The 112,445-nt window shown below is 72.0% G+C and carries 99 protein-coding genes, 3 tRNA genes, 1 other RNA gene and 9 pseudogenes (2 of these 112 cut by a window edge); 34 read left to right on the top strand and 78 right to left on the bottom strand.

The genetic code is table 11. From position 1 onward, the window contains the following. The 5 genes from Q3Y56_RS19405 to Q3Y56_RS19385 form a co-directional block, all read right to left on the bottom strand. Positions 1-1,165: the 5' portion of a hypothetical protein gene (locus tag Q3Y56_RS19405; RefSeq protein ID WP_304463154.1), read on the bottom strand. The gene continues 1,055 nt to the left of window position 1, outside the view; 1,165 of the gene's 2,220 nt are visible here — the first part of the coding sequence; it begins with the start codon at positions 1,163-1,165; the stop codon falls past the left edge of the window. Between the two features lie 304 nt (positions 1,166-1,469). Next, positions 1,470-2,102: a PadR family transcriptional regulator gene (locus Q3Y56_RS19400; RefSeq protein ID WP_304463153.1), complete on the bottom strand. Its 633-nt coding sequence runs from the start codon at positions 2,100-2,102 to the stop codon at positions 1,470-1,472. A 148-nt stretch (positions 2,103-2,250) separates the two neighbouring features. Then, complete coding sequence (locus Q3Y56_RS19395; RefSeq protein ID WP_304463152.1) at positions 2,251-2,802, bottom strand: DinB family protein; 552 nt, start codon at positions 2,800-2,802, stop codon at positions 2,251-2,253. A 148-nt stretch (positions 2,803-2,950) separates the two neighbouring features. Next, the gene (locus Q3Y56_RS19390) at positions 2,951-4,408 is read right to left on the bottom strand and encodes an aldehyde dehydrogenase family protein (protein WP_304463151.1); all 1,458 of its coding nucleotides are present in this window, start codon (positions 4,406-4,408) and stop codon (positions 2,951-2,953) included. 116 nt (positions 4,409-4,524) lie between these two features. Next, complete coding sequence (locus tag Q3Y56_RS19385) at positions 4,525-5,388, bottom strand: helix-turn-helix transcriptional regulator (RefSeq protein WP_304463150.1); 864 nt, start codon at positions 5,386-5,388, stop codon at positions 4,525-4,527. Between the two features lie 304 nt (positions 5,389-5,692). On the opposite strand from Q3Y56_RS19385, the gene Q3Y56_RS19380 reads away from it, so the two are divergent. Further along, positions 5,693-6,202 (top strand): ATP-binding protein, encoded by a 510-nt coding sequence (locus tag Q3Y56_RS19380; protein WP_304463149.1) that lies wholly within the window; start codon positions 5,693-5,695, stop codon positions 6,200-6,202. Positions 6,203-6,300: 98 nt separating this feature from the next. On the opposite strand, the gene Q3Y56_RS19375 is transcribed toward Q3Y56_RS19380, so the two are convergent. The 5 genes from Q3Y56_RS19375 to rpmG all read right to left on the bottom strand — a co-directional run bounded on the left by Q3Y56_RS19375 (position 6,301) and on the right by rpmG (position 8,663). Further along, on the bottom strand, positions 6,301-6,519 hold the full coding sequence (locus Q3Y56_RS19375; protein ID WP_304465686.1) for a DUF397 domain-containing protein: 219 nt from the start codon (positions 6,517-6,519) through the stop codon (positions 6,301-6,303). 128 nt (positions 6,520-6,647) lie between these two features. Then, positions 6,648-6,884: a 30S ribosomal protein S18 gene (rpsR, locus tag Q3Y56_RS19370; RefSeq protein ID WP_304463148.1), complete on the bottom strand. Its 237-nt coding sequence runs from the start codon at positions 6,882-6,884 to the stop codon at positions 6,648-6,650. A gap of 123 nt (positions 6,885-7,007) precedes the next feature. Next, positions 7,008-8,183 carry a GTP-binding protein gene (locus tag Q3Y56_RS19365; RefSeq protein ID WP_304463147.1) on the bottom strand — a complete coding sequence of 392 codons (1,176 nt, stop codon included), beginning with the start codon at positions 8,181-8,183 and terminating at the stop codon, positions 7,008-7,010. Then, positions 8,180-8,464, bottom strand: coding sequence for a type B 50S ribosomal protein L31 (locus tag Q3Y56_RS19360; RefSeq protein WP_304463146.1), 285 nt, complete (start codon positions 8,462-8,464; stop codon positions 8,180-8,182). Before Q3Y56_RS19360 ends, Q3Y56_RS19365 begins: the two co-directional genes overlap by 4 nt. Positions 8,465-8,498: 34 nt before the next feature. Further along, a complete protein-coding gene (gene rpmG / locus Q3Y56_RS19355) occupies positions 8,499-8,663 on the bottom strand; it encodes a 50S ribosomal protein L33 (RefSeq protein WP_116213165.1) in 165 nt (54 codons plus the stop codon). 56 nt (positions 8,664-8,719) lie between these two features. Between rpmG and rpmB the strand changes: the two genes are divergently transcribed. Then, positions 8,720-8,956 carry a 50S ribosomal protein L28 gene (gene rpmB, locus Q3Y56_RS19350; RefSeq protein ID WP_304463145.1) on the top strand — a complete coding sequence of 79 codons (237 nt, stop codon included), beginning with the start codon at positions 8,720-8,722 and terminating at the stop codon, positions 8,954-8,956. After that, complete coding sequence (gene rpsN, locus Q3Y56_RS19345) at positions 8,956-9,261, top strand: 30S ribosomal protein S14 (protein ID WP_304463144.1); 306 nt, start codon at positions 8,956-8,958, stop codon at positions 9,259-9,261. The genes rpmB and rpsN overlap by 1 nt, the downstream gene beginning before the upstream one ends. Before the next feature lie 252 nt (positions 9,262-9,513). On the opposite strand, the gene Q3Y56_RS19340 is transcribed toward rpsN, so the two are convergent. Together Q3Y56_RS19340 and rpmF are read right to left on the bottom strand one after the other, a co-directional pair. Continuing rightward, entirely contained in the window at positions 9,514-10,716 is a 1,203-nt protein-coding gene (locus Q3Y56_RS19340; RefSeq protein ID WP_304463143.1) for a GTP-binding protein, read from the bottom strand. Positions 10,717-10,723: 7 nt separating this feature from the next. Beyond that, the gene (gene rpmF, locus Q3Y56_RS19335) at positions 10,724-10,894 is read right to left on the bottom strand and encodes a 50S ribosomal protein L32 (RefSeq protein WP_304463142.1); all 171 of its coding nucleotides are present in this window, start codon (positions 10,892-10,894) and stop codon (positions 10,724-10,726) included. A 468-nt stretch (positions 10,895-11,362) separates the two neighbouring features. Here rpmF and Q3Y56_RS19330 point away from each other — a divergent pair, with 468 nt between their 5' ends. Together Q3Y56_RS19330 and Q3Y56_RS19325 are read left to right on the top strand one after the other, a co-directional pair. After that, positions 11,363-12,391, top strand: a complete 1,029-nt coding sequence (locus Q3Y56_RS19330; protein WP_304463141.1) for a rod shape-determining protein — start codon at positions 11,363-11,365, stop codon at positions 12,389-12,391. 85 nt (positions 12,392-12,476) lie between these two features. After that, entirely contained in the window at positions 12,477-12,932 is a 456-nt protein-coding gene (locus Q3Y56_RS19325) for a tellurite resistance TerB family protein (RefSeq protein WP_304463140.1), read from the top strand. Between the two features lie 10 nt (positions 12,933-12,942). Here Q3Y56_RS19325 and Q3Y56_RS19320 read toward each other — a convergent pair whose 3' ends face one another. Together Q3Y56_RS19320 and Q3Y56_RS19315 are read right to left on the bottom strand one after the other, a co-directional pair. Further along, positions 12,943-13,575 (bottom strand): alpha-ketoglutarate-dependent dioxygenase AlkB, encoded by a 633-nt coding sequence (locus Q3Y56_RS19320; RefSeq protein ID WP_304465685.1) that lies wholly within the window; start codon positions 13,573-13,575, stop codon positions 12,943-12,945. Between the two features lie 144 nt (positions 13,576-13,719). Next, the gene (locus Q3Y56_RS19315) at positions 13,720-14,238 is read right to left on the bottom strand and encodes a methylated-DNA--[protein]-cysteine S-methyltransferase (RefSeq protein ID WP_304463139.1); all 519 of its coding nucleotides are present in this window, start codon (positions 14,236-14,238) and stop codon (positions 13,720-13,722) included. 309 nt (positions 14,239-14,547) lie between these two features. On the opposite strand from Q3Y56_RS19315, the gene Q3Y56_RS19310 reads away from it, so the two are divergent. Beyond that, positions 14,548-14,931, top strand: a complete 384-nt coding sequence (locus Q3Y56_RS19310) for a cupin domain-containing protein (protein ID WP_304463138.1) — start codon at positions 14,548-14,550, stop codon at positions 14,929-14,931. Positions 14,932-14,999: 68 nt separating this feature from the next. Here the strand turns inward: Q3Y56_RS19310 and Q3Y56_RS19305 are convergent. The 11 genes and pseudogenes from Q3Y56_RS19305 to bldG all read right to left on the bottom strand — a co-directional run bounded on the left by Q3Y56_RS19305 (position 15,000) and on the right by bldG (position 33,190). Next, a tRNA-Thr gene (locus Q3Y56_RS19305) sits at positions 15,000-15,073 on the bottom strand. A gap of 114 nt (positions 15,074-15,187) precedes the next feature. Next, positions 15,188-16,728 (bottom strand): annotated as a pseudogene (locus tag Q3Y56_RS19300) (alpha/beta hydrolase). Positions 16,729-16,960: 232 nt separating this feature from the next. Then, positions 16,961-18,294 (bottom strand): annotated as a pseudogene (locus Q3Y56_RS19295) (DNA polymerase III subunit delta'). Between the two features lie 590 nt (positions 18,295-18,884). After that, positions 18,885-22,946: a dTMP kinase gene (gene tmk, locus Q3Y56_RS19290; RefSeq protein WP_304463137.1), complete on the bottom strand. Its 4,062-nt coding sequence runs from the start codon at positions 22,944-22,946 to the stop codon at positions 18,885-18,887. A 434-nt stretch (positions 22,947-23,380) separates the two neighbouring features. Beyond that, positions 23,381-26,236, bottom strand: a complete 2,856-nt coding sequence (gene topA, locus Q3Y56_RS19285; RefSeq protein ID WP_304463136.1) for a type I DNA topoisomerase — start codon at positions 26,234-26,236, stop codon at positions 23,381-23,383. Between the two features lie 219 nt (positions 26,237-26,455). Then, on the bottom strand, positions 26,456-26,653 hold the full coding sequence (locus Q3Y56_RS19280; RefSeq protein ID WP_304463135.1) for a hypothetical protein: 198 nt from the start codon (positions 26,651-26,653) through the stop codon (positions 26,456-26,458). 157 nt (positions 26,654-26,810) lie between these two features. Next, complete coding sequence (locus tag Q3Y56_RS19275) at positions 26,811-28,451, bottom strand: methyltransferase (RefSeq protein WP_304463134.1); 1,641 nt, start codon at positions 28,449-28,451, stop codon at positions 26,811-26,813. A gap of 129 nt (positions 28,452-28,580) precedes the next feature. Beyond that, positions 28,581-29,150, bottom strand: coding sequence for a small secreted protein (locus Q3Y56_RS19270; RefSeq protein ID WP_304463133.1), 570 nt, complete (start codon positions 29,148-29,150; stop codon positions 28,581-28,583). Between the two features lie 203 nt (positions 29,151-29,353). After that, a pseudogene (locus Q3Y56_RS19265) lies at positions 29,354-31,749 on the bottom strand (sodium-translocating pyrophosphatase). A gap of 558 nt (positions 31,750-32,307) precedes the next feature. After that, positions 32,308-32,760 carry an ATP-binding protein gene (locus tag Q3Y56_RS19260; RefSeq protein WP_304463132.1) on the bottom strand — a complete coding sequence of 151 codons (453 nt, stop codon included), beginning with the start codon at positions 32,758-32,760 and terminating at the stop codon, positions 32,308-32,310. Between the two features lie 88 nt (positions 32,761-32,848). Continuing rightward, on the bottom strand, positions 32,849-33,190 hold the full coding sequence (bldG, locus tag Q3Y56_RS19255; protein ID WP_055472740.1) for an anti-sigma factor antagonist BldG: 342 nt from the start codon (positions 33,188-33,190) through the stop codon (positions 32,849-32,851). A 54-nt stretch (positions 33,191-33,244) separates the two neighbouring features. Here bldG and Q3Y56_RS19250 point away from each other — a divergent pair, with 54 nt between their 5' ends. Then, positions 33,245-35,698, top strand: coding sequence for a DEAD/DEAH box helicase (locus tag Q3Y56_RS19250; protein WP_304463131.1), 2,454 nt, complete (start codon positions 33,245-33,247; stop codon positions 35,696-35,698). A gap of 102 nt (positions 35,699-35,800) precedes the next feature. Here Q3Y56_RS19250 and Q3Y56_RS19245 read toward each other — a convergent pair. The 7 genes and pseudogenes from Q3Y56_RS19245 to ssd all read right to left on the bottom strand — a co-directional run. Further along, positions 35,801-36,115: pseudogene (locus Q3Y56_RS19245) on the bottom strand (Rv3654c family TadE-like protein); the annotation flags it as partial. After that, positions 36,112-36,498: a TadE family type IV pilus minor pilin gene (locus tag Q3Y56_RS19240; protein ID WP_304463130.1), complete on the bottom strand. Its 387-nt coding sequence runs from the start codon at positions 36,496-36,498 to the stop codon at positions 36,112-36,114. The gene Q3Y56_RS19240 and the pseudogene Q3Y56_RS19245, both read right to left, overlap by 4 nt. Further along, complete coding sequence (locus Q3Y56_RS19235) at positions 36,485-36,694, bottom strand: DUF4244 domain-containing protein (RefSeq protein WP_304463129.1); 210 nt, start codon at positions 36,692-36,694, stop codon at positions 36,485-36,487. Before Q3Y56_RS19235 ends, Q3Y56_RS19240 begins: the two co-directional genes overlap by 14 nt. A gap of 176 nt (positions 36,695-36,870) precedes the next feature. Then, positions 36,871-37,674 carry a type II secretion system F family protein gene (locus tag Q3Y56_RS19230; protein ID WP_304463128.1) on the bottom strand — a complete coding sequence of 268 codons (804 nt, stop codon included), beginning with the start codon at positions 37,672-37,674 and terminating at the stop codon, positions 36,871-36,873. Then, positions 37,671-38,594: a type II secretion system F family protein gene (locus Q3Y56_RS19225; protein ID WP_304463127.1), complete on the bottom strand. Its 924-nt coding sequence runs from the start codon at positions 38,592-38,594 to the stop codon at positions 37,671-37,673. The genes Q3Y56_RS19230 and Q3Y56_RS19225 overlap by 4 nt, the downstream gene beginning before the upstream one ends. Then, positions 38,591-39,775, bottom strand: a complete 1,185-nt coding sequence (locus tag Q3Y56_RS19220; RefSeq protein WP_304463126.1) for a TadA family conjugal transfer-associated ATPase — start codon at positions 39,773-39,775, stop codon at positions 38,591-38,593. Before Q3Y56_RS19220 ends, Q3Y56_RS19225 begins: the two co-directional genes overlap by 4 nt. Continuing rightward, the gene (gene ssd / locus Q3Y56_RS19215; RefSeq protein WP_304463125.1) at positions 39,772-40,881 is read right to left on the bottom strand and encodes a septum site-determining protein Ssd; all 1,110 of its coding nucleotides are present in this window, start codon (positions 40,879-40,881) and stop codon (positions 39,772-39,774) included. Before ssd ends, Q3Y56_RS19220 begins: the two co-directional genes overlap by 4 nt. Positions 40,882-41,332: 451 nt before the next feature. On the opposite strand from ssd, the gene Q3Y56_RS19210 reads away from it, so the two are divergent. After that, positions 41,333-42,169: an HAD family phosphatase gene (locus Q3Y56_RS19210; RefSeq protein WP_304463124.1), complete on the top strand. Its 837-nt coding sequence runs from the start codon at positions 41,333-41,335 to the stop codon at positions 42,167-42,169. Positions 42,170-42,465: 296 nt separating this feature from the next. On the opposite strand, the gene Q3Y56_RS19205 is transcribed toward Q3Y56_RS19210, so the two are convergent. After that, a complete protein-coding gene (locus tag Q3Y56_RS19205) occupies positions 42,466-43,290 on the bottom strand; it encodes an oxidoreductase (protein WP_304463123.1) in 825 nt (274 codons plus the stop codon). Positions 43,291-43,392: 102 nt separating this feature from the next. Between Q3Y56_RS19205 and Q3Y56_RS19200 the strand changes: the two genes are divergently transcribed. From Q3Y56_RS19200 to Q3Y56_RS19170, 7 genes are all read left to right on the top strand, one after another. After that, positions 43,393-44,382 (top strand): ATP-binding protein, encoded by a 990-nt coding sequence (locus Q3Y56_RS19200; protein WP_304463122.1) that lies wholly within the window; start codon positions 43,393-43,395, stop codon positions 44,380-44,382. 313 nt (positions 44,383-44,695) lie between these two features. Beyond that, the gene (locus Q3Y56_RS19195) at positions 44,696-46,945 is read left to right on the top strand and encodes a bifunctional SulP family inorganic anion transporter/carbonic anhydrase (RefSeq protein WP_304463121.1); all 2,250 of its coding nucleotides are present in this window, start codon (positions 44,696-44,698) and stop codon (positions 46,943-46,945) included. Positions 46,946-47,115: 170 nt separating this feature from the next. Further along, entirely contained in the window at positions 47,116-49,098 is a 1,983-nt protein-coding gene (gene acs, locus Q3Y56_RS19190) for an acetate--CoA ligase (RefSeq protein ID WP_304463120.1), read from the top strand. Positions 49,099-49,304: 206 nt separating this feature from the next. After that, positions 49,305-50,696, top strand: a complete 1,392-nt coding sequence (gene nhaA, locus Q3Y56_RS19185; protein WP_304463119.1) for a Na+/H+ antiporter NhaA — start codon at positions 49,305-49,307, stop codon at positions 50,694-50,696. 42 nt (positions 50,697-50,738) lie between these two features. Then, the gene (locus tag Q3Y56_RS19180; protein ID WP_304465684.1) at positions 50,739-51,200 is read left to right on the top strand and encodes a phage holin family protein; all 462 of its coding nucleotides are present in this window, start codon (positions 50,739-50,741) and stop codon (positions 51,198-51,200) included. Then, positions 51,197-52,123, top strand: a complete 927-nt coding sequence (locus Q3Y56_RS19175; protein WP_304463118.1) for an alpha/beta fold hydrolase — start codon at positions 51,197-51,199, stop codon at positions 52,121-52,123. The genes Q3Y56_RS19180 and Q3Y56_RS19175 overlap by 4 nt, the downstream gene beginning before the upstream one ends. Positions 52,124-52,263: 140 nt before the next feature. Then, positions 52,264-52,524, top strand: a complete 261-nt coding sequence (locus Q3Y56_RS19170) for a hypothetical protein (protein ID WP_304463117.1) — start codon at positions 52,264-52,266, stop codon at positions 52,522-52,524. A 108-nt stretch (positions 52,525-52,632) separates the two neighbouring features. Here Q3Y56_RS19170 and Q3Y56_RS19165 read toward each other — a convergent pair whose 3' ends face one another. Genes Q3Y56_RS19165 through nth form a run of 3 tightly spaced genes read right to left on the bottom strand, consistent with a single transcriptional unit; the run spans position 52,633 to position 55,454 of the window. Continuing rightward, entirely contained in the window at positions 52,633-53,835 is a 1,203-nt protein-coding gene (locus Q3Y56_RS19165; RefSeq protein ID WP_304463116.1) for a MarP family serine protease, read from the bottom strand. Positions 53,836-53,889: 54 nt separating this feature from the next. Beyond that, entirely contained in the window at positions 53,890-54,573 is a 684-nt protein-coding gene (locus tag Q3Y56_RS19160) for a CoA pyrophosphatase (RefSeq protein ID WP_304463115.1), read from the bottom strand. Next, positions 54,570-55,454: an endonuclease III gene (gene nth / locus Q3Y56_RS19155; protein ID WP_304465683.1), complete on the bottom strand. Its 885-nt coding sequence runs from the start codon at positions 55,452-55,454 to the stop codon at positions 54,570-54,572. Before nth ends, Q3Y56_RS19160 begins: the two co-directional genes overlap by 4 nt. 262 nt (positions 55,455-55,716) lie before the next feature. Between nth and Q3Y56_RS19150 the strand changes: the two genes are divergently transcribed. After that, on the top strand, positions 55,717-56,391 hold the full coding sequence (locus Q3Y56_RS19150) for a Crp/Fnr family transcriptional regulator (RefSeq protein ID WP_003981529.1): 675 nt from the start codon (positions 55,717-55,719) through the stop codon (positions 56,389-56,391). 223 nt (positions 56,392-56,614) lie between these two features. On the opposite strand, the gene Q3Y56_RS19145 is transcribed toward Q3Y56_RS19150, so the two are convergent. From Q3Y56_RS19145 to Q3Y56_RS19130, 4 genes are all read right to left on the bottom strand, one after another. Next, on the bottom strand, positions 56,615-57,445 hold the full coding sequence (locus Q3Y56_RS19145; RefSeq protein ID WP_304463114.1) for an MBL fold metallo-hydrolase: 831 nt from the start codon (positions 57,443-57,445) through the stop codon (positions 56,615-56,617). Then, the gene (locus tag Q3Y56_RS19140; RefSeq protein ID WP_304463113.1) at positions 57,442-58,332 is read right to left on the bottom strand and encodes an NUDIX hydrolase; all 891 of its coding nucleotides are present in this window, start codon (positions 58,330-58,332) and stop codon (positions 57,442-57,444) included. Before Q3Y56_RS19140 ends, Q3Y56_RS19145 begins: the two co-directional genes overlap by 4 nt. A 113-nt stretch (positions 58,333-58,445) precedes the next feature. Further along, positions 58,446-58,910, bottom strand: coding sequence for a RidA family protein (locus tag Q3Y56_RS19135; protein ID WP_304463112.1), 465 nt, complete (start codon positions 58,908-58,910; stop codon positions 58,446-58,448). Next, positions 58,907-59,065, bottom strand: a complete 159-nt coding sequence (locus Q3Y56_RS19130) for a DUF4177 domain-containing protein (protein ID WP_019992579.1) — start codon at positions 59,063-59,065, stop codon at positions 58,907-58,909. The genes Q3Y56_RS19135 and Q3Y56_RS19130 overlap by 4 nt, the downstream gene beginning before the upstream one ends. Positions 59,066-59,137: 72 nt before the next feature. Here Q3Y56_RS19130 and Q3Y56_RS19125 point away from each other — a divergent pair, with 72 nt between their 5' ends. Further along, a complete protein-coding gene (locus tag Q3Y56_RS19125) occupies positions 59,138-60,115 on the top strand; it encodes an ArsA-related P-loop ATPase (RefSeq protein ID WP_304463111.1) in 978 nt (325 codons plus the stop codon). A 127-nt stretch (positions 60,116-60,242) separates the two neighbouring features. After that, positions 60,243-61,586: an ArsA family ATPase gene (locus tag Q3Y56_RS19120; protein ID WP_304463110.1), complete on the top strand. Its 1,344-nt coding sequence runs from the start codon at positions 60,243-60,245 to the stop codon at positions 61,584-61,586. Positions 61,587-61,643: 57 nt separating this feature from the next. Here the strand turns inward: Q3Y56_RS19120 and Q3Y56_RS19115 are convergent, their stop codons facing one another. After that, complete coding sequence (locus Q3Y56_RS19115) at positions 61,644-61,982, bottom strand: WhiB family transcriptional regulator (protein WP_304463109.1); 339 nt, start codon at positions 61,980-61,982, stop codon at positions 61,644-61,646. Positions 61,983-62,367: 385 nt separating this feature from the next. On the opposite strand from Q3Y56_RS19115, the gene Q3Y56_RS19110 reads away from it, so the two are divergent. Beyond that, the gene (locus Q3Y56_RS19110) at positions 62,368-64,611 is read left to right on the top strand and encodes a transglycosylase domain-containing protein (RefSeq protein WP_304463108.1); all 2,244 of its coding nucleotides are present in this window, start codon (positions 62,368-62,370) and stop codon (positions 64,609-64,611) included. 452 nt (positions 64,612-65,063) lie between these two features. Here Q3Y56_RS19110 and Q3Y56_RS19105 read toward each other — a convergent pair whose 3' ends face one another. Continuing rightward, positions 65,064-65,528 (bottom strand): GatB/YqeY domain-containing protein, encoded by a 465-nt coding sequence (locus Q3Y56_RS19105; RefSeq protein WP_304463107.1) that lies wholly within the window; start codon positions 65,526-65,528, stop codon positions 65,064-65,066. Positions 65,529-65,605: 77 nt separating this feature from the next. Between Q3Y56_RS19105 and Q3Y56_RS19100 the strand changes: the two are divergent. Further along, positions 65,606-66,531, top strand: a pseudogene (locus Q3Y56_RS19100) (metallophosphoesterase). A gap of 126 nt (positions 66,532-66,657) precedes the next feature. Beyond that, a tRNA-Pro gene (locus Q3Y56_RS19095) sits at positions 66,658-66,731 on the top strand. Between the two features lie 297 nt (positions 66,732-67,028). On the opposite strand, the gene Q3Y56_RS19090 is transcribed toward Q3Y56_RS19095, so the two are convergent. Further along, positions 67,029-68,540, bottom strand: a complete 1,512-nt coding sequence (locus Q3Y56_RS19090; RefSeq protein WP_304463106.1) for a serine hydrolase — start codon at positions 68,538-68,540, stop codon at positions 67,029-67,031. Between the two features lie 249 nt (positions 68,541-68,789). On the opposite strand from Q3Y56_RS19090, the gene Q3Y56_RS19085 reads away from it, so the two are divergent. Continuing rightward, positions 68,790-69,422: a TetR/AcrR family transcriptional regulator gene (locus Q3Y56_RS19085; RefSeq protein WP_304463105.1), complete on the top strand. Its 633-nt coding sequence runs from the start codon at positions 68,790-68,792 to the stop codon at positions 69,420-69,422. Between the two features lie 15 nt (positions 69,423-69,437). Here the strand turns inward: Q3Y56_RS19085 and Q3Y56_RS19080 are convergent, their stop codons facing one another. Continuing rightward, complete coding sequence (locus Q3Y56_RS19080) at positions 69,438-70,172, bottom strand: SDR family oxidoreductase (protein ID WP_304463104.1); 735 nt, start codon at positions 70,170-70,172, stop codon at positions 69,438-69,440. Between the two features lie 228 nt (positions 70,173-70,400). Here Q3Y56_RS19080 and Q3Y56_RS19075 point away from each other — a divergent pair, with 228 nt between their 5' ends. Together Q3Y56_RS19075 and Q3Y56_RS19070 are read left to right on the top strand one after the other, a co-directional pair. Then, positions 70,401-70,904, top strand: a complete 504-nt coding sequence (locus Q3Y56_RS19075) for a carboxymuconolactone decarboxylase family protein (RefSeq protein ID WP_304463103.1) — start codon at positions 70,401-70,403, stop codon at positions 70,902-70,904. 165 nt (positions 70,905-71,069) lie between these two features. Then, positions 71,070-72,347, top strand: a complete 1,278-nt coding sequence (locus Q3Y56_RS19070; protein ID WP_304463102.1) for a cytochrome P450 — start codon at positions 71,070-71,072, stop codon at positions 72,345-72,347. Positions 72,348-72,417: 70 nt separating this feature from the next. On the opposite strand, the gene Q3Y56_RS19065 is transcribed toward Q3Y56_RS19070, so the two are convergent. Further along, positions 72,418-72,792 (bottom strand): nuclear transport factor 2 family protein, encoded by a 375-nt coding sequence (locus Q3Y56_RS19065; protein ID WP_304463101.1) that lies wholly within the window; start codon positions 72,790-72,792, stop codon positions 72,418-72,420. Positions 72,793-72,878: 86 nt separating this feature from the next. After that, positions 72,879-73,709 (bottom strand): bifunctional 2-polyprenyl-6-hydroxyphenol methylase/3-demethylubiquinol 3-O-methyltransferase UbiG, encoded by an 831-nt coding sequence (locus Q3Y56_RS19060; RefSeq protein ID WP_304463100.1) that lies wholly within the window; start codon positions 73,707-73,709, stop codon positions 72,879-72,881. A gap of 91 nt (positions 73,710-73,800) precedes the next feature. Between Q3Y56_RS19060 and Q3Y56_RS19055 the strand changes: the two genes are divergently transcribed. Continuing rightward, on the top strand, positions 73,801-75,630 hold the full coding sequence (locus Q3Y56_RS19055) for a prolyl oligopeptidase family serine peptidase (protein WP_304465682.1): 1,830 nt from the start codon (positions 73,801-73,803) through the stop codon (positions 75,628-75,630). On the opposite strand, the gene Q3Y56_RS19050 is transcribed toward Q3Y56_RS19055, so the two are convergent. From Q3Y56_RS19050 to ffs, 11 genes and pseudogenes are all read right to left on the bottom strand, one after another. After that, the gene (locus Q3Y56_RS19050; RefSeq protein ID WP_304463099.1) at positions 75,560-76,402 is read right to left on the bottom strand and encodes an SURF1 family protein; all 843 of its coding nucleotides are present in this window, start codon (positions 76,400-76,402) and stop codon (positions 75,560-75,562) included. The genes Q3Y56_RS19055 and Q3Y56_RS19050 overlap by 71 nt on opposite strands. A gap of 95 nt (positions 76,403-76,497) precedes the next feature. After that, entirely contained in the window at positions 76,498-77,718 is a 1,221-nt protein-coding gene (locus tag Q3Y56_RS19045) for a DUF4232 domain-containing protein (RefSeq protein ID WP_304463098.1), read from the bottom strand. Continuing rightward, entirely contained in the window at positions 77,715-78,290 is a 576-nt protein-coding gene (locus Q3Y56_RS19040) for a SigE family RNA polymerase sigma factor (protein ID WP_304463097.1), read from the bottom strand. Before Q3Y56_RS19040 ends, Q3Y56_RS19045 begins: the two co-directional genes overlap by 4 nt. A 429-nt stretch (positions 78,291-78,719) precedes the next feature. After that, positions 78,720-79,793 (bottom strand): aspartate-semialdehyde dehydrogenase, encoded by a 1,074-nt coding sequence (locus Q3Y56_RS19035; protein WP_304463096.1) that lies wholly within the window; start codon positions 79,791-79,793, stop codon positions 78,720-78,722. Further along, positions 79,790-81,061, bottom strand: a complete 1,272-nt coding sequence (locus tag Q3Y56_RS19030) for an aspartate kinase (RefSeq protein WP_304463095.1) — start codon at positions 81,059-81,061, stop codon at positions 79,790-79,792. The genes Q3Y56_RS19035 and Q3Y56_RS19030 overlap by 4 nt, the downstream gene beginning before the upstream one ends. 284 nt (positions 81,062-81,345) lie before the next feature. Continuing rightward, the gene (locus Q3Y56_RS19025) at positions 81,346-82,014 is read right to left on the bottom strand and encodes a DUF5063 domain-containing protein (protein WP_304463094.1); all 669 of its coding nucleotides are present in this window, start codon (positions 82,012-82,014) and stop codon (positions 81,346-81,348) included. Then, the gene (gene recR, locus Q3Y56_RS19020) at positions 82,007-82,606 is read right to left on the bottom strand and encodes a recombination mediator RecR (RefSeq protein ID WP_304463093.1); all 600 of its coding nucleotides are present in this window, start codon (positions 82,604-82,606) and stop codon (positions 82,007-82,009) included. Before recR ends, Q3Y56_RS19025 begins: the two co-directional genes overlap by 8 nt. A 49-nt stretch (positions 82,607-82,655) precedes the next feature. Further along, entirely contained in the window at positions 82,656-82,991 is a 336-nt protein-coding gene (locus tag Q3Y56_RS19015; protein WP_304463092.1) for a YbaB/EbfC family nucleoid-associated protein, read from the bottom strand. A gap of 202 nt (positions 82,992-83,193) precedes the next feature. Beyond that, a pseudogene (locus tag Q3Y56_RS19010) lies at positions 83,194-84,012 on the bottom strand (hypothetical protein); the annotation flags it as partial. Then, entirely contained in the window at positions 83,952-85,958 is a 2,007-nt protein-coding gene (locus Q3Y56_RS19005) for a DNA polymerase III subunit gamma and tau (RefSeq protein ID WP_304463091.1), read from the bottom strand. The gene Q3Y56_RS19005 and the pseudogene Q3Y56_RS19010, both read right to left, overlap by 61 nt. 79 nt (positions 85,959-86,037) lie before the next feature. After that, positions 86,038-86,128, bottom strand: an RNA gene (gene ffs / locus Q3Y56_RS19000) — signal recognition particle sRNA small type. Positions 86,129-86,229: 101 nt separating this feature from the next. Here ffs and Q3Y56_RS18995 point away from each other — a divergent pair. Beyond that, a tRNA-Ser gene (locus Q3Y56_RS18995) sits at positions 86,230-86,317 on the top strand. A 69-nt stretch (positions 86,318-86,386) separates the two neighbouring features. Here Q3Y56_RS18995 and Q3Y56_RS18990 read toward each other — a convergent pair. Beyond that, positions 86,387-87,712: an MFS transporter gene (locus Q3Y56_RS18990; RefSeq protein WP_304463090.1), complete on the bottom strand. Its 1,326-nt coding sequence runs from the start codon at positions 87,710-87,712 to the stop codon at positions 86,387-86,389. Continuing rightward, positions 87,709-88,947: an aminotransferase class V-fold PLP-dependent enzyme gene (locus Q3Y56_RS18985; RefSeq protein WP_304463089.1), complete on the bottom strand. Its 1,239-nt coding sequence runs from the start codon at positions 88,945-88,947 to the stop codon at positions 87,709-87,711. Before Q3Y56_RS18985 ends, Q3Y56_RS18990 begins: the two co-directional genes overlap by 4 nt. Here Q3Y56_RS18985 and Q3Y56_RS18980 point away from each other — a divergent pair. After that, the gene (locus tag Q3Y56_RS18980) at positions 88,946-90,361 is read left to right on the top strand and encodes a PLP-dependent aminotransferase family protein (protein ID WP_304463088.1); all 1,416 of its coding nucleotides are present in this window, start codon (positions 88,946-88,948) and stop codon (positions 90,359-90,361) included. The genes Q3Y56_RS18985 and Q3Y56_RS18980 overlap by 2 nt on opposite strands. Positions 90,362-90,518: 157 nt before the next feature. Here Q3Y56_RS18980 and Q3Y56_RS18975 read toward each other — a convergent pair. The 4 genes and pseudogenes from Q3Y56_RS18975 to Q3Y56_RS18960 form a co-directional block, all read right to left on the bottom strand. Continuing rightward, positions 90,519-91,228: pseudogene (locus tag Q3Y56_RS18975) on the bottom strand (glycosyltransferase). 58 nt (positions 91,229-91,286) lie between these two features. After that, entirely contained in the window at positions 91,287-92,168 is an 882-nt protein-coding gene (locus Q3Y56_RS18970) for a GNAT family N-acetyltransferase (RefSeq protein WP_304463087.1), read from the bottom strand. Positions 92,169-92,246: 78 nt separating this feature from the next. Then, positions 92,247-93,038 carry a VOC family protein gene (locus Q3Y56_RS18965; protein ID WP_304465681.1) on the bottom strand — a complete coding sequence of 264 codons (792 nt, stop codon included), beginning with the start codon at positions 93,036-93,038 and terminating at the stop codon, positions 92,247-92,249. Between the two features lie 96 nt (positions 93,039-93,134). Next, positions 93,135-93,719, bottom strand: coding sequence for a dihydrofolate reductase family protein (locus tag Q3Y56_RS18960; protein ID WP_304463086.1), 585 nt, complete (start codon positions 93,717-93,719; stop codon positions 93,135-93,137). Between the two features lie 112 nt (positions 93,720-93,831). Here Q3Y56_RS18960 and Q3Y56_RS18955 point away from each other — a divergent pair, with 112 nt between their 5' ends. Next, positions 93,832-94,461 (top strand): TetR/AcrR family transcriptional regulator, encoded by a 630-nt coding sequence (locus Q3Y56_RS18955; protein WP_304465680.1) that lies wholly within the window; start codon positions 93,832-93,834, stop codon positions 94,459-94,461. A gap of 167 nt (positions 94,462-94,628) precedes the next feature. Here the strand turns inward: Q3Y56_RS18955 and Q3Y56_RS18950 are convergent, their stop codons facing one another. From Q3Y56_RS18950 to Q3Y56_RS18940, 3 genes and pseudogenes are all read right to left on the bottom strand, one after another. Next, positions 94,629-95,015, bottom strand: a complete 387-nt coding sequence (locus tag Q3Y56_RS18950) for a hypothetical protein (protein WP_304465912.1) — start codon at positions 95,013-95,015, stop codon at positions 94,629-94,631. A gap of 429 nt (positions 95,016-95,444) precedes the next feature. Next, positions 95,445-95,609 (bottom strand): annotated as a pseudogene (locus Q3Y56_RS18945) (beta-ketoacyl synthase N-terminal-like domain-containing protein); the annotation flags it as partial. Positions 95,610-95,957: 348 nt separating this feature from the next. Continuing rightward, positions 95,958-96,173, bottom strand: a complete 216-nt coding sequence (locus Q3Y56_RS18940) for an MbtH family protein (protein WP_304463085.1) — start codon at positions 96,171-96,173, stop codon at positions 95,958-95,960. 352 nt (positions 96,174-96,525) lie between these two features. Here Q3Y56_RS18940 and Q3Y56_RS18935 point away from each other — a divergent pair, with 352 nt between their 5' ends. Both Q3Y56_RS18935 and Q3Y56_RS18930 read left to right on the top strand, forming a co-directional pair. Further along, positions 96,526-97,110, top strand: coding sequence for a thiamine pyrophosphate-dependent enzyme (locus tag Q3Y56_RS18935; protein WP_369696860.1), 585 nt, complete (start codon positions 96,526-96,528; stop codon positions 97,108-97,110). Continuing rightward, positions 97,110-97,595, top strand: coding sequence for a hypothetical protein (locus Q3Y56_RS18930; RefSeq protein ID WP_304463084.1), 486 nt, complete (start codon positions 97,110-97,112; stop codon positions 97,593-97,595). Before Q3Y56_RS18935 ends, Q3Y56_RS18930 begins: the two co-directional genes overlap by 1 nt. 62 nt (positions 97,596-97,657) lie before the next feature. Here the strand turns inward: Q3Y56_RS18930 and Q3Y56_RS18925 are convergent, their stop codons facing one another. Beyond that, positions 97,658-98,107 (bottom strand): DUF523 domain-containing protein, encoded by a 450-nt coding sequence (locus Q3Y56_RS18925; RefSeq protein ID WP_304463083.1) that lies wholly within the window; start codon positions 98,105-98,107, stop codon positions 97,658-97,660. Between the two features lie 116 nt (positions 98,108-98,223). Next, positions 98,224-99,045, bottom strand: a complete 822-nt coding sequence (locus Q3Y56_RS18920) for an NAD(P)H-binding protein (RefSeq protein ID WP_304463082.1) — start codon at positions 99,043-99,045, stop codon at positions 98,224-98,226. A gap of 75 nt (positions 99,046-99,120) precedes the next feature. Here Q3Y56_RS18920 and Q3Y56_RS18915 point away from each other — a divergent pair, with 75 nt between their 5' ends. After that, complete coding sequence (locus Q3Y56_RS18915; RefSeq protein WP_304463081.1) at positions 99,121-99,705, top strand: TetR/AcrR family transcriptional regulator; 585 nt, start codon at positions 99,121-99,123, stop codon at positions 99,703-99,705. 100 nt (positions 99,706-99,805) lie between these two features. Here the strand turns inward: Q3Y56_RS18915 and Q3Y56_RS18910 are convergent, their stop codons facing one another. Both Q3Y56_RS18910 and Q3Y56_RS18905 read right to left on the bottom strand, forming a co-directional pair. Next, the gene (locus tag Q3Y56_RS18910; protein WP_304463080.1) at positions 99,806-101,842 is read right to left on the bottom strand and encodes a M6 family metalloprotease domain-containing protein; all 2,037 of its coding nucleotides are present in this window, start codon (positions 101,840-101,842) and stop codon (positions 99,806-99,808) included. 146 nt (positions 101,843-101,988) lie between these two features. Continuing rightward, complete coding sequence (locus Q3Y56_RS18905) at positions 101,989-102,543, bottom strand: hypothetical protein (RefSeq protein WP_304463079.1); 555 nt, start codon at positions 102,541-102,543, stop codon at positions 101,989-101,991. Positions 102,544-102,640: 97 nt separating this feature from the next. Here Q3Y56_RS18905 and Q3Y56_RS18900 point away from each other — a divergent pair, with 97 nt between their 5' ends. Continuing rightward, positions 102,641-103,309 carry a PadR family transcriptional regulator gene (locus Q3Y56_RS18900; RefSeq protein WP_304463078.1) on the top strand — a complete coding sequence of 223 codons (669 nt, stop codon included), beginning with the start codon at positions 102,641-102,643 and terminating at the stop codon, positions 103,307-103,309. On the opposite strand, the gene Q3Y56_RS18895 is transcribed toward Q3Y56_RS18900, so the two are convergent. Then, positions 103,254-103,706 carry a carboxymuconolactone decarboxylase family protein gene (locus Q3Y56_RS18895; RefSeq protein WP_304463077.1) on the bottom strand — a complete coding sequence of 151 codons (453 nt, stop codon included), beginning with the start codon at positions 103,704-103,706 and terminating at the stop codon, positions 103,254-103,256. The genes Q3Y56_RS18900 and Q3Y56_RS18895 overlap by 56 nt on opposite strands. A 96-nt stretch (positions 103,707-103,802) precedes the next feature. On the opposite strand from Q3Y56_RS18895, the gene Q3Y56_RS18890 reads away from it, so the two are divergent. Then, positions 103,803-105,227 carry a PLP-dependent aminotransferase family protein gene (locus Q3Y56_RS18890; protein ID WP_304463076.1) on the top strand — a complete coding sequence of 475 codons (1,425 nt, stop codon included), beginning with the start codon at positions 103,803-103,805 and terminating at the stop codon, positions 105,225-105,227. Positions 105,228-105,245: 18 nt separating this feature from the next. Here the strand turns inward: Q3Y56_RS18890 and Q3Y56_RS18885 are convergent, their stop codons facing one another. Continuing rightward, entirely contained in the window at positions 105,246-105,845 is a 600-nt protein-coding gene (locus tag Q3Y56_RS18885; RefSeq protein WP_304463075.1) for a TetR/AcrR family transcriptional regulator, read from the bottom strand. A gap of 224 nt (positions 105,846-106,069) precedes the next feature. Between Q3Y56_RS18885 and Q3Y56_RS18880 the strand changes: the two genes are divergently transcribed. Further along, complete coding sequence (locus tag Q3Y56_RS18880; protein ID WP_304463074.1) at positions 106,070-106,780, top strand: NADPH-dependent F420 reductase; 711 nt, start codon at positions 106,070-106,072, stop codon at positions 106,778-106,780. 141 nt (positions 106,781-106,921) lie between these two features. On the opposite strand, the pseudogene Q3Y56_RS18875 reads toward Q3Y56_RS18880, so the two are convergent. The 6 genes and pseudogenes from Q3Y56_RS18875 to lysA all read right to left on the bottom strand — a co-directional run. Then, positions 106,922-107,242: pseudogene (locus Q3Y56_RS18875) on the bottom strand (NAD(P)/FAD-dependent oxidoreductase); the annotation flags it as partial. Further along, positions 107,170-108,228, bottom strand: a complete 1,059-nt coding sequence (locus Q3Y56_RS18870) for an FAD-dependent oxidoreductase (protein ID WP_304463073.1) — start codon at positions 108,226-108,228, stop codon at positions 107,170-107,172. The gene Q3Y56_RS18870 and the pseudogene Q3Y56_RS18875, both read right to left, overlap by 73 nt. Before the next feature lie 204 nt (positions 108,229-108,432). Beyond that, entirely contained in the window at positions 108,433-109,068 is a 636-nt protein-coding gene (locus Q3Y56_RS18865; RefSeq protein WP_304465678.1) for a DUF305 domain-containing protein, read from the bottom strand. A gap of 155 nt (positions 109,069-109,223) precedes the next feature. Beyond that, positions 109,224-109,487, bottom strand: coding sequence for a DUF6153 family protein (locus tag Q3Y56_RS18860; RefSeq protein WP_304463072.1), 264 nt, complete (start codon positions 109,485-109,487; stop codon positions 109,224-109,226). 232 nt (positions 109,488-109,719) lie between these two features. After that, positions 109,720-111,999, bottom strand: a complete 2,280-nt coding sequence (locus tag Q3Y56_RS18855; RefSeq protein WP_304463071.1) for a cation-translocating P-type ATPase — start codon at positions 111,997-111,999, stop codon at positions 109,720-109,722. 207 nt (positions 112,000-112,206) lie between these two features. Next, on the bottom strand, positions 112,207-112,445 hold the end of the coding sequence (lysA, locus tag Q3Y56_RS18850) for a diaminopimelate decarboxylase (RefSeq protein ID WP_304463070.1). The gene runs 1,177 nt beyond the window's last position; only the last 239 of its 1,416 coding nucleotides appear in the window; the start codon falls outside the window, past its right edge; its stop codon occupies positions 112,207-112,209.

Here is a 112,445-nt window from a genome sequence, read left to right as displayed (position 1 = left end):
CCAGCCCCGATTCGCGGCCCGGCTCCGGATCCTGACCCGGGGTCGCGTCCGGGTCCTGCCCCGCGATCGGGGTCGCGTCCGGGGCGCTCATCGGAGCCGAACCCGTGCCCGTGCCAGGTGCGGACGGGAACGCAGACTCAGACGCGGACGCGGACGCGGGCGGGACGGCGGGCGCCCCGCCCGGTATCAGCGAGTCCGCTACGGGCGCGTCCGTGCCCGCCCCGGGGGCGGGCAAGCCCTGCCGTATGCCGCCCGAAAGGGGCGGGGCGGGGAAAGGCGGCCACGCCGCACCACGGGGCACCGCGGCCCCGGCGGGCGCCGCCTCCCCACCGGCGAACCCCGCCCCGGCAGGCATCGACCCCATGCCAGGGAACGCCGCACCGGAGTACGGCGTATCGGACGGCTCCGGCCCCGCGCCGAAGTACGGCGTATCGGACGGCACCGCCTCCACACCACCGAGCCCCGCGCCCTCCCCCATCGGCCCCACCGCCAGCAGGAGTTCCGGGCCCGCTCCCAGGCCCGCCTCCAGGGCCGCCCGCTCGTGCAGGTGCGCGGGCTGCGGGCGTTCCGCCGCGCCCCGCAGCAGGCTGGCGAGCGCCCGGCTGTAGTGCGGCGTCGCGAGCTGCCGCTTGGGCGGTACGGGCGCGATCGTTCCGTACAGCGCGAGCCCGGCGGCGAGGTGGTGCGCCACCGCCGGGCCGCCCAGCTCGGCCAGCTGCGGCCAGATCGTTTCGTCGCCCACCAGGTCGGCGATCAGGGTCGTGCCGCCCGCCGGCCGCCGCCCCAGCTCGGCGGCGATCCAGTGCCAGGGCAGCGCGGTGTACCGGGCCGTCCTGGGCGTGGTGCGGGCCAGTGCCAGGTGCGGCATCCGCTGCTTGGCGTCCAGGGTCAACTGCCCCGCGAGGTAGACCAGCACCGGGCCCGAGTGGGCCGCCGCGGTCCGCAGGTGGGTCAGCACGGTCTGCGGGTCGGCCGGGTCCACGAGCTGGACCACGCTCGCCCCGGCCGGGGTGCCCAGCAGTACGGCCGGGGCGACGGCCGCGAGTTGGGGCAGTGCGGCCGTCGCGTCCATGACGCGCTGCTTGCCGTGCTTGTCACTGGGCCCGGCGGCGATGAGCAGGGCGTAGCCGGGCTCGCCTGCCGTTCCCGCTCTGTTGATCGCCATATGAGCCACGGTATCCGGTAGTCGGCGGCGGCGCTGCGGCCTGCGCGACAGTACGGGACGTACTCGTGGCCGCCCTCCGAGCTCCGCGCCGCCCCGTCCGTAGCCGCCCGTTCACCGCCGCCACTCCCGTCACATCGGCGCCCCGCCCGCCGCCCCAGCCGCCGGAACCGGCATACGGCGTACGGCGAGCGGCGAGCGGGAAGACCGACGCACGCAATCCTCGAAGACACCCGCACACCTCGAAGACGCGTACGCCTCGAAGGCACCCGCACACCTCGAAGAAGCCCGTACGCCTCGAACCCGACTAGCGAGGCGTCCCGCCGTCGGCGAACGGGTTCCGGACGCCGTCCGGCAGCACCTCCACCGAGCGCTCGCCCTCCCCCGCCATGACGTACGCCCCCGCCTCCAGCCGTTCGATCAGCCCACGCGTCCACTCCGCGCCGCTGTCGGAGGAGTGCACCCAGAGCTTCATGATCTCGCCGATGTGGCCCCACTCCCCGGGGCCGCCGTCCGGCGGCATCCAGTGCCGGGTCACCTCGGCCCGCCACCGCTCCAGCGCGGCGACCCGCTCCTTCAACAGCGCGATGGCCTCGGCGCGCGGCAGATCGACGATGAAGCCGACCCCGGCCGTCAGCTCGTCGATCTTGTTGTCGTGGCGCGCCAGCGCCTGCCGCAGCAGGTGGAAGAACTCCGCCTCGCCGGCGTCGGTTAGCTCGTACTCGGTACGGGGCGGGCCGCCCGCCGTACTCGGCGCGACGTCGTGGGCGATCATCAGCCCTTGCTTGGCCATCTGCTTGAGCGCGTGGTAGATCGACCCGGGCTTGGCGTTCGACCACTCGTGCGCGCCCCAGAACTCCAGGTCGTTGCGGACCTGGTAGCCGTGCGCCCGCCCGTGCTGGCGGACCGCGCCCAGCACCAGCAGCCGGATCGCTGACATCGTCTCCTCATTCCGCCCGACCTGCGCCGCGGCCCAGGTTAGATGCGGCCCAGGTTAGACGGGTCCCGTCATTCCTGGAGAGGAGCCCCGCGGGGCCACGGGAGCCACGGGGCCGCAGGACCCCGGCCAGCCCCGCGCCGGGAGGCGGCTACGCGGCGCCCGTCTCGGCGCCCGTCTCGTCGATCAGGACGAACGCCGTCTTCCCGTCCAGCGACTCGCGGATGACGTCCACGTGGCCCGCGTGCCGCGCCATCTCCTGGATCAGCGTCAGCAGCAGGAAGCGCATCGACCGCACGCTGCCCTCGGGGAACCACGGCACCCTGGGGAGCGGGAACGTCCCGTTCAGATCGGGCAGGGAGCGGATGAACCGCTCCGTCTCCACCGCCACGCCGTCCCAGAAGGCGAGGACGTCGGCGACGGTCCGGCCCTCCTCCAGCTCGAAACTGAGGTGCCAGTTGGTGTGGTCCCGTGGGATGGCGTGCGGCACGCCCTTGGCGTCCTCGACCCAGCTCTGCTCGGCCTCGGCGACATGCTTGACCACGCCGACCAGCGACAGTTCGCTCGCGGAGGGCTTCCGCCGCGCCTGCTCGTCGGTCAGGCCGTGCAGCGTCCGGCGGATCGCGCCGCGCTGCGCCTCCAGGAATCCCAGGAGGGCGCCCGCCTCGTCGCCGTGGGCTTCCTGGTTCACCAATGTGGGCATGGGGGTCCTGCCTTTCGCGCCGGTTCGTTCGCTCTCTCGACGTCTCCGACGCTACGTACCCTTGCGGACAGCTTCTGTCCTCAACTTCTCTGTCCTCAACCTCTCGCCCTCAACCTCTCTGTCCTCAACCGCTCCGGAGCGAGAGAGATCAGAACGGGAACTGCGTGCGCCCGTGCTGGATGGAGATCCACTTCGTCGTGGTGAAGGCCTCCACCATCGACTCGCCGTTGAGCCGCCCCAGTCCCGAGCGCTTCTCGCCGCCGAACGGCACGATCGGCTCGTCGTGGACCGTACCGTCGTTGACGTGGAACATCCCGGTCTCGATGCGCTGCCCGAAGCGGACGCCGCGCTCGATGTCGCCGGTGTGGACGCCTCCGCTGAGCCCGTACGGCGTGGCGTTGGTGATGCGGACGGCCTCGTCGTCGCCGTCGAACGGGATCAGCAGGACGACCGGGCCGAAGATCTCCTGCCGCAGCACCGCGGAGTCCTCCGCGACGCCGGTGAGCACGGTCGGCCCGACCAGGGCGCCCTGGGCCCGCCCGTGGACCAGGGCCGTGGCGCCCTCGGCGATGGTCTGGTCGACCAGCGAGGTGACGGCCTCGGCCTGCCCCTCGTTGATCAGCGGGCCGATGTGCGTGGCGGGGTCGCCGGGGTCGCCGACCGTCAGCGACCGCACCTTCGCCACGAACTTCTCGGTGAACTCCCGCTCGACCTTGCGGTCCACGAGCACCCGGTTGGCGGCCATGCAGACCTGGCCCTGGTGGACGAAGCGGCTGAAGACGGCCGCGTCCACCGCGTAGTCGAGGTCGGCGTCGTCCAGGACGACGAGGGCGCTGTTGCCGCCGAGCTCCAGGATGGTGCGCTTGAAGTGGGAGGCCGCGACCGTCGCGACATGCCGGCCGACCCGGTCGGAGCCGGTGAAGGAGATGACCTTCGGCACCGGGTGTTCGATGAGCGCGTCGCCGATCTCGGCGATGTCGGTCACCACGACGTTGAGCAGACCGGGCGGCAGCCCGGCGTCCTCCAGGACCTTCGCCACCAGGCCGCCGCCGCAGATCGGGGTGTTCTGATGCGGCTTGAGGACCACCGCGTTCCCCAGCGCCAGCGCGGGGGCGACCGACTTCAGCGACAGCAGGAACGGGAAGTTGAAGGGGCTGATCACCCCGACGACCCCGACCGGCACCCGGTAGAGCCGGTTCTCCTTGCCGTCGCCGGGCGACGGGAGAATCCTTCCTTCCGGCCGCAGCGCGAGCTGTATCGCCTCCCGCAGGAACTCCTTGGCCAGATGCAGCTCGAAGGCCGCCTTGAGGAGCGTGCCGCCGACCTCGGCGACGATCGCCTCCGTCAGTTCCTCCTCGCGGTCCTCGACGATGCGCAGCGCGCGCTCGAGCACCAGCCGCCGGGTGTAGGGATTGGTGGCGCCCCATGCGGGCTGGGCGCGCTCGGCGGCGCGGTACGCCTGGTCGATCTCGTCGGCCGATGCCGCGGTAATGGAAGCGAGCTTCTCCCCGTTGTACGGATTGAAATCGACGATGTCCCAGGACCCGGTCCCGGGCCGCCATTCGCCGTCGATGTACTGAAACGCCAACTCGGAGAAGTAGGACATGCGATCCCTATCTGGAGGACGGGGTGCTCATGGCACCCACGCGTGCCGTGGGGCTCCTGGTGTGCTCCTGATGTTCCGTCATCGTACTGATGAGTTAGTTGAGTTGGGATGCCCCGTCAGATGTCGTTTGCAAGTCGCCGGAGCAGATCCCGGCTCTTCGCGGGTGGCAGGCCGTCGGCGCTCAGCCGGTCCAGCACCCGCCCGTACTGCGCCACCTCATCGCGTTTGTCGAGGTAGAGCGCGCTGGTGAGCTGTTCCAGATAGACCACGTCGGGCAGGTCGGACTCCGGAAAGCGCAGCATGGTGAAGGCCCCGCTCTCGCCCGCGTGCCCGCCGAACTCGAACGGCATCACCTGGAGCGTCACATTCGACTGCTCGGACACGTCGATGATGTGCTGGAGCTGGGTCCGCATCACCTGCGGCCCGCCGTAGGGGCGACGCAGCGCGGCCTCGTCGATGATCACGTGGAACTCCGGGGCCCGTTCGGAGACCAGCAGTTTCTGCCGCTCCAGGCGCAGCGCCACCCGACGCTCCACCTCGGAGTCGCAGGCGGTCGGCTGGCCCCGGGTGACCACGGCCTGCGCGTATCCCTCGGTCTGGAGCAGGCCGTGCACGAACTGCACCTCGTAGCAGGCGATGTGCGACGCGGCGCCCTCCAGCCCGACGTACGTCTGGAACCAGCCGGGCAGCACGTCGCCGTAACTGTGCCACCAGCCGGTGACGTTGGCCTCGCGAGCGAGCCCGAGCAGCGCCGCGCGCTCCGCCTCGTCGAGGACTCCGTACAGGGTGAGCAGATCCTCGATGTCGCGTGCCTTGAAGCTGACCCTGCCCAACTCCATGCGGCTGATCTTCGATTCGGAGGCGCGGATCGAATAGCCGGCCGCCTCACGCGTGATGCCGCGCGACTCGCGCAGCCGCCTGAGCTGAGAGCCCAGGAGAATACGGCGCACCACTGACCCGCCCGACTCGCTTGCGGTCATTTCCGTGACCCTCCCTGTACGGAACGCACCCTTCCGGGGGCCGGCCCCCGTCGCCCCCGGCCGCGCAGTCTGCCACTTTCGGGCTCCGCGCTGTGCACAAGTCGTCACTCATGTGCGATGCGTACACAAGAGTGCGTAGGAAGAATCAGGTGCGAATGACGCCAGGAATGACCAAATCGCCTCCGTGCACGTGCATCTGCCCTTGCATCCGCTCCGCGCATTCGGAACGATGGGCATCGCGCACATGCACGCTCGTATGAGATCCAGCCAGGATCATCACGGCCACAAATGCAGGAGTGCTCGCATGGGGACCAACGGCTCGACCATGCTGGAGCCCTTGTGGCGGGAACTCCCGCCCGTGGACCCCTCAGCCATGTCCGGCTCCGCCTCCCGCGCGCTCCCCTCCCGCTTCGAAGCGGTCAAAGGCGCCCGGCACTTCACCGGCGCCACGCTCGAACAGTGGGGCCTGCCCGACCTCTTCGACGACGTGGCCCTGGTCGTCTCCGAACTCGTCACCAACGCCCTGCGGCACGCGCTGCCGCCCGGCCCGCCGGAGCCGGCGGCGGGCGGCGAGCGTGCCGACCAGGAGGCGGCGGTACGGCTCCACCTGATGCGCTGCCCCTCCCGCCTGGTGTGCGCGGTACGGGACCCCAGCGAGGAGAGCCCGGTCGCCGGGGAGGCGGACTTCTGCGAGGAGTCGGGCCGAGGGCTCTACCTCGTGGAGTCGTTCAGCGACTGCTGGGGCTGGCACCCGCTCGCCGGGCCGCTGCGCGGCAAGGTGGTCTGGGCGCTGTTCCGGCTGCCCCGCGGCTGAGCGCCCCGTACGCCCAGGTCCCGGACGCTGAGCCTCCGTACGCCCAGGTCCCGGACGCCGAGCCCCCGTACGCCCACCCCCGGCCAACCCGCGGGCGCTCAGCCCCCGACAAGGTGGTCGAACTCCCCGTCCTTCGCACCCAGCAGCAGCGCCTCGATCTCCGCCGGGGTGTAGACGAGCGCCGGCCCGTCCGGGAAGCGGGAATTCCGAACGGCGACATCCCCGCCCGGCAGTTTCGCGAATTCGACACAGGAGCCCTGCGAGTTGCTGTGCCGGCTCTTCTGCCAGACGACGTCATGGAGGTCCGATGCCGCCATGCCGTTGTACGGGTGGTGACGCACAGGGCTCTCCGGTGGTTGGTGCAGCTGTCAACTGACCCGGATCATAACCCCGTTCATGTGCCACTGCATGAGCTGATGCACGTGCACGCGGCGTGTCGGATTGATCACCGCGAGCCGTACGGCAACAGTGCCATCTCCCGGGCGTTCTTGATCGCACGCGCGATCTGCCGCTGCTGCTGGACGGTGACGCGCGTGACCCGCCGACTCCGGATCTTGCCCCGGTCGGAGATGAACTTCCGCAGCAGATCCGTGTCCTTGTAGTCGATATAAGTGACGCCTGCCACGTCCAACGGGTTCGGTCGCGGCTTCAAATTTTTCCGGGATGCAGCATTCCGCGGCATGGCGAATTCCCTTTCTCTCGGGGTGTCTCGGGGTGTTCGGGATGTGATGCGGATCTCGTGAAACGAAACGACTCAGGAGGCCCGGGAAGCCCAGGAACCTCAGGAGCTCAGGAGCTCAGGAGCTCAGGAGACAGGGTTGAGCAGTTCGTCGAAGGCGCGGGACAGTTCGCGCCACGCCTCGGGCCCCGCCGCGTATTCCGCGTCGGTCAGCAGACAGGACTCCAGCAGCGACAGCAGCCCGTCGCCGTCCAGGCCCGGGGAGGTGAAGGTGAGGTGTTGGGCGCGGTCCCCGTGCTCGGCGTCCCAGTCCAGCGCGGCGGCCACCCGCCGGATAGGCGGCACCATCTCCCAGGCCGCGTCCGGCAGCGAGGCGAGCCAGGGCCCGGCGCTCTCCACGCACAGCGCGCCGCCCGCCGCGTCCCACGAGAGGAGAGTGTCGGGCCGGTCGGCGAGCCAGAACCGGCCGCGGCTGCGGGCGGCGGCGCAGGTCAGGTCCTCCAGGGCGGCGTAGAGCCGGCCCGGGTGGAACGGACGGGCCCGGTGCCAGACGACCGTGGTGACCCCCGCGGCGTCCGCCGCCTGCGGCAGCAGCGCGCAGGCCGGGTGCTGCCGGGACGCGGCCGCCTCGACGTCGAAGCCCGCCACCGCCACGGCGGCCAGTTCCTCCGCCGCGTCGACCCGCACCTGCCGCGCCGTGGGGTGCAGCTGGGCCAGCAGCGCGAAGTCGGCGTCGTCCGCGGCCTCCGCGCCCTCGGCGGGCCCCGCCTCGGCCAGGACGAGCACCGGCGGGTACTCCAGCTGGCGCGCGAAGGTGTCGGCGACCGTGCGCTGGTCGGTCGTCGCGGCGGCCAGACCGGTTTCGGCCAGATCGTCGCCGCACGAGAGGTACGGCAGCACCAGCGCCGGGTCCACGGCGGTGAGCACCGCGCCCAGCCGCAGTTCCTCGCCGCCGTGCGCGGCCACCACCTCGGCCATGGCCTGCGGCTCGACCGAGTCCCACAGCTCGACGACGGCCAGCCGGCAGGTGCCCGAGCCGGCCAGCCGGATCAGCTCGGGGACCAGGTCCTCACGCAGGGCGCAGCACGCGCAGTCGTTGACCAGCGGGGCCTCGCCCTCGTCCAGCAGTTCCCGGGCGTCCCGCACGGTCCTGCGCACCGTGCCGTCGGCGGCCGACGCGAGGTCGTGGTGGAGGGCCACGCTGCCGGGCACCGTCGCCAGCAGCCGGTCGACCACCGCCCGCCGGGCGTCGGCGTGCAGCCCGGCGACCACGGCGACCGGCAGCGACTCCGGGCCGCTCACCGGGTCTCCTTGTCGGCCGCTTCGCCCCCGCGCCGGCCGTGGCGCCCGTAACGGCGCTCGAAGCGCTCGACGCGGCCCGCGGTGTCCAGCACGCGCGCCGTACCGGTGTAGAAGGGGTGGCTCGCCGAGGAGATCTCGACGTCGATGACGGGGTAGGTGTTGCCGTCCTCCCACTCCACCGTCTTGTCACTGGTGGCCGTGGACCGGGTCAGGAAGGCGAAGTCGGCGGCCCGGTCGCGGAAGACGACGGGGCCGTAGGGCGGGTGGATGCCGGGCTTCATGGGCGTAGGGCTCCTCAGCGTTCCTCTGCGCTTGTCAGCGCTCTTCTCGGAAGGTGACGTGGCGGCCGACGACGGGGTCGTACTTGCGCAGCTCCATGCGGTCCGGGTCGTTCCGGCGGTTCTTGCGGGTCACGTACGTGTAGCCGGTGCCGGCGGTCGACCGGAGCTTGATCACGGGGCGTAGTTCGTTGCGGGCCATACGAGCTACTATACAGAAATGGTTTCCATTTTCATTCAGCCGAGGAGGTCCTGACCTTGTCCGCCCACTGCCAGCTGACCGGCCGCAAGCCCGGTTTCGGCAACTCCATCTCCCATTCCCACAAGCGCACTTCGCGCCGCTTCGACCCCAACATCCAGAAGAAGCGCTACTGGCTGCCGAGCGAGGGCCGGTACGTCCGGCTGACCCTGAGCGCCAAGGGCATCAAGACCGTGGACACCCTGGGCATCGAGGCGGCCGTGGCCCGGATCCGCGCCCGCGGGGAGCGTGTCTGATGGCGAAGAAGAGCAAGATCGCGAAGAACGAGCAGCGGCGGGCCGTCGTCGCCCGCTACGCCGTCCGCCGGGCGGAGTTGAAGGAGATCATCCGCGACCCCGCCAGCTCCGACGACGAGCGGATCGCCGCGCAGCGGGAACTGAACCGCCAGCCCCGCGACGCCAGCGCGACCCGGGTGCGCAACCGGGACAGCGTCGACGGCCGGCCGCGCGGCTACTTCCGCGCCTTCGGCCTGTCCCGGGTCAACCTGCGCGGGCAGGCGCACGCCGGCTATCTGCCGGGCGTCACCAAGTCGAGCTGGTAGCCGGCTTCCCGGCGCCGCCGGCGGAGCGCCGGGAGACGAAAGCACCGCAGGCCGCCGTGGGGGCGGCCTGCGGTTTTCGCGCGTATGGGAGGCGTACGCGAGCGCTTTGCAGGTGCGTCAGGCAGCGTCTTCACGGCCCTGCCCGTACGCGGGCTCGCGCTCGTACGCGGGCCCGTGCCCGTACGCGAACCCGTGCCCGTACGCGGACCCGTGCCCGTACGCGGACCCGTGCTCGTACGCGGACCCGTGCCCTTACGCGGGCCCGTGCTCGTGCTCGCAGGCGTCGTCGACGCCGTACGCGTCCCAGTCCGGGAAGGGATCATCGCCGGTCGGCTCCCCGTCGGCGAGCAGGCACGCGTCCAGCGCGGCGCGCAGCTCGGCGGCGCGCAGCCCGGTCCCGATGAAGACCAGCTCCTGTCCCTGCGCGCCCGGCCCCGGCTCCCGTACGCCGGACGGCTCGAAGCGGGCGACGGCGCCCGCCTGGGACCACAGGCCGGTCACGCGGGGGCGTGAGGCGAGCCAGAAGAAGCCCTTGGAGCGCAGCACCCTGCCGTACGCCCCGCTGTCCAGGCCGCCGGTGACGAGGTCCCACAACCGCCCGGGGTGGAAGGGGCGGTCCGCGCGGTAGACGGTGGAGGAGATGCCGTACTCCTCGGTCTCCGGCACGTGGTCCCCGTTGAGCTCCATGACCCAGCCCGGCGCCTGCTGGGCGCGTTCGAGGTCGAAGCGGCCGGTGCCGAGGATGTCGGCCGGGGCGATCCGGCCGTGCCGGGCGGGCACGATCCGGGCGGCCGGGTTGAGCCGGGTCAGCATCGCCTGGAGGCGGGCCGCCGCGGCGTCGTCCACCAGGTCGAGCTTGTTCACGACGATGACGTCGGCGAACTCGACCTGGTCCATGAGCAGATCGCTGACCGTGCGCTCGTCGTCCTCGTACTGGTCGAGGCCGCGTTCCACCAGCTCGTCGCCGCTGTCCAGCTCGCGTGCGAAATTGGCGGCGTCCACGACGGTGACCATGGTGTCCAGCCGGGCCAGGTCGCCCAGGGTCGCGCCGTCGTCGCGCGGGAAGGCGAAGGTGGCGGCGACCGGCATGGGCTCGGAGATCCCGCTGGACTCGATGAGGAGGTAGTCGAAGCGGCCCTCTCGGGCCAGCCGGTCGACCTCCTCCAGCAGGTCGTCGCGGAGGGTGCAGCAGATGCACCCGTTGGTCATCTCCACGAGCCGTTCCTCGGTGCGGGACAGCGCGGCGCCGCCGTCGCGCACGAGCGCGGCGTCGATGTTGACCTCGCTCATGTCGTTGACGATGACGGCCACGCGCAGTCCGTCGCGGTTGCCGAGCACGTGGTTGAGGAGCGTGGTCTTACCGGCCCCGAGGAACCCGGAGAGTACCGTCACCGGGAGCCGGGGCCGCCGAACCGCCTGGCCGGTGGTCATGCCGGTGGTCATACCGGTGGTCATGCCGCGGTCAGCCTTCGGGGCGCAGCAGGCCGCGTTCGTAGGCGCGCACCAGGCGCTGCGGGACCCGCAGGGTGCGCCCCTCGACGGTGATGGTCACCAGCGCGGCCGGGTTCGCCTTCCACTGGGCGCGGCGGTGGCGGGTGTTGCTGCGGGACATCTTGCGCTTGGGGACTGCCATGGGGCGGGCCTTTCGTGCGTGCTGGGGTGACGTGCCGGAGTGACGTGCCGGGGCAGGGTCAGAGGACGGCGACCCACGCTATATGAAAATGGATCCCATTTCTACATTGGTCGCCCGCCGCCATGCAGGGCGGGACCCCGGCGCGCGCCGGACCCGGGGCCGCGGCGCGCGCCGGGGCGTTGTCAGACCCTCCTGCCACACTCCCGTACAGGAGATGAGCGACGGCGGAGACGGACGACGGGGGTGCCCGTCTCCGCCCGCGCAACTCTTCCGGGCGGGCGGGGCAGCGGCCGTGACGGACGCGGGGCGGCCTCGCGTCGGCCCTCCGCGCCCGCCCGGAGGCACGGGGCTGACGCTCCATCACCCGACCGGCGGCGCTTGGCGGGCGCCGCCGCGTCATGGCGCACACGATGGCGGTGGACCGCCGGGCGGGCGGTCCGCGACCGCCCATCACAGGAGTAACGCGCCATGACCCTCAGCCTTGCGCAGCTGCGTCGCTGCTCCGTCGCCGTCGACCTCGGCGCCGCGCGGACCCGCGTCTACCTCAAGGGCGCGGGGCGCATCGTGGACGAGCCGAGTGTCGCCGCGGTGAACATGCGTACGGGTGGGCTGATCGCGGTCGGTTCGCCGGCCGAGCGGATGGCGGGCCGTACGCCCGGCCACATCGTGGTGGTGCGGCCCATCTCCGGCGGCGCGGTGGTGGACATCGCCATGGCGCAGCGCATGCTGCGGCAGTTCGTGGGGGACAAGGTGCGGCGGGCGTGGCGCCGCAAGCCGTTGCTGCGCGCCGCCGTCTGCACGCCCTTCGACGCCCATCCGCTCGCGCAGACCGCCGCCGTCGAGACCCTCACCGGTCTCGGCGCGCGGCGCGTGGAGCTGGTGGACACGCTGGTGGCCGCCGCGGTGGGCTGCGGGCTGCCGGTGGAACAGCCCGAGGCCACGATGATCGTGATCTGCGGGGCGACGACGACACAGGTGGCGGTGCTGTCGCTGGGCGCGATCGTGGCCGCCGAGACGGTGCCGCTGGGCGGCGACACCATCGAGCGGGTGGTGATGCAGTATCTGCGGAACGAGCACGAGCTGGTGCTGGCCGGGCCGGACGTGCGCCGCCCGCTCCACGTGGAACTGGGCGGTCCCGACGCGGGGCCGCCCGCCGTGGTGCACGGACGGGACGCCGCCACCGGTTCGCACCGGTCGGTGCGGATCGACCCGGAGGGCCTGCGGGCCGTCATGTACGGCCCGATGACGGGGGTGATCGACGCCATCGGCATCGTGCTGCGGCGCTGCCCACCCGATCTCGTGGCCGATCTCGCCGACCGCGGCATCATGCTGGCGGGCGGCAGCGCGATGCTGCCCGGCCTCGACACGCTGCTGCGGCAGGCGACCGGGATGCCGGTGCACGTCGCCGACGAGCCTGACGTGTGCGCGGTGGAGGGTCTTGGCGCGATGCTGGAGGGACGGGTGCTGCCGCTGCACCTGGAGGCGCTGTCGGTCTGAGTGCCGCTATGGGAACTTCTTTACCCGTCACGGCGGTTGATTGGGTGTGCACCGCTAGTTCACGTCGTACACGAGGAGACATCGCATGGCTCTGTGGGACCGGCTGAGGGCTTCGGCCCAGACGATGCAGACCCAGCTGGAGGCGAAGAAGAACGAGCTCACGAGCGGGGCGTTCCGGGACGCGAGCATGGCGATGTGCGCCCTCATCGCGGCCGCCGACGGCCAGGTCGACCCGTCGGAGCGGCAGCGGGTGGCCTCGCTGATCACCAGCAACGACGTGCTGCGGAACTTTCCCGCCGACGATCTGCAGCGGCGGTTCGACGACTACCTGGGCAAGCTGACCGCCGACTTCTCGCTCGGAAAGGTCAGCGTCATGCAGACGATCGGCAAGGTGCAGAAGAAGCCCACCGAGGCGCGCGCCGTGGTCCAGATCGGCATCGTGATCGGCGGCGCGGACGGCGACTTCGACAAGACGGAGCAGGAGCTCGTGCGCGAGGTGTGCTTCGCGGTGGGCATCAAGCCGGAGGAGTTCGACCTCTAGCGGAACGACGTCATGCCGGATCGCTGAGGCCGGTGACCCGCAGGGTGATGTTGAGGCGACCGGCCGCGAGGCCGGTGGCGGGGCCACCCGTGCCCGGCCGGACCTTGGGCACGCCGTGGTAGGCGAAGCGTGCCGGTCCGCCGAAGACGAACAGGTCGCCGGAGCGCAGTTCGATGTCGGAGTACGGCTTGCCCCGGCTGTCGGGGTTGCCGAACCGGAAGACGCAGGTGTCGCCGATGCTGAGGGAGACCACGGGCGCCGCGGACCGTTCGTCCTTGTCCTGGTGCATGCCCATCCTGGCCTGCCCGTCATAGAAGTTGACCAGGGCGGTGTCGGGGGCGTACGCCTCGCCCGCGGCCGGGTCCCCGTACGCGTCGGCGAGCGCGCGGCGGCCCAGCTCCGCCAGCCAGCCAGGAAAGGCCGCAACCCGCCCGCCGTTCACGTCGTCGGCGGTGCGGCTGTAGCGGTACGGCTGCCAGTGCCAGCCGACGCACACTGTCTGCACGGACATCACCCCGCCGCGCGGCAGCCTGGTATGCCGCATGGGCACGGGACCGGCGGCCCAGCCGCGGCACGCCTCGACCAGCCGGCGCTGCTGGTCGAGGCCGAGCCAGCGCGACAGGTGGACGGCGCCGGGGGCGATCTCGGTACGGACGTGGTCGAGACCGGGAACGGTCTCGGCAGGGGCGTGGCCGGGCCGGAGGCAGCGTCCCCACGGACGTGACCGACACCGGGGGCGATCTCCGCACAGTCCTTACGGGTGCCGGGCATTCCCTCGTCCTCCCCCTCAGGCTCGCCCGGCGGGCACTGCCCGGGCCCCCTCGTGCGCCAGCAGCTGCCGCTTGCGCTCGAGGCCGGCCGCGTAGCCGGTGAGCGAGCCGTCCGCGCCGATCACCCGGTGGCACGGCCGCACCAGCAGCAGCGGGTTCGCCCCGATCGCGGTCCCCAGCGCCCGCACGGCCGCCCGCGCGATGCCGGCCCGGTCGGCGAGCTCCCCGTAACTGGTGGTGGTGCCGTACGGAACGCCCTCCAGCGCCGCCCACACCTTCCGCTGGAAGTCGGTCCCCTGCTCGGTGCAGGTGAGGGTGAAACGGGTCAGCGTGCCGTCGAAGTACGCGTTCAGCTGCCGCGTGACCTCCGCGAACGCGTCGGGGGCCCGCCGCCACCCCTCCCGCACGACGGCCGCGCCCTTCTGCTCCGGCATCGACAGCGAGGCCAGCGCGACCCCGCCCGCCGCGCTCGGCGACTCCTCCCCCACGAGCAGCAGCTCGCCCAGCGGGCTGTCCACCGTCGTATAGACCGTCATGATCGTTTCCTCCCACGGCCGCCACCGACCTCGTGGCGGATCTCTTCGCTCTTCCCGACTCCAGTCTCCGACTCCGCGCCGACGCGCGCTGGCGGGAATCGGACATCGCGTGCCGGACCTCGCGCGGGTGCGGCGGCCCATCGCCATGACAGGAACTCCCGGCCCGCCGTGGCATCAACCTGCCAGCATGCGCGGACATCGCGCCGAGTGGACGGCTCCGGGGCGTGTGCGCGACTACGGTCACGGATCGGGCTGCCGCGGCCCGGCAGAGGAACCCCGCAACACGCACCATCAAGCCGACGAGGATTCATGATCACCAAGTTCCGCATCGCAGAAGCGAACGCGTCCACGGAGTCCGGCATGGCATGCCAGCGGCTCATCCCCTGGACGGGGCAGCAGGAGGAACCCCCGCTGGGCGCCGTGGCCTGCTTCCTGCCCCCGGGTGGCAGCTCCACCCCGGGCCGCGACGACCAGGACAAGGTCATGATCATCCTGGACGGCGTGGGCAGCGTCGACCTGTCCGCGGACGACGAGACCCACACCGAGCCCCTCTCCGCGGGCGACGTCGTGGTCCTGCCCCGCCACCGCGAGCACGTGGTGCACAACCGCATGAACACCCCGCTGACGTGGATATCCCTCCACTGGCCGACGCACGCGCCACAGCCGCGGAAGGCCGACCGAGGGGGCAGCTGATCACGCGTCAGACGCGATGAGCAAGCGAAAGGCCCAGGTCAGTGAGTAACTGACCTGGGCCTCTTCGGAGCCGCCTAAGGGAATCGAACCCTTGACCTACGCATTACGAGTGCGTCGCTCTGGCCAACTGAGCTAAGGCGGCATGCTGCGGAATGACCAGACTGGCAGCCGCAGCGCCGCCAAGTCTACACAGTTTCCGGGGGCGCTCCGTACGGGGCGCCGCGCCGGATGTCCGTGCAGGTCAGGAGGGATCTGGTCAGGAGCAGCGGCTGGCTGGGGGTGGCGGGGTGCCCTCGAGGAGGTAGGTGTTGATCGCCTTGTCGACGCAGTCGCTGCCGCGGCCGTATGCGGTGTGGCCGTCGCCGTCGTACGTCAGCAGGGTGCCGGAGTCGAGTTGGGCGGACAGGGCCTTGGCCCAGCGGTACGGGGTGGCCGGGTCGCGGGTGGTGCCGACGACCAGGATGGGGGCGGCGCCCTTGGCGTGCAGGGCGTGCGGGGCGCCGGTGGAGCGGACGGGCCACGCGGAGCAGTTCAACGAGGCCCAGGCCAGCCCCTCGCCGAAGGCCGGGGATGCCTCGCGGAAGGCGGGGAGGGCCTTCTGCACCTCGCCGGGGGTGCGGAAGGACGGGGGCAGGTCGAGGCAGTTGACGGCGGAGTTGGCGTACATGAGGTTGGCGTACTTGCCGTCCTTCCGCTCGTAGTAGAGGTCGGCGAGCTGGAGGAGGGGGGCGCCGTCGCCGTTCATGGCGGCTCGCAGGGCCGAGCGGAGCTGGGGCCAGGAGCTCTCGTCGTACATCGCGGCGATCACCCCCGTGGTGGCCAGCGCTTCCCCGAGGTCGCGGCCGCCGTCACCGGTCGGCACCGGCGCGCGGTCGAGCCGGTCGAAGAAGGCGGTGAGACGGGAAGCGGCGGTCGCCGGGCCGTCCGTGCCCAGGGGGCAGTCCTCCTGCTTCGCGCAGTCCTCGGCGAAAGCCGTGAACGCCGTCTGGAAACCCGCGGTCTGGTCGCGGTTCACCCGCTCGGCGGGCAGGGAGGGGTCCATCGCGCCGTCGAGGACGAGCCGGCCGACCCGGGCCGGGTAGAGGTCGGCGTACGTGGCCCCGAGGAAGGTGCCGTACGAGGCGCCCACGTACGTCAGCTTCTCGTCGCCGAGCGCCGCCCGCAGGACGTCCATGTCGCGGGCCGCCTCGACCGTCGAGACATGGCCGAGGAGTTCGCCGCTGCGCCGCTCGCAGCCGCCCGCGAAGTCCCTGAACGCCGTGACCAGCCGGTCGACCTCGGCCCCGTTGTCCGGGGTCTGGTCGGTCTGGGTGTACGCGTCCATCTGCCGGTCGGTGAGGCACTCCACGGGGGTGCTGCGCGCCACGCCGCGCGGGTCCATGGCCACCATGTCGTATCGGGCCCGCACCGGCGCCGGATAGCTGGCACCCGCGTAACCGTGCAGATAGCCGATGGCGGAGCCGCCCGGTCCGCCCGGGTTGACCAGCAGGGAACCGATCGGCTTGCCGCGCCCCGTCGCCTTCTTGCGGGAGACCGCCAGCTTCAGGTCGTCGGCGGCCCGGGGCCGGTTGTAGTCCAGGGGGCCCTGAGGGTGGCGCATTCGAAGCCGGTCGCCTCGCAGGCGTGCCAGTTCAGCTTCTGCTCGTAGTAGCGCTTGAGAGCGGCCGGAGGGCCCGCCTCGGCGCCTCGGCTCGTGCCCGAGGGGTCGCCGGAGTCCTCCGACGTGCACCCCGAAATCAGCAGGGCCGCTGCCGCCAGCACCGTGCCGGTGCTGCGGAGTCTGCGGCTGATGTCCATCGATCGGCGCCCTTCGGTCCGTCACTGCGCGGCATCGGCTGTGCGGAGCGTATCCGGGCAACTACGCTCCATGTGCAAACGGACCCACCCGTACGGGGGACAGGCACCCGTACGGGTGACAGGCCGCCCCGATCCCGTCCTGGACGCGCACATCGGGACGCGGTCGGGAGGGGAACGGGAAGCGGGAAGCGGGAAGCGGAATGAGTTGGGGAGACCCGGTCCCGGTGGTGCGTCAGCCTGACCGCAGGGCCATCGTCATCGCCTCCACCGCCAGCAGCGGCGCCACATTGCTGTCCAGAGCCTGGCGGCACGCGGTCACCGCCTCGATACGGCGCAGTGTCCGCTCCGGCCGCGACTCGCGCGCCACCCGCTCCAGCGCGTCGCGCACGTCGGCGTTGGCTATCGCCACCTCCGAGCCGAGCTGGAGCGCCAGCACGTCACGGTAGAAGCCCGTCAGGTCGGTCAGCGCGAGGTCGAGGGTGTCGCGCTGCGTACGGGTCGCGCGGCGCTTCTGCCGGTCCTGGAGCTCCTTCATGGCCCCCGCCGTGCCGCGCGGGAGCCGCCCGCCGGGGCCGGCGGCGGCGCCCAGGGCGGCGCGCAGTTCCTCGGTCTCCTTCGTGTCGACCTCTTCCGCGAGTTGCTTGGCGTCCTCGGACGCCGCGTCGATCAATTCCTGCGCCGCTTTCAGGCAGCCCCCACGTCGTCCACGCGCAACGGCAGCTTGAGGACGGCCGCCCGGCGGGACCGTGCCCGCTCGTCGGTGGCGAGGCGGCGGGCCCGTCCTATGTGGCCCTGGGTGGCGCGGGCGACAGTGGCGGCGAGGTCCGCGGCGATGCCGTCGCGACGGACCAGGACGTCCGCCACGGCGCCGACCGGAGGCGTACGGAGCGTGAGGTGGCGGCACCGGGAGCGGATCGTCGGCAGGACGTCTTCGAGAGACGGCGCGCACAGCAGCCACACGGTGCGGGGCGCGGGCTCTTCGACGGCCTTCAGCAGGACGTTGGCCGCGCCCTCGGTCAGCCGGTCGGCGTCCTCCAGGACGATGACCTGCCAGCGGCCGCCCGCCGGGGAGAGTTGGGCGCGGCGCACCAGCTCCCGGGTCTCCTTGACGCCGATGCTGAGCAGATCGGTACGGACGACCTCCACGTCGGCATGCGTGCCGACCAGGGCGGTGTGGCAGCCGTCGCAGAACCCGCAGCCGGGCACCCCGCCGAGGGCCCGGTCCGGGCTGACGCACTGCAGCGCGGCGGCGAACGCCCGGGCGGCGGTGGCCCGCCCGGAGCCGGGCGGGCCGGTGAAGAGCCAGGCGTGCGTCATCTTGGACGCGGTGGGGGCGGTGGTGGGGGCGGCGTGTGCGTCGGGCCCGGAGGTGGTCGCACCTGGTGTGCCGGTGGCCGCGGAAACGCCCGCGGCGATGGGCGCGCGGGAACCCGCCCCCTCGCGGGAACCTGCCCCCTCGGCCGCCGCGGTCGCCGCAGCGGTGACCAACGCGTCCGCGTCCCGCGCGGCAGCGGTGAGCTGGACAGCCACCCGGTCCTGCCCGACCAGGTCGTCCCACACGGCCATCGTCGCCTCCCGCATGGCGTTCTCGCGGTCATTCCCGCACGGTCGTCCCGCGGGGATCTCCATTGTGGGGCACGGCACTGACAACACCGGCCGGACGGTGTGCGGCCACCCGCGCGGCGGGCCCGCGCTGGGCCGTGCGCGGGAGGGGTCGCGCTGGACGCGCGGTCCGGGCGCCGCCGCCCCAGCACCGGCGCCCTGAGTGGGAGAGGGGAGACCCTCTGGCGGGTCTCCACCGGATGGCGGCCGGGCTCGGTGTGGGCCCGATTACGCGTGGCAGCCGGGCTCAGCATGGCCCGATTTCGCGTGGTGGCCGGGTTACGCGTGGCAGCCAGGCACCGCGTGGCCGGGTTACCCGTGGCGGCGAGGCTCCGCGCGGCCCGATTACGCGTGGAGGCCGGGCTCCGCGTGGCCGGGTTACGCCTGGTGGCCGGGCTCCGCAGCCCGGCCACACCGCCGACCTGCGGCGTCATACGAGCCCCGCCCACCGGGGGCTCGAGGGCGCCCCGGAGCCGGTCCGGGAGGGTCCGGGAGGGTCCGGGAGGTTGGCCAGGGCGACGGAAACCCCGAGGCCGGGCGGAGGCCGCTGCCGCTCAGCGGTGGCGGTGGGGGCCGTCCTCGTCGTCGTACGGGCCGAGAAGCTCGTCGGCCAGCGTCGGCAGGTCGTCCAGCGGGGTCTCCTCCGCCCACTCCGGGCGGCGCCGCTGGCGACCGCGGGGCTGCGGCTCGGCGTGTCCGGGCTCCGGGTACGGCTGGGCGGCCTGGGCCGGGTCCACGTGGGGCAGCTCACGAGTGCGCTCGTTGCCCGGGTCCCCTGCCGCCGGGACGGCGGCTCCGTCCTCCCGACGGAACAACCACGACGGCACCCGGTCCGCGGGGTCGGCGGGCCGGTCCGGGCCCACGGACGGCAGCACCGCCGTCTCGTCGGCAGGGCCCGCGGCCGGAGGAGCCGTCGGCGGCGCGGGAGGCGCGGGAGGCTGCGGAAGGACCGCCGTCTCCTCGGCGTCAGCACCGTCGTACCCCTGCCCACCGTGATCGCCGCCGGGGCGAACGTCACCGTGGGTCTCCCCCGGCCGAACCGGCGGCAGGACCGTCGTCTCCTCCGCCGGGTCGGGGCGACCTGCGGCGTGCTCGCTGCCGAACGCACCACCGTGCTCCGGGCTTACGGATGGCAGTACGGCGGTCTCATCGGCGGCCCCGGTGGCTCCGGCGGCCCCAGCGGCACCGGCCGCACCGGCTGCCCCGGCGGCTCCAGCGGCTCCAGCGGCTCCAGCGGCTCCAGCGGCTCCAGGTCCGCCAGACGCACCGGATGCCCCGGACGCTCCGCTCCCGTCCGCCGCATCGTCACCACGCAGCGCGCGCGGATCCACGCGCGGCGTCTGGACGGTCTCCGTCGTGTCGGCCGTGTCCGCCGCGCTGCCGCGACCGGCAGGGCCCGCTTCCTCAGCCGCCTTGGCCATGCCAGCCGTCTTGGCCATGCCAGCCGCCTTGGCCGTGTCGGCCGTCTCGGCTGTGTCGGCCGACTCTGCTGTCCTCGTCTCGGCGTCCGATGCGCTCCGCGGCGCGACCGTCGGCGTCTCCACCGTCGGCGCCTCGTCGGCGGGGATCCGCGGATCCCGCCGCCCGGCCGCCGCGGCCCTCTTGGCGGTCTCGGCGGTCTCGGCCGCATCCACCACGTCCGCCGCCTCGGTGGCGTCAGCCGTCGCACCCGCCGCTCCCCGCGCATCGTGCCCCGCGGTACCCACCGACGGCGTCTCCACCGTCGTCTCGTCAGCCGCCCCTGCCGACCGGCCCCACCGGGCCGACCGAGCAGACCCGGTCTCCTCGGCACCGGGCCGCGCGGACACCGCCTTCCCTCCGGAGGGCGGGTTCACCCCGGCGGACTCCGAGGACACCGGCGCGGAACCCGCCGCTGGAGCAGCAGCGGATCCCGCCGCAGCCTCAGCCGCCGCAGCCGCGGCCGCTTCCTCAGCCCGCCGGCGCTCTTCCGCCCGCCGACTCTCCTCGGCCCGCCGGCTCTCCTCGGCCCGTCGAGCCTCCTCAGCCCGTCGCGTCTCCTCGGCCCGTCGAACCTCCTCAGCCCGTCGAGCCTCCTCGGCCTGTCGAGCCTCCTCAGCCCGCAGCAGCGCTTCCTCCGCCTGCCGCTGGGTCTCCAGGCGGCGCGCCTCCGCCTCGGCCCGCTGCCGGGCCTCCTCCTCGGCCTGAAGGCGGCGCCGCTCCTCCTCGGCGGCCCGCGCCCGGTCCTCCGCCTCGATGCGCCGGCGCTCCTCCTCGGCTCGCCGGGCGGCGTCCTCGGCTCGCTTGCGGGCCTCCTCGGCCTGGCGCTCGGCCTCCAGTCGGCGCGCCTCCTCCAGCTCGCGGCGCTTGCGCTCCTCTTCCTCCGCACGCGCCTTGGCCAGGGCTTCCTGGCGCTCGCGCTCCAGCCGCTCCTCCTCGGCCTTCCGCGCGGCCTCCTCCGCCGCCTTGCGGCGAGCCTCCTCCTCGGCGGCCTTGCGGGCCTCCTCCAGGGCCTTCAGCTCCGCCTCCGACAGCGGCAGCATCTGGTCGAGCCGGTGCCGTACGACCGCGGTCACGGCCTCCGGCAGCTGGCCCGCGTCCACGACCAGGTAGCGGGCGGGGTCGGCGGCGGCGAGGGTGAGGAATCCGGCGCGTACCCGCTGGTGGAACTCGGCGGGCTCCGACTCCAGCCGGTCCGGCGCCTCGGTGAACCGTTCCCGCGCGGTCTCCGGGGAGACGTCGAGCAGGACCGTCAGATTCGGCACCAGGCCGTCCGTGGCCCACCGCGAGATACGGGCGATCTCGGTCGGGGCCAGGTCGCGGCCCGCGCCCTGGTAGGCCACCGAGGAGTCGATGTAGCGGTCGGAGATGACGACGGCGCCGCGCTCCAGGGCGGGGCGGACGACGGAGTCGACGTGCTCGGCGCGGTCGGCCGCGTACAGCAGGGCCTCCGCGCGGTGCGAGATCCCGGCGCTGGAGACGTCCAGCAGGATCGAGCGCAGCCGCTTGCCGATCGCGGTCGCGCCCGGTTCGCGGGTGACGACCACCTCGTGGCCCTTGCCCCTGATCCACTCCGCCAGCGCCTCCACCTGCGTGGACTTGCCCGCGCCGTCGCCGCCCTCCAGGACGATGAAGAAGCCGGTGGCGGCCGACGCCTCGACCGGTTCGCCGCCGAACAGCGCCTCGCGCAGGTCGCGGCGGAGCGGCACGCCCTGCCGGTCGTCGGTCTTGCCCAGGATCAGCGCGGCGACGGGCAGCAGCAGGGCGCCCACGAGCATCAGCGTGAAGGCCGCGCCGCCATGGGCGAAGACGAAGTCGCCGTTGACCAGCCGGTGCGGCCCTATGGCGGCGGCCAGCAGCGGCGCCGCGACCGCGCCGAGCCCGACGAAGACGCGGACCACGGCGTGCAGGTGCTCGGTGGTGCGGACCCTGCGCGGCTCCTCGGTCTCCTGGTCCAGCAAGGTGTGGCCGATCTGCGCCGCGACGCCCGCGGACACTCCGGCGATCGCGATGATCAGAAGCACCGTCGTGGCGTCGTGCACCAGGCCCGCCACGAGCAGCGCCAGCCCCGTCAGCGCGATGGACAGCGCGAGCATCCGCCGCCGGGAGAGCCCGGGCAGCAGCTTCGGTGCCGTACGGATCCCGAGCACCGGACCGCCGGTCAGCGCCAGCACCAGCAGCGAGAAGCCGACCGGGCCGCCGCCGAGGTCCACGGCCTGGAGCGCGGCGACGCCGACCGCCGCCGCGACGGCCCCGGCGACCGCCGCGCAGGCCAGCACCAGGTGCGGGAGGGCGCCGGTGCGGCCCTTGTCGGGACCGGAGGCGAGCCGCGGACGGCGCAGCCCCTCCAGCGGGGAGCGCGCGCGGGGCGTCTGCGCGCCGGGCAGTTCGAGGAAGACGAGGAGGGAGACCGCGGCGGCGAAGAGCCCGGCCGCGACATACGAGCCGAGCGCCGCCTGGTGGTCGTGGAACCACTCGATGCCGGAGCCGAGCAGGTTGCCGAAGAGCGTGGCGACCAGCAGCACCGTGGCGGCGATCGGCAGTGCCACGAACGTCGTGCGGAGCGACAGCCGCCGCAGCGCGTCCATGTGGTCCGGCAGCGGCCGGACGGCGGCGCCCTCGGCGGGCGGGGCCGGGAGCAGCGCCGGAGCCGCGTCGTCCTTGGCGACCGTCCAGAACCGCTCGGCGACGCCGACGACGAAGGCCGTGATCAACAGCCAGGCGAGCGCGTCCTGCGGGGCCCAGTCGATCCACAGCGGTGCGATGACGAGCAGCGCGAGCCGCACCCCGTCCGCACCGATCATGGTCCAGCGGCGGTCGAGCGGGCCGGCGGGCCCGACGAGCGCGGAGACCGGGCCGAGCAGCACCGCGCCGAACAGCACGGTCGCGAAGAGCCGTACGCCGAGCAGCGTGGCGACGGCGAAGGCCGCACCGCGGTAACCGCCGCCGAAGGCGCCGTCGGCGACGGCGGCCTGCAGGGACAGCAGCAGGAGGACGAGCACCGCCAGGGCGTCCGCGACGGTGCTGACGAGCTGGGCGCCCCACAGTCGCCGCAGCGGCTGGTAGCGCAGCAGGGCCCGTACGGCACGCTCGCGGGAGTCCGCGGCAAGGGCGCCGGAGGTGGCGGTCACGTCCGTTGGCTGCTCGGATCGCGTCATCCCGCCAGCCTATCCGGATCGGGTCAATCCACGGGCGTCGCGCCCGAACAAAGAGGCGGGCCGGGGTGGATTCCCGCGGTACGGGTGGTTTTCCGCGGCGCGCCGACCACGGGCGTACGTCCGTACGTCGCGATCACGCGTCGTACGCGAGTACACGCCGTACGCGAGTACACGCCGCACACGACCACGCGTCGCACGCGGGTACGGCGCGGCACGGGGTACGGCGCGGCACGGGGTACGACGCGGCACGGGGTACGACGCGGCACGGGGTACGACGCGGCACGGGGTACGACGCGGCACGGGGTACGACGCGGCGCGCGAGCGCACCGCATGCCGCGCCCGCGCGCCACCACCTCCCGAAGACCGGGTTCCGGTCCCCGCCGCGCCGCGGTCGGCTGTCGCTGCCGACCGCGGGACACGCGGGGCGCCGGGAGCTACTCCCCGTTGACCGGCGTCGGCTCCGCCGCGGCCGTCTTGGCCGCCGCGGTCTTGGCCGCGGCCTTCTTCGCCGTCGTCTTCTTGGCGGTCGTCGTCTTGGCGGCGGTCTTCTTCGCCGCCGTCTTCTTCGCCGGGGCCTTCTTCGCGGCCGTCTTCTTCGCCACCGCCTTCTTGGCGGTCTTCTTGGCCGTCTTCTTCGCCGGGCCCTTGGCGCGCTTCTCCGCCAGCAGCTCGTAGCCGCGCTCGGGCGTGATCGTCTCGACGCTGTCGTCGGTCCGCAGCGTCGCGTTGGTCTCGCCGTCCGTGACGTACGGGCCGAACCTGCCGTCCTTGACCACCACCGGACGCTCGCTGACCGGGTCGGTGCCCAGCTCCTTCAGCGGCGGCTTGGCCGCGGCCCGGCCGCGCTGCTTGGGCTGCGCGTAGATCGCGAGCGCCTCGTCCAGCGTGATCGTGAAGAGCTGCTCCTCGCTCTCCAGCGAGCGCGAGTCGGTGCCCTTCTTCAAATACGGGCCGTAGCGGCCGTTCTGCGCGGTGATCTCCACGCCCTCCGCGTCCGCACCCACGACGCGCGGCAGCGACATCAGCTTGAGCGCGTCCTGCAGCGTCACGGTCTCCAGGGACATGGACTTGAACAGCGAGGCGGTCCGCGGCTTGACGGCGTTCTTGCCGGTCTTCGGGGTGCCCTCGGGCAGCACCTCGGTGACGTACGGCCCGTACCTGCCGTCCTTGGCGATGATCTCGTGGCCGGTCTTCGGGTCCGTACCGAGCTCGAAGTCGCCGCTCGGCCTGGCCAGCAGCTCCTCGGCGTGCTCGACCGTCAGCTCGTCCGGCGCCAGGTCACCGGGGATGTCGGCGCGCTGGTGGCCCTCCGCGTCCTTCTCGCCCCGCTCGATGTACGGGCCGTAGCGGCCGACGCGCAGCACGATGCCGTTCCCGACGGGGAAGGAGGAGACCTCGCGGGCGTCGATCGCGCCCAGGTCGGTGACCAGCTCCTTGAGGCCGCCGAGGTGGTCGCCGTCGCCGTTGCCGGCCTCGGCGGCGCCGCCTTCGCCCGCGCCCTCGCCGAAGTAGAAGCGCTTCAGCCACGGCACGGCCTGGGCCTCGCCGCGCGCGATGCGGTCGAGGTCGTCCTCCATCTTCGCGGTGAAGTCGTAGTCGACCAGTCGGCCGAAGTGCTTCTCCAGCAGGTTGACCACGGCGAAGCTCAGGAAGGACGGGACCAGCGCGGTGCCCTTCTTGAAGACGTAGCCGCGGTCGAGGATGGTGCCGATGATCGACGCGTACGTCGACGGGCGGCCGATCTCGCGCTCTTCCAGCTCCTTGACCAGCGACGCCTCGGTGTAGCGGGCCGGGGGCTTGGTGGCGTGGCCGTCGGCGGTGATCTCCCGCGCCGTGAGCCCGTCGCCCTCGGCGACCTGCGGCAGCCGCCGCTCGCGGTCGTCCAGCTCGGCGTTCGGGTCGTCGGCGCCTTCGACGTACGCCTTCATGAAGCCGTGGAAGGTGATCGTCTTGCCGGAGGCGGAGAACTCGGCGTCCCGCCCGTCGGAGGCCCGGCCGCCGATCTTGACGGTGACGGAGTTGCCGACGGCGTCCTTCATCTGGGAGGCGACGGTCCGCTTCCAGATCAGCTCGTAGAGCCGGAACTGGTCGCCGGTGAGGCCGGTCTCGGCCGGGGTGCGGAAGCGGTCGCCGGAGGGCCGGATCGCCTCGTGCGCCTCCTGCGCGTTCTTGACCTTCCCGGCGTACGTGCGCGGCTTCTCCGGCAGGTAGTCGGCCCCGTACAGCTGCGTGACCTGCGCACGGGCGGCGGAGACGGCGGTCTCCGACAGCGTCGTGGAGTCCGTACGCATGTAGGTGATGAAGCCGTTCTCGTACAGCTTCTGCGCCACCTGCATGGTGGCCTTGGCGCCGAAGCCCAGCTTGCGGCTCGCCTCCTGCTGGAGGGTGGTCGTGCGGAACGGGGCGTACGGCGAGCGGCGGTACGGCTTGGACTCGACCGAGCGGACGGCGAAGGCCGAGTCGGCGAGCGCGGCGGCCAGCGCCCGGGCGGCGGCCTCGTCCAGGTGCAGCACGTCGGTCTTGAGCTGCCCGTTCGGGCCGAAGTCGCGGCCCTGGGCGACCCGGCGGCCGTCCACGCTGGTCAGGCGCGCGCCGAAGGTGCCCGGGTCGCTGCTGTCGCCCGCCCGGCCCGTCGCGAAAGTGCCGGTCAGGTCCCAGTACTCGGCGGAGCGGAAGGCGATGCGCTCGCGCTCCCGCTCGACGACGAGCCGGGTGGCCACGGACTGCACGCGGCCCGCCGACAGCCGCGGCATGACCTTCTTCCACAGCACCGGCGAGACCTCGTAGCCGTAGAGGCGGTCGAGGATCCGGCGGGTCTCCTGGGCGTCGACCAGGCGCTGGTTCAGCTCGCGCGGGTTGGCGACGGCCTCGCGGATCGCGTCCTTGGTGATCTCGTGGAAGACCATCCGGCGGACCGGGACCTTGGGCTTGAGCACCTGCTGGAGGTGCCAGGCGATGGCCTCGCCCTCGCGGTCCTCATCGGTGGCGAGGAAGAGCTCGTCGGAGTCGGCCAGCAGCTCCTTGAGCTTCTTGACCTGGCTCTTCTTGTCGGCGTTGACGACGTAGATCGGCTGGAAGTCGTGCTCGACGTCCACGCCGAGGCGGCGCACCTCGCCGGTGTACTTCTCGGGCACCTCGGCGGCACCGTTCGGCAGGTCGCGGATGTGCCCGACGCTCGCCTCGACGACGTAGCCAGGGCCCAGGTAGCCCTTGATCGTCTTCGCCTTGGCGGGCGACTCGACGATGACGAGTCGGCGGCCGCCCTGCGCGGTCTCGCTGGTCGGGGACAACTTCGCTCTTCTCTCCGGTCGACGCTCGGTGAACGGGACCTCTACGGCTCCGTGTCATTACGGTGACGCTGCGGAGTGTGACGGTACATCCCGCCCCCGTGTCAAACGGAAAAAGCCCACAACGCCACTCGAACGGTAACCCGACAAGCGTCCTGTCTGCCGCCCGGACCGGCACACCACTGTCACGAGACCCGCGTCACGCGGGGTGGGGAGCCCTGGTCACACGGAGCCGAGGCACCAGATTCCGCCGCCCAGCGCCGCGGCACCGATGAGGAGGGAAAGAAGCGGCCCGGTAACCGGATGCGCGCCTTCCGCCACCGGCCGGCGCAGCCGGACGCGCACCGCCGTCCACAGCACCAGGCCGAGGCCGAACAGCATGAACGCCGTACCGGCGAAGATCGCGGGTCCGCTCTCCATGCGCGGGAGCATGCCACCTGGGGAAGGCGTCCGCGAGAACCCCGGGTGAACAAAGCGCGTCCGGCCTGTCCAGACGGTTCCCGGCCACATCTCCCGGCCATGTCTCCCGGCCACATCGGTGCGCGGCACGGGCCGGCTCCGGTGGTCGGAGCCCCGGCTACTCGTCCGTCACCGGAAGCAGGAACCCCTGCTCGACCAGGAGCCGGATCGACTCCGGCGTACGGTCGCGGAGCAGCACCGAGTCCTCGCCGAGCAGCTGCGCGATGGCGTCCAGGATGCGGCCCGCGCTGAGCGTTCCGTCGCAGACGCCCGCGAAGCCCGCGCCGACCGTGTCCACCTTGGTCGCCCGCCGCATGCCGCGGTTCTGCCGGAGCACCACGTGCTCCGGGTCCTCCGCCCCCGGCAGCCCGACCTGCTCCTGCACCACCTCGTCGGCCAGCCGGAAGCGCGCGGCGAGCAGCGCGGCGTCGTCGTGCGTCCGCAGATACTCCTGGCGCTCGAAGTGGGCGACGACGGCGGGACCCAGCGGCTGCTCGACCGGGTGCGGCCACTCCTCCACGGTGATCGACGGCCGGTCGGAGCCGGTCTTGCGCAGCGTGATCCAGCCAAGTCCCACGGCCCGCGTCTTGCGGGCCTCGAACTCGGCCAGCCACGCGTCGTACCGCTCGGCATACCGCGCGGGGTCGCCGAGATGGTCCCCCGCGTCGCGCAGCCACAGTTCGGCGTACTGGGTGATGTCCTGCACCTCGCGCTGCACGATCCACGCGTCGCAGCCGCGCGGCACCCAGGACCGCAGCCGGTCGTGCCAGTCCTCGCCCTCGACGTGCTGCCAGTTGGCGAGCAGCTGGCACCATCCGCCGTCGTTGAGGTGGGCCGCGGACTGCTGCACCAGCGTGCGGCACAGCGCGTCGCCGCTCAGGCCCCCGTCGCGGTAGACGAGCCGGGCGCCGGGGGAGATCACGAAGGGCGGGTTGGAGACGATGAGGTCGTACGTCTCGTCGCCGACCGGCTCGAAGAGGGAGCCCTCGCGCAGATCGGCCTCGGGCGCCCCGGACAGCGCCAGCGTCAGCCGCGCGAACCGCAGGGCGCGGGGGTTGAGGTCCGTCGCCGTCACGTGCGTGGCGTGCTGGGCTGCGTGCAGCGCCTGGATGCCGGAGCCGGTGCCGAGGTCGAGCGCCTTGCCCACCGGCGTACGGACCGTCAGTCCGGCCAGCGTGGTGGACGCTCCGCCGACGCCCAGGACCAGTTGGGAGCGGTCCACTGCGGTGGGGCCGTGGCCGCCGATGCCGCCCGCACCGCCGACCGCACAGCCCAGGTCCGAGACGATCCACCAGTCCTGGCCCTCCGGGCCGCCGTACGGCCGCACGTCCACGACCGCGCGCACGGCGTCTTCCGCACCACCGGTCCGTACGGCACCGGCTGCCGTACCACCGGTCCGTACGGGGCCGGCCTCCGCGTCACCGGACCGTACGGCGCCGACGCCGCCCGCTTCGGCGCCGGACCGCACCAGCCAGCCGTCGGCGAGGCAGTCCTCGACGGGCAGCACGGCGCGGGCCCGCCCGTACGGCACGGGGCGCTGCAGCAGGAACAGCCGCACCAGCGTCTCCAGGGCGCCGTCCCCGCGGGTGGCGCGCTCGGCGGGGACCGTCTCCCCGCGCGCGAGGGCGGCGTAGGCGGGCGCGCCGAGCAGGTCGAGCAGGCCCTCGGCGGTGAAGTCGGCCGAACGCAGGGCGTCTCGGAGGCGGGCGGTACGGGCGGGGTCGGCGGTCGGCGGGCCGCTGGGCAGGTGCGTACTCACAGACCCATTGTCAGGGCAGGCGCTGACAATCCGCGCAGCACCCGCGCCGCCGCGCCCGGCGTGACTCCTTCAACGCGGCGAGCGGGCGCGTCGAACGCGACGAGCGGGCGCGACGAGCCGGCGCGGCGGTCACATGGACGGCGCCGGCGTCACCGTCTTCTGGCAGCCGGGCTGCCGCGCCATCGCCTCACCGAGGTCACCGACCTGAAGCTTCTTCAGCGCGTCGGCACCCGACTTGTTGACCACCTCCACGTTGGCGCTGATGTCCTGGAGTCCCTTGGCGAACTTGCCCTTGTCGGAGGTGTCGAGCTTCTGGACCGCGGTCCGCTGCTCCGTGAACCCCTTTGCGGCGGCGTCGAGCTTGGCGATCGTGTCCTTCTGGAGCTTCTCGCTGTCGTCGACCGGCGGCGCGCCGGCGTCCTTGATCGCCTTGGAGAGACCGCTGTACCCCTGCGAGATCTGGCCGAAGGCCGTCAGCGCAACCTTCTGGTACTTCTTCTGGTCCGGCTCGTGCTTGGCCTTGTCGAGCGAGACGTTGGCGTCCACGATCTTCTTCAGCTGCGGCTGCATGTCGTCACAGGCCTGCTTGGCCCAGGCATCGGCCTTCTTCTTGCTTTCGTCCTCGTCATCGCTGCAGCCGGTCAGCGCCAGTACGAGTGCCGCACCGCCGGACAGTGCCATCGCGAGCTTCTTGTTCACCGGATTGGTCCCTTCCATGGCTCTCGGCCCCGGAACATACACGCCCAAAGGACGAAGGCCGCCGGGCGAGCGTCCCGTACGGCGGCTAATGAAGCCATTTGCACCAAGCCCGATGTGTCCGGGAACTCGTCATGCGGACGGGCGGACAGTGCGTCAATCCGCACTGCCCGCCCGTCCGTTGAAGGGCCGGTGGGCCGTCTCGGCTACGACACCACCGCCGGGTCGGCCTGCTTCGCGATCCGCTCGGCGTTGCCTTCGTCACCCACGGCGATTCCGCGCCGCTTGGAGATGTAGACCGCGCTCACGATGATCACGACGGCCAGGACGGCGATGCCGGCCCGCAGCCCGGGGCTGGCGTCGTCGCCGTAGGAGAACTTCACCACGGCCGGCGCGATCAGGAGCGCCACCAGGTTCATCACCTTCAGCAACGGGTTGATCGCCGGACCGGCGGTGTCCTTGAACGGGTCGCCGACCGTGTCGCCGATGACCGTCGCGGCGTGGGCCTCACTGCCCTTGCCGCCATGGTGCCCGTCCTCCACCAGCTTCTTCGCGTTGTCCCAGGCACCGCCGGAGTTCGCGAGGAAGACCGCCATCAGCGTCCCGGTGCCGATCGCGCCCGCCAGGAACGAGCCGAGGGCGCCGACGCCGAGCGCGAAGCCGACCGTGATCGGCGCCATGACCGCGAGCAGTCCGGGCGTGGCCAGCTCGCGCAGCGCGTCCTTGGTACAGATGTCGACGACCCGCCCGTACTCCGGCTTCTCGGTGTAGTCCATGATCCCGGGCTTCTCGCGGAACTGCCGCCGGACCTCGTAGACCACCGCGCCCGCCGACCGCGACACGGCGTTGATCGCCAGCCCGGAGAAGAGGAAGACGACGGCGGCACCGAGGACGAGCCCGACGAGGTTGTTCGGCTGGGAGATGTCCAGGCTCAGGTTCAGCTCCCCGGCGACCTGGACGCCCACGTCGTCGACCGCCTCGGCGATGGCGTCGCGGTACGAGCCGAAGAGCGCGGCCGCGGCCAGCACCGCCGTGGCGATCGCGATGCCCTTGGTGATGGCCTTGGTGGTGTTGCCGACCGCGTCGAGGTCGGTGAGCACCTGCGCGCCCGCGCCCTGCACGTCACCGGACATCTCGGCGATGCCCTGGGCGTTGTCGGAGACCGGGCCGAAGGTGTCCATGGCGACGATGACTCCGACGGTGGTGAGCAGGCCGGTGCCGGCGAGCGCGACCGCGAACAGCGCGAGCATGATGCTGCTGCCGCCGAGCAGGAAGGCGCCGTAGACGCTCAGACCGATCAGCACCGCCGAGTAGACCGCGGACTCCAGGCCGATGGAGACGCCGGAGAGGATGACGGTGGCGGGGCCGGTCAGCGACGTCTTGCCGATGTCGCGGACGGGCCGCCGGTTGGTCTCGGTGAAGTAGCCCGTGAGCTGCTGGATCAGGGCGGCGAGCACGATGCCGATGGCGACCGCGATCAGCGCCAGCACCCGCGGGTCGCCCCCGTGGGTGAGGATGTCCTGATCCGTGACGCCGTCCAAGTCGGCGTACGAGGACGGGAGATACGCGAAGACCGCACCCGCCACCAGGGCCAGCGAGATGACGGCGGAGATGAAGAAGCCGCGGTTGATGGCGGTCATCCCGCTGCGGTCGGTGCGGCGCGGCGCCACCGCGAAGATGCCGATCATCGCGGTGACGACGCCGATGGCCGGGACGATCAGCGGGAAGGCGAGACCGGCGTCGCCGAAGGCCACCTTGCCGAGGATCAGCGCGGCGACGAGCGTCACGGCGTAGGACTCGAAGAGGTCCGCCGCCATGCCCGCGCAGTCGCCGACGTTGTCGCCCACGTTGTCCGCGATGGTCGCGGCGTTGCGCGGGTCGTCCTCCGGGATGCCCTGCTCGACCTTGCCCACGAGGTCGGCGCCGACGTCGGCCGCCTTGGTGAAGATGCCGCCGCCGACCCGCATGAACATCGCGATGAGCGCGGCGCCGAGGCCGAAGCCCTCCAGCACCTTGGGGCCTCGGCGGCGTACACGAGCACCACGCAGGAGGCGCCCAGCAGGCCCAGCCCCACGGTGAACATGCCGACCACGCCGCCCGTACGGAACGCGATCTTCATGGCCTTGTGCGAAACGGCCGTCAGGTCGCGCTCCGGCTCGCCTTCCGCCGGGGTCGCCGCGCGCGCGGCCGCGGCCACCCGCACATTGCTGCGGACCGCCAGCCACATCCCGATATACCCGGTGGCCGCCGAGAATCCCGCGCCGATCAAAAAGAACGCGGAACGGCCCGCGCGCTGCGACCAGTTGTCGGCCGGCAGCAGCATGAGCAGGAAGAACACGACGACGGCGAAACCGCCGAGCGTACGCAACTGCCGTGCCAGATAGGCATTGGCGCCTTCCTGCACCGCCGCGGCGATCTTCTTCATGTTGTCCGTGCCCTCGCCCGCCGCGAGCACTTGTCGTACGAGCACCATGGCGACGGCGAGCGCCGCCACCGCGACCGCCGCGATCACCAGCACGATCACACGGTTGTCGGCGGTCAGCTCCGCGGCGGCCAGGGTGGGGGGTAGGTCCAGCTGATGAGGGGTGAGAGGCCCCGCCATTCGTCCTCCTTGACGTTTGGCACATGGGCGCGCAGCAGTTCTGCGACCGGCAGAACAGCCGCCACGCTCAGGCGTCCTGAGCTCAAGATGTGGACGGATTGTAGGGAGCCGCACTTGATCAAAACAGGGTGCCGCAAAGGGAATTCGCCTGCACCAGCGAAGATCAATAGGTTTGGGCTCCGCAATTCCCCCGGAGGAGGGAAAGCGCCTATTCGGCTGACGATCACGAAGTGATCCATAAAGCGATCATCGAATGATCTCGGAAAACGAAGAACGGACCTGTTCGGGACGGTGCCGGTGAGCGGCACCGCGACGGGTGCGACACGCCGGACAGGTGCGACACGCCGGACGGGCGCGGCAGCCCGCGCAGGCGAGGACAGGCCACGGGGAAGGCGGCGGCATCGGCCGAATCGGGCCGGTCGCCGGTTCGCAGGCAGGCAGGCGGCGTAGGCGAGGTGGGTGGCGAGCGGCGTCGGCAAGGTGAGTGGCAGGCGTGCCGTGGGCGATGCCTACGGCGGCGAGAGCGCGCTCGCTAAGGCAGGGCGCGGGCTACGACGGCTACGACAGCGCGGGGGCGGGCGTGGTGGGCCAGCTCATGCGGATGACTCCGCCTGCCGCGCTCGTCGACACCTCGACGTCGTCGACCAGCCCGCTGATGACGGCCAGACCCATCTCGTCGTCGCTCTCGGCGGCGGCCTCGTCGGGGCCGCCGGTGGTCGCGCCGTGGCCAGCGGCGGTGGCCGACCCGGCGCCGGTGCTGCGGGGTGCCTCATCGCCGACCTCGATGGAGAACTTCTTCTCCTCCTCGATCAGCGCGACGCGCACCGGGGCGGAGACTCCGCTGCTCCGGTGCAGTCCGACCGCTCGTGTGCACGCCTCGCCGACGGCGAGCCGGACCTCGTCGAGTACGGCCTCGTCCACCCCGGCCCGGCGCGCCACGGCCGCCGCGACCAGGCGCGCGGTCCTGACGTGCTCGGGCAGGGCACTGAAGCGGAGTTCGACGGTGGCCATGCCATCCCCCTCGGATGTACGGGCGTGCGTCTCAGGGGGGCCGGGCAGGAACACCCGGGACCCCCTGCGGTCCTCCCGCGGAGACCGGTCAGTCGGTCGCCGCAACGGCGTCGTCGACCGAGGTGTGAATCGGGAACACCTTGGTCAGACCGGTGATACGGAAGATCTTGAGAATGCGCTCCTGGTTGCAGACCAGGCGCAGGGAGCCCTCATGGGCACGCACTCGCTTGAGCCCACCGACGAGCACGCCGAGCCCGGTGGAGTCGAGGAAGTCGACGCCCTCCATGTCGACGACCAGGTGGTAGCTACCGTCGTTGACAAGCTCGACCAGCTGCTCGCGCAGCTTGGGCGCGGTGTATACATCAATCTCGCCACCGACCTCGACGACCGTGCGGTCGCCAACGGTCCGGGTCGACAGGGACAGGTCCACGGATCCTCCAGCACCTTGCATCGAGCGGTCGCCCCCCATGGATCGGCAGCCGCGATGGCATTCAATCACTTACCAGCAGGCGTGCACGACGCCTTGAGCCCATTGTCCGTCAGACCAGTGACACACTCGGTGTCGATGGCCCACAACCAACTCCCGCGGCATGCGGGCATACGCCGCTCACCCCGGACCGTACTCGGGCGGCTCGCCGGTGGGGCGGACCGGGCTACACGCATCACTCATACGGAGCACTTGCCCCCGCGCGCGGGCAGCCATGCCCAGTGGCCCGACGGGATCCGGCCGGAAGTGATCGACGCGATCCGCCACGCCGGAATCGAGCGCCCATGGGTGCACCAGGCGCGTACGGCCGGTCACGCACTGCGCGGCGAATCCGTGGTGGTCGCCACCGGCACCGCGTCAGGCAAGTCCCTCGCCTATCTGGCGCCGGTCCTCAGTGCCCTGCTGGACGGGTCGGAGGCCCCGAACGGGCGGGGCGCCACCGCGCTGTACCTCTCCCCCACCAAGGCCCTGGCCGCCGACCAGCGGCGCGCCGTGGCCGAGCTGGCCGCCCCGCTCGGCACGGCGGTGCGCGCGGCCGTCTACGACGGCGACACGCCGGTCGAAGAGCGCGAGTGGATCCGCGGCTACGCGAACTACGTGCTGACCAACCCGGACATGCTGCATCTGGGCATCCTCCCGGGCCACGCCCGCTGGTCCTCCTTCCTGCGCAGTCTGCGCTATGTCGTGATCGACGAGTGCCACACCTACCGGGGCGTCTTCGGTTCGCATGTCGCGCAGGTGCTGCGCAGGCTGCGCCGCGTCTGCGCTCGGTACGGCTCCTCTCCCGTCTTCCTCCTCGCCTCCGCCACCGCCGCCGAGCCCGCCCACGCCGCGACCCGGCTGACCGGCCTGCCGGTCGTGGAGGTCACCGAGGACGCCTCGCCGCGCGGCGAGCTGGTCTTCGCCCTCTGGGAGCCGCCACTGACGGATCTCCACGGCGAACGGGGCGCGCCGGTCCGCCGCACCGCCACCGCCGAGTCGGCGGACCTGCTGACCGACCTCGCCATACAGGGCGTCCGTACGGTCGTCTTCGTCCGCTCCCGACGCGGCGCGGAGCTCATCGCCCTGATCGCCCAGGAGCACCTGGCCGCGGTGGACCGATCCCTCCCCTCCCGTGTGGCGGCGTACCGGGGCGGCTATCTGCCGGAGGAGCGGCGTGCCCTGGAGCGCGCCCTGCACTCGGGCGAGCTGCTCGGGCTGGCCGCCACCACCGCGCTGGAGCTGGGCATGGACATCGCCGGTCTCGACGCCGTCGTCATCACCGGCTACCCGGGCACCCGCGCCTCGTTGTGGCAGCAGGCCGGGCGGGCGGGCCGCACGGGCGAGGGGGCGCTCGCGATCCTCGTCGCCAGGGACGATCCGCTGGACACCTATCTCGTCCACCATCCGGACGCCCTCTTCCGCCAGCCGGTGGAATCCACCGTGCTCGACCCGGACAACCCGTACGTCCTCGCGCCCCACCTGTGCGCGGCCGCCGCCGAGCTGCCGCTGACCGAACCGGAACTCGCCGAGCTGTTCGGCCCGGCCGCCGCCGAGCTGATGCCCCAGCTGGAGCAGCGCAGGCTGCTCCGCCGACGTGCCACCGCCTGGCACTGGACCCGCCGCGAGCGCGCCGCCGACCTCACCGACATCCGTGGCGCGGGCGGCCGCCCCGTGCAGGTCGTCGAGGAGGCGACGGGCCGGCTTCTCGGCACCGTGGACGCCTCCGCCGCGCACACCACCGTCCACGACGGCGCCGTCCATCTGCACCAGGGCCGCACGTACCTGGTCAAGCGGCTCGACCTCGACGATTCGGTGGCCCTGGTGACGGCGGCCGATCCCCCGTATTCGACGACGGCCCGGGACACCACCGCGATCTCCATCCTGGAGACCGGCACCGAGGTGCCATGGGGCGAGGCGCGGCTGTGCTTCGGCTCCGTCGAGGTCACCAACCAGGTCGTGTCCTTCCTCCGCCGAAAGCTGATCAGCGGTGAGGTGCTGGGCGAGTCCAAGCTCGACCTGCCGCCCCGGACGCTGCGCACTCGCGCCGTGTGGTGGACGGTCACCGAGGACCAGCTCGACCGGGCCCGGGTCACCCCTGAGGCCCTGGGCGGTGCGCTGCACGCCGCGGAGCACGCTTCCATCGGCATGCTGCCGCTCTTCGCCACCTGCGACCGGTGGGACATCGGCGGTGTGTCGGTGCCGCTGCACCCCGACACCCTGCTGCCCACCGTCTTCGTCTACGACGGCCACCCGGGCGGCGCGGGCTTCGCCGAGCGCGCCTTCCACACCGCCGAGCGCTGGCTCACCGCCACCCGCGAGGCCATCGCTTCCTGCGAGTGCGAGTCCGGGTGCCCGTCGTGCATCCAGTCCCCCAAGTGCGGCAATGGCAACGACCCTCTCGACAAGCGGGCCGCCATCCGCCTCCTGTCGACCCTCCTCGCCGGAGCGCCCGCCCCGGTCTCGGAGTAACTGCCAGGACGCCCTTGGCGTGTCCGACGGCCCCGTGGGCGTGCCCGACGATCCCGTTGGCGTGTCCGCCGGTGCCGTTGGCGTGTCCGACGGTCCCGCTCTGGAGCGCACTCGCGGCGTGAAGGGGCCGGCACGGGCCTGCGCCGTCACGTCGGCGATCTCGCCGCGCACCCCGCACCGCACCACGCGTACCCCTTGGGCCGAGGCCACTCGCCTGGCGTGGCCGCAGGCCACCGCGGGGCCCTCCAGCGCGTGGTCCGCCGCGGCGAGCGCCGCCAAGTCAGCCGCGGCGCCCGCCCGGTGGCGGGCGATCATCACCTGGCCCATCGTGAACACCGCCGCGAAGAGCACGCATAGGGCGGTCGCCGCCACCGCCGCCCACACCGTCGCCGAGCCGCGGTCCTCCCGGAGGCTCACCTGCCCGCCTCCCCGAGGGTGTCCTCGGCGAGCGCGACCGCCTCGCCATGCAGCCGGACCCCCAGCAGCCCTGGGCCGACGGCGTTCGCCTCCACCCGGACCCGCACCAGTCCGCCCTCGCGCCGCAGCACGATGCTCGCCCCTTCCGGGGCTGCCGACCGGGCGGCGGCCACTGCCGCCGCCGTCGTCTCCGACCGCGCCGCCGCCCGGGCCCCGGCCCGTGCCGCGTCCACGCATCGCATCTGCGCGGACGCGGCCATCAGGCCCCAGATCAGCGCAGCGGCGAAGAGCACCAGCACGGGAGCGGCGACGGCCGCCTCCGCGGTGACCGACCCTTCGTCGGCGGCCGGGGCGTCCGCACGGCGCACCTCAGAACGGCGCATCGAGCGCCCTCTCGATCACCGAGCTCAGCGCGGCGCTGACCGCGCCGCTCGTCACCACCTTGTAGAGCACCGCGGCGAAAGCGCACGCCGCTACCGTTCCCATCGCGTACTCAGCGGTCGACATCCCCGCCTCGGCCCGCGCTCGCAGGCTCGCCCCTACGGCGTCCCTCCGCCGGGCCCACCATCGCTTGACCATCAGATCCCCCCTTGTGTCGTCATGTCTTCGTTCATGCCGCGGCCACATGTCTTCGTTGCCGCATGTCTTAGTTGCCGCGATTGCCGTACGGCGCTGCCGTCGCTCGCCCTCCTTCGCCGCCGCCCGTATGCGTTCGTCCTCTCGGTCCGTTCGCGTCACCCATCCGGTCCTTCGCGTCACCACGCGTCGGTGGCCGCCAGCCCGCTGCCGAGGCCGACCACCATCGGCACCACCCCCAGGAGCAGGAAGGCGGGCAGGAAGCACAGGCCCAGTGGGGCGGTCGACAGCACCTGGGCCTGCCCGGCCCGCGCGGCGGCGGCCCGCTCCTGTGCGGCACGGCAGTCGGCCGCGAGCCGGGAGACCTCGTCCACCGCGGGAGCACCGGTGGTCCCCGCGCGCTCCAGTTGCTTCGCGAGCCGGTCCCCTCCGGCCAGGGCCCCCACGCGCCCCCAGGCCTCAGCGGGGGCTCCCCCGAGCCGCAGTTCGGTGGCCGCCCGACTCAGCTGTCGGCCGACCTCGCCGTTCAGCGACTTCCCCACGGCCTCGGCGGCCTCTCTCGGGCTCGCCCCGGCAGCCAGGCATGCGGCCAGCAGATCGGCTGCCAGTGGCAGTTCCGGCGCCACGGGCTGCTCCGTCCTCGGCTTCGCCTCCGTACGGGTCCGTCGCCACCGTTGCCACCTCCTGGCCCCGTACGCCGCGGCAAGGCCTGCCGCGCACCCGCGGATCCCTGCGAGGAGGACGATCATGGTGAGCATGGCAGCGGCGGGCGGCAGCCAGCTGCGCAGTGCGGCAAGCCGGTCGTGAAGGCGCCATCGGCCGTGCGGAGCCGTCGGCCGGCCGCTGTCCCGGCCCAGGATCGCCGCCACCCGGCGCCGCGCCACGTGCCGCTGCCGGCCCCGATGGGTCACCGCCGCCAGCCAGGCCACCGCCGTCGCGACGGCCGACGCCGCCCCCAGCCTGTGGACAACCTCGCCGCTCACCCCTCCCCCTTCGTCTCATCGGGCGCCGCTCCCCGTACCACCCGCGCGGTCCAGGCGAGGCCCGCCCACTGGAGCAGTCCGCCCAGCACCAGGCACCCAAGGCCGACCGGTGTGTGCAGCAGGACCCGCAGCGGATCGGCTCCGAGCACGGTGCCGAGCAGGAGCACGAACACCGGCAGCACGGAGAGCACCACTCCGGCCGCACGCTGCGCGGCCAACTGGGCGCGCAGCCGCTCCCGCTGATCGCGCTCGGCGCGCAGCGCCGCTCCGACCCGGTCGAGTCCGGCCGCCAGTCCGGCGCCGCCGTCGACCGCCACCTGCCAGCACGCCGCGACGCCGGTCAGCCCCTCGCAGCCGGGTGTGCGGGCCGCCAGGCGCAGCGCCTGCGGCACGTCGTCCCCGAAGCGGGCTGCGGCGGACACCAGCGGCCAGCGCTCTCCCAGGCCGCGCGCGGGGGCTGCCAGCAGTGCCTCGCCCGGATGCCGCCCGGCACGCAACTCGCCCGCTACGACGCCGCACAGCTCGATCACGACCTCGGCTCGCCGCTCCCGCTCCAGGCGAAGAGCCCGCGCGCGCAGCCGGCGCCCGACCAGGGGCACGGCGGCGGCCGCGGCGACCAGCGGGATCGCCGAGGAGCTGACCGCGGCCAAGAGGCAGCCGAGCGGCAGACACAGCAGCTCACGGCCCAGCCGCCGGCCGTACCTCAGCCGCCAGCGGCCCCAGAGCGCCGCCGCGGTATCTGCCGTACGCCACGGGGGCCGGGCGGATCCGGGGACGGCCGCGCCGGCGCCGGCGAGCAGCAGTCTGGTCCTGCGCAGTTCCTGGTCCTGTCCGGTGAGCAGCCAGACGGCCGCGGCTGCCGCGCACAGCAGCACGGCGTACAGCGGCAGTGCGCCCGGCGCCGTTCCAAGGCCCGTCATGCCGTTCCTCCGCCCCGTACGCACAGGCGCTGGAGCCGCTGCCACCCGGACGCCCTCTCGAAGCCGTCAGGGCCCCAGACGGCGGCCGGGACCGTCGTCACGAAGCCCGCCCGATCGCGGTCCAGTACGTGCAGCTCTGCGATCCGGCGCCGCCCGCCCCGGTCCCGTACGAGGTGGATCACCACGGACAGCGCGGCCGCGAGCTGGCTGTGCAGAGCGGCCCGGTCGAGTCCGGCCGTGCAGCCGAGCGCCTCCAGGCGGGCCGGCACGTCGGCCGCCGCATTGGCGTGCACAGTGCCGCAGCCGCCTTCGTGGCCGGTGTTGAGCGCGGCGAGCAGATCGGTGACCTCGGCCCCGCGGACCTCTCCGACGACGAGCCGGTCCGGACGCATCCGCAGCGCCTGCCGGACGAGGTCCCGCAGTGTCACCATGCCTTGGCCCTCCTGGTTGGCGGGGCGTGTCTCCAGTCGGACGACATGGGGATGGTCCGGCCTCAGCTCGGCCGAATCCTCGGCGAGGACGATCCGTTCGTCCTCGCCCACGAGCCCGAGCAGGGTGCTCAGGAGGGTCGTCTTGCCCGAACCGGTCCCGCCGCTGATGAGGTACGACAGGCGGGCCTCGAGTACGTCGGTGAGCAGCCGCTCGCCGCCGGGCGGCACGGTCCCGGCCGCGACGAGTTCGTCGAGGGTGAAGGCGCGTGGCCGTACGACGCGCAGCGACAGACACGTCGAGCCGACGGCGACGGGTGGCAGCACCGCGTGCAGCCGCGTCCCGTCGGGTAGCCGGGCGTCCACCCATGGCCGGGCGTCGTCCAGCCGCCGTCCGGCCACCGCGGCGAGCCGCTGGGCGAGCCTGCGGACGGCCGCCGCGTCGGCGAAGCGGATCTCTGTCCGCTCCAGCCCGCGGCCGCGGTCCACCCACACCTGGTCAGGCGCGGTGACCAGGACGTCGGTGACGTCCGGCGCGGCGAGGAGCGGCTCCAGCGCTCCGGTGCCGACCAGTTCTGATCGCAAAGCCGTGACAACGCCGAGGACTTCCGTGTCGCCGAGGAGCCGTCCCTCCTCGCGTAAGGCCGCCGCCACACGGGCGGGCGTCGGCTCGGCGCCGCTCGCGGCCAGCCGCAGTCGCACCGCGTCCAGCAGGGCGGGCGTTGCGGGGCCGGAGGAACTCATGGGGCTCATGCCACGACACCTCCCTCGCTGGGCAGGGCTCGGGCCCAGAATTCGGTGCAGAAGCGGGCCAGCGGGCCTCGGGGGCTGCCGCCCGGGGGACTGCCGTCGTCCAGGTCGGCCACGAGCCCGGGCTCCTGGGGCAGTTCTCCGGCCAAGGGCAGCCGGAGGAGGCGCGCCACCTCCTCGTCGTCCAGCCCCGGGCTGAAGGGGCCGCGCACCACCGCCCTCAGGTCCCGCAGCACCATGCCCACGGTCGACGCCACCCGGTGTGCGGCCGCGACGGCGCGCACCTCGGCGGGAACGACGAGAAGTCCGAGATCCACCTGCGCGAGCGCTTCGGCGACCGACTCGTCGACCCGCCGCGGCAGGTCCACCACCACGACACCGCCCCGGCGCCGGGCCGCCGCCAGGACCGATCGCATGGCGTCCGGCGCGATGATCACCGAGTCCCCGCGGTCCCAGCTGAGGAGCCGCAGCGAGTGCAGTTCGGGCAGCGCTTCCTCCAGCGCGCTCCCGGCCACGCGGCCACGCGACTCCGCGAACGCCGGCCATCGCAGCCCCTGTGCGCGCTCACCGCCGAGGAGCACGTCGAGGCCGCCGCCGAGCGGATCACCGTCGATGAGCATCGTGCGCCGACCGGTCCTGGCGGCGGTCACCGCCAGGGCGCAGGCGAGCGTGCTGGCACCCGCCCCGCCGCGGCCGCCGATGACGCCGATGGTGACCGCCTGGGGGCCGGCGCCCTCGGCCACGTCGGCGATCCGGTCCACCAACCAGGTCTCGGCATCGGGCAGGAAGAGCACATGGTCCGCGCCGACCTCCACGCCCCGCTGCCAGATGCCGTGGTCGTCGAGGTCCCTGCCGATGAGCAGTACCCCTGTTCTGCGGGCGCGCCCGCGCAGGCGGCGCGCGGAATCGTCGCCGACGAGGATCAGCGGCGCGCCCTCCCAGCTGCCTCTGCGCGTGGGCGCGCCGTGGGCGACCTCGGCTTCGGCGCCGGCGGCCGCGCACAGCCGCAACAGGTCGTCGAGAAGTTCCTCGTCCTCCGTGACGATCAGCGGCCTGGGCTGGTGCCCCTCGGCGGCCGACAGCCGTTCGGGCGTCATGGATCCCGGCACGGTCCCTCCCCATCTCGTGACGCGCTTTCACGTCTGCGAACATCGCGCGCCGACATTGATGGGAATCACGATGCGGTGATCCGGGAAATCTTGCTGATCTTGGTTCAAAACTGTGGACAACTCATCAGTTGTGAATATCCCAATCACCTATACCGGTGACTTCCGGAGAGCGCTCTGGCGATTACCCACAGTTACGTCGCACGATCTTGTCTGTGCGGGCCCGCCGGGGCCGCATGGAGGGAGTGAGAGCGCGTGAGAACCGCGAAAACGCGTCCGGACATGCGACGACCCCCGCCGGGGGGAGAGCGGGGGTCGTCCCCACGGCCGACTCGGGGGGGAGGAGTCGGACCGGGTTAGCACGGTCGCGAACGATCCGTGACTTCCATGGTGTACCCGAGAGCCTTCTCAGGCAAACCCACGCGCCCCAGCTTACGCCGAATGGTGGGCCCCTATGCTCAGCATCGTGGAAAACCACTCCTTGCCTCGCGCAGCCGCGTTCTTTGACCTGGACAAGACGGTCATTGCGAAGTCGAGCACTCTCACCTTCGGCAAGTCCTTCTACCAAGGCGGACTGATCAACCGCAGGGCCGCGCTGCGGACCGCGTACATCCAGTTCGTCTTCCTCGCGGGGGGCGCCGACCACGACCAGATGGAACGGATGCGGGAGTACCTCTCGGCGCTCTGCCGCGGCTGGAACGTCCAGCAGGTCCGCGAGATCGTCGCCGAGACCCTGCACGACCTCATCGACCCGATCATCTATGACGAGGCGGCCTCGCTCATCGAGGAGCACCACGCCGCCGGCCGTGACGTCGTGATCGTCAGCACCTCGGGCGCCGAGGTCGTGGAGCCGATCGGCGAGCTGCTCGGCGCGGATCGCGTGGTCGCCACCCGCATGGTCGTCGAGGACGGCGTCTTCACCGGCGAGGTGGAGTACTACGCGTACGGCCCGACGAAGGCGGAAGCCATCGCCGAGCTGGCCGAGTCGGAGGGGTACGACCTGGATCGCTGCTACGCCTACAGCGACTCCGCCACCGATCTGCCCATGCTGGAGGCGGTCGGCCACCCGCACGCGGTGAATCCCGACCGCGCGCTGCGCCGCGAGGCCGCCGCTCGGGGCTGGCCCATCCTCTCGTTCAGTCGGCCGGTCCGGCTCAAGCAGCGCCTGCCGTCTCTGTCGATGCCGCCGCGCCCCGTGCTGGTCGCCGGCGCCGCGGTGGCGGCCGCCGCCGCGGCCGCGGGGCTCGTCTGGTACGCCCACCGACGACGCACGCCGTATGCCCGGATTTAGTGCCAAATACAGCTATCCACGGTGAACACTTCCGATTCACCCATGACTGAGGTAGAAAGGAGTTGACGGCCCGCGAGACCAGGGGAATCCGGGAGGATCCCTCGAACGCACCAAGGCCCCACGGACCGAGTGTGAAAGCCGAGCACCCACGCGACGTCGACCCGTCGATTACGGGCCAGCCGCACCAGGTGACGGGCTGAGTTCCCGACCTGATGGGCAACTTTCGAGGACGCTTGGTAACCCGGCGGACATGCCAGCGGCGGTACCGAGATGGTGGGTACCGCCGCAACCTGTTGTCAGGCGGCGCCGCGCTGAAGGGCCTCACAGACGGCCGTGCTCTCCCGGACGCCGAGTTCGACCGCCCGCCCGCAGTGCACGATCCACGCGGCGACGCCATCGGGGGTCCCCGAGACATAGCCGTCGAGCGCGGCCAGATAGGCATCGCGGCCCAGCTCCGCGTGACCGACCTCCGCCGGGCAGATCGACTTGGGGTCCAGGCCGCTGTCGACCAGCACGACGCGCTCCGCGGCCCGGGCGACCAGCCCGTTGCAGGAGCCGAACGGCCGCAGCGCGAGCAGCTCGCCATGAACCACGGCCGCCTTGACCAGCGCCGGCGCGGACGTACCGGCCAGCAGCAGCCGCGCCAGACCGTCCAGACGTCCCGCCACCTCGTCCGCGCCCGGCAGCGGCAGCGCGATCAACGGCTCGTCGACCGATTCGCCCGCCAACCGCGGTCGCCCGACGGCGTCGTTCGGTTCGGCGCCGCCCGCCGCCACCAGGTGCAGTCGCGCCAGCACCCGCAGTGGCGACTGCCGCCACACGCTCAGCAGCTGCCCGGCCTCGGCGGTCAGACGCAGCGCGGCCCCCACCGTCCGCGGCTCGCCCTCCGCCCCGAAATCGGTACGGCGGCGCACCTCTTCGAGCACCCAGTCAGCCCCCGCCAGGGCCGCCGAACCGCGCGCGCCGCGCAGCGCGGCCTCGGAGGTCACCTCGTTGCTGCGGCGGCGCATGACCCGGTGACCGTAGACCCGGTCCACCGCCATACGCACGGCGTCCACGGCATCGGCCACGCCGGGCAGAGTGCCAAGGGCGGCGAGCGGATCAGCTGTCGCACTACTCATGGGTATGACACTACGCACCCAGGCGGCCCCACCCTCCTTTGGAGTGGTGTTCTTCACGCGTCCCCGTCCCGCGGCGCCCCCTTCCTACTAGTCTTCCTGAACATGAAGATCGCTTTCGTAGGCAAGGGCGGCAGCGGCAAGACGACGCTGTCCTCTCTGTTCATCCGCCACCTCGCCGCCACCCGCGCCCCGGTCATCGCCGTCGACGCGGACATCAACCAGCACCTCGGCGCGGCCCTCGGACTCGACGAGGCGGAAGCCGCCGCTCTCCCTGCGATGGGCGCCCATCTTCCACTGATCAAGGACTACCTGCGGGGCTCGAACCCCCGTATCGCCTCCGCCGAGACGATGATCAAGACCACCCCGCCGGGCGCCGGGTCGCGGCTGCTGCGGATCGCCGAGGACAACCCGGTGTACGAGGCGTGCGCGCGGACCGTGCGCCTGGACGACGGAGAGGTCCGGCTGATGGCCACGGGCCCCTTCACCGAATCCGACCTGGGCGTCGCCTGCTACCACTCCAAGGTCGGAGCGGTCGAGCTCTGCCTCAACCATCTGGTGGACGGCCGCGGCGAGTTCATGGTCGTCGACATGACGGCGGGCAGCGACTCGTTCGCGTCCGGCATGTTCACCCGGTTCGACATGACCTTCCTGGTCGCCGAGCCCACCCGCAAGGGCATCGCCGTGTACCGCCAGTACAAGGCGTACGCACGGGACTTCGGCGTCGCGTTGCGCGTCGTCGGCAACAAGGTGCAGGGCCCAGACGACCTCGACTTCCTGCGCGAAGAGGTGGGCGAGGACCTCCTGGTCACGGTGGGCCACTCCGACTGGGTACGCGCCATGGAAAAGGGCCGCCCACTCCCCTTCGACCGGCTGGAGGAGACCAACCGGCGCGCTCTGCGGACCCTGAACGAGACGGTGGACGCGTCGTACGCGCAGCGGGACTGGCAGCGGTACAGCCGCCAGATGGTGCACTTCCACCTGAAGAACGCGGCGAGTTGGGGCAACGAGCGGACGGGCGTCGACCTGGCCGCCCAGGTCGACCCCGCCTTCGTCCTCGACGAACGAGCCTTGGCCACCCCTCAGCCGGCCTGACCGGAACCGATCACCACAAAGGCGCCCGGCCGGCTGATCAGCATGGCCGGGCGCCCTGCCATGTGCCGCCCCTCCGCGCCGCCCCTCCGTCTCCTGCGTGCGCACCGGCCCTCTCCCTGCACCTTCAGAGGATTCACTCGTTCGATGGAACAAGTGGACCGATTGATCAAAAAGCTTCCCGCCGGCTTTACTCGGCATTACTCTTCATTTACCAGCGCTTGAGAGTTACCGAACCATCACCCACCGTGACACACGGCCGAGCCCAGTCCGAAGTGACCAGGTCAGCGGCCGCGCAGCCCCGGAGGAGACGGGTATGTTCCAGCTCTTGACCCGGATCGACAGGCCCACCTGGCGCCGGGATCTCTCCGCCTCGATCGTCCTCTTTCTGATCTCCATTCCACTGTCGCTCGGCATCGCCCTGGCCACCGGCGCCCCAGCGCAGGCCGGACTGGTGGCGGCAGCAGTGGGCGGGATCGTCGCCGGCCTGCTCGGCGGCGCTCCCTTGCAGGTGAGCGGGGCGGCCACCGGCCTTGTCGTGGTGACCGCCGAACTGATCCAGCGGTACGGCTGGCGCACGACATGCGCGATCACCGTGCTGGCCGGCGTGACGCAACTCGCGCTCGGGGCACTGAGAGTGGCGCGCGCGGCGCTGGCGATCAGCCCGGCCATCGTCCACGGGCTGCTCGCGGGCATCGGCGTCGTCATCGCCATCGGCCAGTTGCACGTGCTGCTGGGTGAGCAACCCGGCAGCTCGGCGGTCAGCAACCTCGCCGCGCTGCCAGGCGAGTTGCAGCACCCGCATATGAGTGCGCTCCTGATCGGCGCGGTCACCGTCGGGGTGCTCGCCGTCTGGCCGCGGCTCCCAGGCGACGCGGGGCGACGGGCTCGCGCGGTCCCGGCGCCTCTGGCCGCCGTGGCCGCCGCCACCGCCGCCGGCACAGGGATGTCCGTACCGCGCGTGGACCTGCCGTCCTGGCGGCTGCACGCGGTCCCCGGACTGCCGGACGAGCCGGTTCTCGGGCTGATCGCGGCCGTGCTCACGGTGACCCTCGTCGCGAGCATGGAGTCCCTGCTGTCCGCCGTCGCCATCGACCGGTTGCAGGCGGGTCGGCCGGACATGCGTCGCGCTCCGGCCGCCCGCCTGGACCGCGAGCTCGCCGGCCAGGGTGCCGCCAACATCGTCTCCGGGCTGCTGGGCGGCCTGGCCGTGGCAGGCGGGGCGATCCGCGGCTCGGCGAACGTCAGGGCCGGGGCCCGAAGCCGCCGTTCCACCGTTCTGCACGGAATCTGGGTGGTGTTGTGCGCCGGACTCCTGGCAGGGGTGCTGGAGCTGATCCCGCTCGCCGCGCTTGCCGCGCTGGTGATGGTCGTCGGGGTGAAGATGGTGAGCTTCGCCCATATCAAGCATGTGCAGCGGCACCGCGAGTTCCCGGTGTACGCGGCCACGCTTGGCGCCGTCGTCCTGCTCGGAGTGCTGACGGCAGTGGCCATTGGCATCGCTGTCGCCGTCCTCACGGCGCTTCGCCATCTCACGCACACCCGCATCACCGTGACCGAGGAGGCGGGCGGCCACCGGGTGCGGGTCGACGGTCAGTTGACCTTCCTGGCCGTGCCGCGGCTGACCAGGGCCCTGGCGCAGGTGCCGCCGGGCACGAACGTCGTGGTGGAGCTGGGCGGATCCTTCATGGACCATGCCGCGTACGACGCATTGCAGTCGTGGTCGAACTCCCATCGCGCGCACAAGGGGTGGGTCACCGTCAGCGGGCGCGCCGGCCGTCCGATCGCGGAGCCCGCCAGCGCCCATGCGTGCCGCCCCTGGACGCCCTGGCGCAACCACCACTGCACCCGCCCCGCCGCGTCCGCCCCGCCGGGGGGCAGCCAACTGCTGGGCGGAGTGAGCGCGTTCCAGCGCAACACCGCCCCGTTGGTGCGGGACGAGCTGGCGCGGCTGGCCCGTGAGGGCCAGCAGCCCACCCAGCTCTTCCTCACCTGCGCAGACTCGCGACTGGTCACGAGCATGATCACTTCCAGCGGGCCGGGTGACCTGTTCACGGTGCGGAACGTCGGGAACCTTATGCCGCCACCCGGCAGCGATGCCGCCTGCGACTCGGTGGCCGCGGCGATCGAGTACGCGGTGGAGGTGCTGGAGGTGGGCAGCATCACCGTGTGCGGCCACTCCGGGTGCGGTGCGATGCAGGCGCTGCTCGGCTCGCCCGGCGAGCCCGGCGCGCAGACGCCGCTCGCCCGCTGGCTGCGGCACGGGCGGCCGAGTCTCACCCGCATGGAGCACTGCCGACGTCAGGGACTGGACGAGATCGCGCTGGCCGACCGGCCGGTCGCCGACGACGCCGAGCGGCTGGCGCTCGTCAACGTGGTGCAGCAGCTCGACCACCTGCTGGCCCACCCGTGCGTGGCCCGCCGGGTGGCCGCGGGTTCGCTCGCACTGCACGGCATGTACTTCCACGTGGGGGAGGCGCAGGCTTATGTCCTGGACCGGGCGTCGGGCACGTTCACAGCGGTGCGGCCGGAGGTGCCGGACGCGCTGGGCGCGGCACACCCCTGAGGGGGCGGTACGCCCGGATGGGTGGCGGCGGGCGGGATGATGTCGGCGAAGGAGAGGAGCGACCACAAGAGGTCTAAACCAATTTTTACCGAGAACTCTTGTCAGGGCCCACCACCGGCTGATGAGCTATGACCCGGGACACAACGGGCACCCTGGGAAAGGGAGATGTCGTGAGCAACGAGAGCCTGGCCAACCTCTTGAAAGAGGAGCGCCGCTTCGCACCGCCTGCCGATCTGGCCGGGCACGCCAACGTCACCGCGGAGGCGTACGAGCGGGCGAAGGCCGACCGGCTGGGCTTCTGGGCCACGCAGGCACGCCGCCTGACCTGGACAGAAGAGCCGACCGAGACGCTGGACTGGTCGAATCCGCCGTTCGCCAAGTGGTTCGCCGACGGCAAGCTGAACGTCGCGTACAACTGCGTCGACCGCCATGTGGAGAACGGCCTCGGCGACCGTGTCGCCCTGCACTTCGAGGGCGAGCCCGGCGACACCCGCTCGATCACCTACGCCGAGTTGCAGCGCGAGGTCTCCCGCGCCGCCAACGCGCTCACCGAGCTGGGCGTCCACAGCGGCGACCGGGTCGCCATCTACATGCCGATGATCCCGGAGACGATCGTCGCCATGCTGGCCTGCGCCCGCATCGGAGCCCCGCACTCGGTCGTCTTCGGCGGCTTCTCGGCCGACGCCCTCGCCACCCGCATCCAGGACGCGGACGCGCGCGTGGTCATCACCGCGGACGGCGGATACCGCCGCGGCAAGCCGTCGGCGCTCAAGCCCGCCGTCGACGAGGCGCTGACCAGGCCCGGCACCGAGAACGTACGCAGCGTCCTGGTCGTCCGCCGCACCGGCCAGGACACCGCGTGGACCGAGGGCCGCGACGTCTGGTGGCACGACCTGGTGGACCGCCAGCCGGACCGGCACACCCCCGAGGCGTTCGACGCCGAGCACCCGCTGTTCATCCTCTACACCTCGGGCACGACCGGTAAGCCGAAGGGCATCCTGCACACCACGGGCGGCTACCTCACCCAGGTGTCGTACACCCACCACGCGGTCTTCGACCTCAAGCCCGAGTCCGACGTCTTCTGGTGCACCGCCGACGTCGGCTGGGTCACCGGCCACTCGTACATCGTCTACGGCCCGCTGAGCAACGGCGCGACCGAGGTGCTGTACGAGGGCACGCCGGACACCCCGCACCAGGGCCGCTGGTGGGAGATCGTCCAGAAGTACGGCGTCACGATCCTCTACACCGCTCCCACCGCGATCCGCGCCTGTATGAAGTGGGGCGACGACATCCCGGCCAAGTTCGACCTCGGCAGCCTGCGCATCCTCGGTTCGGTCGGCGAGCCCATCAACCCCGAGGCATGGATCTGGTACCGCAAGCACATCGGCGGGGACACCACGCCCGTGGTCGACACCTGGTGGCAGACCGAGACCGGCGGCATCATGATCAGCCCGCTGCCGGGGGTGACCGCGACCAAGCCGGGTTCGGCGCAGACCCCGCTCCCGGGTATCTCGGCCACCGTCGTGGACGACGACGCCAACGAGGTGCCCGACGGCTCCGGCGGCTACCTCGTCCTCACCGAGCCGTGGCCGTCGATGCTCCGCACGATCTGGGGCGACGACCAGCGCTATCTGGACACCTACTGGTCGCGCTTCACCGGCCGCTACTTCGCGGGCGACGGCGCCAAGAAGGACGACGACGGCGACATCTGGCTGCTGGGCCGGGTCGACGACGTCATGCTGGTCTCCGGACACAACATCTCCACCACCGAGGTCGAGTCCGCGCTGGTCTCGCACCCGAAGGTGGCCGAGGCGGCGGTCGTCGGCGCGACCGACCCGCAGACCACCCAGGCCATCTGCGCCTTCGTCATCCTGCGCGGCAGTGCGACGGAGACGGCGGCACCCAATGCGTCGGAGAACGGCCTGGTCGAGGAGTTGCGCGCCCACGTCGCCAAGCAGCTCGGTCCGATCGCCAAGCCCAAGCGGATCATGCCGGTGGCCGAGCTGCCCAAGACCCGCTCCGGCAAGATCATGCGACGGCTGCTGCGCGACGTCGCCGAGAACCGCGCGCTGGGCGATGTCACCACGCTCACCGACTCCTCCGTCATGGAGCTGATCCAGAGCAAGCTCCCCAGCACCCCCAGCGAGGACTGACCAGGCCACACGACCGGAGAAATACCAGGTCAGAGCAGCAATCGGAGGAAGGGCGTCCGCTGACACAGGGGCGCCCTTCACCCATTCCGGCTAAAGTAAGTGCCTGACGCGTAAAAATCGCGACAAGAATCAGAGGCGCGCCGGGAAGTCTGGTCGGCACACAGCACACGTGTATCCGCCCGTCCGACTTCAGGAGGTCCGCCGCCTTGGCCGCGCCCAACGACCGCAAGTTCCTCGGACGCCAGTCCCTCCCGGAGCGCAGGTTCGTCACCGACGCGCTCCGTACGGAGACGGTCGGCGGCGTGCTGCTGCTTCTCGCGGCCATCGCCGCTCTGGTCTTCGCCAATTCCCCGCTCCACGACGTCTACGACGACGTCAAGGACTTCTCCTTCGGCCCCGAGTCGCTTCACCTGCGGCTGTCCGTCGCCGAATGGGCCAAGGACGGACTGCTCACCGTCTTCTTCTTCGTCGCCGGCATCGAACTCAAGCGCGAGCTGATCGCGGGCGAACTGCGTGACCCCAAGGCGGCGGCGCTCCCGGTCATCGCCGCGATCTGCGGCATGGCCGCCCCCGCGCTCGTCTACCTCGCCGTCAACACCACCGGTGGCGGCAGTCTGGAGGGCTGGGCGGTCCCGACGGCGACGGACATCGCGTTCGCCCTCGCCGTGCTCGCCGTCATCGGCACGGCGCTCCCCGCCGCGCTCCGGGCCTTCCTGCTCACCCTCGCCGTCGTCGACGACCTGTTCGCCATCCTCATCATCGCGATCTTCTTCACCCAGGAGATCGATTTCGCCGCGCTCGGCCTGTCCGTGGCCGGCCTGGCCGTCTTCTGGCTGCTGCACCACAAGGGCGTACGCGGCTGGTACATCTACGTTCCGCTCGGCGTCGTCATCTGGGCGCTGATGCACGCCAGCGGGGTACATGCCACGGTCGCCGGCGTCGCCATGGGTCTGATGCTGCGCTGCACCGTGCGGGACGGCGAGGAGCGCTCCCCCGCCGAGCACATCGAGCACCAGGTGCGACCGCTCTCGGCCGGCCTCGCCGTGCCGCTGTTCGCGCTGTTCGCCGCCGGGGTCTCCATCTCCGGGGACGCCGTGGCGGACGTCTTCACCCGGCCCGAGACGCTCGGCGTCGTCCTCGGCCTGGTGGCGGGCAAGACCATAGGCGTCTTCGGCGGCTCCTGGCTGGCGGCCCGGTTCACCAAGGCGTCCCTCAACGAGGACCTGGCCTGGGCGGATGTGTTCGCCGTGGCCTCGCTCGCGGGCATCGGATTCACCGTCTCGCTGCTCATCGGCGAACTGGCCTTCCCCGAGGACCCCGCACTCGCCGCCGAGGTGAAGGCCGCGGTGCTGATCGGTTCGCTGCTCGCCGCGGTGCTCGCGGGCGTCCTCCTCAAGCTGCGGAACAACAGGTACCAGAGGCTGTGCGCCGAGGAGGACCGGGACGAGGACCTGGACGGTATCCCCGACATCTACGAGCAGGGAAACCCGGAGTACCACCTGAGGATGGCCCTCATCCACGAAGCGAAGGCGGCCGAACACCGTCGCCTCGCCGAAGTGGCCGCCGCCGGGGACACCGGTGATGACGGTCCGGCATGATCTGAGAGGCTTGACGTCCACGCGAAGCAGAGGGAGATGGCGATGAGCGCAGCCGAAGACGGCGGGAACCGCAGCCTCGGCCAGCTGGTGGCTTCGGCGACCAGCGAGTTGTCCGCGCTGGTACACGACGAGATCGCGCTGGCCAAGGCCGAGCTCCGGCAGGACGTCAAGCGCGCCGCGATCGGCAGCGGAGCGATCATCGTGGCCGGGGTGCTGATCCTGTTCTCGCTGCCGGTGCTCAGCTTCGCCCTGGCTTACGGCTTCCACGCGTGGACCGATCTCGGGCTCGTCTGGTGCTTCCTCATCGTCGGCGGCATCTACTGGCTGCTCGCGATCGCCCTCGGGCTCTCCGCCGTCTCCAAGTTCAAGAAGGTCAAGCCCCCGCAGAAGTCGATCGCATCGGCCAAGCAGACGGCGGCTGTACTGTCGAACGTCAAACCGCATCCGCGCGCCGGCGTCGAGACCGGCGTCGCGGTCGCCGATGTGACACGCTCATCTGCATGACGGCACCCGATACCGCCGGCGCGGTCGTACGCCTCGACGGCCCCTGGACCCACCGGGATGTCGCGGCGAACGGCGCGCGCTTCCACATCGCCGAGGCGGGCGACGGCCCTCTGGTGCTGCTGCTGCACGGGTTCCCGCAGTTCTGGTGGACGTGGCGGCACCAGCTGACGGCCCTGGCCGATGCCGGTTTCCGGGCGGTGGCGATGGATCTGCGCGGGGTCGGCGGCAGCGACCGTACACCCCGCGGCTACGACCCCGCCAACCTCGCGCTCGACATCACCGGCGTGATCCGCTCGCTCGGCGAGCCTGACGCCGCACTGGTCGGCCATGACCTGGGCGGATACCTGGCGTGGACCGCCGCGGTGATGCGCCCCAAGCTGGTCCGGCGGCTCGCCGTCGCCTCGTCGCCGCACCCGCGGCGCTGGCGCTCGGCCATGGTGGCGGACGTCAGGCAGTCCGCGGCGAGCAGCCACGTCTGGGGCTTCCAGCGCCCGTGGATCCCCGAGCGCCAACTGGTCGCGGACGACGCGGCGCTGGTGGGGCGGCTCATCCGGGACTGGTCGGGGCCGGTGCCCCCGGACGACGACGCGGTGGACGCCTACCGGCGAGCGATGCTGATCCCCTCGACGGCACACTGCGCGATCGAGCCGTACCGGTGGATGGTGCGGTCGCTCGCCCGACCGGATGGTTTCCAGTTCAACCGGCGGATGAAGCTGCCGGTCCGGGTGCCGACCCTGCATGTGCATGGTTCACTCGACCCGGTGATGCGGACGCGCAGCGCCGCGGGCTCCGGGGAGTACGTGGAGGCGCCGTACCGCTGGCGGCTCTTCGACGGGCTCGGGCACTTCCCGCACGAAGAGGACCCCGTCGCGTTCTCGACAGAGCTGATCAACTGGTTGAAGGACCCCGAACCCGATCGCTAGCCGCGGGCCGGGGGCGTCGGCGACGGCCGACGCGGGATCGGCAGCCTGTCGCCGTACCCGTGGGTAATTGCCTGGCGCATAGGCCAACTGACGCACGTGTCCGCGATTACGGACGCCGGGACCCGGGCACAGTCCGGTGTATGGGCTGGACGCACGACTACCGTGACGCACCACGCGACCGCGGCTCCGACGCCAACGCCACCGCCAACACCACGAGGGGGCACCTCCTGGGGGCACCTCCCGGCCGGGGTCCGGGGGAGGTGGCGGGAGGAATGTCCGAGCGGCGCGGTTCGGCGCTTCGACAGGAACTCGACCATGATCCGCAGATCGGCATTCCGCGGATCATTCGCCGCCGGGCTCGCTGGGTCTCGGCGCGCCTGCGCCATCCGCGCAGCCGCTGACACGAACCTTCCGGCCGGTCACGGCGCGGACGTTTCAGCAGGTCACGGCGGACCAGCCGGTCACGGCACGGGGCCCTCAGCAGGTCGCGGCGCGGACTCTCAGCCGGTTCACAGCGTGCACCCCTGACTGTCGACCCTGCTCTCGGCCGTACGGCCCTGCTCGATATCCTCGCGCACCTCGTCCACGGTGAGCGCGTACCCGGTGTTCGCGTCGTCCAGGGACTTGGCGAAGACCACGCCGTACACCCGCCCCTCAGGGGTGAGCAGCGGGCCACCGGAGTTGCCCGGGCGAACCTTCGCGTACAGCGAGTAGACATCGCGGCGGACCGTGCCGCGGTGGTAGATGTCGGGGCCGTCGGCGTCGATCCGGCCGCGCACCCGGGCCGATCGGACATCGAATCCACCGTTCTCCGGGAAGCCCGCGACGATGGCGTCGTTCCCGCTGTGCGCGTCGCCCTCGGTGAACCGGAGCGCGGGCGCACGCAGCCTCGGCACGTCGAGGACGGCGATGTCGCGCTTCCAGTCGTAGAGCACGACATCCGCGTCGTAGAGCTTGCCCTCCCCGCCGATCTGCACGGTCGGCTCGTCGACACCGCCGACGACGTGGGCGTTGGTCATCACCCGGTTCGGGGCGAAGACGAAGCCGGTGCCTTCGAGGACCTTGCCGCAGCCGGAGGCCGTGCCGACGACCTTCACGATGCTCCGCTTGGCCACGTCGGCGACCGGGCTCCGCGCAAGCTCGGGGTCCGGTGCCGGGACGGCCCTGATGGGTTCGTTGGCGAAGGGTGAGAAGACCTGCGGGAAGCCGTTCTGCGCGAGCACGGAGGAGAAGTCGCTGAACCAGGTGTTGGCCTGCTCGGGGACCACCCGGGAGACCCCGAGCAGCACCTTGGAGTTACGGACCTCCCGGCCGAGCGTCGGCAGGGACGTCCCGGCCAGCGCGGACCCGATCAGCCACGCGACCAGCAGCATCGCTATGACGTTCACCAGCGCGCCGCCGGTCGCGTCCAGGGCGCGGGCAGGGGACCAGGTGATGTGCCGACGCAGTTTGCCGCCGAGGTGAGTGGTGGCGGCCTGCCCGACCGAGGCGCAGACGATCACCAGGACGACCGCCGTGATCGCGCCGAACGTACCCGGGGCGGACCCCTCCTCGCTGGCCGAGTCCCAGATCACGGGCAGCAGATAGACGGCGACGAGGCCGCCGCCGAGGAAGCCGGTCACCGACAGCACGCCGACCACGAAGCCCTGGCGGTAGCCGACGACGGCGAACCACACGGCGGCCAGGAGCAGCAGGATGTCCAGCACGTTCACCGAAACTTGCCTCGCAATGGTCGCCGGGCGGAACTCAGCACGGGGTCCACGCTCTCACGCGCGCCAGTCGAGGGGGACGTGTCTGTCCCGGTCCCAGGGCCGCTCCCAGCCCGCGAAGTGCAGGATCCGATCGATCACCCCGGCGGTGAAGCCCCAGACGAGTGCCCCCTCGACGCAGAACGCGGGGCCCTGGTGCCCGCTCGGGTGGAGGGCGGTGGCCCGGTTCGCCGGATCCGTCAGGTCCGCCACCGGAACGGTGAAGACCCGCGCCGTCTCGGCCGGGTCGACCGGTGCGACCGGGCTGGGCCGGTACCACCAGCCCAGCACCGGGGTGACGACGAAACGGCTCACCGGGATGTAGAGGCGGGGCAGCACGCCGAAGATCTGCACCCCGGACGGGTCGAGACCGGTCTCCTCCTCCGCCTCGCGCAGCGCCGCCCGCAGCGGCCCCTCGCCTTCCGGATCCCCGTCCTCCGGATCTAGCGCCCCGCCGGGGAAGGACGGCTGTCCGGCGTGGGAGCGCAGCGACCCCGACCGCTCCATCAGCAGCAGTTCGGGGCCGTGGTCCCGCTCTCCGAAGAGGATGAGCACGGCCGACTGGCGACCACCGTGCGGCGGCGGCAGGAAGCGGCTGAGCTGTCCGGGCTCGACAGTCTCCGCGGCACGGGCGACCGGCAGCAGCCAGTCGGGCAGGCCCTGCGTGCTGACGGTCACCCCGCCGCCGAACGTGCTCGTCACTCGGCGGCTCCCAGCGGTGCGGCCGGCTTGCCGGGGTAGTCCGGCGGAGGGCGCAGCCGCTGCCCCGGCTGCCCGCCCATCTCGTACTTGAGCAGTTTCCTCGCCTTGTCCGGATCGGTCTCGCCCTCCCCGTAGGCCGGGCAGAGCGGTGCGATCGGGCAGGCGCCGCAGGCGGGCTTGCGGGCGTGGCAGATGCGGCGGCCGTGGAAGATGATCCGGTGCGAGAGCATCGTCCACTCGCTCTTCGGGAAGAGCGCGCAGACCTCCGCCTCGACCTTCTCCGGGTCCTCCTGCTCGGTCCACTTCCAGCGCCGCACCAGCCGCCCGAAGTGGGTGTCGACGGTGACGCCCGGGACGCCGAACGCGTTGCCCAGGACCACGTTCGCCGTCTTGCGGCCGACGCCCGGCAGCGTCACCAGGTCCTCTATACGGCCCGGAACCTCACCGTCGAAGCGGTCCCGGAGCGCGGCGGAGAGGCCGAGGAGCGACTTGGCCTTGGCCCGGAAGAATCCGGTGGGCCGGATGAGCTGCTCCAGCTCCTCCGGGTCGGCGGCGGCCAGGTCCTCGGGGGTCGGATAGGCGGCGAACAGCGCGGGGGTCGTCTGATTGACGCGCAGATCGGTGGTCTGCGCGGACAGCACGGTGGCGACGAGGAGCTGGAAGGGGTTGTCGAAGTCCAGCTCGGGGTGGGCGTACGGGTAGACCTCGGCCAGCTCGCGGTTGATCCGGCGGGCCCGGCGAACGAGGGCGAGCCGGGATTCGGGCTTGGCGCCCGGCCCGCTGCCCGCGCCGACGGCCTTGGCCGACTCCGCCGCCTTGACCGACTCCGACGCCTTGGTGGATTTGCCCCGTTTCACGGCTTTCTTGGCGGCGCCAGGCAGATGTTCGCCCACAGCAGAATTACGAGCCCCACTCACCCGTCCGGCCCCCTTGCCCTGTGCTCTCACCGGCGTATTGGACACCCGGCCAGCGTAAGCCCAGGGACCGACATCCGGCCCGGCCGCACGAAATAGGCCCCCCAATCGGACCCCTGCCGTACGGTCCCTTGCACCGGTGCGTCAAACTTGTGATTGATCGCACTGTTTTACCGTCCGGCATCATGGAGACCACGGTCCCCTGTGCATGTCGACAAGGAGAGATCTCGTGGACGACGTTCTGCGGCGCGCCCCGCTTTTCGCGGCGCTCGATGACGAGCAGGCCGCTGAGCTGCGCGCCTCTATGGGGGAGGTCACCCTCGCGCGTGGGGACGCGCTCTTCCACGAAGGTGACCCGGGCGACCGCCTGTACGTGGTCACCGAGGGCAAGGTGAAGCTGCACCGCACCTCTCCCGACGGCCGCGAGAACATGCTCGCCGTGCTCGGCCCCGGCGAGCTGATCGGCGAGCTGTCGCTCTTCGACCCCGGCCCGCGCACCGCCACCGCGACCGCGCTCACCGAGGTGAAGCTGCTCGGCCTCGGCCACGGCGACCTCCAGCCCTGGCTCAACGCCCGGCCCGAGGTGGCCACCGCGCTGCTGCGCGCCGTGGCCCGGCGGCTGCGCAAGACCAACGACCAGATGTCCGACCTGGTCTTCTCCGACGTGCCCGGCCGGGTGGCCCGCGCGCTGCTCGACCTGTCGCGCCGCTTCGGCGTGCAGTCGGAGGAGGGCATCCACGTGGTGCACGACCTGACCCAGGAGGAGCTGGCCCAGCTGGTCGGCGCCTCCCGCGAGACCGTCAACAAGGCGCTCGCGGACTTCGCGGGCCGCGGCTGGCTGCGCCTGGAGGCGCGGGCCGTGATCCTGCTCGACGTCGAGCGCCTGGCCAAGCGGTCGCGCTGACGCGGGGTCGTCTCCGACCCGGTTGACACATGAGGGGCCCCGCCATCGGCGGGGCCCCTCACACGTCTCCGGCGCGCCTGCGGGCCCGGGCCCGCAGGGCCCCGCACGGCCCGCACGGCGGCCACCCGGCCCAGATCAGGCCGCGCGCTCGCAGATCCGGCTCAGACCAGGCTGTCCTCGCGCAGATCCGGCTCAGATCAGCCTGTCCTCGCGCAGATCCGGCTCAGATCAGGCCATGCTCGCGCAGATAGTCCAGCTGCGCGCGCACCGACAGCTCCGCCGCGGGCCACAGCGACCTGTCCACGTCCGCGTAGACGTGGGCGACGACCTCCGGCGCCGTGCGGTAGCCGTCCTCCACGGCCGTCTCGACCTGTGCCAGCCGGTTCGCACGGTGCGCGAGGTAGAACTCCACCGCGCCGCGCGCGTCGTTCAGCACCGGCCCGTGGCCCGGCAGGACCGTGTCCACTCCGTCGTCCACCGTCAGCGAGCGCAGCCGCCGCAGCGAGTCGAGGTAGTCGCCGAGCCGGCCGTCCGGGTGCGCGACGACCGTCGTACCGCGCCCCAGCACCGTGTCGCCGGTGAGGACGGCGGCATCGGCCGGCAGGTGGAAGGAGAGTGAGTCGGCGGTGTGTCCCGGGGTCGGGACGACCCGCAGCTCAAGCCCGCCTGTCGTGATCACATCACCCGCACCCAGGCCCTCGTCGCCGAGCCGCAGCGCCGGGTCCAGGGCCCGTACCCGGGTGCCCGTCAGCTCCGCGAAGCGCGCCGCGCCCTCCGCGTGGTCCGCGTGGCCGTGGGTCAGCAGCGTCAGCGCCACCCGTTTGCCCGCGCGTTCGGCGGTGTCGACGACTGCCCTCAGATGCCCCTCGTCGAGCGGCCCCGGGTCGATGACGACGGCGAGATCGGAATCGGGTTCCGCGACGATCCAGGTGTTGGTGCCGTCCAGCGTCATCGCGGAGGGATTGGGCGCGAGTACGCATACGGCGCGGGCGGTGGCGGGGCCGCCGACGGCGCCGCCGCGCGGCTGTCCGGGCAGCGAGGCTGCGTACGTCATGTGGCCTGGCCACCCTTCTCGACGCGCTTGGTGAACTCGTCGTGGCCGGGCCAGCTCAGCACCAGTTCCCCGCCCACCAGGTCGGCCCGCGCCAGGACGGGCGTCAGATCGCGGCCGGCCGCGGCGCCGAGTGCCTCGGCGACCGTGCCGTACGGCGCGACCTCGCGCAGCGTGGAGATCGTCGGCGGCATCATCAGCAGCTCGCCCCTGTCGTAGCCGTCCGCCGCGTCCCGCGGCCGGATCCACACCGTACGGTCCGCCTCGGTGGAGGCGTTGCGCGTACGCTGCCCCTCCGGCAGCGCGGCCACGAAGAACCAGGTGTCGTAACGGCGCGGCTCGAACTCCGGGGTGATCCAGCGCGCCCAGCTTCCGAGGAGGTCGGATCGCAGGACGAGCCCCCGGCGGCCCAGGAAGTCGGCGAACGACAGCTCCCGGGCGACGAGCGCCTCGCGGTCGGCCTCCCAGTCGTCCCCCGTGGTGTCGGCGACGACCGTGCCGGGGGTCGGCCCGGCGAGCAGCACGCCCGCCTCCTCGAAGGTCTCCCGTACCGCCGCGCACACCACGGCCTGCGCGGCGGTCTCGTCGGCGCCGAGGCCCAGCCGCCGCGCCCACAGGGCCCGGCTGGGCCCGGACCAGGCCACTTCGCCCTCGTCACGCGGGTCGACCGAGCCGCCGGGATACGCGTACGCGCCCCCGGCGAAGGCCATGGAGGCGCGTCTGCGCAGCATGTAGACGGCCGGGCCGTCGGCCCCGTCCCGCAGCAGGAGTACGGTGGCCGCCCGGCGCGGCGCGACCGGGGTCAGCTCACCGTCGGCGAGCGCGCGGATGCGGTCTGGCCACTCGGGGGGATACCACTGGCCATTGGTCCCGTGGGTCGTGGACGACATGGCCGGATGCTATGCGGTTACGCGCGGATGTTCGAGGGGGACCTGCCCCCGCGGCTCCCCGCGGCTCCCGGCGCCTTCCGGTGGCGCGCCCGCAGGCACGCCGATCCGCGACCTCAGTCCGCGACCTCGAACTGGAACTCGACCTCGACCGGCGCGTCCAGCGGCAGCACCGCGACGCCCACCGCGCTCCGCGCGTGCACGCCCTTGGCCCCCAGCACCTCGCCCAGCAGCTCGCTCGCGCCGTTGATCACGCCCGGCTGCCCGGTGAAGTCCGGAGCCGAGGCGACGAAGCCGACCACCTTGACCACACGGACGATCTTGTCGAGGTCGACGACCACCGACTTCAGGGCGGCCAGGGCGTTCAGCGCGCACGTGCGCGCCAGCTCCTTGGCCTCCTCCGGGGTCACCTCGGCGCCGACCTTGCCGGTCACGCCCAGCTTGCCCTCGACCATCGGCAGCTGGCCCGCGGTGTACACGTACGCACCCGTACGGACCGCCGGCACGTACGAGGCGAGCGGCGCCGCGACCTCCGGCAGGCTCAGCCCGAGTTCGGCGAGCTTCTCCTCGACCGCGCTCACGGCTTCTCCCGCTTGAGGTAGGCCACCAGCTGCTCGGGGTTGTTCGGGCCCGGCACGACCTGGACCAGCTCCCAGCCGTCCTCGCCCCAGGTGTCCAGGATCTGCTTGGTCGCGTGCACGAGCAGCGGCACGGTCGCGTATTCCCACTTGGTCATGGTGCTGACTGTAATGCCTCTCTCCTGGGGGCTGGTGCGTACTCCTCGCGGCGACTGGCTAGGCTCCGCCATGTGAGCAGGTTCCATGTCGTCAGTGGCAAGGGCGGAACCGGCAAGACCACGGTCGCCGCCGCACTCGCGCTGGCTCTCGCGAGCGAGGGCAGGCGCACCCTCCTGGTCGAGGTCGAGGGCCGCCAGGGCATCGCGCAGCTCTTCGAGACGGAGGCGCTGCCGTACGAGGAGCGGAAGATCGCGGTCGCGCCGGGGGGCGGCGAGGTCCACGCCCTGGCCATCGACCCCGAGTTCGCGCTGCTCGACTACCTCCACATGTTCTACAAGCTGGGGTCGGCCGGACGCGCGCTGAAGAAGCTGGGCGCGATCGACTTCGCCACCACGATCGCCCCGGGCCTCCAGGACGTCCTGCTGACCGGGAAGGCGTGCGAGGCGGTGCGCCGCAAGGGCCGGGACGGCCGGTTCGTCTACGACTACGTGGTCATGGACGCGCCGCCGACGGGCCGGATCACCCGCTTCCTGAACGTCAACGACGAGATGGCCGGGCTCGCCCGCACCGGCCCGATACACCATCAGGCCCAGGCGGTCATGGGGGTTCTCAAGTCGCCGCAGACGGCCGTCCACCTGGTGACGCTGCTGGAGGAGATGCCGGTCCAGGAGACCGCGGACGGCATCGCCGAGCTGCGCGCCGAGGACCTGCCGGTCGGCGGGGTCGTCATCAACATGGTCCGGCCACCGGTCCTGGACCTCGCGGCCGTCGAGATCGCCGCGAACGGACGGCGCACGGCCATCGCCAAGGCCCTGTCGGGGGCTGGGCTCGGCGGCGCGCGCCGCGGCGGGCTCGCGGAGCGCCTGGTCGACCCGCTGCTGGAGCAGGCGCGCGAGCACGCGGAGCGGGTCGCCCTGGAACACGCGCAGCGGGCGCAGCTCGCCCAGTCGGGCCTGCCGAACTACGAGTTGGAGCTGTTGAGCGACGGCGTCGACCTGGCCGGGCTGTACCGGCTCGCGGCCGACCTCCGTAAACAGTGGCCGGAATAGCCGCGGCCGGATCCGATGCGAGGGATGGCGCCCGTACGGTGTGAGCAGCTGTCCGTACGGTAGGAGGAGTGTCCGTACGGTATGAGCGGGACGCGCGGGGCGGGCCGTGCGGGAGAAGGTGGGCGGCATGACCATGGACACGGCACCCCGGCTGGAGACCGACACCCTGCTGGACGATCCGCAGACCCGCATCGTGGTGTGCTGCGGTTCGGGCGGCGTCGGCAAGACGACGACGGCCGCGGCGCTCGGCGTACGGGCCGCGGAACGCGGCCGCAAGGTCGTCGTCCTCACCATCGACCCGGCCCGGCGGCTCGCGCAGTCGATGGGCATCGGCTCCCTGGACAACACCCCGCGCCGGGTGAGCGGCATCGACACGGCCGCGGGCGGCGAACTGCACGCGATGATGCTCGACATGAAGCGCACCTTCGACGAGATCGTCGAGGCGCACGCGGAACCCGAGCGGGCCCGCGCCATCCTGGCGAACCCCTTCTACCAGTCGCTGTCGGCCGGTTTCGCGGGCACGCAGGAGTACATGGCCATGGAGAAGCTGGGCCAGCTCCGGGCGCGCGACGAATGGGACCTGATCATCGTCGACACGCCGCCGAGCCGGTCGGCGCTGGACTTCCTCGACGCGCCGAAACGGCTCGGCTCGTTCCTGGACGGCAAGCTGATCAGGCTTCTGACGGCGCCGGCCAAGGTCGGCGGCCGGGCGGGGCTGAAGATGCTCAATGTCGGCATGTCGATGATGACCGGGGTGCTGGGCAAGCTGCTGGGCGGTCAGCTGATGCGTGACGTGCAGACCTTCGCCACCGCGATGGACACCATGTTCGGTGGGTTCCGCACCCGCGCCGACGACACGTACCGGCTGCTTCAGGCGCCCGGTACGGCGTTCCTGGTGGTGGCCGCCCCGGAGCGGGACGCCTTGCGGGAGGCCGCGTACTTCGTCGAGCGGCTGTCCGCGGACCGGATGCCGCTGGCCGGGCTGGTGCTGAACCGGGTGCACGGCAGCGGCGCGGCCCAGCTCTCGGCGGAACGGGCGCTGGCGGCCGCCGAGATGCTGACGGATCGTCCGGCGGAGGAGGCGGAGGAGGCGCACGAGACGGCTGCCGACACCCGAACGGCCGACGCAGTAGAAAATCTTGGCGAACACCGCATTGTCGATCGCTTCGCCGGGAAGGTTGAAGGGCGGAACGCCACGGCCCTGGAGTCCGACCCGGATCCGGCCGCCGCTCCCGACGACGACTCCCCCACGTCAGCGGAGCAGCTCGCCGCGGGGCTGTTGAGGCTGCACGCGGAGCGGATGCAGGTGCTGGCGCGTGAACAGCGCACGCGTGACCGCTTCACGGCTCTGCACCCCGAGGTGCCGGTGGCCGAGGTGGCCGCACTCCCGGGCGATGTGCACGACTTGGCGGGGCTGCGGGCGATCGGTGAACGCCTCGCGGTCCAGCTGGAGGAGCAGCGCGCCGGTTGAGCCGGCGGTCCTTGGCCCGTTGAGCCGGCGGTCCCTGGCCCGTTGAGCCGGCGGTCCCTAGCCCGCGGCAGCGAAGCTGCCGAACTCTTCTTCGTCTTCGACGGTCAGGATGCCCGCGCCGCGCTCGTACTCGCTGCGCGCGGTCTCCAGCAGTCTCCGCCAGGAGGTGACCGTCGGCCGGCGGCGCAGCAGCGCCCTCCGCTCGCGCTCGGTCATTCCACCCCACACGCCGAATTCGACGCGGTTGTCCAAGGCATCGGCCAGGCACTCGGTGCGCACCGGACAGCCCGTGCACACCGCCTTGGCTCTGTTCTGTGCCGCGCCTTGGACGAATAGTTCATCCGGATCGGTAGTGCGGCAGGCGGCCTGCGCACTCCAGTCGGTTACCCAGCCCATGCTGGCGCCGTCCTCTCCCGAATCGAGGCTCCCCCACGGCGACAAACGGCATATTCACCGTCGCCGGTTCAGGACGTTACGGAAGGCAGGCAGGGTGCAACAGCCCCTGCGGGCCCAATCTTGAATGGCCCGAACGGACTATGCGTACGCGGCAGATCACCCAACGGAGTGAGCTGGCGACATCACGGACATTCCCGACATAACGGGATGGCTCACGTGCGCCACAGGGGGCATTCGGCACCACACCCCACCAATTCGGGCAAGTCTCATCACTCACTTGAGTGATGAAGAGGGTGAAGCGAAGTCGCACATCTGTGGCTGGCGTGAAACAGCGTATGCGAACACGTGGCCCCCTGTCCGGCGATTCGGCACGTAGGCTTCGGCCATGGGTAAGAAGCGCTCGGGCGGGGGCCTCTCCACCACACAGCAGGCCGCGAAGTTCCTCGGCGTCAGCGTGCTCTCCGGCGCCGTGCTGGCGGGCCTCGCGCTGCCCGCCGTGGGAGCGCTCGGGCTGGCCGCCAAAGGGACCGTCGAGGAGTTCGACGAGATTCCGGCCAACCTCAAGACCCCGCCGCTCAGCCAGCGGACCACCATCCTCGACGCCGAGGGCGGCGAGATCGCGAAGGTCTACTCACGCGACCGCACCGAGGTGCCGCTGAAGAAGATCTCCCCGTATCTGCGCCAGGCGATCGTCGCGATCGAGGACGCGCGCTTCTACGAGCACGGGGCTGTCGACCTCAAGGGCGTGCTGCGCGCGCTCAACAAGAACGCGCAGGGCGGCGGCATCTCCGAGGGCGCCTCCACACTCACCCAGCAGTACGTGAAGAACGTCTTCGTCGAGGAGGCGGGCGACGACGCCGACGCGGTCCGCGAGGCCACCCGGCAGACCATCGGCCGCAAGATCAGGGAACTGAAGTACGCGATCCAGATCGAGAAGGAACTCGGCAAGCCGCGCATCCTGCAGAACTACCTGAACATCACCTTCTTCGGGCAGCAGGCGTACGGCGCCGAGGCCGCCTCCCAGCGCTACTTCAGCAAGCACGCCGAGGGCCTGAAGCTGGAGGAGGCGGCGCTGCTGGCCGGCCTCGTCCAGTCACCCAGCCGCTACGACCCGGTCAACGACCCGCGCGAGGCGACCCTCCGCCGCAACACCGTGCTGCAGCGCATGGCGGACGTGAGGAACATCTCCCAGGCCGAGGCCGACAAGGCGAAGAAGAAGCCGCTCGGCCTCAAGGTCAGCAAGCCCAAGAACGGGTGCATCACCGCCGTGGACGGCGCGGGCTTCTTCTGCGACTACGTCCGCGAGGTCTTCCTCAAGGACCCGGTGTTCGGCAAGACCCGGGAGGACCGGGCCAAGCGCTGGAACCGGGGCGGCCTCAGGATCCGTACGACCTTGGATCCCAAGGCCCAGAAGTCGGTGCAGAAGGCGATACGCGACAAGGTCTACGCGAGCGACGAGGTGGCCACCGCCGTCACCCTCGTCGAGCCGGGCACCGGCAGGATCGTGGGCATGGGCCAGTCGCGGCCCTACGGCTTCAAGGGGAACGAGACCCCGATCAACCTGTCCGTGGACAAGGACATGGGCGGCGGCGTGGGCTACCAGCCCGGCTCGACCTTCAAGCCGATCGTCGCGGCCGCCGCGCTGGAGCGGGGGGTGAAGCCCTACAAGTCCTACCCGTCGCCGTACCGCATGCCGTACCCGAGCCCGGTGCGGACGTGCGACGGCTCGTGGAGCGGCAGCGACTCCGTGGCGAACGAGAACACCACGGAGGTCGGTCCGTACGGCATGAGGGAAGCGACGGCCAAGTCCGTCAACACCTACTACGTGCAGCTCATCAGCGACATCGGCGTCTGCCCGGTGACCACGCTTGCCGACCGGATGGGCGTGGCGCGGGCCGACGGCAAGAAGCTGGACCAGGGCCCGGCGATCGCTCTCGGCACGCAGGAGATGTCCCCGCTGACGATGGCCACCGCGTACGCGACCTTCGCCAACCGCGGCGTCTACTGCACCCCGGTCGCCATCGAGTCGATCACCGCCCCCGGCGGCAAGGAGCTCAAGGTCCCGCAGACCGAGTGTTCCCGCGCGATGTCGCAGAAGACGGCCGACACCGTCACCACGCTGCTCAAGGGCGTAGTCGAGGACGGCACCGGCCGGGAGGCGGGGCTCAGCGGCCGGGCGAGCGCGGGCAAGACCGGCACCACCGACGAGCGCTACGCCGCCTGGTTCGTGGGCTACACCCCGAACCTGGCCGGCGCGGTGTGGGTCGGCGACCCCCGGCACGAGCGCCGGATGGTGGGCATCAGCATCGGCGGACGCACGTGGGACAAGGTCTTCGGCGGCAAGGTGCCCGGCCCGATCTGGCGCGAGGCCATGGCGGGGGCGCTCGAAGGCAAGCCCGCGCCGGGCTTCGTGACCGTACCGATCAAGGACCCGGCGCAGAAGAAGCCGCCCCGCGACGGCCGCGGGGACGACAAGCCGGGCGGCAACGGAAGCGGCGGAAACGGCGACCCGTGGCCGGACGTCACCATTCCCCCGGACCTGATCGGCGGCACGGACGGCGGCTGGGACCCGCGCGACATCCTCGGCGGCAACGGGAACGGCGGCGGACACGGCCGCAGACCGCGATAGGGCCTGCGGCCTCACCCGGGCCGGACCCGCGCCTCGCGCCTTCGCGCGCTCGCACGACACGGTGTACGCCGTACGCAGTACGGGCGCCCGGCGCGGGCGAGGGCGACGGGCCCTGCGCCCCGGCGCCCGGCCGGGTGACGGACGCTGCCGGGCGACGGCCGACGGCTTACTGGGCCTGGGCGACGGCCAGCGGCTGACGCGCGCCCGGCGCGGCGGCGCAAGGTGCGGCGCAAGGCGAGACGCGATCCCCGAGCCCGGGCGGCCCGAGGCCGGAAACGAGGCCCGGACCGGACCGTGCCCGGACAATGCGTAGCCGAGTCGGGCTGGGGCCCGGGCCACCGCCACAGGGCCCGGCCCCGAGCAGCGGGGCCGGAGCGAGGGACGGGCCGTGGCCCTGGCAAGGGATGGGCCCGGCCCCGAGCGGCCCCGGCGCCCGGTCCGGCCTCAGCCCGTCAGCCCGCGAGTCGGCGCTTGACCGCGGCGGCGACCCGACCGCCCTCCGCGCGTCCGGCGACCTTCGGGTTCACGATCTTCATCACGGCGCCCATGGCCCTGGGCCCCTCGGCGCCGCCCGCCTTGGCCTCCTCGACCGCCTCCGCGACCAGCCCGTCCAGCTCGTCGTCCGTCAGCTGCTTCGGCAGGTAGTCGGCGAGCAGCTCGCCCTCCGCCCGCTCCCGCTCGGCCTGCTCCGCCCGGCCGCCCTGCGCGAACGCCTCCGCGGCCTCGCGGCGCTTCTTCGCCTCGCGCGCGATGATCTTCTCCACCTCGGCGTCGGAGAGCTCACGGGCGGCGTCGCCCGCGACCTCCTCCTTCGCGATCGCGGTGAGAGTGAGCCGGAGAGTGGAGGAGCGCAGCTCGTCGCGCGCCTTGATCGCCGCGGTGAGGTCGTCGTGCAGCTTGGACTTGAGCGTGGTCATGGCCATGAGTCTGCCAGCCCTGGCCGGTAATCACCCGAAGATTTCGTCCACCGCGGGGGTCTGCGACGATGGGACGCATGCGCGCGCGATACGGAGTACCCCTGGGAATCACGGCGGTCGGCGCCGCCGGCCTCGCCTATGCCGCCGGTTTCGAAGTCCGCTCCTTCCGGCTCCGACGGGTCTCGGTGCCCGTACTGCCGCGCGGAATGCGACCGCTGCGCGTTCTCCAGGTCTCCGACATCCATATGGTCGGCGGCCAGCGCAAGAAGCAGCGCTGGCTGCAGTCCCTCGCCGCGCTGCGCCCCGACTTCGTCATCAACACGGGCGACAACCTCTCGGATCCGGACGGCGTGCCGGAGACGCTGGACGCGCTGGGCCCGCTGATGGAGTACCCCGGTGCGTACGTCTTCGGCTCGAACGACTACTACGGCCCCAAGCTCCGCAACCCGGCCAAGTACCTGATGGAGAAGGCCACCGGGCGGCACGGCCTGAACGGCAACCCGCCGGCGGTCGGCGCGATCCACAACCCGTGGGAGGACCTGCGCGACGCCTTCGACACGGCCGGCTGGGTCGGCCTGTCGAACACGCGCGGCCGCCTCAAGCTGGACGGCCTGGAGATCGCCCTGACCGGCCTGGACGACCCGCACATCAAGCGCGACCGATACGGCGAGGTCGCGGGCGGCCCCGAGTCGGACGCGGACCTCTCCCTGGCCGTGGTCCACGCCCCGTACCTGCGCGTCCTGGACGCCTTCACCGCCGACCGCTACCCCCTGATCCTCGCGGGCCACACCCACGGCGGACAGCTGTGCATCCCCTTCTACGGGGCGCTGGTCACCAACTGCGACATCGACACGAAGCGGGTCAAGGGCCTCTCCACCCACCAGGCCGGCGGCCACACCTCCTACCTGCACGTCTCCGCGGGCTGCGGCACCAACCGCTACACCCCGGTCCGCTTCGCCTGCCCCCCGAGGCCACCCTCCTGACCCTGACCCCCCGCGACTGACCCATCCGGCCGACCCCACCCGACCGACCCGACCGACCCGGCCGACCCGATCTGACCTGCACAAGCAGGCGCGAAAACCGGATTTCGTCTCTGGCTCCGCGTGGGCTAAAGTAGAGCTCGTTGCACCGGGGTGTAGCGCAGCTTGGCAGCGCGCTTCGTTCGGGACGAAGAGGTCGTGGGTTCAAATCCCGCCACCCCGACTGGTGAAACACCAGGTCAGGGGCCTGATCCGCTCAGCGGGTCGGGCCCCTGACCCGTTTCCGAGGGCCTCTTGGGAGAAATCTGGGAGAAGATCTTGGTCGGCTTCTCCCAGACACGTGGTGTCGGGTGAGAGTGGTCTGCGCCACACACGGAGGCCCAAATCTTCACGTTCGCGAACTAGCTTCGCCCCGACCGTCCTTGGGGGTCATTCACGGAGCACGACTCCGCCGCTGAAGCAGCCAGGGCCTCGGAGCCGGAGCCGATGCCGACTGTGGCCGTCTTCCTATAACCCGGAGTCAGCCAGGCCGAGTGGCAGCACCGCTCAGTGCGACGTCGCCTTCGGATGGTTCCCGCTCAGCGGCATGGCCTGACCCGCCGCTGCCCTGGCGTCGCAGGTCCACCACGGCCAGGACCGCGCGCTCCACTGCGAGCACCGACGCGAGCACGACAGCGGCCACCACGCCCCACCCCACATCGGGCAGCCACAGCAGCGCCATCGAGATCGAGCCGCCGAGGGCCGAGGGCAGTACCCACCACAGGAGTGCCGCGAGGGTCAGCGCGGCGGTGACCGACGCGATGGTGGTCAGCACGATCCGGCGGCGGGAGCGAGAGCCAGCCGCCGCGCGCCGTCCGGGCAGGCAGCGCAGGGCGGGAGCGGCCACGCACAGGAGAAGCACCGCGGCGAGACCGGCCGTGGCCCACGGCAGGACGATGGCGAGCGGGTCGGCCGACGTGGTGCCGGGGGCCACGCCGGACAGCATCCGGGCCGCCCCGAACGCCGCGTCGCCGAACTCCTTGGCCCGCAGCGGGTGGTAGGCGTTCTGTAGGACGATCACGGCCCGGTCGGTGTCGGGCAGCATGACGACCATGGCGTGGTGGCCGGGCAGTGCTCCGTCGTGCCAGACCATGCGCTCACCCGTGCCCTTGAGCGTGCCGACCGACCAGCCGAGGCCGTAGCGGTCGGCGCTGCTGTCGACGTGCCCGCGCTGGGTGTCGGCCGTGCCCTTCGCCGAGAGCACCCGCCGGCCGTCGAGCCGGCCGCCGCCGAGTTCGGCGCGGACGAACCGGGTCAGGTCCCGCAGGGTGCCGCCCACATGGCCGAAGGGGACGCCCGAGGTGTCGTAGGGCGCGTCGAACCGCACAGGGGAGCCGAAGACGAAGCGGTGACCGGGCGCCACCCGCTCGCGTTCGAAGTCCCGTTCGGTGGCGACGGCGTGGTCCATGCCGAGCGGGTCGAGGACCCTCTCGTGCAGGTACGTCCCGAACGGCTGTCCCGAGACCTCCTCGACCAGCGCGCCGAGTACGGCGTATCCGGCGCTGGAGTAGGCGAAGGAGTCGCCGGGCGCGGTGGCCGGAGCGATCTTCGCGAGGTCGCGGGCCGCGTCGGCGAGGGCGCCCGGAGCGTTGTCGTAGCGGTCCCCGATCTCGCCGGAGGCGGAGGTGGGGATGCCGCTGGTGTGGGTGAGCAGGTGCCGGACCGTGATGCGGCCGGACACGTCCGGGTCGGCGAGCCCGAACCAGGGCAGGTACGTCCGCACCGGCGCGTCGAGGTCCACGCGGCCCGCCTCCACCAGCTGCATCACAGCCAGGCCGGTGATCGGCTTGGACACCGAGCCCCACAGGAAGGGCGTGTCCGGCGTGACGGCCCGGCCCCGGCCGTCCTCACCGAAGCCCCGCTGGTGCACGACGCGGCCGTCCTCGATGACGGCGAACGCGGCACCCGGCGTGTCCGTCGCCTCAAGCCGGCCGCGGACGAACGCGTCCACCTCCGACCAGCCCTCCGCGTCGGCGGCCGTGATGGACGACACCGCACCCGCCGGCGCCGCGGACCACGATCCCGTGCCCTCGGCTGCCGCGACGGGTGTAGCGAGGCCCGCGACCGCACCTGCCGCGAGCACCGCCCGCACCAACTTCCCCAGCCCTGTGCGCGATCGGCGCCCTCGCGCCCTCACTAACGATGCCATCTCTGCGGCCCCCTGGTCCGTGTCTCCCGTTTTTACCATACGAACATATGGTTAAAGAGATCCGCAAGGTCCGGCGGCAGCTACCCTGACGACATGCCGAAGGTCGTCGATCACCAAGCCAGGCGCATCCAGATCGCCGACGCCGTACAGAAGTTGATCACCGAACAGGGACTCGACCGGGTCACCATGGCGCGTACCGCCGCCACAGCCGGCGTCTCCGTCGGCCACGTGCAGCACTACTTCCCGACCAAGGACGAGATGCTGCTGTTCACCCACGAGCGCGTCGTGCAGAAGATCCTCGACCGGGTCTCGGCGCTCCGGGACCGCGCCACGCTCCAGCAACTGCCGATCCGCGACGTGGTCACCGAAGGACTCGCCCAGTGGCTCCCGGTGGACCCGCGCCGCCGATCGGCACATCGAGTCGTCCTGGCCTTCCTGGGCCGCACCGTCGACAATCCACGCCTCGCCCACGCCCACGCCGAGACCGGCCGACTCATCCGCTCGATGCTCGCCACGGCCATCCGGAACGGCAAGGAGTGCGGCGAGGTCCGTGACGAGACCGATCAGGCGCTCGCCGCCCTCGAACTCCACGGCCTGGTCGAAGGCCTGGCACTTCAGCTCGGCTCCGACGCCGACCCCGACGCCGCCGCCTCCCGCGCCGCCCTCGGCCTCGTCACGGCACGCGTCCAGGCTGTGTTCCCCGGCCGCTGCCGCCAGTACGAGTGACCCGTCGCCTGCGGGTCACTCCTGTGACTCGAAGTGGAAGGCGTTGATGTAGCAGTCGCGCGGCTGCTGAATGGCGAAGGTGATGCAGTCGATCACCGACTGCGCGGCCAGGGGGTCGTGCGCACCGCGCGGAGTGGCGTTCCATTCCGGGGACAGCGGGTCGCGGGCGCTGTCGAAGTCCGGCGGAAACAGGGAGATCACGCGCACGCCTTGGGGCCGCAGGCGGCGGGAAAGGGCTTCGGTGAAGCCGCGTTGGGCGTGCTTGGCGGCGTAGTACGCCTCGTGGGCTCTGGGGTGCTGAGCGCCGGGCACGCCGCAGGCGGACACCATGGTGACCACGTCGGGGCGGTCGGAGGCGAGGAGGAGGGGCAGCAGGTTCTTGGTGACCAGGATGGTGCCGGTGCCGCCCGAGGCGAGGGTGTCGGCCACGTCCTCGTCGGAGGCCGACAGCAGGTCGGGGCCTTCCAGCCAGCGGGCGCCGTTGTTGATCAGGACGTCGACGCGGTCGGTGCGTTCGGCGACCGCCGTGGCGAAGGCGCGGATCGCGGCGGGGTCGGTCAGGTCGCAGGCGAAGGCGTGGACCTTCTCGTGGCCGCGGTCGAGGATTTCGGCGCGGGTGCGTTCGGCCGCTTCCAGGGTGCGGGCGGCAAGGAGGACTTCGGCGCCGAGGCCGGCGAAGTGGTGGGCGAGGGCGCGGCCGAAGTCGCGGCCGGCGCCGGTGATGACGATGCGGCGGTCGGTGAGGTGCATGGCACGACAGCCTGCTACCTCAACCTGAGGTGAGGTCCAGTCTGTGTGCCCCGCATCACGGCCCGGCGCCGCGCCCGCGGCCCTGGTACGCCCCCGGCGTGTGTCCGAAGGTCCGGCGGAAGACGTCGATGAAGCGCCGAGGCGAAGTCGCGGGCTCCCCCGGTCACATTCATCCGGCGCGGTCCGTCATAGCAGTGACAGCCTGAAGATCTCGAAAGGAAGACCGGCATGGAAGCACGTTCGACCGCCACCGAGAAGCCGCTGCGTTCGCGGATGTCCGACCCCGCCGAGCTCGTCCCCGAACTCGCGGAGGTGAGCGCGTCGCTGTTCAAGGCCACCGGCAACCAGACGGTGCCGCGGACCACGATCGGCCTCGTCCACCTGCGCGCCGGCCAGATCGTCGGCAACACCTACCTGACCATCATGCACTCGGGGAACCTGCGCAAGGCCGGCGAGTCCGAGGAGCGGATCGCCGCCGTGGCGTCCTGGCGGGACGCGCCGTACTTCACCGATGCCGAGCGTGCCGCGCTGGCGCTGGTGGAAGCCGTGCTCCAGCCGTCCGCGGACGGCGAGCGGGTCTCCGACGAGCTGTACGCCCATGTGTCCGAGCACTACGACGCGAAGGCGCTCGCCACCCTGACGATCGCGATCGGGCAGATCAACTTCTTCGTCCCCCTCGCCGTCATCGGCAAGCCGCTGCCCGGCAAGTCGTTCGCGGAGCAGTGGACGTAAGACGACATCGATTCCTGGCCGCCCTCCCGGACGCCGCCCTGGACACCGTCCTCGGAGCCGGCTGCCGCAGGGGCGGCGGCCAGGGCCGATGCCTCCTATTACAACCCGCCATCGGTTGCTCAGGGCACTTTTCCTTTGGCATGCCCCGGCAGGCAATATGGCGCCATGTCTAACCTCCGCTCAAACATCGTCTCCTGGCTGACCCGCAAGTATTTTTCAAGACTCCAAAAGAACGGCAGCCTGGACCTGTCCAAGATGTCGTTTCTGCCGGAGTCCACGCTGATGCCGCTGCGGCGCGAGGGCGTCAACCCCGTCCCCGCCCTGGCCGCGCGGCGCGCCAAGGAGCCGATCAGCCCGCTTTCCCTGCCTTTTGGCATGAATGGCTGGCTTGTGACGGGATACGCCGAATGCAAGGCGGTGCTCGGCAAGGCGGGGGACTTCAGTACGGACTTCGCCAACCTCGCGGGAAATGCCGGAATCTCGGCGCAGCAGAATCCCGGCGGCCTCGGCTTCAGTGATCCACCGGTACATACGCGATTGCGGCGCCTGCTGACCCCGGAGTTCACGATGCGCCGGCTGAGCAGGCTCACTCCCCGGATCCACGAGCTGGTGGAGGAGCGGCTCGACGCGATGGCGGCGGTGGACGGGCCGGTGGATCTGGTGGCGGAGTACGCGTTCCCGATCCCCTCCCTCGTCATATGCGAGCTGCTCGGGGTGCCGTACGAGGACCGCGAGGACTTCCAGCGGCTGAGCACGGCGCGCTTCGACCTCTTCAGCGGGGCCGGCGCCTCCTTCGGGGCGATATCGGACTCGCTGTCATATCTGCGGGACATCGTCAAGAAGCAGCGCGAGAACCCGGGCGACGGGTTGCTGGGCATGATCGTGCGCGAGCACGGCGACGCCATCGACGACGAGGAGCTGACGGGGCTGGCCGACGGGGTGCTGACCGGGGGCCTGGAGACCACCGCGAGCATGCTGGCGCTCGGCACGCTCGTCCTGCTCCAGCACCCGGAGCACTTCGCGTCGCTGCGCGATGAGGACGACGTGGTGGACGACTTCGTGGAGGAGCTGTTGCGCTACCTGACCGTCGTGCAGGTGGCGTTCCCGCGCTTCGCCAAGGAGGACGTGGAGATCGCGGGCACCACGATCTCGCGCGGCGACCTGGTGCTCTGCTCGCTCAGCGGCGCCAACCGCGACGAGGGGCTGGGCCCGGACATGGAGCGCTTCGACCCGCACCGCGCCGGCCCGTCCCACCTCGCGTTCGGACACGGCATCCACCGGTGCATCGGCGCCGAGCTGGCCCGTATGGAACTGCGCGCGGCACTTCCCGCCCTTGTACGGCGCTTCCCGCACATGCGCCTCGCCGTCCCGCCGCACGAGTTGTCGTTCCGGAAGCTCTCCATCGTCTACGGCGTCGACGAGCTGCCCCTGCTGTTGAAATAGCCGCCGCGGCGCAGACAGCGGCGGAGACAGCGGCGGAGACAGCGGCGGAAATTGGCGCCGCTGGGGCCGGTCACCAGCGCTCGGCCAGGTGCTCACGGCCGGCCGGAGGCTCGTACGGCTCCGGCCAGAAGTCCGTGATCGTCTGGATGCGCCCGTCGGGCGCCGCCGTGAAGAAACCTATGCCCTGGGTCTCCTCCTCACCGATGGTGAAGCGGATCCAGGACACCGCCTGGTCGCCGTCGGCGACGATCCGCTCGACCTCCAGGCTCCACTCCCCCGGGTACTCGGCGTTGAAGCGGACGACGTTCTCCCGGCCGGTGACCCGCTCGCGCGTCTGCGGCAGCTCGTAGCGGACATCGGCGGCGAGCGTGGCCGCGAAAGCGTGCCAGTCCCGTGCCTGGGCCGTCGCCCAATACGTCTCGACGGTCCTGCGTATGTCGCCCATCGATCCTCCGCTCGGTGTGTGCGCCTCGACTCCGCACCGAGTGTGCCCTGCCCCACTGACACATCCCGTGCCGGAGGCCCGCCTGGCTAGGGGCGAGTGGCCTTCAGGGAGTACATCAACGGCACACGCGGACGGTCGGCGGGCAGCCGGAAGTAGCCGTCGTCGCCCCGGCGCAGCGACTCGAAGCGCTGGAAGAGCGTCATGTCGTGCTCGTGGAGGAACTCGATGCGCAGCCCGGCAGCGGCGAGCGCGGAGACGACGTCGCCGAGCGGGTGCTGCCACTGGACGTTGCGGTTGTTGACGGTCGCCGCGTCGAAGTCCGTGTACGTCCCCGGGGTCTCGTCGATCCACGGCTCGCGGCTGAAGTAGTCGTGGGCCACGCGGGAGCCGGTCTCGTAGTCGAGGGCGTCGGTGACGGGATGGAACTCGGCGAGGTAGAGGAAGCCGCCGGGGGCCACGAGGTGGGCGGCGGTCTCGGCCCAGCGGCCGATGTCAGGGAGCCAGCACAGCGCGCCCCCGCCCGTGTAGACGATGTCGTACGAGGGGTCGGGCACGGCCTCGGCGGCGTCGTAGACGTCGGCGGCGACGAAGGAGGCGCGGTCGGGGCCGAGGCCGAGTTCGGCGGCCAGTTCGCGGGCGGTCTCCACGGCCGGTTCGGAGAAGTCGAGGCCGACGACGTGGGCGGCGCCGTGCCGGGCCCAGGAGAGGGTGTCGAGGCCGAAGTGGCACTGGAGGTGGAGGAGGGTGCGGCCGCTGACGTCGCCCACCTCGGCGAGCTCGAAGTCGCGGAGGCTGTCCTCGCCCCGGCGGAAGGCGTCGAGATCGTAGAAATCGCTGGCGACGTGTATCGGAACGCGCTCGTCCCACATCGCGCGGTTGGCGTCGCGCCAGTCGTCGGGGGGCGAAGGTCTGTGCATGTGCGGGAGGTTATCCACAGGTACGGGCCGACACCAGCGAGTTGTGCGCGCGTCGGCGCAGAATGGGGGCATGGCTGAGAGCACAGAGTCCATGCCGGACTGGGAGAAGCGCTTCAGGGCGCCGCGTGTGGGGCTGCCGGACTGGGCGGAGGACGCCCCGGACCACGCGCTGTTCGTCTCGAACGCGACGGGCACGTTCGAGTTGTACGCGTGGGACCGGGCGACGGGCGCGCAGCGGCAGGTGACGGACCGGCCGAACGGCACGACGGGCGGCGTGCTGACGCCGGACGGAGAGTGGATCTGGTGGTTCTCGGACACCGACGGGGACGAGTTCGGGGTGTGGATGCGGCAGCCGTTCACCGCGGCGGCCGGGGACGGCGCGGACGGTGGCGATGACGGCGGCCGCGCGGGAGTGGACGAGGCGGCCGTGCCTGGCCTGGCGGCCTCGTACCCGGCCGGGCTGGCGCTCGGGCGGGACGGGACGGCGGTCGTCGGGCGGTCCACGGACGAGGAGGGATCGACGATCCATGTCGTGCCGGCCGGTGGCGAGCCGCGCGAGATCTACCGGCACCGGGAGTCCGCCGGGGTCGGCGACCTGTCGCACGACGGCACCCTGATAGCGATCGAGCACACCGAGCACGGGGACGCGATGCACTCGGCGATCCGGGTCGTCCGCCTCGACGGCTCCCCGGTCGCGGAGCTGGACGACACCGAGCAGGGAACGGAGGAGCTGGGTCTTTCGGTGATGGGCTTCGCGCCGGTCTCCGGGGACGCGCGGCTGCTGGTCGGCCACCAGCGGCGCGGCCGCTGGGAGCCGATGGTGTGGAACCCGCTGACGGGCGAGGAGACGGCGCTGGCGATCGACCTGCCGGGGGACGTGGGCGCCGAGTGGTATCCGGACGGGACCGCACTGCTGGTGGAGCACGGCTACCAGGCGCGCAGCGAACTGTGGCGGTACGAACTGGCGTCGGGCGAGCTGATCCGGATCGAGACCCCGACCGGGACGATATCGGGGGCGACGGCCCGGCCGGACGGCGCGATCGAGTTCCTGTGGTCGTCCGCCGCCGAGCCGCCGCAGGTGCGGTCGACCAGCGGGCGGACCGTGCTCGACCCTCCGGGCTTCACGGCGCCGGTTTCCGTTCCCGTGGCGGACATATGGGTCGAGGGGCCGGGCGGCGCGGTGCACGCGCTGGTGCAGAAGCCGGAGGGCGAGGGGCCGTTCCCCACGGTCTTCGACATCCACGGCGGACCCACCTGGCACGACAGCGACGCGTTCGCGGCGGGACCGGCGGCCTGGGTGGACCACGGGTTCGCGGTGGTACGGGTGAACTACCGCGGCTCCACGGGATACGGCCGGGCGTGGACGGACGCGCTCAAGCACCGGGTCGGGCTGATCGAGCTGGAGGACATCGCGGCCGTCCGGGAGTGGGCCGTGGAGTCAGGGCTGGCCGACCCGGCGCGACTGGTGCTCGCCGGCGGGTCATGGGGCGGCTATCTGACCCTGCTCGGCCTCGGCACGCAGCCCGACGCGTGGGCGGTGGGCCTGGCGGCGGTGCCGGTCGCGGACTACGTCACGGCGTACCACGACGAGATGGAGGCGCTCAAGGCGATGGACCGCACGCTGCTCGGCGGGACCCCGGAGGAGGTGCCGGAGCGGTTCGAGGCGTCGTCTCCGCTGACCTACGTGGACCAGGTGCGGGCGCCGGTCTACATCTCGGCCGGGGTCAACGACCCCCGCTGCCCGATACGCCAGGTCGAGAACTACGTGGAGCGCCTGGAGCGGCGCGGCGCCGTCCATGAGGTGTACCGCTACGACGCCGGGCACGGCTCGCTCGTCGTCGAGGAGCGGATCAAGCAGCTCCGGCTGGAGATCGAGTTCGCCCAGCGTCATCTGCCCCCGGCGCCGGGTCCTCGGGCGTGATGCCGAGCTCGATGTCCCGGGCCGCCTCCGCCTCCCGGCGGAAGAGTCGGAACCACATGAAGACGACAAAGCCCGCGAAGACGAACCACTCACCGGTGTAACCGAGATTCTGGAACGCCTTGAGGTCCAGTCCGGTGCCTTCGGCCACAGCCGGGGGCACCGGGCGGAGGGCCCCGGGCGCCGAGGAGGAGGTGATCCAGGCGTCGTACACGTCGTACGGCACCAGATTGACCAGCGAGGCCGCGCTGATCATGCCCAGCTGGCCGCGCGGCAGGCCGCCGCCCGCGTGCACGCCGTCGGTGCCCTGGTTCTCGGACGACTGCAGGGGACCGGTCACCGTCACCTGACCCGATGGCGGTGCGGGCACCTCGGCACGGCGGGCCTTGTCGTCGGCGTCGCCGGGCAGCCAGCCCCGGACCACGGGCACCGCTGTGCCGCCACCGCCGTCCGTGCGCAGCAGGGTGAGCACGTAGAAGCCGTTGCGGTCGTCGAGGCGGCGGTCGGGGACGAGGAACTGGCGCTCCGGGTCGTACCGGCCGGTGACGGTCGCCTGCCGGCCGGAGGTGTCCTTGCTGACCGGCAGCAGGTCGCGCAGCGGCGCGGCCGGGACCTTCTCCACGTCGGCGGCGTGGTCCTGCTGCTCCTGGTGCGAGTCGACGCGCGCCTCGAAGCGGCTGAGCTGCCAGCTGCCCATGACGAGGCACACCGGGATGGCCAGCACGGCGAACACGTTGATCGCCCACCAGCGGGGCGTCAGCAGAAACCGATACACACCACCACGGTACGGGCCGCCCCTGGCGGCGCCGTACGGACCCCCGGCAGCAGCCGGTCCGCGCAGCGCGGCCAGGGCGGCGCGCCGGTGAAGGGTCAGCCCGCCAGCAGTCCCGTGCGGTAGACGGTTCCGGCGCAGGCGCTGGAGAGGACCGTGCTCGCGGTCGCCGGGGCGCCGATGGCCGGCGTGTAGTTCAGCAGCACGCTGGCGTCCGGCTGGCCCCCGCCGTCGCCGGTACCGCCGGTGGTGTCGGTCTCGCCGCCGGTGGCGGGCTCCTCCTGGGGCGGGGCGCCCGTGCCGCCGTCCGGGGTGGGATCGGGGGTGGGCGAGGCGCCGGCGCTGGAGCAGCCCGTGGTTCCGCCGCCCGCCGCCGGGATCCAGGCGAACTTGACCTCGTAGGCCTGGCCGGGCTGGAGGATGAGCTGGTTCGTCGTGGTGGAGGGGTCCGGCAGCTGCGCGGCCGCGTCGCCCGCCGTGTGGTCGACGACCGCGATCCGCGTACCGTCGGCGCTGCCCTGGGCGACGGGGCTGACCGCGCCCGCGCCGTCGACGGTGCAGGCGGCCGAGGAGACGTTCACGACACGGAAGGAGCCGTAGACATGGCCGTTGGCGTCGGCCGCACCGGCTGACGCGCCGCCGTCGCCGAGCTGCGCCCGGGTGCACACGGGCGAGGTGGCGCTGAGCGTGCCGGAAGGGTTGGGGCCGGGACCGCTGGAGTCGTCCTTCGGGTCCTCGTCCTTGTCGGCCTTGTCCTTGTCGTGTCGGCCCTTGTCGCCCTTCTCCCTGTCCTCCGGGCGGGAGGGCTTGCCGGTCTCCTTGCCGTCGCTGCCCTCGCCGTGTGCTCCGCCCTGCACACCCGGGGTGCGCTCGCTGCTGGCCGCGTTGGCGGGCCGGTCGTCGGAGGCGTTACCGGTGGTGGCCACGTGCACCAGGGCGGGCATGGCGGCACCGCCGAACACCACGGCCGCGGCGGCGCCGACCAGAGCCTGGCGGCGGCGGGTACGGCGGGCGGGGACGGCGCGGCGCAGGTGGTCCAGCGCGTCGGGTGAGGGGTCGATGTCGTCGACCGCCCCCCGCAGCAGCCGCCTCAGTGCCAGCTCGTCGAGCTCGTCCGGCTCGTCGGGTACGCCCGCCCCCGCATCGGTCGCGGCCGTCTCCGGTACACCGACGTCGTCCGGTACACCGGCGTCGTCCGGTTCCGCGGCCCCGGCCGTCTCCGGCGGGGTGCCGGGCCCGGCCGTCTCCGGCGGGGCGTGGTCGTGGTCATGACGCCGGTCGGGATCTTCCGCGCCCGGCCGGTGGTTCTTGTGGTTCATGCCGGAGCCTCCATGGCGACGCGAAGCGCCGCGATGCCGCGCGAGCCGTACGCCTTCACCGAGCCGAGCGATATCCCGAGGGTCTCGGCGACCTGGGCCTCGGTCATGTCGGCGAAGTAGCGCAGCACAAGGACCTCGCGCTGGCGGCGCTGCAGTCCCTTCATCGCCTTGATCAGTTGGTCGCGCTCGAGCTGGTCGTAGGCGCCTTCCTCCGCGCTCGCCATGTCCGGCATCGGCTTGGACAGCAGCTTGAGCCCGAGGATGCGGCGGCGGAGCGCGGAGCGGGACAGGTTGACGACGGTCTGCCGCAGATAGGCGAGCGTCTTCTCCGGGTCGCGGACCCGCCTGCGTGCGGAGTGCACGCGGATGAACGCCTCCTGTACGACGTCCTCGCAGGACGCGGTGTCGTCGAGGAGCAGCGCCGCGAGACCGAGCAGCGACCGGTAGTGGGCGCGGTAGGTCTCGGTGAGGTGGTCGACTGTGGTGCCCACTGCCATCGCGTCGTCAGTTTCCCCGCGTTGGGACGGAAGCTGCGCAGGGCGGGCGGTGGACCACGGCGCGATCACCGGCATACCGCCCGACGTGCGGGGACGCGAAGGCTGCAGTGCCGCGCGGCCGTGCCGTGGGACCGTTGCGATGCCGAATACCTCTGCCACGCCTGTTGGACACGCTTCCCCCTGCCAGGGTTGTACGCGCGAGGCACCGCTTTCGACGACGCGTCACATGCCCCCATGCGCACCAACCCTTCCCTTATGCACCGTTCTCACAGCCCTACGGAGGGGCGGCGACAGAGACGCTCCCCGCCCACTGCTCGGTTGCAGTGGGACGGGGAGCGCATGATCGAACAGATCATCGACCTAGTTCAAGTGACATGGGTCATCGTATTGGTCACAGAATCTTCACAGCGTGCCGGGTGGCGAACAGGGAACGTGCCGGATGGCGAACAGGGAGCCCGAGAGCACGGGCGCGCTGGATGCCGGACCACCGACGCCATACGGACGCTACGACGCGGCCAGTTCCGCCGCCACGACCTCCGCGATCTGCGCGGTGTTGAGCGCCGCGCCCTTGCGCAGGTTGTCGCCGCAGACGAACAGCTCCAGCGCGCACGGATCGTCAAGCGAGCGCCGTACCCGCCCGACCCACGTCGGGTCGGTGCCCACGACGTCGGCCGGGGTGGGGAACTCGCCGTCCGCCGGGTTGTCGCACAGGACCACGCCCGGCGCCGCCGCCAGGATCTCGTGCGCGGCCGCGACCGTGACCTCGTTCTCGAACCGCGCGTGGACGGCCAGCGAATGCGCCGTGATCACCGGCACCCGGACGCAGGTCGCGCTGACCCGCAGCTGCGGCAGCCCCAGGATCTTCCGCGACTCGTTGCGGACCTTGAGCTCCTCCGAGGACCAGCCGTCCTCCTTGAGCGAGCCCGCGAACGGTACGACGTTCAGTGCCATCGGCCCCGGGAACGGCCCGGTGTCGCCGACCGCCCGCCGTACGTCGCCGGGCTGCGTGCCCAGTTCCGTACCGGCCACCTTCGCGAGCTGCTCGCGCAGGGTGTCGATGCCTTCCTTGCCCGCGCCGGAGACCGCCTGGTACGAGGAGACGATCAGCTCGGTCAGCCCGAACTCGGCGTGCAGGGCGCCCACCGCGACGATCATCGACAGGGTCGTGCAGTTGGGGTTGGCGATGATGCCGCGCGGGCGCACGCGGGCCGCGTGCGCGTTCACCTCCGGCACCACCAGGGGTACGTCCGGATCCATCCGGAAGGCCCCGGAGTTGTCGACCACGACCGCGCCCTTGGCCGCCGCGATCGGCGCCCACTGCGCCGAGACCTCGTCGGGAACGTCGAACATCGCGATGTCGACGCCGTCGAACGCCTCCTCGCTCAGCGCGACGACCTCGACCTGTTCGCCCCGTACCGTCAGCTTCCGACCCGCCGAGCGGGCCGAGGCGATCAGCCGGATCTCACCCCAGATGTCCGCATGCTCCGACAGGATGCCGAGCATGACGGTGCCGACCGCACCGGTCGCGCCGACGACAGCGAGCGTCGGCCTGTCGGCGCGGTCGGCAGCGGCGTTCATCGTCCGGTCCCTCCGTAGACGACCGCCTCGTCGCTGTCGCTGTCCAGCCCGAAGGCGGTGTGCACGGCGCACACGGCGTCGTTGACGTCGTCGGCGCGGGTGACCACCGAGATGCGGATCTCGGAGGTCGAGATCAGCTCGATGTTCACCCCGGCGTTCGCCAGCGCCTCGAAGAAGGCCGCGGTCACGCCCGGGTTGGTCTTCATGCCCGCACCGACCAGCGAGATCTTCGCGATCTGGTCGTCGTAGCGCAGCGAGTCGAAGCCGATGTCCGGCTGCGTCTTGGTCAGCGCCTCCATCGCCCGGTGGCCGTCGGTCTTCGGCAGGGTGAAGGAGATGTCGGTGAGCCCGGTCGAGGCGGCCGAGACGTTCTGCACCACCATGTCGATGTTGATCTCCGCGTCGGAGATCGCCCGGAAGATGGCCGCGGCCTCGCCCGGCTTGTCCGGCACACCGACGACCGTGATCTTCGCCTCGGAGGTGTCGTGGGCGACACCGGAGATGATGGCCTGCTCCACCTTCTGATCCCCTTGCGGCTCGTTGCTGACCCAGGTGCCCCGCAGTCCGGAGAAGGACGAACGGACGTGGATCGGGATGTTGTAACGACGTGCGTACTCGACGCAGCGGTGCAGCAGCACCTTGGAACCGGAGCTGGCCAGCTCCAGCATGTCCTCGGACGAGATCCAGTCGATCTTGCGGGCCTTCTTCACGACCCGCGGGTCGGCGGTGAACACGCCGTCCACATCGGTGTAGATCTCGCAGACCTCCGCCTCCAGGGCGGCGGCGAGGGCGACGGCGGTGGTGTCGGAGCCACCGCGGCCCAGGGTGGTGATGTCCTTCTTGTCCTGGGACACACCCTGGAAACCGGCGACGATCGCGATGTTGCCCTCGTCGAGGGCGGTCCGGATCCGGCCCGGCGTGACATCGATGATCCGCGCTTTGTTGTGGACCGAGTCGGTGATGACTCCCGCCTGGCTGCCGGTGAACGACTGCGCCTCGTGACCGAGGTTCTTGATCGCCATCGCCAGCAGCGCCATGGAGATCCGCTCTCCGGCGGTCAGCAGCATGTCGAACTCGCGCCCGGCAGGGATCGGCGATACCTGCTCGGCGAGATCGATCAGCTCGTCCGTCGTGTCGCCCATCGCGGAAACCACGACGACCACCTGGTGGCCGTTCTGCTTGGCTTCGACGATCCGCTTGGCGACGCGCTTGATGCCTTCGGCATCAGCAACGGATGAACCTCCGTACTTCTGCACGACAAGGCCCACGTGCGCTCCTCGCAACTGTTAGTAAAACGGTCGACTCAGTCTATCGAGCAGGCGTCATTCGCCGTCCGCATATCACATAGCGAGATGGTTGGCTCACCCCATGATCAGCGTGATCAGCGGGACGAATCCGGTACATCGCCCCACCCGCTCAGCCAGCACCCTGCCCGCTTCGCGGCGCAGCACACGGGAACGTAAGCCAGGTCACAGCGAGCGGACTCGGGCGCCGACCGGACGCGACGCCGCTCCTCCTCGGCGGAAGATCGCTGTTCCCTGGCGGAAGACCGCTATTTCTTGGCGGAACGCAGCCCCAGCGGCCCGGCGATCTCGGCCACCATGACCCTTCCGGCCTCCTCCGCCAGCGCCTCGTCGCCGCCGTCCGCCCCCGTGTCCGTGTCCAGGCCGTCCAGCTCGTCGAGCGGGGTGTTGAGACGGACGTGGGCGACGAGGGACTGCAGCGCGCGCAGGGCCGCCGAGGCGGTCGGGCCCCAGTTCGACAGGTACGAGAACTGCCACCACCACAGCGCCTCGCTGATCCGGCCGTCGCGGTAGTGCGCCATGCCGTGCCGCAGGTCGGTGATGATGTCGGCGAGATCGTCGGAGATCCGGCAGGCGACGGGCGCGCTGCGCGGTACGTACGGGTCGAAGACCTCCGAGTAGACGTCGACCGGGTCCAGCAGGGCGGCGAAGCGCTCACGCAGCTCGTCGACGTCCGGCTCGGGGCCGATGTCCGGCTCGTACCGCTCGTCCGGAACGATGTCCTCGTGCGCGCCCAGCCGGCCGCCCGCCAGCAGCAGCTGCGAGACCTCCAGCAGCAGGAAGGGGACGGCGCTGTCCGGCTCGTCGCCCTTCGCCACCTCCGTGACGGCGACGAGGAAGCTCTCGATCTGGTCGGAGATCTGGACCGCGAAGTCGTCCGGGTTCTGGTGGCTGTCGTGCAGCGTTGCGTCAGACATCGAGAAGTCTTCTCCCTTCGAAGGCCCGCCCCAAGGTGACCTCGTCGGCGTACTCCAGGTCGCCCCCGACCGGCAGGCCGCTGGCCAGGCGCGTGACCTTAAGACCCATGGGTTTGACCATGCGCGCCAGGTAGGTGGCGGTGGCCTCCCCTTCCAGATTGGGGTCCGTGGCCAGGATCAGCTCGGTGACCGTGCCGTCGGCGAGCCGGCCGAGCAGCTCGCGGATCCGCAGGTCGTCCGGGCCGACACCCTCGATCGGGCTGATCGCCCCGCCGAGGACGTGGTAGCGGCCGCGGAACTCGCGCGTCCGCTCGATCGCGACGACGTCCTTCGGCTCCTCGACCACGCAGATGACGGCCGGGTCGCGGCGCGGGTCCAGACAGACCCGGCACTGCTCGGACTCGGCGACGTTCCCGCACACCGAGCAGAACCGCACCTTCGCCTTGACCTCGGTCAGCGCGTGCGCGAGGCGGCGGACGTCGGCGGGCTCGGCCTGCAGGATGTGGAAGGCGATCCGCTGCGCGCTCTTGGGACCGACGCCGGGCAGCCTGCCCAGTTCGTCGATGAGGTCCTGGACCACGCCTTCGTACACGGAACGCTCTCTCCTTCTTCGGTTCTCTCGTGCGTCTGTGGGTGCGCGATCAGAACGGCAGGCCCGGCATGCCGCCCAGTCCCTGCGCGAGCGGGCCGAGCTTCTGCTGCTGCAGCGCCTGCGCGGACTGGTTGGCGTCCCGGACCGCCGCGAGGATCAGGTCGGCGAGGGTCTCCGTGTCCTCAGGGTCCACGGCCTTGGGGTCGATGACCAGACCCTGCAGCTCACCGGCTCCGGTCACCGTCGCCTTCACCAGACCGCCGCCGGACGAGCCTTCGACCGGCGTCCGGGCCAGCTCCTCCTGGGCCGCGGCAAGGTCCTGCTGCATCTTCTGTGCCTGCTGAAGCAGCTGCTGCATGTTGGGCTGACCACCACCGGGGATCACGGAGCGCTCCTGGCTGTCGACGGGATTCGGTTCTTGATAGCCCGAGCCTACGTGCTCCCCGGGCACCGCGCGCTACCCCGGGGGAAGGACTACGCGGCACGGGTGCGGGAGGCCGCGGCGGCACCCGGTACGCGGGCGGGGGCGTGCCCGGTACGGGCGCCGCACGGGCTCGGCAGGGGGCGGACCGGAAAGGGGGTCGGGCCTATTCGTTGGTGATCTCTTCGATCACCGTCGCGCCGAGCTCGCGCACGATCAGGTCGTGGCCGCTCAGCGCGGTCTCGTCGAGGTCCGGATCGTCCTCCTCCGGAATGTCGTCCTCCGGGGCGACGGGGACGGGGTCCGGCTCCCGGTACGGCTGCGAGGCCCCCGGAGCCGGCGGCCCGGCCGGGGCGGAGGACGGGGACGCCGAGCCGGCGGACGCGGGAGCGGGCTGACGCGCGGGGGCGGACGCGCCGCCGGGACCACCGGCCCCAGCGGGACCGCCGAGGCCGCCACCGGAGCCCGGACCACCGCCGCCCGGACCACCGGAACCGGGTGCGCCACCGGAGCCGGACGCGCCGTGGCCGGGGCCGCCGAAGCCGCCGCCCGCGTCCGCGCCGTGGCCCGTACCGTGACCGGACACGCCGTACCCGGAACCCGAGCCCGAAGCGGAACCGGCCCCCGCCCCGCCGAAGCCGCCGGAGCCCCCGAAACCACCCGTACCGGCCGAGGCGCCGTAACCGCCGGCACTCCCGAAGCCACCCGCAGCGCCGGCGCCACCGGAGCCGCCGCCCGGCTGACCGGCGCCGCCCGAGGGATCGACGACGGACTCGATCCGCCACTGGATGTTGAACTGCTCGCTCAGCGCCTGCCGCAGCACCTCTTCGCTGCCGCCGTTGGCGAAGCTGTCGCGCGCGCCCGCGTTGGAGAACCCGAGCTGGAGGGTGGTGCCGTCGAACCCGGCGACCGAGGCGTTCTGGCTCAGCAGGATCCAGGTGAAGCGGCGCCGGTTCTTGACGGCCTCCAGGATGTCCGGCCACATGTTCCGCACCTGCGCCGCGCCCTGTGCGGCGGCGTGCGAGGGCTGAGCAGGCACCGCCTGGGCTGCGGCCCCGTACCCGGAGCCTCCGCCCGGACCGTGCTGACCGGCGCCTTGGCCGGGCGCCCCAGCAGCACTGGAACCGGCCCCCGCGGCGGCACCGGAACCCGTGGCAGCACCGGAACCCGTGGCAGCACCGGAACCCGGCGCGGCCGCGGACGGCCAGCCGCCGGGGCGACGACCAGCCGCCGTGTCCTGCCCGTCACCGGAAGCACCGCCGCCCGGACCGCCGGGGACGGCGCGCCCGCGCCTCCGCCCTGCCCGGGCGCGGCCGCGGCGGGCCAGGCGCCGGGCCGCTGCCCCGCGTCACCGCCGGGCGCGGACTGTCCGGGATGTACGGGCTGCGCGGGCTCCGCGGACTGCTGTGCCGGCTGTCGTACGGGGGACGAGGCGGCGGCGGGCCAGGACCCGGGCGCCGTGTCGGACGCGCCGGGCGCGGGCGCGGCGGCAGGCGCCCCACCCGCACCGGCGACGTCCCCATGGCCAGGCCCACCAGGACCAGGCCCCTCCGGACCAGCCACCCCAGGGCCACCAGCACCCGCACCGGGACCACCCGGCGCGGCAGCCATCGCCGCGCGCGCGGCGGCCGGTCCGGAGGGGCCGGTGACCGGAACGTGCGCGTCGAGCCCCGGGACGTACCCGATGGCGGGCGCGCCCGCACCCGCGCCGACGCCCGGTCCGCCTGCGGGACCACCGGCCATCCCGGCCGCCCCGGCGACCCCGGCCATCGACGCACCCCGCTCGAGGCGCTCCAGCCGGGCCTGCACCGATCGTTCGTCGTCGAACGCCGCGGGCAGCAGCACCCGCGCGCAGATCAGTTCCAGTTGCAGGCGCGGCGAGGTGGCACCGCGCATCTCGGTCAGCCCCTGGTTGACGAGGTCGGCCGCGCGGCTCAGCTCGGCGCCCCCGAAGACCCCGGCCTGGGCCTGCATGCGCTCGATCACATCCGCCGGGGCGTCGATCAGCCCCTTCTCCGCCGCGTCCGGCACGGCCGCCAGGATCACCAGGTCACGGAGCCGTTCCAGCAGATCCGCGACGAACCGCCGCGGGTCGTTCCCCCCCTCGATGACCCGGTCCACGACCTCGAAGGCGGCCGCGCCGTCACCCGCCGCGAAGGCGTCCACGACGGCGTCGAGCAGCGACCCGTCCGTATAACCGAGCAGCGAGGTGGCCATGGCATACGTCACGCCGTCCGCCGCGGCGCCCGCGAGCAGCTGGTCCATGACGGACATCGAGTCACGCACGGACCCGGCCCCGGCCCGCACTACCAGGGGCAGCACGCCGTCCTCGATCGGGATGGCCTCCTGCCCGCAGACCTCGCCCAGGTAGTCGCGCAGCGTCCCGGGCGGCACGAGCCGGAACGGATAGTGATGCGTACGCGACCGAATGGTGCCGATGACCTTCTCCGGCTCGGTGGTCGCGAAGATGAACTTGAGGTGCTCCGGCGGCTCCTCGACCACCTTCAGCAGGGCGTTGAAGCCCGCCGAGGTGACCATGTGCGCCTCGTCGATGATGTAGATCTTGTACCGGCTGGAGGCGGGCCCGAAGAACGCCTTCTCGCGCAGCTCTCGGGCGTCGTCCACACCGCCGTGCGAGGCCGCGTCGATCTCGATCACATCGATCGAGCCCGGCCCGTTCCGCGCGAGGTCGCGACAGGACTGGCACTCGCCGCACGGCGTCGGCGTGGGCCCCTGCTCGCAGTTCAGGCAGCGGGCGAGGATCCGCGCGCTGGTCGTCTTGCCGCAGCCGCGCGGCCCACTGAAGAGATAGGCGTGGTTGACGCGGTTGTTCCGCAGCGCCTGCTGCAGCGGGGTGGTGACATGCTCCTGCCCGATGACCTCGGCGAAGGTCTCGGGGCGGTAGCGGCGGTAGAGCGCGAGAGACGACACGCCTACGACGATATCGGGACCCACTGACACGTGACTCCTGTCACAGAAACCGCACGGCCCCCACCAGCCCCCACCAACGCAAGGGCCCCCACGCACCCGCCAGAGCCCACTTACCCTTGCTGCCTTCCGGCCCTGGGGGAGTTCGGTGAGATAGCGCCACGTGAGGGGCTGCCCCCCACCCTAGCGGATCGAACGGAGTGCTGGAGCACCCCCACCCACCCCCGGGAAGCGGGTTCGCGAGCACTGCTTCGCGTCTTGTATTGTTTGCGGCGGAGGATTCGCCTAGTGGCCTAGGGCGCACGCTTGGAAAGCGTGTTGGGGGCAACCCCTCACGAGTTCGAATCTCGTATCCTCCGCCAGTGCCTCACCGGGCACGATGTCGAAAGGGCCCCACCGCTTGCGGTGGGGCCCTTTCGCGTTCCTCCGTCTCAGCCTGCGGCCTGCCCGTCCGCTGCCGCCGTGACGGGTTCTTCCGGTGGCGATGGCAGGCCGCGGAGTCGGCTCACGGGGGACAGGACGAGCGCGATCAGCACGGCGGCGGATCCGATCGCCGCCACGGTCAACGCGTCCTGGGCGCCGATCCGGCCGGACAGCAGACCCGCGGACAGGCCGCCGAGTGCGCCGCCGCCGAACAGCAGGGTGCGGAAGACCGCCGTCATCCGGCCCATCATCGACTGCGGGGTGCTGGCCTGGCGCAGGCTGACGATGATGACGCCTGCGACGCCGAGTCCGAGGTAGGTGGTGAAGAAGGAGAGGACGAACATCCCCACCATCACCGGCCGGGGGCCGGTGGCCAGGACGATCAGCATCGGGCCGATGAGAAGGGCCGACTGGGCGATGAGGTAGACGAGCCCGAGCCGGAAGCGGCGGATGACCTTCCGGGAGATCGCCGCGCCGATCAGTCCGCCCACGGAGGCGGTCGCGAAGATGCCGCCGAGGGCCGTCGAGCCGAGGTGCAGGTCATGTGTCCCGTACAGCAGGAACATGGTCCACACGGTGACCATGGAAAAGTTGCAGCAGAACCCGATGAGCGCCAGCGATCGCAGGACCGGGTTCTTCAGCACCCAGCGCAGGCCGTCCCGGAGTTCGGTCGGCACGTGCCGTCGTGCGGCCGGGGGGTCGGGACGGGGCTCGGGGGTGCGGATGAGCAGGAGCGAGACCAGGGACACCAGATAGGAGAACGCGTCGACGATCAGCGCCACGGGCGCGGTCAGGGCGCCGACCAGGACACCGGCGAGCCCGGGTCCCGCCACGTCGGCGGCCGATGAGCTCATCCCCATCTTGGCGCCGGCTTCGACATAGTGCCTGGGATCGCGCACCAGGGTGGGCACGTAGGACATCCAGCTCACGTCGAACAGCACCGAGGCGACACCGACGGCGCAGGCGATCACCAGCAGCGAGACCAGGCTGAGCGCGTCCGTCCAGTACAGGACGGGCACGAGGGCCAGCAGGATCATCCGCACGAGGTTGGCGCCGAGCATGATCCGCCGCCGCCGGGCCCGGTCCACCCACACCCCGAAGATCAGGGCGAGCCCGAGATAGGGGACGAGTTGCAGGAACCGCAGGACACCGACCTGCTCATCGGTGGCGTTGAAGGCGATGATCGCGGTCAGCGGCAGGGCGAGGTTGGTGACCTGGGTGCCGAGGAGCGACAGCGTCTCGCCGAGCCAGAATCTGAGGAAGTCGCCATTGCGCCAGAGGCTGTCCGGGCTTTCCGGGTACGGCTCCGTGGCGCGCGTCTGCGTTGCTGTCATCGCTGTCCCTGGCGGACGAGGTCGGCGACCGCGTCGGCGACGTGGTCCACCTCCTCCTCGGTGTTGTAGTAGTGCGGCGACAGGCGCAGACACCAGTCGACGTCCTTGTCTCCGAAGTCGAACTGAGCGAACTCGCGGAAGCTGAGCGCCGAGTTGATGCTGCGGGCGTCCATGGCCTCCTTGAACGGCTGCGGCTGCCAGCCCTCCACGCCGAAGGTGACGAGCGCGGCGAGCCGCGGGCCGCGGTCGAGCACGCGGACCCCCGGAATGGGTTCGAGCCGGTCGCGCAGCCGCGCCGCGAGCGCCGGTGTGCGCTGCTCGATGGCCTCGATGCCGACCTTGCGGGCGTAGCGCGTCGCGGCGGCGCTGCCGAGCACCGTGGCGTACGGGAACTCCCACTCCTCGAACCGGGCCGCCGTCCCGGCGGGCTCGTAGTTGCCCGGCTCGGTCCAGCGGGCGCCGTGCATGTCGATGAACAGCGGTTCGTAGCCCGCGCGCAGGACGCGATCGGAGACGTACAGGAATCCGGAGCCGCGCGGGCCGCGGAGGAATTTTCGGCAGGTGGCGGTGAGGAGGTCGCAGCCGATCTCTTCCACGTCGATGACGAACTGGCCCACCGACTGGCAGGCGTCGACCAGGTAGAGCAGGTCCAGCTCGCGGCAGTGGCGGCCGATTTCGGCGACCGGCGAGACCAGTCCCGAGTTGGTGGGGACATGGGTGGCGGACACCAGGCGGGGGCGGTGGGTCCGCATCAGCGCGGCCATCGCCTCCACATCGACCCCGCCGTCGGGCGTGTTGGGTGCGTGGACGATCCGTACGCCGAATCGCTTGCGCAGGGACAGGAAGGCGATCTGGTTGGAGATGAAGTCGTCGCGGGTGGTGAGGATGACGTCGTCGGCCTCGAACGGGATCGAGGACAGGGCGTTGGCATAGGCGTGGGTGGCGCTGCCCGCGAAGGCGATGTTGTCAGGCGTGGTGTTGATGAGGGCGGCGATCTCCGTGTAGAACTCGCGGACTTCGGCGGCTCGGGCGGCCGACGCCTCGTAACCCCCCATCCGCGCCTCAAGGTTCAGATGGCCGACCATCACGTCCACCACAGGCGCGGCCAGCAGTCCGCAGCCCGCGTTGTTGAAGTGGATGACGTTCCGGCAGCCCGGGGTGTCGGCCCGCAGAGCGGCGATGTCCAGCTGAAGTGCTTCCCGACCAGATCCAGTAGCGCTATTGTTATCTGACATGAACGACGGTAGCACTTCTGGTGAGTTGGCCGACAGTCTCCGTACGCTGCTCTCCCGGCTGTCGCCCGGCGACCGGCTGCCGAGCAGCCGAGAGCTGATCAAGGAGTACCGGGTGGGCCCTGCGACCGTGGCGCGGGCCATCGCCGCGCTGGCCGCCGAGGGCGCGGTGGTGACCCGTCCGGGCAGTGGGACGTACGTGGCGCAACGCGCCCGGCTCCGTGGCGGAGCCACCGACACCGACTGGCAGACGGTCGCCCTCACCGACCGCGCTGTCGACACCCACTTGATCGCCGACCCACTCGGACCGCCACCGGCCGGGACGATCACCATGGACGGCGGCTATATGCACCGCTCGCTCCAGCCCACCCGGGCCCTGAGCGCGGCACTGGCGCGGGCGGCACGCCGTCCGGACGCCTGGGACCGCGCCCCGGCCGGCGGCCTGATGGCGCTGCGCACCGTGTTCGCCCAGATCGTCGGCGGCAGCGTGGCCCCGGAGGACGTACTGGTCACCGCCGGCGGGCAGAGCGCCCTGTCGATCGCGTTCCGGGCCATCGCCGGGCCCGGCAGCCCGGTCCTGGTGGAGTCCCCCAGCTACCCCCGGGCCCTGGCCGCGGCCCGCGCCGCGGGGCTGCGACCGGTGCCGGTACCGCTCGACGCCGACGGCGTGCGGCCCGACCTGCTGGCCGACGCGTTCGCGATGACCGGCGCACGGCTGCTGTACTGCCAGCCGACTTTCCAGAATCCGACCAGCACCGTGCTGGCGCCCGAACGGCGCGGGCAGATCCTCGATGTGGCGCGCGCTTCGGGCGCGTTCGTGATCGAGGACGATTTCGCGCGGCACCTGGGACACGGCGGCGCGGTGCCGCGGCCGCTGGTGGCGGACGACCGCGACGGCACGGTCATCCACGTGACCTCACTCACCAAGCCCGCGGCACCGAGCCTGCGGATCGGGGCGCTGGTGGCCCGCGGACCGGTGATGGAACGCATGCGGGCGGTGCGCCTGGTCGACGACTTCTTCGTCACCCGCCCGCTCCAGGAGGCCGCCCTGGAAGTGCTCAGTTCCCCGGCCTGGGACCGGCACGTCCGGTCTCTCGGCACGGCGCTCCGGGAGCGGTGCGCGGTGCTGGCCGCCGCGGTCACCCAGGAGATCCCCGGCGCGACCTTGGCCACGCTGCCTACCGGCGGACTGCACCTGTGGCTTCGCCTGCCGCCCGGCGTGGACGACACCGTACTCACGAGCGCCGCCCGGCAACGCGGCGTCGCCGTGAGCGCCGGCAGCCGCTACTTCGCCACCGAGCCGCCGGCGGCTCACCTGCGTATCGGGTTCGCCGCCACCGCCGACCACGCCGAGCTGACCGAGGGTGCACGTCGGCTGGGAGCCGCGCTTGCGGACCTTGGCCCGCAGCAGGGGTGAAGCGCGAGACCACCATCGGCCGGTGTGGGCCGAGTCGCAGTGGAACTGCGCTGGCGTGAACGGCCGAACCGGTCGGCTGTCACTGCCCTCACCGGGCACGATGTCGAGGGGCCCCACCGTTCGCGGTGGGGCCCTTCGACGTGTGTGGCCGCGTGGTTCACGCGGAGTGCGTGGTCCCGTGGTCGCGTGGTTCACCGGACTTGGATGGCCTTTCCTGGCCGGCGGCCTCGAGCAGCAGCTTCGCGGCCTCCGTCGCACCGTCGGTGCGGAAGGTGCCGGACACGGCGGTCGCTCGCGCGCGGGTCTCGGGGGTCAGGGCCGTCTTGAGCGCGGCTGACAGGGACTCGAAGGTCGGAGTCGGACCGTCGTGCGCCGCGCCGATCCCCAGGTCGGCCACCCGGCCGGCGAAATACGGCTGGTCGCCTCCCTGGGGTACCACCACCTGAGGCGCGCCCGCCCAGGTGGCCGTCGTCGTCGTGCCCGCGCCGCCGTGGTGCACGACGGCGGCCGCCCGGCGGAACGGTGCCGTCCCGGTCCCACAGCACTCGGTTGTCGGTCACATCCGACGGGAGCGGCCGCCCCGGCCGCGGCATCGGCGGGTGATGCGGCGACGGCAGGCTGACCGGCTGGTAACTCGCGTACACGTAACGGATGCCCAGCTTCTCGGCCACCGAATTCACGCCGGCCACGGCCGGCACGAGGAGCACGTCACACCCCTCGGCCGCCACGCTGACCTCGTCATGGAAGGCGGCGACCAACTCGGCCGCACGCCGGGGCACGCCACCCCGGCGACGGCGGCGTCTTCCCGGTCACCAATGCGCGCACCGACGGGCCGGTCGGCACCATCTCCACGCCGACCACGGCCAGTCGCTTCGCGAACTCCTAGGTCGGTGATGCGGCGGCGAGCACCGCCGGGAGGTTTGGCCTACAGGTCGAGCTGGTACTCGTGGGCCGTGTGCGTCGGCAGGTAGCCGAGCTCGTCGTTGACGCGCCGCATGTGCGGGTTGTTGTCGGCGGTGTCGGTCAGCAGGCCGCCGAGGCGGGGGTGGCGTTCGCGGGCCTGGACGATCGAGGCGGCCTTCATCCAGCGGGCGAGGCCGCGGCCGCGGTGCTCGGGCAGCACCGCCGTGCCGTAGTGCTGGGCGTCGCCGCTCCCGTCGCCGGGGACGACCAGTTCGGTGAAGCCGGCGATGGCGCCGTCCGACCGGTCGACGGCCGCCACGGTGTGGAGGATGTCGCCGCGCGCGGAGATGGCGGTCGCCGCCGCCCGTACCCGATCGAGGTCCCAGACCACCGTGCCGTAGTCGACGGCGCCCATCGGCATGTCGTCCATGGCTCGGCGCGACGCCACGTACGTGTCGGCGAGTTCGTCGGGCACCGTCCCCTCCCACGCTGTCAGCCGGTAGCCGGGGTGCGGCTTCTCGGCGAGGGCGGTGAGTGCGGCGAGGTCCGCGCCGGTCAGCGGCAGCCGGGCGTACGTGAGGGTCAGTGCGGCGCGGAAGCCACCGGCGGTGAGGAAGGCGGCGCCGGGGGATCCGGCCTCGGCCTGGGCGATGACGGTGCTCCGGCCGTCCTGGCGGGCGGCGGCGACGGCCGCGTCGAGTAGCAGGGTGCCCGCCCGTGCGCGCCGTTCGGCGGGGTGGACCTGAATGTCCAGTTCGGCGAGGTGGCGCTGACCCGCCCTGGTGAACAGGCGCAGGAAGGCGTACCCGGCGGGACTGCCGTCGGGGCCGGAGGCCAGCCAGGCCAGGCGGCGGCCGACGGAGGTCTCCTCGGGGTCGGTCAGGGCGGTGATGCGCAGGGACAAGCTGTCTCCGTCGGGGAAGGGACTGCGTGGGGTCGGGGCAGTTCTCCGGTGGGTTGGGTCGGTGCTGCGCCGGAGCTGTTACCGGGCCCAGGGCAGGACGCGGGTGCCTTCGGTGCCGGGCACGGAGGCCACACCGTCCGCACGCATGACGACGTGGGCCTCGGCCGCCTGCGGGGCGTGGACCTGGCGGAGCACGTCCGGCGGGAGTACGAAGGTCTGCCCGGCCGAGATCTTCTCGGTGCGGCCGGCGCAGGTGACGTCGAGGACACCGGCGGTCACCGTCCAGACCTGTTCGCGGCTGATGACGTGCTCGGGGCCGGTCTGGCCCGCCTCCATCGCGACGGTCCAGGTGCTGAGTTCCGCGCTGCCCCGGCTGGGGGCGGCCAGACCGGTCATGCGGGCGTTCGGGGACTCGGTGACGTTCTCGGCGGTGGGGGTGATCACGAGCATGGCGGGCTCCTCACGCTGCGCGGGCTCCTCACTCTGCGCGGGCTCGTCCGCCGCAGGCTCGTCCCGCGCCGCCCATTCGACGAACTGGACGACGACGCCGTTCGGGTCGGTCAGCTGGAACAGCCGCTCGCCCCAGGGCTCTTCGCGCAGCGGCATGGTGATCGGGGCACCGGCCTCGCGCAGGCGCCGCTCCTCGGCCTCGATACCGGTGACGGTGAGCGCGAAGATCAGGCCCGTGGCCCGCTGGTCGCGCTGCTCGGGCGGGAGCACCTCACTGCCGTGGCGGAGCAGCACGATGTCGGCGGCGGCATCACCGCGGGTCAGGGACGCGAAGCCGTCGGCGGCCATGGCGACCTGGTAGCCGAGGTGGGCGCAGAAGAACTCACGCGAGGCGTCTACGTCGGCGACGGTGAGCGACAGGGTGGAGGCGGTGACGTTCAGGGCAACTCCTGGCAGGTACGGGCGTGGCAGGTTCGGGCGGTGAATCGCGTGCTGGGGTCCTGGGCGGGTGCGGCTCTAGTCGGACGCCTTGGCGTAGGTGAGGACGACGTTGCCGCCCTCGAACACGCGGCTGTCGGTGAGCTTGAAGGTGCGCGGCGAGAAGTCGGCTCGGAAGAGCGGGATGCCGGTGCCGGCCACGATCGGGTACTGCTTGACGATCAGCTCGTCGATCTCGGGCAGGAGTTGACCGGCCAGATCGGCGCCGCCGCAGAGCCAGATCCCGAGCCCTTCCTCCTGCTTGAGCTTGCGCACCAGGGTGAGCGGGTCCTCGTCGGTGACCTCGACGGCCGGGTCCGGGCCGGTGGTGAGCGAGCGGGAGAGGACGATCTGCCGCAGGTGGGCGTACGGGCTGGTGAGGCCGGCAGCCAGCCCCGGGGCATAGGTGTTGCGGCCCATGAGCACGGTGTCGAATCGGGTGTTGGGGGCGTCCGGGATGCCGAGGGCGGCGCGGCCCGGGGTCGGGAGGGTTTCCGCGTACTCGGCGATCAGGTGCGGGAGGTAGTCCTCGGTGACGTGCGGCATGAAGAAGTCGAAGTCGCCGTCGGGGGCGGCGATGTAGCCGTCGATGGTGGTGCCGATGAAGTAGGTGAGCTTGCGCATCCCAGTCCGTTCGTTAGGGCGAACTTTGCAACGGACGTAACTTTATGCCGAGACCCATCGAACGTCAAGCATAATTTTGCGACGGAGGTAAGATTGCTCCATGACTACCGACATGGGGCTCCGTGAGTCCAAGAAGCAGGAGACCAGGCAGCTGATCTCCGACTGCGCCACCAGGCTCTTCATCGAGCAGGGCTTCGAACAGACCACCATCGCCGAGATCGCCGCCGCGGCCCGCGTGTCCAAGAAGACGGTGACCAACTACTTCCCCCGCAAGGAAGACCTGGCCCTCGACCACCACGAGGCGTTCACCGAGGGCCTGGCCCGGACCGTCGCCGAGCGCGGGCCCGGCGAAGAGCCGCTCACCGCCCTGGGACGGACGTTCCGCGCCGCCCTGCTGGAACACAGCCCCGTCGTCGGCTTCACCGGCCCCGCGTTCGCCCGCATGGTCGCCGACAGCCCCACCCTCACCGCACGGCTGCGCGAACTGCACGACCTGCGGGAGGAGGCACTCGCCGCGGCGCTGACCGCCGCCGCCCCGGACCCCGACCCGGCCATCGCGCCCCGGGCCGGCGCCGCCCTGATCGCCGCGGCGGACCGGCTGCTGTTCCGGCGCATCCAGGAACTCACCCTGGCCGGCCGCACCAACGACCAGATCGAGGCCACGCTCATCCCGGAGGCCGACCACCTCCGCACCCTCCTCGCCGCCGCCCTCGGGAACGCCCCCACCGCCCTGACGTCGTGACCTCGCCGCATGCCCGAGATCGCCGTATCCTCCGCACCCGCCCGTCAGGGCAGACGAAGGGCCCGACCGCTGAGCGGTCGGACCCTTCGTCGTTCCGTGGTTGCGGAGGGAGCCCGATCAATCAGGGAAGGGCTCCGACCAGTCAGTCGGAGCCCCACTCGAAGCGGCTACCAGTCGTCGGTGTCGCCGTACTTTCCCGGGTTCCGGGCACGGTCCACAGCCTGTGCGCACGCCTCGGCGAAGGCGGCCTCGACGGCCGCCTTGTCCGTACCTCGCACCTGGGCCTCGACCTCCTGGCCCAGACCGGTGCGCCGGGCGGTGCGCCAAGCCGAGACGCGGTCGGTGTAGCGGTCGGTCTCGAACTCCCAGGCCGGCACCGACCACTGCTCGGGGACGCCAGTCTCCGAGCGTTCCCCGCCCGGGAGGAACAACCCTCGGGCGTGGAAGACCACGGCCCGCTCCGGCACGCGGTCACGGATCGCGCTCGCGCCGCCGGGGCCCTGGTGTTCCCAGCGCCAGCGGTCCCACTCCTCGGCCTCCCCCCACGTCCCCACCCACAGCCACGTACACCGCAGCGCAGCCGCCGGCCCCCACAAGCCGACAAGAACGAGCCACCCTGACGGATCTCCCACCCAATCGTGTGACTCGGCCGTACGGGGAGCGGCTTGGCGCCAGAGTCCTGGCTGCTGGGCGGCAGCCAGGTGGCAGTGGGTGCCCCGAAAGGGCGCCAGAGGTAGGGCCCAAGATTGGGGCCCACCCCTGGGGTGTCCGGCGACGGCCCAGGAGTTTGTCGTGCCTCTCCCGCGGAGAGCAACCGCAGGTCTGTCAGACCCGAAGCGAAGGAATCGCCCCCCGTTGGACGCCCCGTCCTGGTTGATCGCCGAGCCCCGGGTCACCGCCAGGATCCGGCGGCCGTTGCGCCGCGCGTCCGACAGCCGCGCGAGGACCAGCACGCCCGCGCCCTCGCCCCAGCCGGTTCCGTCGGCCGTTTCGGAGAACGACTTGCACCGCGCGTCGGCCGCCACCCCGCCGGCCGGCGCCAACGTGCACTCCCCCGAACGCAGGGACCGCACGGCCTGGTGGACGGCGACCAGCGACGCCGAGCACGCGGTGTCGGTCGACACCGCCGGGCCCTCCAGACCCAGCACGTACGCCACCCGGCCCGAGGCCACCCTGGTGTACGTCCCCGCGATCCCGAAGCCCTCCAGCTCACCGGCCGCCCCGAGGCCCCTCCGCGGGCCGTGGTCGACCGCTTAGATCCCGGTGGACACGCCCCGCCTTGTGACTCCTCGCGATTCCCACAGGACGCCCCGCCACAGCCTTCATCTCCCAACCAGCGTGCTTGCCTGGGCGACAGCGATCGCTGGACCGGGCAGCCGGGCGGCAATCACGGTCATTCCACTTCGGTGAGCCTGCTCATGGACTCCGCGGTTTCCCGCTGCCTGCCGGACTCCGCCTGGGCAAAGTGGCGTCGGTCGGCGCCGACCGACCGGCGTTCAGTTCGCCGCCATGGCCTCTCGCAGGCTCTTCGGGCGCAGGTCGGTCCAGTTCTGCTCGACGTACTCCAGGCACTCGGCCCTGGCCGCCTCGCCGAAGACCACTCGCCATCCTGCGGGCACCTCGGCGAACGCCGGCCACAGGGAGTGCTGCTCCTCGTCGTTGACCACGACGTAGAAGCGGCCGTTCTCGTCATCGAAGGGGTTCGTGCTCAACTGCGCACCGTCCTTAACCATCACGGGGTGACTGGATTGGAAATGGATGGGGAATTGATTGAAAATCGGAGGGCTGGGTTCGAGAACACCACCGGGTGCGGGTTCGCCGATCGGCGTCGTCCTGTCGGCAGGACACCCAGCATCACGCAGCGACCCCGGAAAGCCAATCGGCTGCGTCCTGTCGGCAGGACACCCGGTATCCGCAGCGGCTCCGGAGTGCATGACTCGCCACGGTAGGACCCGACCGTCGACGTCACAAGGTCCGAAGGATCCCGACCGGCCGGGCCTGTACCCAGCTGGCATTCCCTGTACCCCACTGGGTTCCTGTGCCACCATGACCGATCACTGACGCCTGGCTCGGCCTGCTCGAATTCGGGTTCAGTCAATCTCCCTCCGTCGAGGCGATCGAGAGCACGCGCTGCAGGGGCTGGAGGACTTCGTCGTCGTGTACATAGGCGACGGCGCCACCAGCGAGGGCGACATGTCGGAGGCGATGAACCTCGCCGCCGTCGAGTCGGCGTCCGTGCTGTTCGTCTGCCAGAACAACGGCTGGGCCATCTCGAAGCCGGCCGAGGAGCAGATGCGCACCTCGCTGGCCGAGCGCGCCCGGGGTTTCGGGATCGAGTCCGTCCGGGTCGCGGGTCAGGACCCGGAGACCGTCTTCTCGGCCTGCTCCCGGGCCGCCGCCCATGTCCGCGGGGAGCCGGCGCCCTATCTCGTCGAGATCCAGGTGGGGCGCATCCACGGGCACTCGACCTCCGACGCCCAGGAGGTGTACCGCAGCCGCGACGACATCGCGCGGACCAAGGCCGCGGACCCGGTGACCGCCTACGCGGACCGGATGAGGGACCTGGGCCTGGTGGACGCCGCGTGGTTCGACGCCGTCGACGCGGAAGTGCGGGAGCTGCGCGAGCGGTTGATGAAGGAGTACGCGTAATGAGCACCGTGCAGTCCGCCCGACTGGCGGAGTCGATCAACGCGACCCTCGCCGACCTGCTCGAACAGGATCCGAGAGTGCTGCTACTCGGCGAGGACATCGGGCGCCTGGGCGGCGTGTTCCGGGTGACCCGGGGTCTTAGGGAGCGCTTCGGCGCGGACCGGGTGCGCGACTCGCTCCTGGCCGAGTCCACCATCGTCGGCCAGGCCGTCGGCATGACGATGAGCGGGCTGGTGCCCGTCTGCGAGATCCAGTTCGACGGGTTCACCTATCCCGCCGTGAATCAGCTGGTGACCCAGGCGGCCCGGATCGGCGACCGGTGGAACGGGCAGGTCAGCCCGAGCCTGGTGGTGCGGATCCCGACCGTCGGCGGAGTCCGGGGCGTCGAGCACCACAGCGAGTCCAACGAGGCGCTCTTCGCGCGCGTCCCGGGGATCTCGGTGGCGTGCCCCTCCACGGGCGAGGACGCCGACCAGATCCTGTGAAGAGAATCGGCCCCGGTGTCCGCGCGGACACCGGGGCCGACCCGTCGGACATGCCGTCCGCTTCACACCCCGGGCGCGGGACGCACGGCGATCCCGTTCCGCTCGAGCAGTGCTGCCGTCACCCCGTCTCCCGGCACCAGCTGCCCGGCGAACGACCCGTCGTACACCGCACCGCGTCCGCACGACGGACTGCGCGGCATCAGCAGCGCCTCCGTGCAGCCTCCGTGCCGCGCCGCCGCGAGCGCGCGTCGCGCTCCGTCCACGAACTCCGCTGTCACATCGCGCCCGGTGTCCTCGACGACCCGCGCCGTCCCGTCGAGCACGTCGTACCCGTCTCCGCCCACCAGTTCCGCGGGCCGCCGCGGTGTCGCCAGCCCGCCCGCGACCTCCGGGCAGAAGGAGACGACGTCGCGACCGGTCAGTGCCTCCTCGATCTCCGAAGACGCCTGGTGGCGCCCGTCGAACCGGCAGGGCACCCCGCGCAGACACGCGCTGACCAGGATTGCTTCCATGTCGCCAGGCTAGCCATCGCCGTGTGATGGCGCCTCAGAGCCCTGCCGGCCGACACTCGATGGCCCACGCGAAGGCCGCGTCCGCCCGAAGGCCGCCTCCGCCCGAAGGCCGCGGCTCACCGGAACGCCGCGATGTTGCGGGCGGCCCACTCGCCGAAGGCGTGCGGGGCGCGCCCCAGGACCCGCTCGACATCGGGGCTGACGCGCCGCTCCTCCGGCGTGGGTTCGCCCAGGATCGCCAGCGTGCCCTCGACGACCGGCAGCGGCATGAACCGCGCCATCTGCGCGTGGGCCTCCTCGCGGGTCTGGTCCACGAAGCGGACGGGCTCGCCCAGCGCCTCGCCGAGGGCCGCCGCGCGCTCGCGCGGCGTGGTCGCCGCAGGTCCGGTCAGGGTGTAGGTCGCGCCGTCGTGCCCGTCCTCGCGCAGGACGGCGGCGCCGACCGCGGCGACGTCGTCCGGGTCGACGAAGGGCAGGCCGACGTCGCCGAAGGGCGCGGCGGCGGTGCGGTGGAGGCGGACCGGCTCGGCCCAGGCGAAGGCGTTGGACGCCAGCCCGCCCGAGCGCAGGATGGTCCACTCCAGGCCCGACTCGCGCACCGCCGCCTCGAACCGCCCGGCGTGCCCGTAGACGTGCGGCCGCGTACCGGCGCCCTGGCTGGACAGCAGGACGAGCCTGCGGACGCCCGCCGCCTCAGCCGCTCCCGCGATCCCCCGCGGGTCCTCACCGGCGACCAGGAGGAACACCGCCTCCGCCCCCTCCAGCGCGGGACGCAGGCTCTCGACGTCACCCAGGTCGGCGGCGACCGCGCGCACGCCCGCCGGGACGTCGGCCGCGGTGACGCGGCGCGCGACGGCGGTCACCTGCGCGCCTGCCTCGGCCAGCAGCCGTACCAGCGTCCGGCCGACATTGCCCGTGGCGCCCGTGACGACGATCATGCTGATCCCCCACTTGTTAGTTAGTTGACTGACTTAGAAGGACCGTAGCACACACCCGCGCCTATAGTCAGTCGGGTGACTGACTCACAGAATCCGAGAGCCAGGACCGCCGGAGCCAAGCGGCAGCGCCTGATGGCCGCCGCGGCCCAGGTGGTGCACCAGCAGGGCGTCGAGCGCACCACCATCGCCGACATCGCGCGCGCCGCCGACGTCCCGACGGGCAACGTCTACTACTACTTCAAGACCAAGGACGAACTGGTCGCGGCGGCGCTCGCCGAGCACACCCGCCAGTTGGAGATCATCACCGGCGAGCTGGACCGGCTGCCGGACCCGCGGGAGCGCCTCAAGCGCCTCGTACAGGGCTGGGTCGGGCAGCGTGAGCTCGCGGCCCGCTACGGCTGCCCCACCGGGACACTCGCCGCGGAACTGGACAAGCGCGCGGAGGGCGGGCTCGACGCGGAGGCGGGCAGCGTCATCCGGCTGCTGCTGGACTGGGTGGAACGCCAGTTCCGCGAGATGGGCCTGCCCGACCCGGACGAGCTCGCCCTGACGCTGGTGGGCGCGTACCAGGGGATGTCGCTGCTGACCAACGCGCTGCGGGATCCGGAGATCATGGCCCGTCAGGGGGCCCGGCTGACCGCCTGGCTGGACTCCCTCTGAGCGCCCGACGCTCCATCAGAACCGTACAAAGTCCCGCAGGATCATTGCGAGGAAGAGGGCCCGGCCGCCGAGCGGCCGGGCCCTTGGCGCACTGCGGGTGCTATCGCGACGTCGTGAGCGAGCAGGTGGCCTTCGCGGTCTTGGCCGGGTCGCTTTCCGAGCGTGCGGTGAGGGTGATCCTGCCCTTGCGGTCGGCGTTCGCTTTCGCGGTCACGGCGACGTCGACGTCGACCGAGGCGCCGTTGGCGGCGGTGGCGAGCCGGTTGGGGAGCCAGGCGGACCAGCCGCGGCCGGAGGCTGTCGCGGAGAGCCGGTAGATGTCGGAGGAGAGGTGGGAGGCGACGGGGTCGGGGTGGCCGTTCGCGGGCCGCGGCGCGGCGTGGCCGGTGTTGGCCAGGTCGAAGGTGCACAGGGCCCGGCCGGATCCGGGGTCGCCCTGCGCGGTGCCCGGTCCGAGGTCGACGCCGCGGGCCTGCGGTCCCGTGCCGTCCAGGGACTTCACACCGATGTCGTACGAGAGCACTCCTGACGCGTCGCGGCGCACGTTGAGGACGTAGAAGTGCAGGCGGTTGGCCTCGTCGACGTACTCGTAGGAGCTGCCGGAGTCGGCGCCGGCGTGGAAGAGCGCGTCGCTGAGCTGCCGGTAGTCGCCGATGGTGATCTTCTGCGGGGTGCCGTCGGGGCGAGTGAAGTCCACCAGGTCGATGTCCTCGGGGTGCGCGTCGACCACCCAGGCGAACGGGGCCCGGTCCGCGTTCTTGGTCTTGCTGAGCAGTACTCCGCTGTCCGGCGTGAACGAGTCCATGCCCATGCGGTCCACGACCTCGACGGTGTAGTTGTCGTAGCCGCCGCCGTCGCACAGGGGGTCGGTCTCGCGGTCGCAGGTCGGGGACAGGTCGCGGCCCATGGTGATGTTGACGCCGCTGAGCCCCTTCTCGCCCGGTGGCGCGGAGCGGGCGGTGACGCGGGCGACGACGAGGCCGGAGTCCTTCAGGGCGTCGCGGTCGAGGCGGAGGACGTTCTTCTCGTCGACGATGCCAAGTTTGATCTTGTCCCGCAGAACGTGCTGGGCGCCCATCGAGCCGCCGCCGGTGGCGGGTATCCGCCACCGGGTGTGCGGCCCCCCGGGGCCGTTGAACGAGCCTCGGGAGAGCATGCCCCAGATGCCGGTGTAGGACCGGCTCAGCGGTGTGCCGTACGGGTTGTTGTAGTTGTCCCCTATGCCGAGGATGTGGCTGAGTTCGTGCGCGAAGGTGGCCATGCCGGAGCTCTCCGCCTGGGTGGAGGAGCCGTTCGCGGCGTTGGGCCAGATGCGGGCGGCGGCCTGCCACGACGTCCACGGCACGTAGCGGGTACGGGCCGCGTTGCCGCCGTCCGGGGTGGGAGAGGGCGGTCCCCAGGCGGCGGGCACGTCCTGCGGCGACGCGAATGCCATCGGGCCGAACTCCTGCCAGGCGGAGGACTCGTCCACGCCGGCGGTGAGATAGAAGACGAAGTCGAAGTCGGCGGGCCGGCCGGGCCCCACGTCGGCGATCCAGGCGCGCTTGCCGTCGGCGCGGAGGTCCTTGCCGCAGGTGTCCCCGCGCGGGCAGGCGCCGGGGTTCATGCCGGGCTCGATGCCGTACTGGTAGGACTTCCACGGCATGCGGTACACGCCGAAGGCGGTCAGCTCGACCCCGACGCGGCCGCCGGAGTCCTCCATCCAGTACTCGTTGATGGTGTGCCCGTGGTTGAGCGCACCGGGCTTGTTGAGGAAGTCCCGGTAGAAGGCGGGCACTCGGTCGCGGGGGATGCCGGCGGCGCTGGGCAGCGGGTTGCCGAACCGGGCGGTGCCTGCCTGCTTGGTGACCGAGAACTCCTCGTCGGGGTAGTCCAGGAGTACCAGGGCACCTTTGAACGTGCGCTTCGTGGGCTTGACGTCGGGGTCGGCCCAGTCGGTGCCGGGGACCGGGCGGTACTCGTCCCACGTCATGTCATCCGGGTTGCGCCACTGCTGCGGGTCGATCGGCTGGACGAGGGGCGGCCGCGTCCCGGGGGCCCGGGACGCGGCATCGGGTACCGCCCCCGCGGGTCCGGCGGCGATGGCCGCCAGGAGGCCGAGGAGCAGGGCGACGAGGCGTGTGCGGCGGAGGAACAAGACTCACCTCTTGTCTGAAGTCACCGGACTTCATCGGACGAGGACATGGCAAGCCGTTCGATGCCGTCAAGGTAAGGGGAGGGGAGTCAGGACACCAGAGTGCCGTCGTTTCACGGCGACTTGGGGGCCGCGCGCCGCATCGCGGCTCAGACGCCGGCGCGGGCCTTGGCGATGGCGGGGTAGCGGGCGGTGAACAGCGCCGGGAGGGCGAAGCCCGCGACCTTGACGGCGATGACGGCGGCCGTCGCGTGCGGGGCCTCGTGCAGCAGGACGGCGAGGGCCGCGGCGTTGAGGGTGAACGCGACGGCCCACACCGAGGTGACGACGGCGTTGATCCGGTAGAACAGCGGAAGCCCCCACACCTCGGGCGGCGCCGAGCGGCGGGCGATGCCGAGGGTGAACGGCTTGCGTATGGCCAGCGATATCCACGCGGTGGCCCCCAGCCACGCCAGCGACATCGCGGGGGCGTAGTCCTTGAGCGGCGAGTCGGGGGCGGCGAGCGCCATGCCCCCCAGAACGGCGAAGAACCCCACCCCGCTCACCTCGATCACCAACTCGCCCCAGGCCCGGCCGGCCCTGCGGTCCGCGACGAGCAGCCCGCCCGCCAGCACGAGGCCGGTCAGAGCGCCGTACCCCCAGCCGATGCGGGTGGCCATGACGACGAACGCGATCCAGGGGATGAAGCCGCGGACCTGGGACATGCTGCTCGACCTCCGACATTCCAGTTGTGACAGGTGAAACCTAGAACCTCCATCGGTGACATGTCAAAGGTGGAATGTCGGGGGTAGGATGTCGGGCATGAGCCTTCGACACGCCGTACTGGGACTGCTGGCCGAGCGTCCGGCAAGCGGGTACGACCTGCTCAAGACCTTTCAGACCTCGCTGGCGAACGTGTGGCCGGCCACCCAGAGCCAGCTGTACGGGGAGCTGACCCGCCTCGCCGACGCCGGTCTGCTGTCGGTGTCCGCCGAGGGCCCGCGCGGCCGCAAGGAGTACGCCGTCACCGAGGCGGGCCGCGAGGAGCTGCGGCACTGGCTGCTGGAGACCGACCCCGTGACCGTGCGGCGCAGCGACATGCTGCTCCGCGTCTTCCTCCTCGGGACCGTGCGGGAGGAACAGGCCCTCGACCATCTTCGGGCGCTTGTCGACCGCTTCGACGCGTTCCACGACGAACTGCGCGCGATCAACGACTCGGTCCCGTGGGGTGAGGGGACCGGCCTGACCGTCTACGGCCGCATCACCCTCGAATGGGGCCTGCGGTTCATGACCATGCAGCGGGAATGGGCGACCTGGGCGGCGGAGCAGATCGCGGCTTCCCAGGAAGAGATCGCGGCCCCCCAGGAGGAGGCCGCGGCCCCCAGGAGGAGGCCGCGGCCCCCGAAGCGGGCTGACCCGCCGAAGAGCTGCGGCGTTACGCCGTGCCGGGGGTCTTCCGCGTGGTCACGTTCATCCGGTTCCAGGCGTTGACCGTGAAGATCAGCGCGATGAGGTGGGCCAGCTCCGACTCCTCGAAGTGCCGGGCCGCCTCGTCGTAGACATGGTCCGGCACGCCCTCGGGCAGCCGGGTGACCGCCTCGGTGAGAGCCAGCGCGGCGCGCTCTTTCGCGCTGTAGAGGCTGGACTCCTCCCAGGCGCTGAGCTGATGCATCCGCTCCTCGGTCTCGCCTGCCTTGCGGGCGTCACCCGTGTGGTAGTCGATGCAGTACGCGCACCGGTTGATCTGGGACGCGCGGATCTGCACCAGTTCGACCAGCACCGGGTCGAGCCCTTCACGGGCGGCCGCGTCGAGCGTCAGAACCGCCTTGAAGACCTTGGGGGCGGCGGCGGTGAAGTTCATGCGCTGGGGAATCTGAATCGCTGTCATGTCGTGAACACTACGGGCCGAATGCGCCACGGATAGGGTGCAATTCTCCAGTGGTTCCATGGGGCAATACGGCAACGGGCGAGGCAGGAGCAGAGCATGCGGTCAGCGGACTCCGGGGCGGGCGCCCGGACGGCTCCCGAGGCGGACTCCGGGGCGGGCGCCGATCTGCACCTGGTGTTGGACGGCGCCGGGAACCGCAGGGAGCAGCTGATGCGCGCCCTGCGCGACGCCATCTCCTCCGGCCGACTGTCCCCCGGCGTCCGCCTCCCGCCGTACCGGTCCTTCGCCGCCGACCTCGGCATCGCCCGCAACACGGTCGGCGAGGCCTACGCGGAGCTGGTCGCCGAGGGCTGGCTCACCGCCCGCCAGGGGTCGGGCACGTACGTCGCCCGGCGCGCCGAACCCGGCGCCCCGACGCCCGTACGCCGCAGGCCCCCGGCCCCGCGCCGCGTCGTCCACGACCTGATGCCCAGTTCGCCCGACGCGTCCGCGTTCCCCCGGGCGGCGTGGCTCACCTCCGCGCGGCGCGCGCTGAGCACCGCGCCGAGCGAGGCGTTCGGGGTCGGCGACCCGCGCGGCCGCCACGAGCTGCGCACCGCGCTGGCGGAGTACCTCGCACGAGCCCGCGGCGTACGCGCCACCGCCGACCAGATCATCGTCTGCGCCGGGTTCGCCCACGCCCTGCGCCTGCTCGGCGCGTGCCTGCGCGGCACGGTGGCGGTCGAGTCGTACGGCCTGGGCTTCCACCGCGACCTGCTCGCCGGGGCGGGGCTGGACACCGTCCCCCTCACGGTCGACTCCGGCGGCGCGCGGATCGGCGAACTGCCCGGCACCGGCGCCGACTCCGTGCTGCTCACGCCCGCGCACCAGTACCCGACCGGCGGGCCGCTGGCCGCCGAGCGCCGGGCGGCGGTCGTCGACTGGGCCCGCGCCCGCGGCGGCCTGCTGCTGGAGGACGACTACGACGGCGAGTTCCGCTACGACCGGCAGCCGATCGGCGCCGTCCAGGGCCTCGACCCGGACCGGGTCGTCTATCTCGGATCGGCCAGTAAGAGCCTCTCCCCCGCCCTGCGGCTGGGGTGGATGGCCGTACCCGAGTCGCTCGTCGACAGCGTCCTCGCCGCCAAGGGCGTCCGCGAACTGCGGTCGAGCGCCCTGGAGCAGCTGACGCTGGCCGACTTCATCGCCTGCGGCGCGTACGACCGCCAGCTCCGCCGCATGCGCCAGGTCTACCGGCGCCGCCGCGACCAGCTCGTCGCCACGCTCGCCGAGCGGGCCCCGCACATCGGGGTCAGCGGCATCGCCGCCGGGCTGCACGCCGTCCTGGAGCTTCCGCCGGGGACCGAGGCGGCGGCCCTGCGCTCGGCGCGCCGCCTGGGCCTCGCCCTCGACGGGCTCTCCGACTACCGGCACCCGGCGGCCGGCATGCCGCCGCGCGACGGCCTCGTCATCGGTTACGGCACGCCGCCCGACCACGCCTACGGGGCCGCGCTGGACGCCCTGTGCCTGGCGCTGCCGTGACGGCGGCCTGACGCCCCGTCACTCGCGTGTGGGGGCGGGCGTCAGGGTGGGGTTCGGCGTGAGGACGCGCCGCAGGACGGACTCCACCTCGGTACGGGTGGGGGGCCGGCTGCCCGCGAGGCCGCGCAGGGTCAGGCCCGTCATCGCGGTGGCGGCGGCCGCGGCGGTGTCCTGGTCGACGTAACCGAGCAGGGCGTTGGTCGTCAGCTCGATGTCGCGGTCGGCGATCGGCCGCAGCGCGGGGCGGCGCAGCGCGGCCAGGAAGAGCTCCAGCTCCACGGTGTGCTGGTCGCGGTTCGGCCCGAAGCAGGCCATGAGGACGTCGGTGAGCAGGACCACGAGCTGCTCGGCGGTGAGCCCGGGGCGCTGGGCGACCCAATCGTCCAGATAGGCGCCGTACCGGTCGACGGAGCGCCGCAGGGCCGCCTCGATGAGGTCGTCCTTGGTGGCGAAGTGGTACGTGGTCGCCCCCAGCGGCACCCCCGCCTCCTCGGCGACGGCCCGGTGGGTCAGCCCCTCGATGCCGCGCGCGGCGATGACGCGCTCGGTGGCGGCGGCGATCTCCTCGATCCGCCGCTGGGGATCACGCCGCCGCTTGGGGGCCGCCTTGTCGGCCATCGTCGCCTCCGGTCTCCGGTTTCCGTCCGCGTCCATTCCGTCGTGACGCCCATCGTAGTACGGACGTACCGCTTGGCCATGTCCACCTCCAACCAGCGGACACACCACACATGCGACACATATGCCCGTATTGCGCATCCCCAGAGAGCCGCTTACAGTACAAATGTATCGATCGGCGGAAGGGGCGCCTGTCCCGCTCCGGACCACACCAAGGAGTCACGAAGATGAAGATCGCAGTTCTGGGCACCGGCGGCGGTGGCCGCGCGCACGCCGCCAAGCTCGCCGAGCTCGGCCACGACGTCATCGTCGGCACCCGCGACCCCGAGGCCACCCTCGCCCGCACCGAGCCCGACATGATGGGCAACCCGCCCTACGGACAGTGGCTCGCCGAGCACCCCGGCATCCGCCTCGCCACCTTCGCGGAGGCCGCGGCCGCCGCCGACGAACTCGTCATCAACGGCATCGACGGCCACAACGCCGTCCGGGCGCTGACCGCCATCGCCGACCGGCTGGCGGGGAAGGTGCTGATCGACTACGCCGTCCCCTTCATCTACAACCCCGAGGTCGAGCACCCGTGGCTCACGCCGTGGGGCGTGATGCCGAAGCTCGACCCGTGCGACACCGACAGCCTCGGAGAGCAGATCCAGCGCGCCCTGCCCGAGACTCGCGTGGTGAAAGCCTTCGTCACGCAGGAGCAGGAGACCGTCGTCGATCCGCAGGCCATCGGCGGCGGCGACCACACGATGTTCGTCGCCGGTGACGACGCCGACGCCAAGCAGGTCGCGACCGACCTGCTGAAGTCCTACGGCTGGACCGACATCCTCGACCTGGGCGGCCTCGTGTGCGCCCGGGGCATGGAGATGTACGCCCACATGCACAGCGCGATCCAGTTCGGCCTGGGTGGCGCCCGCTTCGGCGTCAAGATCGTCCGCTGAGTCCGCTGGTTCGCCGAGTCCGCTGAGGGGCGGGCGGCCGTCAGCCGCGGGCCAGGGCGGCGAGCGCGTCCTCGACCCCCGGTGGAAGGTGGGGTAGGCGTAGATCATGTGACGGAGCCGGTCGACGGGCACCTCCGCCTGCACCGCCACGGCGAGCCCGTAGAGGACCTCGCCGCCCGCGGGTCCGGCGGACGTGGCACCGACCAGCACCCCCTGGTCGGCGTCCTCGACCAGTTTGATCAGGCCTTCGTTCCCCACCTTGTGGATCCAGCCGCGCGCCGACGAGGGCACCCGGGCGGTGCCCGTCCGGACCCGGATCCCGTGCTCGCGGGCCGCACGTTCGGTCAGTCCGACGGAGCCGACCTCGGGATCGGTGAAGGTGACCCTCGTCAGGGCGTGGTAGTCCGCGCCGGGTCCCGGCGCGCCGAGGATGGCGCGTACGGCGATCTCGGCCTGGTACATCGCCACATGGGTGAACGCGCCGGCCCCGGTGAGGTCGCCGACCCCCACACGCCCTCGGTGGCGCGCAGCTGCCCGTCCACGGACAGGGCGCGGGCGTCCGGGTCGAGGCCGACGGTCTCCAGGCCGAGGTCGGCCAGGTTGGGGCGCCGCCCGGTGGCCACCAGCAGGCGGTCGGCGGTGATCGGGTCGCCCCCGTCGAGGGTGAGGGTGAAGGCGCCCCCGGCGTTGCCGACGACCCCGGCACCTCCGGTGTCCCCGGTGTCCCCGCCATGACGTACGGCGGTGGCCCGCGCCCGTGTGCGTACGGCGATGCCCTCCGCGCCGAGCACCTCCGCGAGCAGCGCCCCGGCCTCGGGCTCCTCCACGGGCAGCAGCTGGTCCCTGGCCTCGACGACGGTCACCCGGGTACCGAAGCGCGCGAAGGCCTGGGCCAGCTCCAAGCCGACGGCGCCGCCGCCGAGGACGATCAGCGAGCCGGGCGGCTCCTCGGCCGCGACCGCGTCGCGGTTGGTCCAGTACGGCACCTGGTCCAGGCCCGGTACGGGCGGGATCTGCGGGCGGCTGCCCGTGGCGAGGACGACGCCGCGCCCGGCGGTGAACACCTGGCCGTCGACGTCGACCCGGCCGGGCCCGGCCAGCCGCCCGCGGCCGCGCACGAACCGTCCGCCCTTGCCGGTGAACCGGTCCACGGCCGCCTGGTCGCTCCAGCCGTCCGTCGCCTCCTCGCGGATCCGGGCCGCGACGGGCGCGAAGTCCGGGGTGACGGAGGCCTGCCCGGCCATGCCGGGGACGCGCCGGGCCTCGGCGAGGAGGTTCCCGGCGCGGATCATCATCTTGCTCGGCACGCAGGCCCAGTACGGGCACTCCCCGCCGACCAGTTCCGCCTCCACCCCGACGACGTCGAGACCGGCCTCGGCCAACCGCCCGGCGACGTGCTCACCCCCCACGCCCATCCCGATGACGACGACATCGGTGTCCTGTGTCATGGCCGGCCTCCTCCATCGGGTGTGTCCAGGGCATTGATCACTCTGTACCCGAAAGGAGAGGAATGTCCCAAGAAGAGGAATGTCCCATCACGCCCGCGCCCGGCCTCTCGCCCTTCCGCGTCGGCCGTGCCCCTGGGCGCTTCCACGCCGGCCGTGCCGCCGGGCGGCGCCGTCGGGGTGGTGGCGCCGCCCGGGGGGCGTGGATCAGTCCTTGCCGAGGAGCTTCTTCATCCGGGTGATCTCCGCGCTCTGGGAGGCCACGATGTCCTCGGCCATGTCCTTGGCCGCCTGGTGGGAGCCCTTGTCCTGCTCCGTACCGGCCATGGTCACCGCGCCCTCGTGGTGTTCGATCATGAGCTCCAGGAAGGCGGTGTCGAACGCCTTGCCGGACGCCTTCTCCAGCCGGGCCATGTCCTCTTCGCCCATCATTCCGGGCATGTCGTGACCGGAGTGGTGGGCGCCGTGCCCCTCGGCGGGCGTCTGCTCGCCCCATGAGGTCAGCCAGCCGGACATCGTCTTGATCTCCGGGTCCTGCGCCTTCTTGATCGTGACGGCGAGGTCCTTGACCTGCTGCGACGACGCGCGGTCGGCCGCCAGGTCGGCCATCGCGACCGCCTGCCGGTGGTGCGGGATCATCCCTTGCGCGAAAGAGACGTCCGCGGCGTTGTGGTCCTTGCCGGCGCTCTGCGACGCGGTCGCGGAGGGGGTGGCGTCCTTGCCGTGGCCGGAGTGGCCGCCCGAGCCCTTGTCGTCGCTTCCGCCGCAGGCGGCGAGTACCGCGGCCGCCGCGGCCACGGCGACGGCGGCCGCCGCCCGGCGGGCCAGGGAACGGTTGGTCATGCGTGTGGTGGTCATGGTGGGCAACTCCTGTGTTCGTACGCGTGGTGCGCGCAGGCGCTCGCTGAGGCACGTACGCGCGCTGATGAGGCTGATCGGCATGCCGAGGACGGCGCCCGGCGGTCCCCGCTACGGAGGGCCGGGCACCGCGGGTGCCTCTAAATGCGCAGGAGTTGCAGCTCGCTCAACGACGGAGGAGCGCGGCCGCCGACCGCCGCCACGGCGTCCGGCTCGGCCACGGCCCGGTCGGCGACGGCCGGAACCGGGGAGGGCGGCAGCGCGGGCAGCACCGGCCCGGTGCTGGTACCGCCTGCCGCGCACGTGGCGTCGGCGTGCTCCGTGTGCCCACCGTCGTGGCCGCGGTCGTCCACATGCGCACAGCCCTCGGCCTGTTGCACGGAGGAGGCGACGGGCATCGGCATCGTGTGGACCGGCGCCGACGGGGCGTGCGGCCTCGCCGCCGTGGCCGTCGGGGCACCGGAGGCGTCGGCCCCAGGCCGTGCATGGCCGCCACACCGGTCAGCACCGCGAGCGTCAGCGTCAGGAACCAGGCCCGCGCCCCTCCGGGCCGGTGCCGGGCTCCAGGCCGCCGCCGACGTGTCATGCCCGGCATCCTACGTACCCGCTCCTCGCCCACGCCGCCGCGGTCCGGCATCAGCCGAGGGCCCGGAAGCGGCGCAGGCGGAGGCTGTTGCCGACGACGAAGACGGAGGAGAAGGCCATGGCCGCTCCGGCGATCATCGGGTTGAGCAGGCCGCTCGCGGCCAGCGGCAGGGCGGCGACGTTGTAGGCGAAGGCCCAGAACAGGTTCGACTTGATGGTGCCCAGCGTGCGGCGGGAGAGCCGGATGGCGTCCGCGGCGACGCGCAGGTCACCGCGGACGAGGGTCAGGTCACCGGCCTCGATGGCCGCGTCGGTGCCCGTGCCCATGGCCAGGCCCAGGTCGGCCTGGGCGAGCGCGGCCGCGTCGTTGACGCCGTCGCCCACCATGGCCACGGCCCGTCCCTCGGCCTGGAGCCGCTTGACCACGTCGACCTTGTCCTCCGGCAGGACCTCGGCGATCACCTCGTCGATGCCGACCTCGCGGGCGACCGCGCGGGCGACCGCGGTGTTGTCGCCGGTCAGCAGGACGGGGGTCAGGCCGAGCGCGCGCAGCCGCCGGACCGCCTCCGCGCTGGTGTCCTTGACCGCGTCGGCGACCTCCAGAACGGCGCGGGCCCGGCCGTCCCAGGCCACCGCGACGGCCGTACGCCCGTCGGCCTCGGCCGCCGCCTTGGCCCGCGCCAGCGCCGGCGGCAGCTCCATCGACCAGTCGGCCAGCAGCTTCTCCCGCCCCACCAGCACGGCGTGGCCGTCGACCACGCCCTGTACCCCGAGGCCGGGGACGCCTGCGAAGTCCTCGGGGGTGGGCAGGGCGCCCACCCGCTGCGCGGCCCCGGTGGCGACCGCTCGCGCTATCGGGTGCTCGGAGGCGTGCTCCAGCGCGCCGGCCAGCCGCAGCACCTCCGCCTCGTCCTCCCCCTCGGCGGTGTGCACCTTCAGCAGGGTCATCCGGCCGGTGGTGACGGTGCCGGTCTTGTCCAGCACGACGGTGTCGACCCTGCGGGTGGTCTCCAGCACCTCCGGGCCCTTGATCAGGATGCCCAGCTGCGCGCCGCGCCCGGTGCCGACCATCAGCGCGGTCGGGGTCGCCAGGCCCAGGGCGCAGGGGCACGCGATGATCAGGACGGCGACGGCCGCGGTGAACGCGGCCGTCAGCCCCGCGCCGCTGCCGAGCCAGAAGCCCAGGGTGCCCAGCGCCAGCGCGATGACCACGGGGACGAAGACGGCGGAGATCCGGTCGGCGAGGCGCTGGGCGGCGGCCTTGCCGTTCTGGGCGTCCGCCACGAGCTGGGCCATCCGGGCCAGCTGGGTGTCGGCGCCGACCCGGGTGGCCTCGACCACCAGCCGTCCGCCCGCGTTGAGCGTGGCGCCGGTGACCGCGTCCCCCACCGCCACCTCCACCGGCACCGACTCGCCGGTGAGCATCGACGCGTCGACCGCCGAGCTGCCGTCGACGACCACTCCGTCGGTGGCGATCTTCTCGCCGGGGCGGATCACGAACCGGTCGCCGACGGCGAGGTCCTCGGTACGGATCAGCTCCTCGCGGCCGTCGCGCAGAACGGTGACCTCCTTGGCGCCCAGCTCCAGCAGCGCCCTGAGGGCCGCGCCCGCCCTGCGCTTGGAACGGGCCTCGAAGTACCGCCCGGCGAGGATGAACGCGGTCACCCCGGCGGCCGTCTCCAGGTAGATCGTGCCGGCGCCGTCGGTGCGGGCGATGGTCAGCTCGAAGCCGTGGGTCATGCCGGGCATCCCGGCGGTGCCGAAGAACAGCGCCCACAGCGACCACAGGAACGCGGCGCCGGTGCCGAGCGAGATCAACGTGTCCATGGTGGCCGCGCCGTGCCGGGCGTTGGTGAAGGCGGCGCGGTGGAACGGCCACGCCGCGTATGTCACCACCGGCGCGGCGAGCGTCAGGGACAGCCACTGCCAGTACTCGAACTGCCAGGCCGGCACCATGGCCAGGACGACCACGGGAACGGCGAGGACGACGGCGGTGGCCAGGCGCTGCCGCAACGGCCGCAGCTCGTCCGCTCCCTCGGCCTCACCGGCTTCGGCCGCCGTTCCGGCGTCGGCCGCGGAGCGCCCCGTACGGGCAGGGGCGGGGGCGGGCGGAGTCGCGGTGTAGCCCGTGGCCTCGACCGTGGCGATCAGATCGGCCACAGCGAGGTCGCGGCGGTAGGTGACCTTGGCCTTCTCGGTCGCGTAGTTGACGGTGGCCTCGACCCCGTCCATGCGGTTGAGCTTCTTCTCGACGCGGGCGGCACACGAAGCGCAGGTCATCCCGCCGATGGCGAGTTCCACCTCGGCCGTGCCGGTCACCGTGGCTGTCATCACTGCTCCTCGGATTCTCTCCTCGACCATACCCTGTGGGGGTATCTCCACACGTCAGATATACCCCTAGGGGTATCTGACGCAAGGTCTCGCGGGGATCGCCGGGAACCCGGGAGATGACAAAGTGGGCTCCGCCCCCGGACCCGGGAGGTCCAGGGGCGGAGCCCATGCCATGCGGCGGAACCGGAGCCGCTACGGCCGATCGCGCTACAGGCCGACGTCGCGGCTGCGGATGTCGTCCAGGGATTCGCGCCGTACCAGCAGCCGGGCGTGGCCCCGCGCGACGGCGACCACGGGCGGGCGGCCGACCAGGTTGTAGCCGGAGGCCATGGCCAGGTGGTACGCGCCCGCGACGGGTACGGCCAGCAGGTCCCCGGGGCGCACGTCGCCGGGCAGCGGGACCCCGGTGGCGAGCACGTCGCCCGCCTCGCAGTGCCGGCCGACCA

The organism is Streptomyces sp. XD-27, from assembly GCF_030553055.1.
In the GTDB taxonomy this organism is placed as follows: Bacteria; Actinomycetota; Actinomycetes; order Streptomycetales; family Streptomycetaceae; genus Streptomyces.
This window is presented reverse-complemented; position numbering and strand designations above follow the sequence as displayed.

Bases quoted from the DNA above. Each gene is read 5' to 3' on its own strand.
- Q3Y56_RS18930 (WP_304463084.1), top strand. From the start codon at position 97,110: ATGAGCACCGTGCAGTCCGCCCGACTGGCGGAGTCGATCAACGCGACC.
- Q3Y56_RS19385 (WP_304463150.1), bottom strand. From the start codon at position 5,388: ATGACCGCAAGCGAGTCGGGCGGGTCAGTGGTGCGCCGTATTCTCCTG.
- Q3Y56_RS19085 (WP_304463105.1), top strand. From the start codon at position 68,790: ATGCCGAAGGTCGTCGATCACCAAGCCAGGCGCATCCAGATCGCCGAC.
- Q3Y56_RS19315 (WP_304463139.1), bottom strand. From the start codon at position 14,238: ATGACGGTCTATACGACGGTGGACAGCCCGCTGGGCGAGCTGCTGCTC.
- Q3Y56_RS19040 (WP_304463097.1), bottom strand. From the start codon at position 78,290: ATGCCGGTGATCGCGCCGTGGTCCACCGCCCGCCCTGCGCAGCTTCCG.
- Q3Y56_RS18990 (WP_304463090.1), bottom strand. From the start codon at position 87,712: ATGACAGCAACGCAGACGCGCGCCACGGAGCCGTACCCGGAAAGCCCG.
- Q3Y56_RS18870 (WP_304463073.1), bottom strand. From the start codon at position 108,228: ATGACACAGGACACCGATGTCGTCGTCATCGGGATGGGCGTGGGGGGT.
- Q3Y56_RS19220 (WP_304463126.1), bottom strand. From the start codon at position 39,775: ATGAGCCCCATGAGTTCCTCCGGCCCCGCAACGCCCGCCCTGCTGGAC.
- Q3Y56_RS18925 (WP_304463083.1), bottom strand. From the start codon at position 98,107: ATGGAAGCAATCCTGGTCAGCGCGTGTCTGCGCGGGGTGCCCTGCCGG.
- Q3Y56_RS19380 (WP_304463149.1), top strand. From the start codon at position 5,693: ATGGGGACCAACGGCTCGACCATGCTGGAGCCCTTGTGGCGGGAACTC.
- rpsN (WP_304463144.1), top strand. From the start codon at position 8,956: ATGGCGAAGAAGAGCAAGATCGCGAAGAACGAGCAGCGGCGGGCCGTC.
- Q3Y56_RS19045 (WP_304463098.1), bottom strand. From the start codon at position 77,718: ATGAACCACAAGAACCACCGGCCGGGCGCGGAAGATCCCGACCGGCGT.
- Q3Y56_RS19310 (WP_304463138.1), top strand. From the start codon at position 14,548: ATGATCACCAAGTTCCGCATCGCAGAAGCGAACGCGTCCACGGAGTCC.
- Q3Y56_RS19195 (WP_304463121.1), top strand. From the start codon at position 44,696: ATGTTCCAGCTCTTGACCCGGATCGACAGGCCCACCTGGCGCCGGGAT.
- Q3Y56_RS18905 (WP_304463079.1), bottom strand. From the start codon at position 102,543: ATGTCCCAGGTCCGCGGCTTCATCCCCTGGATCGCGTTCGTCGTCATG.
- Q3Y56_RS19390 (WP_304463151.1), bottom strand. From the start codon at position 4,408: ATGTCCTACTTCTCCGAGTTGGCGTTTCAGTACATCGACGGCGAATGG.
- Q3Y56_RS18895 (WP_304463077.1), bottom strand. From the start codon at position 103,706: ATGACAGCGATTCAGATTCCCCAGCGCATGAACTTCACCGCCGCCGCC.
- Q3Y56_RS19400 (WP_304463153.1), bottom strand. From the start codon at position 2,102: ATGTCAGCGATCCGGCTGCTGGTGCTGGGCGCGGTCCGCCAGCACGGG.
- Q3Y56_RS18985 (WP_304463089.1), bottom strand. From the start codon at position 88,947: ATGTCAGATAACAATAGCGCTACTGGATCTGGTCGGGAAGCACTTCAG.
- Q3Y56_RS18865 (WP_304465678.1), bottom strand. From the start codon at position 109,068: ATGACCAACCGTTCCCTGGCCCGCCGGGCGGCGGCCGCCGTCGCCGTG.
- Q3Y56_RS19035 (WP_304463096.1), bottom strand. From the start codon at position 79,793: ATGAACGCCGCTGCCGACCGCGCCGACAGGCCGACGCTCGCTGTCGTC.
- Q3Y56_RS19025 (WP_304463094.1), bottom strand. From the start codon at position 82,014: ATGTCTGACGCAACGCTGCACGACAGCCACCAGAACCCGGACGACTTC.
- Q3Y56_RS19240 (WP_304463130.1), bottom strand. From the start codon at position 36,498: ATGCGCCGTTCTGAGGTGCGCCGTGCGGACGCCCCGGCCGCCGACGAA.
- Q3Y56_RS18920 (WP_304463082.1), bottom strand. From the start codon at position 99,045: ATGATCGTCGTCACGGGCGCCACGGGCAATGTCGGCCGGACGCTGGTA.
- Q3Y56_RS19200 (WP_304463122.1), top strand. From the start codon at position 43,393: ATGAAGATCGCTTTCGTAGGCAAGGGCGGCAGCGGCAAGACGACGCTG.
- Q3Y56_RS19340 (WP_304463143.1), bottom strand. From the start codon at position 10,716: ATGACCACCGGTATGACCACCGGCATGACCACCGGCCAGGCGGTTCGG.
- Q3Y56_RS19180 (WP_304465684.1), top strand. From the start codon at position 50,739: ATGAGCGCAGCCGAAGACGGCGGGAACCGCAGCCTCGGCCAGCTGGTG.
- rpmG (WP_116213165.1), bottom strand. From the start codon at position 8,663: ATGGCCCGCAACGAACTACGCCCCGTGATCAAGCTCCGGTCGACCGCC.
- Q3Y56_RS19080 (WP_304463104.1), bottom strand. From the start codon at position 70,172: ATGCACCTCACCGACCGCCGCATCGTCATCACCGGCGCCGGCCGCGAC.
- Q3Y56_RS18900 (WP_304463078.1), top strand. From the start codon at position 102,641: ATGAGCCTTCGACACGCCGTACTGGGACTGCTGGCCGAGCGTCCGGCA.
- Q3Y56_RS19140 (WP_304463113.1), bottom strand. From the start codon at position 58,332: ATGTCGTCCACGACCCACGGGACCAATGGCCAGTGGTATCCCCCCGAG.
- Q3Y56_RS19145 (WP_304463114.1), bottom strand. From the start codon at position 57,445: ATGACGTACGCAGCCTCGCTGCCCGGACAGCCGCGCGGCGGCGCCGTC.
- Q3Y56_RS19175 (WP_304463118.1), top strand. From the start codon at position 51,197: ATGACGGCACCCGATACCGCCGGCGCGGTCGTACGCCTCGACGGCCCC.
- Q3Y56_RS18980 (WP_304463088.1), top strand. From the start codon at position 88,946: ATGAACGACGGTAGCACTTCTGGTGAGTTGGCCGACAGTCTCCGTACG.
- Q3Y56_RS19250 (WP_304463131.1), top strand. From the start codon at position 33,245: ATGGCATTCAATCACTTACCAGCAGGCGTGCACGACGCCTTGAGCCCA.
- Q3Y56_RS19225 (WP_304463127.1), bottom strand. From the start codon at position 38,594: ATGACGGGCCTTGGAACGGCGCCGGGCGCACTGCCGCTGTACGCCGTG.
- Q3Y56_RS19075 (WP_304463103.1), top strand. From the start codon at position 70,401: ATGGAAGCACGTTCGACCGCCACCGAGAAGCCGCTGCGTTCGCGGATG.
- Q3Y56_RS19065 (WP_304463101.1), bottom strand. From the start codon at position 72,792: ATGGGCGACATACGCAGGACCGTCGAGACGTATTGGGCGACGGCCCAG.
- Q3Y56_RS18860 (WP_304463072.1), bottom strand. From the start codon at position 109,487: ATGCCGATGCCCGTCGCCTCCTCCGTGCAACAGGCCGAGGGCTGTGCG.
- Q3Y56_RS18960 (WP_304463086.1), bottom strand. From the start codon at position 93,719: ATGCGCAAGCTCACCTACTTCATCGGCACCACCATCGACGGCTACATC.
- Q3Y56_RS19280 (WP_304463135.1), bottom strand. From the start codon at position 26,653: ATGGAGAGCGGACCCGCGATCTTCGCCGGTACGGCGTTCATGCTGTTC.
- Q3Y56_RS19210 (WP_304463124.1), top strand. From the start codon at position 41,333: ATGCTCAGCATCGTGGAAAACCACTCCTTGCCTCGCGCAGCCGCGTTC.
- Q3Y56_RS18890 (WP_304463076.1), top strand. From the start codon at position 103,803: ATGCGGTCAGCGGACTCCGGGGCGGGCGCCCGGACGGCTCCCGAGGCG.
- Q3Y56_RS19120 (WP_304463110.1), top strand. From the start codon at position 60,243: ATGACCATGGACACGGCACCCCGGCTGGAGACCGACACCCTGCTGGAC.
- Q3Y56_RS19375 (WP_304465686.1), bottom strand. From the start codon at position 6,519: ATGGCGGCATCGGACCTCCATGACGTCGTCTGGCAGAAGAGCCGGCAC.
- Q3Y56_RS19070 (WP_304463102.1), top strand. From the start codon at position 71,070: ATGTCTAACCTCCGCTCAAACATCGTCTCCTGGCTGACCCGCAAGTAT.
- Q3Y56_RS18880 (WP_304463074.1), top strand. From the start codon at position 106,070: ATGAAGATCGCAGTTCTGGGCACCGGCGGCGGTGGCCGCGCGCACGCC.
- Q3Y56_RS19205 (WP_304463123.1), bottom strand. From the start codon at position 43,290: ATGAGTAGTGCGACAGCTGATCCGCTCGCCGCCCTTGGCACTCTGCCC.
- Q3Y56_RS18955 (WP_304465680.1), top strand. From the start codon at position 93,832: ATGGGGCTCCGTGAGTCCAAGAAGCAGGAGACCAGGCAGCTGATCTCC.
- Q3Y56_RS19110 (WP_304463108.1), top strand. From the start codon at position 62,368: ATGGGTAAGAAGCGCTCGGGCGGGGGCCTCTCCACCACACAGCAGGCC.
- Q3Y56_RS19060 (WP_304463100.1), bottom strand. From the start codon at position 73,709: ATGCACAGACCTTCGCCCCCCGACGACTGGCGCGACGCCAACCGCGCG.
- tmk (WP_304463137.1), bottom strand. From the start codon at position 22,946: ATGACGCGATCCGAGCAGCCAACGGACGTGACCGCCACCTCCGGCGCC.
- Q3Y56_RS19130 (WP_019992579.1), bottom strand. From the start codon at position 59,065: ATGACCAAGTGGGAATACGCGACCGTGCCGCTGCTCGTGCACGCGACC.
- Q3Y56_RS19115 (WP_304463109.1), bottom strand. From the start codon at position 61,982: ATGGGCTGGGTAACCGACTGGAGTGCGCAGGCCGCCTGCCGCACTACC.
- rpmF (WP_304463142.1), bottom strand. From the start codon at position 10,894: ATGGCAGTCCCCAAGCGCAAGATGTCCCGCAGCAACACCCGCCACCGC.
- Q3Y56_RS19395 (WP_304463152.1), bottom strand. From the start codon at position 2,802: ATGCCCACATTGGTGAACCAGGAAGCCCACGGCGACGAGGCGGGCGCC.
- Q3Y56_RS19055 (WP_304465682.1), top strand. From the start codon at position 73,801: ATGCCGGACTGGGAGAAGCGCTTCAGGGCGCCGCGTGTGGGGCTGCCG.
- Q3Y56_RS19170 (WP_304463117.1), top strand. From the start codon at position 52,264: ATGGGCTGGACGCACGACTACCGTGACGCACCACGCGACCGCGGCTCC.
- Q3Y56_RS19360 (WP_304463146.1), bottom strand. From the start codon at position 8,464: ATGAAGCCCGGCATCCACCCGCCCTACGGCCCCGTCGTCTTCCGCGAC.
- Q3Y56_RS19260 (WP_304463132.1), bottom strand. From the start codon at position 32,760: ATGGCCACCGTCGAACTCCGCTTCAGTGCCCTGCCCGAGCACGTCAGG.
- Q3Y56_RS19235 (WP_304463129.1), bottom strand. From the start codon at position 36,694: ATGGTCAAGCGATGGTGGGCCCGGCGGAGGGACGCCGTAGGGGCGAGC.
- Q3Y56_RS18855 (WP_304463071.1), bottom strand. From the start codon at position 111,999: ATGACAGCCACGGTGACCGGCACGGCCGAGGTGGAACTCGCCATCGGC.
- Q3Y56_RS19325 (WP_304463140.1), top strand. From the start codon at position 12,477: ATGGCTCTGTGGGACCGGCTGAGGGCTTCGGCCCAGACGATGCAGACC.
- Q3Y56_RS19330 (WP_304463141.1), top strand. From the start codon at position 11,363: ATGACCCTCAGCCTTGCGCAGCTGCGTCGCTGCTCCGTCGCCGTCGAC.
- rpsR (WP_304463148.1), bottom strand. From the start codon at position 6,884: ATGCCGCGGAATGCTGCATCCCGGAAAAATTTGAAGCCGCGACCGAAC.
- Q3Y56_RS19105 (WP_304463107.1), bottom strand. From the start codon at position 65,528: ATGACCACGCTCAAGTCCAAGCTGCACGACGACCTCACCGCGGCGATC.
- Q3Y56_RS18885 (WP_304463075.1), bottom strand. From the start codon at position 105,845: ATGGCCGACAAGGCGGCCCCCAAGCGGCGGCGTGATCCCCAGCGGCGG.